The organism is Micromonospora sp. B9E7, assembly GCF_039871815.1.
Classification (GTDB): Bacteria; Actinomycetota; Actinomycetes; order Mycobacteriales; family Micromonosporaceae; genus Micromonospora.
The window spans coordinates 1-115,343 of sequence record NZ_JBDPLX010000009.1 but is presented as its reverse complement, the minus strand read 5'-3'; the positions used below and the strand labels follow the sequence as shown (position 1 = coordinate 115,343).

General features: G+C 69.3%; 97 protein-coding genes and 2 pseudogenes (1 of these 99 running past the window's edge). 63 read left to right on the top strand and 36 right to left on the bottom strand.

The features are described from left to right. The 3 genes in view from ABGB10_RS16990 to ABGB10_RS16980 are tightly spaced (at most 26 nt apart) and all read right to left on the bottom strand, a layout consistent with a single transcriptional unit that may run on beyond the window. Nucleotides 1-559, bottom strand: partial view of a GPP34 family phosphoprotein gene (locus ABGB10_RS16990; protein ID WP_347661818.1) — the 5' portion only. 122 nt of this gene lie to the left of the window's left edge; only the first 559 of its 681 coding nucleotides appear in the window; it begins with the start codon at nt 557-559; the stop codon falls past the left edge of the window. Beyond that, complete coding sequence (locus ABGB10_RS16985) at nt 556-1,275, bottom strand: ABC transporter permease (protein ID WP_347661817.1); 720 nt, start codon at nt 1,273-1,275, stop codon at nt 556-558. The genes ABGB10_RS16990 and ABGB10_RS16985 overlap by 4 nt, the downstream gene beginning before the upstream one ends. A gap of 26 nt (nt 1,276-1,301) precedes the next feature. Beyond that, complete coding sequence (locus ABGB10_RS16980) at nt 1,302-2,183, bottom strand: ABC transporter ATP-binding protein (RefSeq protein WP_347661816.1); 882 nt, start codon at nt 2,181-2,183, stop codon at nt 1,302-1,304. A gap of 107 nt (nt 2,184-2,290) precedes the next feature. Here ABGB10_RS16980 and ABGB10_RS16975 point away from each other — a divergent pair, with 107 nt between their 5' ends. The 4 genes from ABGB10_RS16975 (at nt 2,291) to ABGB10_RS16960 (ending at nt 6,261) form a co-directional block, all read left to right on the top strand. After that, a complete protein-coding gene (locus ABGB10_RS16975) occupies nt 2,291-3,445 on the top strand; it encodes a histidine kinase (protein WP_347661815.1) in 1,155 nt (384 codons plus the stop codon). Beyond that, nucleotides 3,442-4,044, top strand: coding sequence for a response regulator transcription factor (locus ABGB10_RS16970; RefSeq protein WP_347661814.1), 603 nt, complete (start codon nt 3,442-3,444; stop codon nt 4,042-4,044). The genes ABGB10_RS16975 and ABGB10_RS16970 overlap by 4 nt, the downstream gene beginning before the upstream one ends. Nucleotides 4,045-4,263: 219 nt before the next feature. Beyond that, nucleotides 4,264-5,169 carry a class A beta-lactamase gene (bla, locus tag ABGB10_RS16965; RefSeq protein ID WP_347661813.1) on the top strand — a complete coding sequence of 302 codons (906 nt, stop codon included), beginning with the start codon at nt 4,264-4,266 and terminating at the stop codon, nt 5,167-5,169. A gap of 261 nt (nt 5,170-5,430) precedes the next feature. Continuing rightward, on the top strand, nt 5,431-6,261 hold the full coding sequence (locus ABGB10_RS16960; protein ID WP_347661812.1) for a CPBP family intramembrane glutamic endopeptidase: 831 nt from the start codon (nt 5,431-5,433) through the stop codon (nt 6,259-6,261). Nucleotides 6,262-6,328: 67 nt separating this feature from the next. Here the strand turns inward: ABGB10_RS16960 and ABGB10_RS16955 are convergent, their stop codons facing one another. The 3 genes from ABGB10_RS16955 to ABGB10_RS16945 all read right to left on the bottom strand — a co-directional run bounded on the left by ABGB10_RS16955 (nt 6,329) and on the right by ABGB10_RS16945 (nt 10,251). After that, the gene (locus ABGB10_RS16955; protein WP_347661811.1) at nt 6,329-7,249 is read right to left on the bottom strand and encodes a serine hydrolase; all 921 of its coding nucleotides are present in this window, start codon (nt 7,247-7,249) and stop codon (nt 6,329-6,331) included. Further along, nucleotides 7,246-8,181, bottom strand: a complete 936-nt coding sequence (locus ABGB10_RS16950; RefSeq protein ID WP_347661810.1) for a LysR family transcriptional regulator — start codon at nt 8,179-8,181, stop codon at nt 7,246-7,248. The genes ABGB10_RS16955 and ABGB10_RS16950 overlap by 4 nt, the downstream gene beginning before the upstream one ends. A gap of 93 nt (nt 8,182-8,274) precedes the next feature. Further along, nucleotides 8,275-10,251, bottom strand: a complete 1,977-nt coding sequence (locus ABGB10_RS16945; RefSeq protein ID WP_347661809.1) for an acyl-CoA dehydrogenase — start codon at nt 10,249-10,251, stop codon at nt 8,275-8,277. 633 nt (nt 10,252-10,884) lie between these two features. On the opposite strand from ABGB10_RS16945, the gene ABGB10_RS16940 reads away from it, so the two are divergent. From ABGB10_RS16940 to ABGB10_RS16900, 9 genes are all read left to right on the top strand, one after another. Next, on the top strand, nt 10,885-12,132 hold the full coding sequence (locus ABGB10_RS16940; protein ID WP_347661808.1) for a glycine betaine/L-proline ABC transporter ATP-binding protein: 1,248 nt from the start codon (nt 10,885-10,887) through the stop codon (nt 12,130-12,132). Continuing rightward, nucleotides 12,129-13,022: an ABC transporter permease subunit gene (locus ABGB10_RS16935; RefSeq protein WP_347661807.1), complete on the top strand. Its 894-nt coding sequence runs from the start codon at nt 12,129-12,131 to the stop codon at nt 13,020-13,022. Before ABGB10_RS16940 ends, ABGB10_RS16935 begins: the two co-directional genes overlap by 4 nt. 83 nt (nt 13,023-13,105) lie before the next feature. Then, complete coding sequence (locus ABGB10_RS16930) at nt 13,106-13,990, top strand: glycine betaine ABC transporter substrate-binding protein (RefSeq protein ID WP_347661806.1); 885 nt, start codon at nt 13,106-13,108, stop codon at nt 13,988-13,990. A gap of 184 nt (nt 13,991-14,174) precedes the next feature. Next, entirely contained in the window at nt 14,175-14,603 is a 429-nt protein-coding gene (locus ABGB10_RS16925; RefSeq protein WP_347661805.1) for a PRC-barrel domain-containing protein, read from the top strand. Between the two features lie 222 nt (nt 14,604-14,825). After that, nucleotides 14,826-15,497 (top strand): HAD family hydrolase, encoded by a 672-nt coding sequence (locus tag ABGB10_RS16920; RefSeq protein ID WP_347661804.1) that lies wholly within the window; start codon nt 14,826-14,828, stop codon nt 15,495-15,497. Further along, complete coding sequence (locus ABGB10_RS16915) at nt 15,491-15,997, top strand: DUF523 domain-containing protein (protein WP_347661803.1); 507 nt, start codon at nt 15,491-15,493, stop codon at nt 15,995-15,997. The genes ABGB10_RS16920 and ABGB10_RS16915 overlap by 7 nt, the downstream gene beginning before the upstream one ends. A 535-nt stretch (nt 15,998-16,532) precedes the next feature. Further along, nucleotides 16,533-17,504 carry an ABC transporter ATP-binding protein gene (locus tag ABGB10_RS16910; protein WP_347661802.1) on the top strand — a complete coding sequence of 324 codons (972 nt, stop codon included), beginning with the start codon at nt 16,533-16,535 and terminating at the stop codon, nt 17,502-17,504. Then, nucleotides 17,482-18,270, top strand: coding sequence for an ABC transporter permease subunit (locus ABGB10_RS16905; protein WP_347661801.1), 789 nt, complete (start codon nt 17,482-17,484; stop codon nt 18,268-18,270). Before ABGB10_RS16910 ends, ABGB10_RS16905 begins: the two co-directional genes overlap by 23 nt. 60 nt (nt 18,271-18,330) lie before the next feature. Then, nucleotides 18,331-19,380, top strand: a complete 1,050-nt coding sequence (locus ABGB10_RS16900) for a helix-turn-helix domain-containing protein (protein WP_347661800.1) — start codon at nt 18,331-18,333, stop codon at nt 19,378-19,380. Nucleotides 19,381-19,386: 6 nt separating this feature from the next. Here the strand turns inward: ABGB10_RS16900 and ABGB10_RS16895 are convergent, their stop codons facing one another. From ABGB10_RS16895 to ABGB10_RS16875, 5 genes are all read right to left on the bottom strand, one after another. Then, nucleotides 19,387-19,542 carry a hypothetical protein gene (locus ABGB10_RS16895; protein WP_347661799.1) on the bottom strand — a complete coding sequence of 52 codons (156 nt, stop codon included), beginning with the start codon at nt 19,540-19,542 and terminating at the stop codon, nt 19,387-19,389. Further along, nucleotides 19,539-19,838 carry a BON domain-containing protein gene (locus tag ABGB10_RS16890; protein WP_347661798.1) on the bottom strand — a complete coding sequence of 100 codons (300 nt, stop codon included), beginning with the start codon at nt 19,836-19,838 and terminating at the stop codon, nt 19,539-19,541. Before ABGB10_RS16890 ends, ABGB10_RS16895 begins: the two co-directional genes overlap by 4 nt. A gap of 124 nt (nt 19,839-19,962) precedes the next feature. Then, entirely contained in the window at nt 19,963-20,238 is a 276-nt protein-coding gene (locus tag ABGB10_RS16885; protein ID WP_347661797.1) for a GlsB/YeaQ/YmgE family stress response membrane protein, read from the bottom strand. A gap of 64 nt (nt 20,239-20,302) precedes the next feature. Beyond that, nucleotides 20,303-20,917, bottom strand: a complete 615-nt coding sequence (locus tag ABGB10_RS16880) for an STAS domain-containing protein (protein WP_347661796.1) — start codon at nt 20,915-20,917, stop codon at nt 20,303-20,305. Between the two features lie 191 nt (nt 20,918-21,108). Continuing rightward, the gene (locus ABGB10_RS16875; protein ID WP_347661795.1) at nt 21,109-21,483 is read right to left on the bottom strand and encodes an STAS domain-containing protein; all 375 of its coding nucleotides are present in this window, start codon (nt 21,481-21,483) and stop codon (nt 21,109-21,111) included. Between the two features lie 154 nt (nt 21,484-21,637). Here ABGB10_RS16875 and ABGB10_RS16870 point away from each other — a divergent pair, with 154 nt between their 5' ends. From ABGB10_RS16870 to ABGB10_RS16860, 3 genes are read left to right on the top strand one after another with little or no spacing between them, the layout of a single operon-like run. Next, nucleotides 21,638-22,327 carry a response regulator transcription factor gene (locus tag ABGB10_RS16870; protein WP_347661794.1) on the top strand — a complete coding sequence of 230 codons (690 nt, stop codon included), beginning with the start codon at nt 21,638-21,640 and terminating at the stop codon, nt 22,325-22,327. Continuing rightward, nucleotides 22,324-23,679: an ATP-binding protein gene (locus tag ABGB10_RS16865; protein WP_347661793.1), complete on the top strand. Its 1,356-nt coding sequence runs from the start codon at nt 22,324-22,326 to the stop codon at nt 23,677-23,679. Before ABGB10_RS16870 ends, ABGB10_RS16865 begins: the two co-directional genes overlap by 4 nt. After that, nucleotides 23,676-24,239: a GerMN domain-containing protein gene (locus tag ABGB10_RS16860; protein WP_347661792.1), complete on the top strand. Its 564-nt coding sequence runs from the start codon at nt 23,676-23,678 to the stop codon at nt 24,237-24,239. The genes ABGB10_RS16865 and ABGB10_RS16860 overlap by 4 nt, the downstream gene beginning before the upstream one ends. Nucleotides 24,240-24,245: 6 nt before the next feature. Here ABGB10_RS16860 and ABGB10_RS16855 read toward each other — a convergent pair whose 3' ends face one another. From ABGB10_RS16855 to ABGB10_RS16820, 8 genes are all read right to left on the bottom strand, one after another. Then, nucleotides 24,246-25,499: an iron-containing alcohol dehydrogenase gene (locus ABGB10_RS16855; RefSeq protein ID WP_347661791.1), complete on the bottom strand. Its 1,254-nt coding sequence runs from the start codon at nt 25,497-25,499 to the stop codon at nt 24,246-24,248. Further along, nucleotides 25,492-25,683, bottom strand: coding sequence for a hypothetical protein (locus ABGB10_RS16850; protein WP_347661790.1), 192 nt, complete (start codon nt 25,681-25,683; stop codon nt 25,492-25,494). The genes ABGB10_RS16855 and ABGB10_RS16850 overlap by 8 nt, the downstream gene beginning before the upstream one ends. Continuing rightward, nucleotides 25,680-27,140, bottom strand: a complete 1,461-nt coding sequence (locus ABGB10_RS16845) for an NAD-dependent succinate-semialdehyde dehydrogenase (RefSeq protein WP_347661789.1) — start codon at nt 27,138-27,140, stop codon at nt 25,680-25,682. The genes ABGB10_RS16850 and ABGB10_RS16845 overlap by 4 nt, the downstream gene beginning before the upstream one ends. Before the next feature lie 135 nt (nt 27,141-27,275). Beyond that, nucleotides 27,276-28,352 (bottom strand): ABC transporter ATP-binding protein, encoded by a 1,077-nt coding sequence (locus ABGB10_RS16840; protein WP_347661788.1) that lies wholly within the window; start codon nt 28,350-28,352, stop codon nt 27,276-27,278. Continuing rightward, nucleotides 28,352-29,419, bottom strand: a complete 1,068-nt coding sequence (locus tag ABGB10_RS16835) for an ATP-binding cassette domain-containing protein (protein WP_347661787.1) — start codon at nt 29,417-29,419, stop codon at nt 28,352-28,354. The genes ABGB10_RS16840 and ABGB10_RS16835 overlap by 1 nt, the downstream gene beginning before the upstream one ends. After that, the gene (locus ABGB10_RS16830) at nt 29,419-30,330 is read right to left on the bottom strand and encodes a carbohydrate ABC transporter permease (protein ID WP_347661786.1); all 912 of its coding nucleotides are present in this window, start codon (nt 30,328-30,330) and stop codon (nt 29,419-29,421) included. Before ABGB10_RS16830 ends, ABGB10_RS16835 begins: the two co-directional genes overlap by 1 nt. Continuing rightward, a complete protein-coding gene (locus ABGB10_RS16825; RefSeq protein ID WP_347661785.1) occupies nt 30,330-31,196 on the bottom strand; it encodes a sugar ABC transporter permease in 867 nt (288 codons plus the stop codon). Before ABGB10_RS16825 ends, ABGB10_RS16830 begins: the two co-directional genes overlap by 1 nt. Nucleotides 31,197-31,276: 80 nt before the next feature. Next, the gene (locus ABGB10_RS16820; protein WP_347661784.1) at nt 31,277-32,662 is read right to left on the bottom strand and encodes an extracellular solute-binding protein; all 1,386 of its coding nucleotides are present in this window, start codon (nt 32,660-32,662) and stop codon (nt 31,277-31,279) included. 431 nt (nt 32,663-33,093) lie between these two features. Here ABGB10_RS16820 and ABGB10_RS16815 point away from each other — a divergent pair, with 431 nt between their 5' ends. The 4 genes and pseudogenes from ABGB10_RS16815 to ABGB10_RS16800 all read left to right on the top strand — a co-directional run bounded on the left by ABGB10_RS16815 (nt 33,094) and on the right by ABGB10_RS16800 (nt 35,333). Beyond that, nucleotides 33,094-33,837 carry a GntR family transcriptional regulator gene (locus ABGB10_RS16815; RefSeq protein ID WP_347661783.1) on the top strand — a complete coding sequence of 248 codons (744 nt, stop codon included), beginning with the start codon at nt 33,094-33,096 and terminating at the stop codon, nt 33,835-33,837. 138 nt (nt 33,838-33,975) lie between these two features. Continuing rightward, nucleotides 33,976-34,194, top strand: a pseudogene (locus ABGB10_RS16810) (DJ-1/PfpI family protein); the annotation flags it as partial. Beyond that, nucleotides 34,154-34,492: a DJ-1/PfpI family protein gene (locus ABGB10_RS16805; protein WP_347661949.1), complete on the top strand. Its 339-nt coding sequence runs from the start codon at nt 34,154-34,156 to the stop codon at nt 34,490-34,492. The pseudogene ABGB10_RS16810 and the gene ABGB10_RS16805, both read left to right, overlap by 41 nt. 19 nt (nt 34,493-34,511) lie before the next feature. Further along, a complete protein-coding gene (locus ABGB10_RS16800; protein WP_347661782.1) occupies nt 34,512-35,333 on the top strand; it encodes an alpha/beta hydrolase in 822 nt (273 codons plus the stop codon). Nucleotides 35,334-35,431: 98 nt separating this feature from the next. Here the strand turns inward: ABGB10_RS16800 and ABGB10_RS16795 are convergent, their stop codons facing one another. Further along, the gene (locus ABGB10_RS16795) at nt 35,432-43,780 is read right to left on the bottom strand and encodes a hypothetical protein (protein ID WP_347661781.1); all 8,349 of its coding nucleotides are present in this window, start codon (nt 43,778-43,780) and stop codon (nt 35,432-35,434) included. A 338-nt stretch (nt 43,781-44,118) separates the two neighbouring features. Here ABGB10_RS16795 and ABGB10_RS16790 point away from each other — a divergent pair, with 338 nt between their 5' ends. Together ABGB10_RS16790 and ABGB10_RS16785 are read left to right on the top strand one after the other, a co-directional pair. Continuing rightward, on the top strand, nt 44,119-45,348 hold the full coding sequence (locus tag ABGB10_RS16790) for a cytochrome P450 (RefSeq protein ID WP_347661780.1): 1,230 nt from the start codon (nt 44,119-44,121) through the stop codon (nt 45,346-45,348). Continuing rightward, a complete protein-coding gene (locus ABGB10_RS16785) occupies nt 45,345-45,572 on the top strand; it encodes a ferredoxin (RefSeq protein ID WP_347661779.1) in 228 nt (75 codons plus the stop codon). Before ABGB10_RS16790 ends, ABGB10_RS16785 begins: the two co-directional genes overlap by 4 nt. Before the next feature lie 84 nt (nt 45,573-45,656). On the opposite strand, the gene ABGB10_RS16780 is transcribed toward ABGB10_RS16785, so the two are convergent. Beyond that, nucleotides 45,657-48,869, bottom strand: coding sequence for a DNRLRE domain-containing protein (locus ABGB10_RS16780; RefSeq protein WP_347661778.1), 3,213 nt, complete (start codon nt 48,867-48,869; stop codon nt 45,657-45,659). A gap of 225 nt (nt 48,870-49,094) precedes the next feature. On the opposite strand from ABGB10_RS16780, the gene ABGB10_RS16775 reads away from it, so the two are divergent. The 4 genes from ABGB10_RS16775 (at nt 49,095) to ABGB10_RS16760 (ending at nt 51,492) form a co-directional block, all read left to right on the top strand. Next, nucleotides 49,095-49,748, top strand: coding sequence for a DUF4304 domain-containing protein (locus ABGB10_RS16775; protein ID WP_347661777.1), 654 nt, complete (start codon nt 49,095-49,097; stop codon nt 49,746-49,748). 306 nt (nt 49,749-50,054) lie between these two features. Further along, nucleotides 50,055-50,354, top strand: coding sequence for a hypothetical protein (locus ABGB10_RS16770; RefSeq protein WP_347661776.1), 300 nt, complete (start codon nt 50,055-50,057; stop codon nt 50,352-50,354). A gap of 122 nt (nt 50,355-50,476) precedes the next feature. Then, nucleotides 50,477-50,995 carry a SigE family RNA polymerase sigma factor gene (locus ABGB10_RS16765; RefSeq protein ID WP_347661775.1) on the top strand — a complete coding sequence of 173 codons (519 nt, stop codon included), beginning with the start codon at nt 50,477-50,479 and terminating at the stop codon, nt 50,993-50,995. Continuing rightward, nucleotides 50,995-51,492, top strand: coding sequence for a hypothetical protein (locus tag ABGB10_RS16760; protein WP_347661774.1), 498 nt, complete (start codon nt 50,995-50,997; stop codon nt 51,490-51,492). Before ABGB10_RS16765 ends, ABGB10_RS16760 begins: the two co-directional genes overlap by 1 nt. 51 nt (nt 51,493-51,543) lie before the next feature. On the opposite strand, the gene ABGB10_RS16755 is transcribed toward ABGB10_RS16760, so the two are convergent. The 3 genes from ABGB10_RS16755 to ABGB10_RS16745 all read right to left on the bottom strand — a co-directional run bounded on the left by ABGB10_RS16755 (nt 51,544) and on the right by ABGB10_RS16745 (nt 58,547). Continuing rightward, nucleotides 51,544-56,922, bottom strand: a complete 5,379-nt coding sequence (locus ABGB10_RS16755; protein ID WP_347661773.1) for a hypothetical protein — start codon at nt 56,920-56,922, stop codon at nt 51,544-51,546. Nucleotides 56,923-57,210: 288 nt separating this feature from the next. Beyond that, entirely contained in the window at nt 57,211-57,975 is a 765-nt protein-coding gene (locus ABGB10_RS16750; RefSeq protein WP_347661772.1) for a hypothetical protein, read from the bottom strand. Nucleotides 57,976-58,151: 176 nt separating this feature from the next. Then, the gene (locus ABGB10_RS16745) at nt 58,152-58,547 is read right to left on the bottom strand and encodes a VOC family protein (protein ID WP_347661771.1); all 396 of its coding nucleotides are present in this window, start codon (nt 58,545-58,547) and stop codon (nt 58,152-58,154) included. A 109-nt stretch (nt 58,548-58,656) separates the two neighbouring features. On the opposite strand from ABGB10_RS16745, the pseudogene ABGB10_RS16740 reads away from it, so the two are divergent. After that, nucleotides 58,657-59,341 (top strand): annotated as a pseudogene (locus ABGB10_RS16740) (transposase family protein). A gap of 179 nt (nt 59,342-59,520) precedes the next feature. Further along, complete coding sequence (locus tag ABGB10_RS16735) at nt 59,521-59,937, top strand: transcriptional repressor (RefSeq protein WP_347661770.1); 417 nt, start codon at nt 59,521-59,523, stop codon at nt 59,935-59,937. Between the two features lie 292 nt (nt 59,938-60,229). On the opposite strand, the gene ABGB10_RS16730 is transcribed toward ABGB10_RS16735, so the two are convergent. Next, nucleotides 60,230-61,525, bottom strand: a complete 1,296-nt coding sequence (locus ABGB10_RS16730) for a GTP-binding protein (RefSeq protein ID WP_347661769.1) — start codon at nt 61,523-61,525, stop codon at nt 60,230-60,232. A 186-nt stretch (nt 61,526-61,711) separates the two neighbouring features. Between ABGB10_RS16730 and rpmB the strand changes: the two genes are divergently transcribed. From rpmB to ABGB10_RS16665, 13 genes are all read left to right on the top strand, one after another. Beyond that, nucleotides 61,712-61,921, top strand: a complete 210-nt coding sequence (gene rpmB, locus ABGB10_RS16725; protein WP_347661768.1) for a 50S ribosomal protein L28 — start codon at nt 61,712-61,714, stop codon at nt 61,919-61,921. Beyond that, complete coding sequence (gene rpsN / locus ABGB10_RS16720; RefSeq protein WP_347661767.1) at nt 61,921-62,226, top strand: 30S ribosomal protein S14; 306 nt, start codon at nt 61,921-61,923, stop codon at nt 62,224-62,226. Before rpmB ends, rpsN begins: the two co-directional genes overlap by 1 nt. 629 nt (nt 62,227-62,855) lie before the next feature. Then, on the top strand, nt 62,856-64,199 hold the full coding sequence (locus tag ABGB10_RS16715; protein WP_347661766.1) for a Y4yA family PLP-dependent enzyme: 1,344 nt from the start codon (nt 62,856-62,858) through the stop codon (nt 64,197-64,199). Next, entirely contained in the window at nt 64,196-65,515 is a 1,320-nt protein-coding gene (locus tag ABGB10_RS16710; protein WP_347661765.1) for a pyridoxal-phosphate dependent enzyme, read from the top strand. Before ABGB10_RS16715 ends, ABGB10_RS16710 begins: the two co-directional genes overlap by 4 nt. Before the next feature lies 1 nt (nt 65,516). Continuing rightward, on the top strand, nt 65,517-66,707 hold the full coding sequence (locus ABGB10_RS16705; protein ID WP_347661764.1) for an aminotransferase class V-fold PLP-dependent enzyme: 1,191 nt from the start codon (nt 65,517-65,519) through the stop codon (nt 66,705-66,707). 111 nt (nt 66,708-66,818) lie between these two features. Next, nucleotides 66,819-67,580, top strand: a complete 762-nt coding sequence (locus ABGB10_RS16700) for a class I SAM-dependent methyltransferase (RefSeq protein ID WP_347661763.1) — start codon at nt 66,819-66,821, stop codon at nt 67,578-67,580. 120 nt (nt 67,581-67,700) lie between these two features. Continuing rightward, the gene (locus tag ABGB10_RS16695; RefSeq protein WP_347661762.1) at nt 67,701-68,690 is read left to right on the top strand and encodes a metal ABC transporter substrate-binding protein; all 990 of its coding nucleotides are present in this window, start codon (nt 67,701-67,703) and stop codon (nt 68,688-68,690) included. 1 nt (nt 68,691) lies between these two features. After that, nucleotides 68,692-69,462 (top strand): metal ABC transporter ATP-binding protein, encoded by a 771-nt coding sequence (locus ABGB10_RS16690; RefSeq protein ID WP_347661761.1) that lies wholly within the window; start codon nt 68,692-68,694, stop codon nt 69,460-69,462. Beyond that, nucleotides 69,459-70,346: a metal ABC transporter permease gene (locus tag ABGB10_RS16685; protein WP_347661760.1), complete on the top strand. Its 888-nt coding sequence runs from the start codon at nt 69,459-69,461 to the stop codon at nt 70,344-70,346. Before ABGB10_RS16690 ends, ABGB10_RS16685 begins: the two co-directional genes overlap by 4 nt. Continuing rightward, nucleotides 70,330-71,169, top strand: coding sequence for a metal ABC transporter permease (locus ABGB10_RS16680; RefSeq protein ID WP_347661759.1), 840 nt, complete (start codon nt 70,330-70,332; stop codon nt 71,167-71,169). Before ABGB10_RS16685 ends, ABGB10_RS16680 begins: the two co-directional genes overlap by 17 nt. Continuing rightward, on the top strand, nt 71,166-71,474 hold the full coding sequence (locus ABGB10_RS16675; protein ID WP_347661758.1) for a metalloregulator ArsR/SmtB family transcription factor: 309 nt from the start codon (nt 71,166-71,168) through the stop codon (nt 71,472-71,474). Before ABGB10_RS16680 ends, ABGB10_RS16675 begins: the two co-directional genes overlap by 4 nt. A gap of 110 nt (nt 71,475-71,584) precedes the next feature. Next, nucleotides 71,585-71,932 carry a metalloregulator ArsR/SmtB family transcription factor gene (locus ABGB10_RS16670; RefSeq protein ID WP_347661757.1) on the top strand — a complete coding sequence of 116 codons (348 nt, stop codon included), beginning with the start codon at nt 71,585-71,587 and terminating at the stop codon, nt 71,930-71,932. Next, nucleotides 71,932-72,624 (top strand): cation transporter, encoded by a 693-nt coding sequence (locus ABGB10_RS16665; RefSeq protein ID WP_347661756.1) that lies wholly within the window; start codon nt 71,932-71,934, stop codon nt 72,622-72,624. Before ABGB10_RS16670 ends, ABGB10_RS16665 begins: the two co-directional genes overlap by 1 nt. Before the next feature lie 35 nt (nt 72,625-72,659). On the opposite strand, the gene arsB is transcribed toward ABGB10_RS16665, so the two are convergent. The 5 genes from arsB to ABGB10_RS16640 form a co-directional block, all read right to left on the bottom strand. Then, the gene (arsB, locus tag ABGB10_RS16660; protein ID WP_347661755.1) at nt 72,660-73,736 is read right to left on the bottom strand and encodes an ACR3 family arsenite efflux transporter; all 1,077 of its coding nucleotides are present in this window, start codon (nt 73,734-73,736) and stop codon (nt 72,660-72,662) included. Between the two features lie 78 nt (nt 73,737-73,814). Then, nucleotides 73,815-74,744: a thioredoxin-disulfide reductase gene (gene trxB, locus ABGB10_RS16655; RefSeq protein ID WP_347661754.1), complete on the bottom strand. Its 930-nt coding sequence runs from the start codon at nt 74,742-74,744 to the stop codon at nt 73,815-73,817. Between the two features lie 69 nt (nt 74,745-74,813). After that, nucleotides 74,814-75,221, bottom strand: coding sequence for an arsenate reductase ArsC (locus ABGB10_RS16650; protein WP_347661753.1), 408 nt, complete (start codon nt 75,219-75,221; stop codon nt 74,814-74,816). Between the two features lie 231 nt (nt 75,222-75,452). Beyond that, nucleotides 75,453-76,145 carry a helix-turn-helix domain-containing protein gene (locus ABGB10_RS16645; RefSeq protein WP_347661752.1) on the bottom strand — a complete coding sequence of 231 codons (693 nt, stop codon included), beginning with the start codon at nt 76,143-76,145 and terminating at the stop codon, nt 75,453-75,455. A gap of 142 nt (nt 76,146-76,287) precedes the next feature. Next, entirely contained in the window at nt 76,288-76,665 is a 378-nt protein-coding gene (locus ABGB10_RS16640) for a metalloregulator ArsR/SmtB family transcription factor (RefSeq protein WP_347661751.1), read from the bottom strand. A 191-nt stretch (nt 76,666-76,856) separates the two neighbouring features. On the opposite strand from ABGB10_RS16640, the gene ABGB10_RS16635 reads away from it, so the two are divergent. The 6 genes from ABGB10_RS16635 (at nt 76,857) to ABGB10_RS16610 (ending at nt 84,594) form a co-directional block, all read left to right on the top strand. Continuing rightward, a complete protein-coding gene (locus ABGB10_RS16635) occupies nt 76,857-78,272 on the top strand; it encodes an FAD-dependent oxidoreductase (protein WP_347661750.1) in 1,416 nt (471 codons plus the stop codon). 214 nt (nt 78,273-78,486) lie between these two features. After that, a complete protein-coding gene (locus ABGB10_RS16630) occupies nt 78,487-79,386 on the top strand; it encodes an ABC transporter ATP-binding protein (RefSeq protein ID WP_347661749.1) in 900 nt (299 codons plus the stop codon). Then, nucleotides 79,383-81,014 (top strand): hypothetical protein, encoded by a 1,632-nt coding sequence (locus tag ABGB10_RS16625; RefSeq protein WP_347661748.1) that lies wholly within the window; start codon nt 79,383-79,385, stop codon nt 81,012-81,014. Before ABGB10_RS16630 ends, ABGB10_RS16625 begins: the two co-directional genes overlap by 4 nt. 289 nt (nt 81,015-81,303) lie before the next feature. After that, on the top strand, nt 81,304-82,239 hold the full coding sequence (locus ABGB10_RS16620) for a polyphosphate polymerase domain-containing protein (protein ID WP_347661747.1): 936 nt from the start codon (nt 81,304-81,306) through the stop codon (nt 82,237-82,239). 4 nt (nt 82,240-82,243) lie between these two features. Next, nucleotides 82,244-82,921 carry a DUF4956 domain-containing protein gene (locus ABGB10_RS16615; RefSeq protein WP_030487813.1) on the top strand — a complete coding sequence of 226 codons (678 nt, stop codon included), beginning with the start codon at nt 82,244-82,246 and terminating at the stop codon, nt 82,919-82,921. After that, nucleotides 82,921-84,594 carry a CotH kinase family protein gene (locus ABGB10_RS16610; RefSeq protein ID WP_347661746.1) on the top strand — a complete coding sequence of 558 codons (1,674 nt, stop codon included), beginning with the start codon at nt 82,921-82,923 and terminating at the stop codon, nt 84,592-84,594. The genes ABGB10_RS16615 and ABGB10_RS16610 overlap by 1 nt, the downstream gene beginning before the upstream one ends. Before the next feature lie 240 nt (nt 84,595-84,834). Here the strand turns inward: ABGB10_RS16610 and ABGB10_RS16605 are convergent, their stop codons facing one another. Next, nucleotides 84,835-85,428 (bottom strand): hypothetical protein, encoded by a 594-nt coding sequence (locus tag ABGB10_RS16605; protein ID WP_347661745.1) that lies wholly within the window; start codon nt 85,426-85,428, stop codon nt 84,835-84,837. Nucleotides 85,429-85,671: 243 nt separating this feature from the next. On the opposite strand from ABGB10_RS16605, the gene ABGB10_RS16600 reads away from it, so the two are divergent. The 8 genes from ABGB10_RS16600 to ABGB10_RS16565 all read left to right on the top strand — a co-directional run bounded on the left by ABGB10_RS16600 (nt 85,672) and on the right by ABGB10_RS16565 (nt 94,615). Next, nucleotides 85,672-86,934, top strand: a complete 1,263-nt coding sequence (locus ABGB10_RS16600) for an efflux RND transporter periplasmic adaptor subunit (protein WP_347661744.1) — start codon at nt 85,672-85,674, stop codon at nt 86,932-86,934. A 29-nt stretch (nt 86,935-86,963) separates the two neighbouring features. Further along, entirely contained in the window at nt 86,964-87,668 is a 705-nt protein-coding gene (locus ABGB10_RS16595; protein ID WP_347661743.1) for a response regulator transcription factor, read from the top strand. Then, complete coding sequence (locus tag ABGB10_RS16590) at nt 87,665-89,161, top strand: HAMP domain-containing sensor histidine kinase (RefSeq protein ID WP_347661742.1); 1,497 nt, start codon at nt 87,665-87,667, stop codon at nt 89,159-89,161. The genes ABGB10_RS16595 and ABGB10_RS16590 overlap by 4 nt, the downstream gene beginning before the upstream one ends. 41 nt (nt 89,162-89,202) lie before the next feature. Next, entirely contained in the window at nt 89,203-90,453 is a 1,251-nt protein-coding gene (locus ABGB10_RS16585) for a biotin/lipoyl-binding protein (RefSeq protein ID WP_347661741.1), read from the top strand. Further along, nucleotides 90,450-91,145 (top strand): ABC transporter ATP-binding protein, encoded by a 696-nt coding sequence (locus ABGB10_RS16580; protein ID WP_347661740.1) that lies wholly within the window; start codon nt 90,450-90,452, stop codon nt 91,143-91,145. Before ABGB10_RS16585 ends, ABGB10_RS16580 begins: the two co-directional genes overlap by 4 nt. Next, nucleotides 91,142-92,332 (top strand): ABC transporter permease, encoded by a 1,191-nt coding sequence (locus ABGB10_RS16575; RefSeq protein WP_347661739.1) that lies wholly within the window; start codon nt 91,142-91,144, stop codon nt 92,330-92,332. Before ABGB10_RS16580 ends, ABGB10_RS16575 begins: the two co-directional genes overlap by 4 nt. 13 nt (nt 92,333-92,345) lie before the next feature. Next, entirely contained in the window at nt 92,346-92,822 is a 477-nt protein-coding gene (locus ABGB10_RS16570) for a hypothetical protein (RefSeq protein ID WP_347661738.1), read from the top strand. A 140-nt stretch (nt 92,823-92,962) separates the two neighbouring features. Next, on the top strand, nt 92,963-94,615 hold the full coding sequence (locus tag ABGB10_RS16565) for a bacterial Ig-like domain-containing protein (RefSeq protein ID WP_347661737.1): 1,653 nt from the start codon (nt 92,963-92,965) through the stop codon (nt 94,613-94,615). Between the two features lie 75 nt (nt 94,616-94,690). Here ABGB10_RS16565 and ABGB10_RS16560 read toward each other — a convergent pair whose 3' ends face one another. After that, nucleotides 94,691-96,076 carry a PHB depolymerase family esterase gene (locus ABGB10_RS16560; RefSeq protein ID WP_347661736.1) on the bottom strand — a complete coding sequence of 462 codons (1,386 nt, stop codon included), beginning with the start codon at nt 96,074-96,076 and terminating at the stop codon, nt 94,691-94,693. A gap of 506 nt (nt 96,077-96,582) precedes the next feature. Between ABGB10_RS16560 and ABGB10_RS16555 the strand changes: the two genes are divergently transcribed. Continuing rightward, nucleotides 96,583-97,482 carry a PaaX family transcriptional regulator C-terminal domain-containing protein gene (locus ABGB10_RS16555; protein ID WP_347661735.1) on the top strand — a complete coding sequence of 300 codons (900 nt, stop codon included), beginning with the start codon at nt 96,583-96,585 and terminating at the stop codon, nt 97,480-97,482. A 174-nt stretch (nt 97,483-97,656) separates the two neighbouring features. Here ABGB10_RS16555 and ABGB10_RS16550 read toward each other — a convergent pair whose 3' ends face one another. Both ABGB10_RS16550 and ABGB10_RS16545 read right to left on the bottom strand, forming a co-directional pair. After that, nucleotides 97,657-99,003 (bottom strand): ricin-type beta-trefoil lectin domain protein, encoded by a 1,347-nt coding sequence (locus ABGB10_RS16550; protein WP_347661734.1) that lies wholly within the window; start codon nt 99,001-99,003, stop codon nt 97,657-97,659. A gap of 113 nt (nt 99,004-99,116) precedes the next feature. Further along, nucleotides 99,117-101,465 carry a non-reducing end alpha-L-arabinofuranosidase family hydrolase gene (locus tag ABGB10_RS16545; RefSeq protein WP_347661733.1) on the bottom strand — a complete coding sequence of 783 codons (2,349 nt, stop codon included), beginning with the start codon at nt 101,463-101,465 and terminating at the stop codon, nt 99,117-99,119. Nucleotides 101,466-102,481: 1,016 nt separating this feature from the next. Between ABGB10_RS16545 and ABGB10_RS16540 the strand changes: the two genes are divergently transcribed. The 6 genes from ABGB10_RS16540 (at nt 102,482) to ABGB10_RS16515 (ending at nt 111,683) form a co-directional block, all read left to right on the top strand. After that, complete coding sequence (locus ABGB10_RS16540; RefSeq protein ID WP_347661948.1) at nt 102,482-104,464, top strand: cellulase family glycosylhydrolase; 1,983 nt, start codon at nt 102,482-102,484, stop codon at nt 104,462-104,464. 268 nt (nt 104,465-104,732) lie between these two features. Further along, nucleotides 104,733-107,918, top strand: a complete 3,186-nt coding sequence (locus tag ABGB10_RS16535; RefSeq protein WP_347661732.1) for a penicillin acylase family protein — start codon at nt 104,733-104,735, stop codon at nt 107,916-107,918. A 172-nt stretch (nt 107,919-108,090) separates the two neighbouring features. Continuing rightward, on the top strand, nt 108,091-108,927 hold the full coding sequence (locus tag ABGB10_RS16530) for a TIGR02452 family protein (protein WP_347661731.1): 837 nt from the start codon (nt 108,091-108,093) through the stop codon (nt 108,925-108,927). 83 nt (nt 108,928-109,010) lie between these two features. Beyond that, complete coding sequence (locus ABGB10_RS16525; protein WP_347661730.1) at nt 109,011-110,258, top strand: NAD(P)/FAD-dependent oxidoreductase; 1,248 nt, start codon at nt 109,011-109,013, stop codon at nt 110,256-110,258. Nucleotides 110,259-110,266: 8 nt separating this feature from the next. Further along, complete coding sequence (locus tag ABGB10_RS16520; RefSeq protein WP_347661729.1) at nt 110,267-110,755, top strand: MarR family transcriptional regulator; 489 nt, start codon at nt 110,267-110,269, stop codon at nt 110,753-110,755. Nucleotides 110,756-110,939: 184 nt separating this feature from the next. Continuing rightward, nucleotides 110,940-111,683 carry an alanyl-tRNA editing protein gene (locus ABGB10_RS16515; RefSeq protein ID WP_347661728.1) on the top strand — a complete coding sequence of 248 codons (744 nt, stop codon included), beginning with the start codon at nt 110,940-110,942 and terminating at the stop codon, nt 111,681-111,683. Between the two features lie 167 nt (nt 111,684-111,850). Here ABGB10_RS16515 and ABGB10_RS16510 read toward each other — a convergent pair whose 3' ends face one another. Both ABGB10_RS16510 and ABGB10_RS16505 read right to left on the bottom strand, forming a co-directional pair. Then, nucleotides 111,851-112,531 (bottom strand): lytic polysaccharide monooxygenase, encoded by a 681-nt coding sequence (locus tag ABGB10_RS16510; protein WP_347661727.1) that lies wholly within the window; start codon nt 112,529-112,531, stop codon nt 111,851-111,853. A gap of 183 nt (nt 112,532-112,714) precedes the next feature. Then, nucleotides 112,715-113,296, bottom strand: a complete 582-nt coding sequence (locus ABGB10_RS16505) for a hypothetical protein (protein ID WP_347661726.1) — start codon at nt 113,294-113,296, stop codon at nt 112,715-112,717. A 959-nt stretch (nt 113,297-114,255) separates the two neighbouring features. Here ABGB10_RS16505 and ABGB10_RS16500 point away from each other — a divergent pair. After that, a complete protein-coding gene (locus ABGB10_RS16500; protein ID WP_347661725.1) occupies nt 114,256-115,257 on the top strand; it encodes an aldo/keto reductase in 1,002 nt (333 codons plus the stop codon). Nucleotides 115,258-115,343 lie beyond the last annotated feature (86 nt).

The following is a 115,343-nucleotide window of genomic DNA, read 5'->3' as shown; positions in this document are numbered from 1 at the left end:
CCCGGCTGATCACCGGTGACGTCCACGGGATCTCGCGGTGGAACTGTGGGAGCGTTCCGCTCGCCGAGAGCAGCGCCGTGAGCGCGGCGACACGGGGTTGCGGCTCGGCACCGTCCACGAGGACCTGCCGAACGTCGGCGAGCAGGCGGGCCCGTCGTTCGGTTCTGCCCTCCCGCAGGGCCGTCGTCCGGAACAGGCCGAGCACCCTACGCGGCTCCTGGTCGATGTCGCCTCGCGCGATGAGCCGTTCCAACACCGGCTTGCGCAGGGCGGGACCGATCGCGGCCAGGGCCGTCTGCACCCCCCTCGGTTTCTCGGCGAGGTAGTCCCACGCCGGGCGCAGGAGGCCATCCGACGGCGGGTGACCCGGCACGCTCCTGAGCCGCCCCCGGGCCTCCGTGGTCAGGTGATCGCCGAGGGCGAGGTCCGCGAGCACGGCTCCGCCGAGGACGTAGAAGAGGGTGTTCTCGCCCGCGATGGTCCCGGATCTCGGTTGGAACAGAAGCAGTAGGAGATCTTCCACCAGGGTCGGCGCGTCTGACCGGGGTTCGGTGGTCATCGGCGGGGCTCCCAACGGAAAAGTCGGGTGGCGAGGGCGACGGCGATGACGACCCAGCCGAGCGTGGGCGCGAGCAGGAGCAGGGAGTCGGTCACGGCGACGCCGCCGTTCCAGGCGTTCATGGTCAGTTCGGTGGCCGCGCCGCCGGGCAGCAGCCGCTTGAGCCAGGCGAGGTTCTCGGTGCCGGAGATGCCCACCCAACTGGCCACGGCGATCACCCCGAGGGTAACGGGCAGGGTGGTGACCTGCGCGTGTTCGGGGGAGTTCGTCAGCCCGGCCGTGGCCAGCGCCAGGCCGACCATCATGGCCACGCTCGCGAGGACCGCCACCACCAGCAGGGCGACGTTTGCCGGTCCGCCGGCGACCACGGCCAGGGCGGTCAGGATCGCGGTCACCTGCACCCCGGCGAGGACGACCACGGGCAGCAGTAGCCCGCCGAGGATGCCGGCGTCGCCTTCGGCGGTGGAGCGCAGCCGCTTGAGGAACAGATTCTGTCGCCGGGAGGCCAGGGTGGTGACGGCCGTGGCGTAGAGCCCGAACGCGGCGATCGTGAACATGACGATCGCGGCGATGTAGCCGAGGCTGCCGAGGGCGGCGTAGGTCTCGTGCTGGCGGACGAAGAACGCGCTGACCACAACCGGGATGATGAGGCTGGTGATCAGCACCAGCCGGTTGCGGAAGATCTGGATCAACTCACTTGCGGCGATCGACAACACGGTGAGGCTCCTGTCGGGATGGCGGGTCAGTTGCTGATGGCGCGGAAGACGTCGTCGAGGCGGGTCGGCCCGGCCTCCAAGCCCTGCAGCTCGACGGCGTGGTCCTGGGCCCACCGGAGCAGGACGTGCAGGTCCTTCTGTAGTCCGAAGGTCTCGACCACCACCTTTCCCTCGGCGTTGACCGCGGCCTGCAGCGGCAGCGCCGGTGCCTCGGCCGGAAGGGAGAAGCGGATGACGGCCGGCAGGGTGCGGGTCAGTTCGGCCACGGTGCCCTCGCGGTGGAGGGTGCCCTGGTGCATCAGCCCGATCCGGTCGGCGCGCTGTTGTGCCTCCTCCAGGTAGTGCGTGGTGAGCACGATGGTCGCGCCGTTCTCCCGGAGCCGGTCCACCGTCGCCCAGACGGCGTCGCGGGACTGGATGTCGAGGCCGGTGGTCGGTTCGTCCAGGAAGAGCAGCTCCGGGGTGCCGTAGACCGCGGTGGCGAAGTCCAGCCGCCGCTTCTCCCCGCCGGACAGCTGCGACACCTTGCGGCCGGCCCGACCGGTGAGGTCGACCAGGTCGAGCACCCGGTCGACGTCGTCGGCGCGTCGGGTGAGCCGGCCGATCAGGCCGACCGACTCACGGACGGTGAGGTCCGGGGAGAAACCGCTCTCCTGGAGCATCACGCCCATCCGGGGACGTACCGCCCGCCGATCGTCGGGGCTGTGCCCGAAGACGCGGACCGTGCCCGAGGTCGGCCTGCGGTGTCCCTCGACAACTTCCAGGGTCGAGGTCTTCCCGGCTCCGTTGGTGCCCAGCAGGGCGTAGAGCTCGCCGGGCCGTATCTCGAAGGTGAGGTCCTTCACGGCGTGGAAGTCGCCGTAGGTGAGGTTCAGCCGTTCGACTTCGATGACAGGTGTGGTGGACATGCACCCATGACAGCGCGGACACGGCCGACCCGTCAGTGGCACCACGTCATCACCACATGTGACGTGGTGTCACTGGTCGTGGCCCCAGGCTGCCGGATACTGACGTGGTGACCGCGAGATCACCGCGCTTCACCGAGTCGACGCAGGGAAGGCTGCGCCGGCTCAACCTCGCCACGTCCCTGCCGCCGGTGGTGTTCGCCGCCGTGGTCCTGCTCTGGACCGACGCGCGTACCTGGTGGCACGTCGTCGTCCTGGCACCGGGGGCCGTGGCGGCCGTGGTGGCCTTCGAACGGTGGACGGCCAACGACCTCGCCCGGGTCGCGCTGCCCTGCCTGGTCGTAGCGGCAGCGGTCTGGCCGGTCGGGGTCCTGGTGACCGGCAGCCCCAACGCCTACTGGGGTGTCTGCGCCGTAGGCTCGCTCGCGCTGCGCGAGGTTCGACGGCACCGGAAGTCGGTGGTGGCCGGGCTGTTCACCTACGTCGCCGCCGTCGGCACGGCGCGGCTGCTGGTGCAGCGGGACGACGTCGGTCACGTCCTGGTCACCTACGTCCTCATCCCGACCGTCCTCACCATCGTCGTGACGGTCTTCACCGTGGTGGGCGAGCGGTTCTACGACCTCATCCGGGAGCTCGAACAGACCCGGGAACGTGAGGCGGAGCTGGCCGTGGTCCGCGAGCGCGTGCGGTTCGCCAGCGACCTGCACGACATCCAGGGCCACACCCTGCACGTGGTCAAGTTGAAGATCGCCCTGGCCCAGCGACTGCTGCTGCACGACAGCGCTCGGGTGGAGAAGGAGCTGCGGGAGACGTACGCGCTGGTCAGCGACACCATCGCGCAGACCAAGGAACTCGCCTACGCGCAACGACGGCTCAACCTCACCGCGGAGATCGAGAACGCGAAGAACCTGTTCGAGGCCGCCGGCATCCGGGTCCGGGTGACCCGGGAGGCCGAGGTCGATGCCCGCGCCAGCGAACTGCTCGGGCAGGTGCTCCGGGAGACGACCACGAACATCCTGCGCCACGCGCAGGCCACCCAGGTGCAGATCACCCTCGCCGCGTCGGGCATCACCATCGTCAACGACGGCGTGACCGCTACCACGCCCCCCGAGCTCAGGGGACTGGCGGCACTCAGGCAACGGGTGGCGGGCGACGGAGGTGAGCTGACCGTGGAACAGAAGGACGGGCGGTTCCGGACCGCAGCGGTCTTTCCACCTGCTCGGGCCGACGCGGCCCCGACGGTTACGGGGAAGGACGGCCGATGACCACCATCGTGCTCGCCGACGACGAGGCGCTGCTGCGTACGGCTTTGGCCGCGCTGCTGCCCATGGAGGGCGACATCACCGTCCTCGCCGAGGCACAGGACGGCCAGAGCGCCATCGAGGCCACCCTGCGGCACCGGCCCGACGTGCTGGTCATCGACCTGGAGATGCCGGGCGTGGACGGCCTGGGCGCGGTCGCCGAGATCCGCCGCGAGCGGCCGGAGCAGGTGATCCTCATGCTGACCCGGCACGCCCGCCCCGGCGTGTTGCGTAAGGCGTTGAAGCTCGGCGTCCAGGGCTTCGTCAGCAAGTCCGCCGAGCCGGCCCACATCACCTCGGTCATCGCCACCCTGCACACGGGGAAACGCTGGATCGACCCGGACGTGTCCGCGCTCGCCGTCACCGTTGACTCCCCCCTCACCGACCGTGAGGCCGACGTCCTGCGGGTCACCGGCGAGGGCTACTCGGTCGCCGACATCGCCGCTCGGCTCTACCTCGCCCCGGGCACCGTCCGCAACTACCTCTCCAACGCGATGCGCAAGACCCAGACCCGGACCCGCCACGAAGCGGCCCGCTACGCCCGCGAACACGACTGGCTGTAACCGGCGGTCCGGCCGGTCCTCGCCCTGCGCGACCCCCACACCGATCGATGGAGAACTTCGCGGGCGACCAGGCGGACTGGCCCTCGGATGGCGGCGATGCCCGATTGGCATGAACACCGCTACTTCGGTCTTCGACCGCATGCCGGATCGCTGCCAGGGTCGAGTCCTGCCCGGCCGGCGCTCTCCGGCGCCGGCACACGCATCAACGAAGGAGCGATCGTGGTTCTTGCGACACGCCGCGTGGTGACCGCGGTGGCTGCGGTGTCCCTGGCCGCTTGCGGCCCCGCCGGTGCCGTTGAACAGCCGACGCGGGACCGTGTGGTGCCGGCCACCGCGTCGTCCGCCGGCGACCGGGACTACGAGTTCCGGCAGTTGGAGGAGAGGTTCGACGCGCGGCTGGGGGTCTACGCGATCGACACCGGCACCGGCCGGACGGTGGGGTACCGCGCCGACGAGCGGTTCGCGTACTCCTCGACGTTCAAGGCGTTGGCCGCCGCCGAGGTCCTCGACGAGACCACCGACGCCGAGCTGGACCGGGTGGTGCGGTACTCGGCGGACGACCTGGTGACCTACTCGCCGATCACCGAGCAGCACGTCGCCGACGGCATGACACTGCGCGCCATCGCCGATGCGGCCGTGCGATACAGCGACAACACCGCCGGTAACCTGCTGCTGCGCCAGCTCGGCGGGCCGCAGAAGTTCGAGCAGGAGCTGCGGGAAGTCGGTGACAGGGTCACCGATCCGGCGCGTTACGAGACCGTGCTCAACGAGGCGAGGCCGGGGGACCGGCGGGACACCAGCAGTGCACGGGCTCTGGCCCGGGATCTGCGGGCGTACGCCGTCGGCGACGTCCTCGAACCGGCGGACCGTGACGTGCTCACCGGTTGGCTGCGGGGCAACACCACCGGCGGCGAGCTGATCCGCGCCGGTGTGCCCGACGGCTGGGTCGTGGGGGACAAGACCGGCGCCGGCGGCTACGGCACCCGCAACGACATCGCGGTGATCTGGCCTCCGGACCGTGCGCCGATCGTCCTCGCGGTGCTGTCCAGCCGCGACGAGAAGGACGCCAGCTACGACAACGCCCTGATCGCCCGGGCGACCGAGGTCGCGATCGCCACGTTGTGACGGCAGTAGGGGCCCGCGCCTCGGGCTGTCACGGTGAGGTGGTGACGCGGTGGCACTGCCGGCAGGGCGCGGTGGGCGCTGCAATGGGGATGTCCACCACCTTCGAGAGGAACCTCCCCGATGAGCGCCCCAAGATCCGACGGCCCCCGGAAAGGGACGGAACGCCCGAGCCCTGCTGAGCCGGGAAGCTCGCGCCTGCTGACGTCGGAACATTCCCGGTCGGCCGTCGACAACTCCCGGCCCTTCGGCGCCCACCTCCGCATGAGCTGGTGGAAGCCGCTCGTGGTCATCCTCGTGCCGCCGCTGGTGATGGTGGTGCTGCAGGTCCTGCTCTACCAGATCGTGGGCGTCATCGAGGGCAGCGACGACCCGATGTCAGCCACCTTCACGCCGTTGAAGTTCCTGGCTGTCAACCTCAGCATCGGCGCGGCAGGCGCTGTGGCGATCCTGCTCCTGTTGTGGATCGCCAAGGTGCCGTGGCGGAGCCTGATCAGCTCACCCCGAGCCTTCGACACCCGCCGCCTGACGTACTACCTGATCGCAGCGGCGCTGCTGGTGGGTGCTGGGATCGGCGTCGTGGCGCTGGTCGCGCCCGACGCCCCGGGCTGGACCGCGTTCGGTGTCACCGGCACGACGGTCGGCATGCTGGCGATCATCGTGCTGAGCACCCCGGTACAGGCCGTAGGCGAGGAGCTGATGTTCAGAAGTGCCGTGCTGCCCGCCGCCGCGTCCTGGGTACGGGCGGTTCGCCCGGCCCTGGTCGTCGGGCTCGTCGTCTCCGGCCTGGGCTTCGCCGTGGTGCACGGGTCGGCTGATCCCTGGCTGTTCGGTTACTACACCGTGGTCGGGGTCAGCACTGGCCTGATGGCCATCATCAGCCGCGGCATCGAGGCGCCGGTCGCCTTCCACGTCGCCAACAACGTCCTGTTCACGACCGTCAACACGGTGATGGCCGACGGCGACGCCTTCGCGATCGACCGGTCCACCGACTCCGGTGACGCATCCCTGCTGATCCTCGGCGTCGTCAACATCGCCATGGTGGCGCTGGTCTGGCTGCGCGAGCGGCGAGCCCGGGCCACCAGCGCGGGTTAGGGCCTGTGTCGAAGCCCTCGGTCGAGCCGGGCCCGCCGCAGGCCGGCCAGGGGCTTTGACACAGGCGCTACCCCCACCAGGGCAGGGTGCCCGTCCGCAGGTAGTCGTGCAGGCTCCGGGCGACCTGGGCCATCGTCGCCTCGCTGCCGGGCTGCACGACGGCGGGCACCCGGGAGGCGGTGAGCGCGGCGACCGCGTACGACTGCCCGTCGACATGATCCACCACCCCTACCTCGTGACGCAGGTGCAGCAGGGTGCCGGTCTTGGACGACCAGCGGGACGCGTCGGAGGTGAAGTCGGGGGCGAGGCGCTGCCGGTGCAGGTTGTCGGCCATCAGGGCGCGTACTCGGGCGGCGGTGGTCTCGTGGATCGTCGAGGGCCGCCAGAGGGCGTGCAGCAGGTCGACGAAGGCGCGCGCCGAACCGGCATTGGCGCGGGTGACGTCGAGCTGGGCGACAGGGTGGCCCTGCCCTGGGGTCGCCGCGCCGATGGCGAGCGAATGTGCCAAGTGCACATCGTCGGGGCCGAGGCGTTCCGCCGGCGTCTCGGCGAGGTCGCCTACGCGGTGCCGCACGGCGATGCCCTCGATCCGCAGTCGCCGTAGCTCGGCGGCGACCGCGGCCGGCGGGGTGAGGTCGAACAGGGCGTCGCCGGCGACGCCGTCGCTGACGGAGGTGCTCAGGTAGAGCAGGTCGTCCACGGAGATCCGCGCAGGATGGCGGAATCGGCTGAGCCCGGTCGGGCCGGGGGTGGTGATCAGACCGGGCGCCACGTCGACCGGCGTCGCCGGGTCGATTTCCCCGCGCATGACCCGCTCCATGACGGCGACCGCCAGCGGCACCTTGACCAGGGACGCCGTCGGGTACGGGGTGTCGGCGTCGAAGCCGATCTCCTGGCCGGTGTCGAGGTTACGGACGAGGAAGGCACCGCGCAGTCCCGCCTCGTCGAGCACGTCACGTGCGTTGCGTACGACGGCGGTGGCACTCATTCCGGATCTCCCGCCGAGCGGTCGCCGGGTGCGCGACCCCCGGTCGGCTCCGGATGGACGGGGGCGGCCGCGCCCAGGCATCGTGCGACGTCCGCGTACAGGGTTGTGCGGAGGTGGTCGAGGTCCTCGCGTACGCCGGCGGCGACGTCGTAACCCCGGAGGAGCTGCGGGCCGGCCAGGGGGCACCAGTGCAGTGCGAAGTCCTCGGCCTGCTGGCGGGAGCAGAGCAGCAGGTCGGGGGAGCCGAGGGCCGCTGCTGCGGCGTCGACAAGGGACGGTGCGATCGATACCTGAGCCGGTGCCAGGCCCGCCGACTGGCCGGCACGGGTCAGCGGGTCCCGCAGGTGGGCGACGTCGTCCTCGGGCTGGATCAGGATCCGCCGGCGTGCCTGCGTGCGGCCTCGGCCGCTGCGCAGCGTCTCCAGGAACACCGTCGGCGCCGGAAAGGGGGTCCGGGCGGCCAGCCCGAGCGGCACCCGCCAGGCTGCCGTCGCTTCCGGAACCGCCACGAGCCCGGTACCGACCACGAGGGTCTGGCAGAGCCGTTCGCGCTCCTGCGGACCGGCCGGCCGTACCTCCAGGTGGATCCGCTGCCGTCGTGCCGCGACCACCAGGGCGGCGAGGCGGTGCGGCGGGCAGATCTCGGGTACGGCAACCCGCAGCGGCCGCAACCGGGCCCGCTCGGCGTCGTCGGCCATCGCGTCGGCGAGGTCCACCAGGCGTCGCGCCGTCGGCAGCATGTCCTGCCCGAACGGGGTCAACCGGACCGCCCGGGACGACCGGTCGAACAGCCGAGCCCCGAAGTGCTTCTCCAGGGCCGCGATGCGGCGGCTGGCGACCGACTGGGGGATTCCCGCTGCGGAGGCGCCGGAGGTGAAGCTGCCGTGGCCGCTGACGGCGACGAAGGCCCGACAGGCGGCGAGCACATCCATCCACCGAACCTATACCCGAAACGCATGGACGATGCATCAGGAGTCAGGATCGGCATCGCACCCGCGTCGGTCCCAGCGGCGTCGGTCTTCCTCCTACGCCGGGACCACCTGCGGATCGGCGGCGTCGTGGGTGGCCATGGTCTCCTGCCGGTGGGGTTCCTCTCTCAGGATGGCGCAGTGCAGCCAGGCGTCTGGGATGGCGAAACCGTCCACGAGCGTTCGCAGGTGCGGGCGTAGCTCCTTGAGCAGACCGTTGACCACGCCGGTGATGGCCTTGGCGCGAGCCGGTGTGAGCCGGCCGTGCTCCAGGAACCATCCCTTGTTGGCCTCGATGACGGTGAGCGCGTACAGGTCGCAGACGCGGGAGAGCAGCGCCCGGACCGCCGGGTCGGGGGTGTCCTCGATGCCGGCGACGAACGCCTCCAGGGTGACCCGGTCGATGTGCGCGGCGGCGACGGTCAGGACGTGGTCCTGGACGTCGTTGAAGATGTCGAAGGGTCGGTCCTTCTTCGTGGCCGCGCCCTTGCGCAGGCGGCGGACCGCCCCGTCGAGCAGGTGCCTCTCGCGGTCCTCGAAGGCCTTGAGCTGCCAACCGCGGTCGGTGACGGCGACCTCCTCGTCGCGACCCGGCACGGCGCTGACCAGCCGCTCGATGAGCGACCGCGCGGCGGTGCGTTCGAGCACCATCTCGCGGACCTGCTCGGCGACGAAGGAGGCGCGCCCCCAGCCGTCCAGCGAGCCGAACTCGTCCCGGAAGCCGGTGAGCAGCCCTTTGGCCACCAGCTGCAACAGCACCGTGTTGTCGCCCTCGAAGGTGGTGAAGACATCGGTGTCGGCCTTGAGGCTGGGTAGCCGGTTCTCGGCCAGATAGCCTGCGCCGCCACAGGCCTCCCGGCACATCTGGATGGTGCGCGTCGCGTGCCAGGTCTGCGCGGCCTTGAGGCCGGCGGCCCGAGACTCCAACTCCCGCTGCTTGCGCTCGTCGATCGGCCCGTCGCCGCCCTGCACCTCACTGAGCGCGGCGACCAACTCGGCCTGGGCGAAGTGCAGCGCGTACGTGGTGGCCAGGGCCGGCAGCAGCTTGCGCTGGTGGGCCAGGTAGTCGTTGAGCAGCACCTCCCGCTCCGCGCCGGGCGTGCCGAACTGTCGACGGATGTCGCCGTAGCGCACCGCGATGGTCAGCGCCGATTTCGTGGCCGCCGACGCGGCTCCGCCCACGCTCACCCGGCCACGGACCAGGGTGCCGAGCATGGTGAAGAAGCGCCGGGAGTCGTCCTCGATCGGGCTGGAGTACGTCCCGTCCTGCGCGACCTGACCATAGCGGTCCAGCAGCATGTCCCTCGGCACCCGTACGTGGTCGAAGGCGAGCCGCCCGTTGTCCACGCCGAGTAGGCCAGCCTTCGGCCCGGCATCACCGATGCTCACGCCGGGCAGCGGGTTGCCCTGCGCGTCGCGGATCGGGACCAGCCACGCGTGTACGCCGTGCCGCTGACCGTTCGTGATCAGCTGCGCGAAGACCACCGCCATCCGCCCGTCCCGGGCGGCGTTGCCGATGTAGTCCTTACGGGCCGCCTCGTGCGGGGTGTGCAGCTCGAAGGTGTGCGTCCGCGGGTCGTACGTGCAGGTGGTGCGCAGCTGCTGGACATCGGAGCCGTGCCCGGTCTCGGTCATCGCGAAGCAGCCGAAGACAGTGCCGGAGATGATGTCCCGCAGATAGGCGTCGTGGTGCCGTCGGGTACCGAGGGCCGCCACCGCGCCGCCGAACAGGCCCCACTGCACGCCCGCCTTGACCATCAGCGACAGGTCGACCTGCGCCAACATCTCGCTGGCGATGATCGAGCCGCCGACGTCGGAGCTGCCGCCGTACTCGGTCGGGAAGGCCGACCACGTACCCAGCTCGACGGGAAGTTCGGTGAGCAACCGGCTGATCCGCTCCCGTGCCTGGTCACCGGTCTCGCCGTACACCGGGAGGAAGCGCGCGTCGAGGTGCTCCCGGTGCGCGTTGCGGACTGCGGCCCACGGTCCGTCGAGCACTTCGCGCAGGCGAGCGAGGTCGATCTGATCGGCCATGGTCCCCCCTCAACTGGCCGGCAAATGGGTGCGGCCGTGCCCGATCGAGAATACCGACGCCTCAGTGCGCCGCTGAGGGAGACCGTGGTGGGACGGGACACCACCCAAGTAATCCTACGCCTGCCCGATCTCGCCACGATGATTTGGGCGTCGGCCCGAATGAAGGGCGCCTTCCCGTGAGTTTTTGGGGCCGCGATCGAGAGTCGTAGCACTATCCCGCAGGTGAGGCTACGCGATCGGACCGCGATGGAATATGACGGTTGTATGACAGTTCTCTATCAACCCCGTCAAATTCTGGAACTGCTCTCCGATTAGGTGCAGACGCGCTGGTGAGGCGTGTTTCAGCGGGACGATCACCTCAGGTTGCACCGAAGTCGGGCGGCACGACGGGTGCCGGTCGATGCGTCGCGCAACATCTGCGGACGACCAATCCGGTACCGGTGGGTGCGAATTTTTGTGTGCATATCCACAGCCCTGCGGTGCCGACTGGATTTGCCGCGATGACGTCGGTAGGTTTCGCCGCCGGGCCTATGTGACCCGCTGAATGTGATCGATGTTGATATCGACGATGAGACGCGAAGAGGGCGCCCATGGCGCGATACGCCAACCGGTTTCCGTCTCGAAGGGGGGATCGTGTCCGCGCTCACAGTGCAGTCGCTCTACAAGATATTTGGCAGTCGAGCTGACGAAGCGGTAAGACGTCTGGCGGACGGGAGGCCCCGCGCCGAGGCCCTGGCCGGGCTGCCGGCCACGGCTGCCGTGATCGACGCGAACTTCGAGGTACGCCCAGGCGAGATCTTCGTCGTCATGGGCCTCTCCGGCTCGGGAAAGTCGACCCTGATCCGGATGCTCAACGGCCTGCTGCCGCCCACCAGGGGCAGCGTGCGGGTCGATGGGGTCGAACTGACCACGCTCAAGCCGGCGGCGCTGCGCAAGCTGCGCCGGGAGAAGATCAGCATGGTGTTCCAGCACTTCGCGCTCATGCCGCACCGGACGGTGCTGGAGAACGCCGGGTACGCGCTGGAGGTCGCCGGGCTACCCAAGGCCGAGCGGCGTGAGCGGGCCATGGACGCGCTGCGGATGGTGGGCCTGACGGAGTGGGCGGACAACCTGCCGCACGACCTGTCCGGCGGCATGCGGCAGCGGGTCGGGCTGGCCCGCGCGCTCGCGGCCGGCACCGAGATCCTGCTGATGGACGAGGCCTTCTCGGCACTGGACCCGCTGATCCGCCGGGAGATCCAGGACCAACTCCTGGAACTTCAGGCCGAACTGGGCAAGACGATCATCTTCATCACCCACGACCTGAACGAGGCCATGCGGCTCGGCGACCGGATCGCGGTGATGCGGGACGGTCGGATCGTCCAGATCGGCACCGCCGAGGAGATCCTCACCGATCCGGCCAACGACTACGTGGCGCAGTTCGTCGCCGACGTCGACCGGACCCGGATCCTCACCGCCGCGTCGGTCATGGAGAAGCCCCAGCAGGTGCTGGACGTCAACGCCGGTCCCCGGGTCGCCGCAAAGGCGCTGCGGGAAAGCCAGACCTCGGTGGTCTACGTGACCGGACCGATGAAGAAGTTCCTCGGCACGGTCACCGAGGACGAGGTGTTGCGGGCACTCCGCGAGGGCCGCCCCCACCTCGACGGTTACGTGTCGACCGAGCGGGTTCGCACGGTCACCGCGGACACCTCGGTGGCCGACCTCTTCGCCGACTGCGCGGAGAGCCAGCACCCGGTGGCCGTCCTCGACGAGCGCGACCGGCTGATCGGGGTGATCCCACGGATCACCCTGCTGAGCGCGCTGGCCGCCGCGACCCCGGACGAGCCGACGCAGGACCAGGACCAGGTGGAACTGGTCGGAACGAAGGGAGAGCCGGCATGAGTCTGACGCAGTCGCCGCTGGACAGCTGGCTGCCCCGGGTGCCGCTGGGCGCCTGGACCGAGGCCGCAGTCGACTGGGCCACCGCCACCCTCGGCCCGTTCTTCGACGGTGTCGCCAGCGTGGTCGAGGCGCTGGTGCGACCCCTCGACGACCTGCTCACCGGCGTGCCGGCGGTGGTGGTCGTGCTGGTGCTCGCCGGGCTCGGCTGGTGGCTGCGTGGGTGGAAGTTCGCCCTGGGCACCGCAGTCGGCCTCGGCCTGGTGGCCGGAATGCCGTACTGGGAGGAGACCATGAGCACACTCGCGCAGGTGCTCGTGGCCAGCACCCTGGCGTTGCTGATGGCTATCCCGCTCGGCGTGCTCGTCGCCGAGAACAAGCGGGCCTCAGCGGTGGCCCGGCCGGTGCTGGACCTGATGCAGACCATGCCCGCATTCGTGTACCTCATTCCGGCGATCTTCTTCTTCGGCATCGGCACCGTGCCGGGCGTACTGGCCACCCTGGTCTTCAGCATGCCGCCCGGCGTACGCCTGACCGAACTGGGTCTGCGCCAGGTCGACAAGGAGATCGTCCAGGCCGCCGAGTCGTTCGGTGCCCCACCGTGGATGGTGCTGCTGCGGACCAAGCTGCCGCTGGCACTGCCCACGATCATGACCGGCGTCAACCAGGTCATCATGCTGGCTCTGTCCATGGTGGTGATCGCCGGCATGGTGGGCGCCGGCGGCCTCGGCGACGTGATCATGTTCGCGTTGTCCCAGGTCGAGGTGGGCAGCGGTTTCGAAGGTGGGATCGCCGTCGTGATCCTCGCCGTGGTGCTCGACCGTCTCACCGACTCGGCAGGCGACCGCTTCCCGTCCGCCCGGGCACAACGCCTCGCGCGGCAGGCCGCCTGACCGACCGTCGCTCTCCGCCGGCAATCCCTTTCCCGCGTACGCGCGGGGTCCGCTGGCATACCCGAAAGAGGAAGGACAACCCTTTGTTCACGACACTGAAGCGCGCCCTCGCGCTCACGGTGACCGCCGCCCTGGCCCTCGGCGGCGCTGCCGCCTGCGGCGAGCAGGACGACGCGTCCGCCGACGGTAAGAAGATCACCATCGGTTACATGGCCTGGGACGAGGCGATCGCGGCGTCGCACCTGTGGCAGGACATCCTGCAGGACAAGGGCTACGAGGTCGAGCTCAAGAACCTGGAGGCCGGTCTCGTCTACGGCGGTCTCGCCAACGGCGACATCGACCTGTTCCTGGACAGTTGGCTACCCCAGACGCACGCCTCCTACCTGGAGAAGTACGGCGACAAGCTGGAGAAGCTCGGCGTCTGGTACGACGATGCCAGCCTGAGCATCGCGGTGCCGACATACGTCGAGGGCGTCGACTCCCTGGCCGACCTGGCCGACAAGGCCGGCAGCTTCGACGGGCAGCTGATCGGCATCGAGCCGGGCGCAGGCCTGACCAAGGCCACCCAGGAGAAGGTCATCCCGGAGTACGGCCTGGACGGCAAGCTGAAGCTGAAGACCTCCTCCACCCCGGCGATGCTGGCCGCGTTGGACGGCGCGATCGCCGACAAGAAGCCGATCGTGGTCACTCTCTGGCACCCGCACTGGGCCTACGCCAAGTACGAGCTGAAGGACCTCGCCGACCCCAAGGGCACCCTCGGCCAGGCCGAGCAGATCAACACTCTCGCCCGCACCGGCTTCGGCGACGACTTCCCCGACGTCACCGCGATGCTGAAAAAGTTCAAGATGGACGGTGAGCAGCTCGCGTCCCTGGAAGACCTGATGTTCAACACTCACAAGGGCGACGAGAAGAAGGCCGTCGACGAGTGGCTGAAGGCCAACCCCGACTACCTGAACACGCTTTCCTGAGCCACCTGAGACGAGGGGCCCCGCCAGTCCGGCGGGGCCCCTCGTCGTCTCCGCCCGATGGGCCCGCGACGGACGGGCGCTCAGCCGTCACGGAAGCGGGCCGGAAGCGTCATCATCTTGTCGTATTGTCCCGGCCGTCCTCTGGGTAGCGCATAAGGATCAGACGCTACGGAAGGAGCAGCTCATGCCACACGACACGACGGCGATTCTGGTCAAGCTCAGTGACTCCGGGCAGACGATCGCGGATGTCGAGCAGGACGTGCGCGGTCGGCGCGTCCTCGACGCCGATGGTGACGACCTGGGCAAGGTAGACGACCTGCTGATCGATCGCGAGGAGCACAAGGTGCGGTTCCTGCGCGTCGAGCACGGAGGAATTCTCGGCATCGGCGCCACCGCCACCTTCCTCCCGGTCGAGGCGGTCGGGGACGTCAGCGACGACACGGTACGAGTCGACCTGACGCGGGAGAAGATCGAGCAGGCCCCGACGTACGACCCGGAGGTCGTCGAGGAGGCCGGCTACTACGAGGACGTGTACTGGTACTACGGCTACGCGCCGTTCTTCAGCCCGAGCGGGGTCGCTCCGCCGTACCCGGTGCCCCCGCCACGGCGCTGAGTTCCGGCTAGCCCCGACCGGCCGATGTTCCGGTGGCCAGAGACGGCCGCCGGAACACTTCCGTTCACGCAAGGTACGAGTCGCCCGAAGCTGAACGCGTGTTGTCAGCGGCAGAAGCGCGTACGCAACAAGGTGCCGGCTGGGCCGGTCTGTGATGGCGGCTTCGGCACGAGGGGAGCCGGCGACCGACCGGGGTCAGATCCAGTCGGGTAGCGTCTCACTGTGTATCGGGCGATCTTGCTGGACGTGTACGGCACGCTCGTACACGATGATGAAGACTCGGTCTACGACGTCTGTGTGCAGGTATCAGATTTGATTGCCGTCGATCCGTCTGCTATCGCGATGGAGTGGTCCCGACGGCTGGAGGCCAGCGCCGAGATGGCGTATGGGGCCGGTTTTCGTACGCTCGCAGATCTGACGCTCGGCAGCCTCACCGAGGCTGTGGCGAACTTCGGGGCATCCGTGGATCTTGAGCCGATCTGCCGGAAGCAGCTGAACTCCTGGCGTCATCCACCGTTGTACGACGACAGCCGGCCGTTCCTCGATGCTGTGAAGGTGCCGGTGTGCCTGGTCTCCGACGTCGACCAGGACGACCTGACGGCGGTGCTGCGGTGGCACGGCGTCACCGTCGCCGCCGCGGTGACCAGCGAAGAAGCCCGCGCATACAAGCCCCGTCCTGAACCGTTCGAGCTCGCGCTGGCCCGCCTCGGCCTGGGCCCCGGCGACGTGATCCACATCGGCAACTCCGCATCGTCCGATGTTGCCGGAGCCGCCGCTCTGGGTATCGACACGGCATTCCTCGACCGCGCTGGAGGCGGCCTGCCACCGGGAGTCACGGCAACCTACACCGCGGCGACGCTGACGGCGCTGCTGCCCCAGGTGTCGCCATGGTGAAAATCCTGGTCAGTGGCTGCCTGGGCGGCGCACCGATCCGGTTCAACCAGACCGGCGTGCCGGTCGCCTCTCCGATCTGGCAGCGCTGGGCTTCTGAAGGGCGCCTCGTGTCGCTGTGTCCAGAACTGGCCGTCGGATTCCCGGTGCCGCGCCCGCCAGCCGAGATCGTCGGCGGCAGCGCAGCCGACGTCCTCGACGGTCGCGCCCACGTACACGAAGCATCGGGCCGTGACGTCACCGAACTGTTCCAGGCGGCGGCGCAGCGGGCGGTCGACAAGGCACTGCAGGCCGGCGTCGGGCTCGCCATCCTGGTCGAGGGCAGCCCTACCTGCGGTAGCACCTACGTTCACGACGGAACCTTCACCGGCGTCACCGTCGCTGGGCGTGGCGTCGCGGCCGAGGCGTTGCGCCGCCGGGGCATCCCCGTGTTTCCTCACTACGACCTGGACAGGGCAGCGGCTGCTCTGGCAGAGCAGGAACGGCAGCACGGCAACGGCTGACGCCCGCTCGTCGCAGCGTGCGGTATCACCTAACGCACTCACATCGGCTGAATGCGCGCGTCGGCTCATCCGCCGCCGTCGCCATCGCGGTCTACCGAGGTTGACTGAGCGACCATGCGTTGATCGCGCCATCAGCGGTTCGCCGCCGGCGGGTCTGAGGATGCCCGGCTGGCCTGCCAGCTGCTTGAGCGCATGCAGCGGGATCCCCGGTTGCGTCACGAACGCATCCGCCCCGAAGTGCAGAACCGCGTGGTCATCCTGGACGGCGTGGTCACGTGCGCCGACGCGAGCACGGATGCCCACGCCAGCGCGTGGAGCATTTCGGGGAGTGCACGACGTCAACAGCCGATGTCGTGCTGCGGAGACTGAATGCGGCGTCGGCGTCCGCGACGTCGGCGATAGCGCCACCGTATGCCTGCAGGCCGACGTCGGGCAGTTGGGTGCCGGCGTGCAGGTCTGCCGCGCCGCGCAGTAGGAATGCCTCGGACCACTGCCTTCCGACGTTCGGCAACGGCCTCAGCGAGATGTCGGCCGGATGCTGATCTGGATGCCGGGCGGGAAAGCCGGCGACGATGTGGGCATGACAAGCGACATCGCCCTACTCACCGAGGACCTGACCAAGTTCTATGGCCGGCGTCGCGGTATCGAGGGGCTCAGCCTGGAGGTTCGTGCCGGGGAGGTGGTGGGATTCCTGGGACCGAACGGAGCCGGGAAGACAACCACGATCCGGCTGCTGTTGGACTTCCTGCGCCCCACTCGTGGACACGCGACTGTGCTCGGGCTCGACCCGCGCAGGAACAAGGCCGCGCTGCACCGTCAGATCGGCTATCTGCCGGGTGAGCTGGTATTTCCCGGGCGCGGCAGGGCAGAAGACCTGCTGCGCTTCTTCGCCGCGGCGCGTGGCGGCGTGGCCTGGTCGCAGGTGACCGAGCTCGCGGAGCGGCTCGACCTGGATCTCTCGCGCTCGGTACGGACGATGAGTAAGGGCAACAAGCAGAAGGTCGGGCTGGTGCAGGCGTTCATGCACCAGCCGGCGGTGCTGGTCCTGGATGAGCCGACCAGTGGGCTGGACCCACTCATGCAGCAGGAATTCCTGGCCATGGTGCGCGATGCCAGCGTCGCCGGGCAGACCGTCTTCATGTCCTCTCATGTCCTGGCCGAGGTGCAGCAGGCCGCCGACCGGGTTGCCATCGTCCGCGACGGCCAGCTTGCCGCGGTCGAGCGGGTTGAGTCACTGGGAAAGCGGGCAGTCCGCGTCGTCGAGATCCACTTCGACGACCCGGTGGACCCAACAGAGTTCAGCGGCCTGCCCGGAGTAAGAGACGTGGTCGTGTCCGGACCGGTACTGAAATGCACGATCGACGGCCGCATCGACCCGCTGATCAAGCTAGCGGCACGACATGAGGTCGTGGATATGTTGTCGGCCGAGCCCGACCTGGAAGAGACGTTCCTGTCGTTCTACTACCACGGGGAAGGAGCCGGCGATGCTTCCCGCGCTGGTGCGTAAGACCTGGCGTGACGACCGCCTGGCGTTGATCGGTTGGGCCGGTGGCGTCGCCGCCTTCACCGCCATCTACACCTCCTTCTACAGCCAGTTCCAGGGAGCCGCGGAGCTGAAGCAGAACGCTCTGCCCCAGGGCATGCTGGACTTTCTCGGCATCGCCGACATGCTGTCGCCCGCCGGCTATCTGCAGGCGACCATCTTCAGCCTGGTCGGCCCACTGCTGGTCCTGATGTGCGCCATCACGCTGACTGCCCGCACGATCGCTCGGCCGGAGGAGGACGGCGGCATGGAGCTGATGCTGGCCAACCCGGTCTCGCGCGTCGCTTTCGCCTGGCAACGGGTTGCCGCCGTCGGCAGCGCGCTCACCGGGGTCGCCGCCATCCCGTGGATCCTGCTGATGTTCATTGTTCCCTGGATCGGCATGGACATCCCCCTGTCCAACGTCGCTGCCGCGTCCGCCGGCCTGGTCGCCCTGGTGTGGTGCTTCGCCGGCATCGCCTTCCTCGTTGGCGCCGTCAGCGGGAAGCGGACTGCCGTCCTCGCGATCACCGGTGGCCTTGCCGTGGCCACCTACATGGCCAACGCCATCGGCGGCATGGTCGACGGGTGGCACTGGGTGCGCTGGCTCTCACCGTTTCACTACTTCATCGGCACCGACCCGCTGCACACCGGCTGGCACCCGGCCGAGCTTCTCACTCTCATCCTCCTCGGTGCCGCAACCACGGCCGCCGGAGTCATCGTGTTCGACCGCCGCGACATCGGTGTGTAAACCTGAGGCTGGTGGCCGCCGTTCACCGGCGGCCACCAGCACGCCGACAAGGAACAGCCCATGAGCGACGACACCTGGCTGGCTGCTGACTGTCAGAGTCTGCTGTCCGTCCCGACCGGTGCCCGGCTTCCGGCAGCGGTCAACCTGGGTGCCCGCGCCGCCGATGAAGGACTGGAGCTGCGTGAGCTCGTTGGCGGTCTGCTGGATGCCACCACCGCCCGCTGGAGCGCCACCGCGGTCGAGCCGGCCGACACCACCTTCGCCGTGCATTCCCGCGCCGAGGCGCTGTTGGACACCGCCCGTGTCCTGCTCACCGCCGCGGTGGACGGCTACACCCGGCAGAACCGTGTCGAGCTGGATCGCCACGACAACGAGCGTGCCGTGTTCATCAATGACCTGCTCACCGGTAGGGCCGACCCGGGTGGTCTGGCCGAGCGCGCACACCGATACGGCATCCGCCTGTCGGCCACCCATACCGTCCTCATCGCCCGTGCGGTCGGCCTGACCGCCGGCATCACACACCGCATCGACGCCGCGCTGGCCTCCAGGTTCGGCGAAGGCAACACCCTCACCACCCTGCGCGACGGCGACGTGGTCTGCATCAGTGCCGGCGGCCTGCGGGGCATCGCGGCCGAACTCGCCCACCTGCTCCTCAGCGAACTCGGTGCGGGCAACTGGCAGATCGCCGTCGGCCGCACCCATCCCGGTGTCCATGGTCTGGCCACGTCCCTCGACGAGGCCCGCCGCACGCTCGACTACGCCGTCCGGCTCGGCTTCACCACGCCCGTACTCAATGCTGCCGACCTGCTGGTCTTCCCCGTGCTACTGCGTGACCGCGACGCCATCACCGACCTGGTGACCACGGTCCTCGGGCCACTGACCACGGCCCGCGGCGGCGCCGAACCGTACCTGGAGACCCTGACCGTGCTGTTCGACAACCAGGGCAACCACACCGCGACAGCCCGGCAGATGCACCTGTCCGTCCGCGCTGTCACCTACCGCCTCGACCGCATCCGCGACCTGACCGGCTACCACCCCGGCGAACCCACCCAACGGTTCACCCTGCAGACAGCCGTCCTCGGCGCTCGACTGCTCGGCTGGCCACCATAGCCGAAATCAGGACGGCGTCTGCCTGGTCGGCTGGTCCTCGTAGACATCCGGCACCCCGTCGGCGTCGCTGTCGGGCTCGTCCAGCGCGCAGACCCCCTGGTAATGCCGGTCAGGAGCGCGCAGGACGACGGTGGCCAGCAGCGACCCGAGGGACATGGTCACCGGTGGCTACGCCGCTGACCGCTGAGCCGCAGTGTGTTGCAGATGTCGACGACGCCCGGCACGTCGTAGGCGAGTTCTGCCGCGACCTGCCGCGCGTTCGTGTCGCTCACCAGGCCGGCGAGGATGACGACCCGGTTCTGCACGGAGACGGTGATCTGCTGGCGCCGCGTGGTCCAGTCGATGCTCAGTCGCTGCGCGACCAGCGCCTCAAGTCTTAGGTCCTCGTGGTCCGGCTCGGGCTGACGCGAGGTGTCGGCGAGCCAGTTCTCATCGGGTAGTGGCCATGGCAGGTACACGGTCAGCTCCTTGATTGTGACGAGGCCGGGCGGAGTCGGAGTCGGTGGGGCCGACGAGCAGGCGCCGGCCTGACCGTGCTCGTGGTTGGCCTTCTGGCGCTGGCGCTGCGTCGTCGTCCCCGGTTCAGGGGGAGTCGGATGGATCGGGCCGGGCGGTGGCCACGACGAGTACGACGCCGCTGCCGGCGAGGCCGACCTGGATGACCAGGGTCAAGAGATTGAGGGTGCCGGTATCGACGCCCGCGAGACGGGCGACGATGCTGCCCGCCAGCGCGGCGACCACCCCGACGGACATGGTCAGCCAGATCGGGGCTTCCTGACGTCCTGGGACGACGAGCCTGCCGAGCAGGCCGATGGCGACGCCGACGAGGAGCGCGGTGACGAGACCAGCAATGCTCATGGGCTCTGTTGATCTCCTTCGACTGCGAGTGCTACCGGCACCTTCGGTGCGGGACCGAGTTCGATCAGGAACGCCCGGCCGTCGCGGCGGCGGTGGTGGTCTCCGACACCGAACCCATGGACAGTTGGGCGAGGGCGTCCTCGCGGCTGTCGAAGATCGGGAAGGCTCCGTCCAGGCGCATCGTGTGCAGGACGGTGCGGATGAACCGCGACGGCGCGGCCAGGCAGAGGGTGGCCCCACGGTCTCGGGCTTCGCGGTGTGCACGGACGAGGTGACCCAGGCCGGTGGAGTCGATGAGGTGTACCTGGCTCAAATCAACCACGACGTGTCCGCCCATGTCGGCTGCGTGCCGCAGGGCGGTGCGCAGGGTGTCACCGGTGTCGAGATCGACGTCACCGGCGGCGGCGACGACGGTCACGTCGTCGAGGTGGTCGATGCCGAGGATGCCACCAGGGCCGTGGTCGCCGCACGAAGCGTGGCCGCCACCGGGGAGCGGCAGGAGGCTGCAGTGCGGGCAGCGGTGCGGGCCGGTGGCGAACGGGGAGCCGCTCCAGCCCTGTTCGGACACCAGGGTCCAGACGACCTCCGCGTCGGGGAGCACGCACGCGGTGGCCTTGACGGTGTCGCCGCAGGTGTCGCAGATCAAAGTCATGAGGTGGTCGTCCGGGACAACGGTCATTCTTCTGGTCCTTCCTGGGTCCGTGTCTTTCCGTGCGGTGGGACGCGGCATTCGCGCTGGTCGCGTGTCTTACCGTGCGGTGGGACGCGGCATTCGTGCAGTGCCGGAGCGGGTTGGCTCCCGAGCCTGGTGGTTCCGTGCCGGGTGGCGGTCCAGCCCGATGGTGGGAATGGTGGGACCGCTGGCGTTCGTCAGTGCGGGACTGTTACCGCGGCGCGGCCATGAGCGACCAACGCCGGCGGCGCGGAGGCGGGTGTGTCGACGACCGGCAGGACCTGGTCCAGACGGGCGGTGTGCAGGATGCGCCGGATGCGCGGGTTCGGGTTGCGGACGGTGAGGACCCCGTCGGCACGGGCCAGCCGCCGGTGCACATCGAGCAGGAGGCCGATGGCAGCGGCGTCGATGTGCCGGCAGCCAGACAGGTCGATCACCACCTGTGCGGGTTGCAGGGCCAACAGTCGGTCGAACACTGCTCCGGTCGCCGGCAGGCAGGCCAGGTCGAACTCGGTGATGCACACCTCGACCAGCGGCAGCGTGCACGGCGTAGTCGCCAGCGGTCCTGTCACGGGCGTACTCCTCTCCTTCACGGACGCGGTCGTCTAGGACCCTGCCGTGCCGGCTTGGCGGTCACCGCGCGGATCTATGACAGTTCCGTGACAAATCAGCCAACCGGCCGCCACGGTTGGCAGCCAAGCCGGTCGGCTGGGGATGATGCCCGGTATGACGGCCGTACTGGTGATCGAGGACGACGACCGCATCCGTTTGGCGTTGTTGCTCGCACTCGAGGACGAAGGCTACGTCGCTCTCGGCGCGGCCACGGCTGAGGAGGGCCTGCGCGTGCAGCGCCGCGACCCGGCCGACTACGTGCTGGTCGACCTGATGCTGCCCGGCCTCGACGGTTTCGAGTGCATTCGGCAGTTGCGTCGTGACGACGACGTGCCGATCGTGGTGGTCAGTGCCCGCGACGACACGCACGACATCGTCACCGCCCTTGAAGCCGGCGCCGACGACTATGTCGTCAAGCCGGTGGCGATCAAGGAATTGACCGCGCGGCTGCGCGCCCTGCGCCGCCGCGCCCGTACCGGCGTCAACGGGCACGCGCCGGAGCTCGTGCCGGTGCTCGTGGTCGGCGAGCTGGAGATCAGCCCCGACGGGGGAGAGGTGCGCCGAGCCGGCCAACCCGTACCGGTCACCCGTACCGAGTTCCGGCTGCTCTGCGAGCTGGCCGAACACGCCGGTCGGGTGCTGTCCCGACAGCAACTGCTCGAACGGGTCTGGGGGTACGACAGTGGCGACGAACGGCTGGTAGACGTGCACGTGGGCCGGCTGCGGCAGAAGATCGAGCCGGACCCGGCGCATCCCCGGCACCTGGTCACCCTGCGGGGCCTGGGCTACAAGCTGCAACGATGAGACGCCTTGGACTGCGTACCCGGGTCACAGCCGTGTTCGCCGTCGGCGCGCTCCTGCTCTCAGCGTCGATGGCCCTGGTCTCCTACGAGTTGACCCGCCGATCCCTGCTCGACGAGCGGGAACGCACCGCCCTGCGCGCAGCCTACTTCGACGCTACCGTCGTTCGGGCCGGGCTCGACACCGACACCCCCGATGTGGTGGAGGTGCTCAGGTCGCTGGACACGGGCGGGAGCCGGCGGCCGGTGCTGAACCTGGACGGCGAGTGGTATGCCCGTACCGCCGACCCCACCACCACCGCTGCCATCCCCGTTCAGCTTCGTCGCGTCGTCGCGGCCGGCGAGCCCGCGGTGCAGCGGGTACGCGTCGACGGCCAACCTGTCCTGGTGGTCGGGGTGCCCCTGTCCGCGTCGGCGACGTACTTCGAGGTCAACTCGCTGCGGGAGCTGGAACAGACGTTCCAGGTTCTGGCGCTCGCGCTGACCACCGTCGCGATCATGGTCGCCGGGTCCGGCGCGGCACTCGGCTGGTACGCCACCCGGCACGGACTACGCCCGCTCACGGCGGTCGCCGACGCGGCCGAGAAGATCGCCGCCGGTGACTTCACCGCCCGCCTCGACCCCGCCACCGACCCCGACCTGACCCGCCTCTCCTCTTCGTTCAACCAGATGGTCGACCGCCTCGCCCGGCGCATCGAGCGGGACCGGCGGTTCGCCGCCGATGTCAGCCACGAGCTGCGCTCACCGTTGCAGACCCTCGCCGCGGCGGCCAGCGTCCTGGCCCGCCGTCGGGAACACCAGGACGAACGAACCGCCACCGCGGCCGGGCTCGTCGCCGACGAGATCGACCGTTTCCAGCGGCTCGTGAACGACCTGATCGACCTGGCCCGCAGTGATCAGCCCGCCCACCGGGTTCCGGTGGACGTCGCGGCGCTGGCCGGCGATGCCTGCCGCGCCCTCGACCTGCCCACGACGCTCGTCCATCTTGCCCCCGACGTCCCGGCGACGTGGCTGGTCGAGCGGCGCCGTGTCGCCCAGGTCCTGGCGAACCTGCTCGACAACGCGGTGACCTACGGGGGCGGTCCGGCAAGCGTGCGGCTGGGCCGCGACGGTAACGCCGGCGTCATAGAGGTCGAGGACGACGGACCCGGTGTGCCCGTCGAGGACCGCGAGGCGATCTTCGACCGTTTCGTTCGGGGGCGAGCAGCTCACACTCGCGGCACTGGCGACGGCACGGGGCTCGGACTCGCGCTGGTCGCGCAGCACGCCGCAGCACACGCCGGACACGTCACAGTCGGTGACCGGCCCGGCGGGGGCGCCTGCTTCCGTGTCACCCTGCCGGAGAGCCTGCCGTGAACCGCCGTCATCTCGTGGTGCTGGCGCTTGCCGCGCTGCTGACCAGCTGCAGCATCCCCACCGATGATGCCCCCCGTGTAGTGCAGGCGCCGCAGGGACCATTTCAGAGCTCTGCGCCCGCCGACACCAGTGCACCGGTCGGCCCTGCCGCCGAGACGCTCTGCTTTGTCCGCGACAACCGCATCATCTCTTTCGTCCGGCGCGTCGATCGGCTACCAACGGTCGAGGACCAACTGCGGCATCTGCTGGCCGGACCCACCACAGCCGAACGCGCTACCGACTTGGCCAGCGCGTTACCGGGAGCGGTCAATGCCGCCGGTGTCACCGTGATCGGCACCCAGGCCCGTGTTGTGGTCGACGAACCTGGCGACGACGCCGGCCGCAGCGACGAGGTCCTCGCCTTCGGGCAAATCGTTTGCACCCTCACCAGCCGCGACGACGTCACCACCGTCACGTTTTCCCGTGATGGCCGGCCTCTCGGGGTGCCTCGCGCGGATGGTTCACTGTCCGACCAGCCCCTCACGCGCGCCGATTTCGCACCACTGATCACCCCTCGTTGACCTTCGTCATCCGGCAGGTCGGTCACTGTCTCCGCTCGGAGTCAGGACGTGTCGGGTCCGGTCCCCGACCCAGGCCGCTTCGAGGATCGCGGTCAGGCTGCCGGTGTCGGTCGGGCCTGGATGGTTCTGGATCAGGCGGGTGACGCCACTGGCCATCTCCGCGAAACGCGGGAGGTCGGCGCGTGCCACGCCGATGTCCGCCAGGGTGGGAGGGATACCGATGTCGGCAAGAAGCCCGTCGAGCCAGGTGAGGAACGTATCTGCGGCCTCGGCATCCGAGGCGTCGCTCACGTCGAGCCCGCACACCCCGGCGAGGATGGCCAGCCGGTCGCCGATGGCATCCCTGGCCGCGTCCAGCGCGTAGGGCAGTAGCAACCCGACGCCCAGGCCGTGCGGCGTGTGCGTGGCCGCGCCGATGGGGTACTGAAGAGCGTGCGGGGCCGCGTTGCCCGCGTGGGAGAAGGCGAGCCCGGCGAGCATGGACCCGTAGGACATGTCCGCCCGCGCGTCCGTGTCACCTCCGTCCCTGACCGCACGACGCAAGCTACGGGCGATCCGCTCCGCGGCCAGGAGCGCGTAGTGGTCGGTGATCGCGTTGCGGCCGAGGAACACCTGCTCCACCGGGTCGCGCGGTCCGTGGGCCCGGGGTCGCGCGGTGTAGCTCTCCACCGCGTGACAGAACGCGTCGATGCCGGAGTGGGCGGTGACGGTCGCAGGGCAGGTGTAGGTGAGTTCGGGGTCGACGATGGCGAAGTCGGGCACGATGTGGACGCTGGAAACCCCCACCTTCAGCTCGCGGTCCGGGTCGGTCAACACCGAGACGGGTGTGAGCTCGGAGCCGGTGCCCGATGTCGTCGGGACCGCGACGAGAGGAATCGTCGGCCCCGGCACCTTCGACTCGCCGTAGAAGTCGCGCGGCGTTCCACCGTGGCGCCGGATGACGCCGACGATTTTGGCGAGGTCGATCACCGTGCCACCCCCGATGGCGAGGATCACGTCGGCGTTCACCTCGGCGGCGACCGAGACGGCCAGGGCGACATCGGCGAGTGGCACGTCTGGAGTCGCGTCGGAGAACACCTCGACGACCGTGACCTTCTCCCGCACGGCGGCCACGATCTCGGCCACGCCCGGCTGCCCCAGAAGAACCTGGTCGGTCACGACGAGGACTCTCGAGCCACTCTCGGCCACCACTCGTGGGATGTTCTGCGCGACCCCTTCGCCCACTATCAGCTGGCGTGGTCCGCGGACGGTCTCAAGCATGTCGGTACCTCTCCGGAACGTCGGCGGCGATCTGCTGGGCGGACGTCCAGGTCACCTGCGAGACCGGGACGGCGTTGGCGAGGTTGGCCGCCCGGGCCCCGGCAGCCGGGTAGAGGCCGGTCAGGTCGTGTGTGCACAGGGCGCGGTGCTCCTCGGCGGACGTCCGGAGCAGCAGGCCGGTCACGGTAGGTCGATCGCCACGTAGGTGACGTCGAGGTACTCGAGGATGCCCTCGTGCGACCCCTCCTTGCCGATCCCGGACTGCTTCACGCCTCCGAACGGAGCTGACGGGTCCGAAATCAGCCCCCGGTTGATGCCGAGCATCCCCGTGTCCAGCCCTTCGCTGAACCGGAGCGCCCGCTGGAGGTCACGGGTGAAGACGTATCCGGCCAGGCCGTGCTCGGTGTCGTTGGCCTTCGCCAGCACCTCGTCGTCGGACGTGAACGAGATGATCGGCGCGACCGGGCCGAAGATCTCCGTCTCGAGCATCCGCGCATCTTCGGGCACGTCGACGAGGACCGTGGGCGGGTAGAAGTGGCCCGGCCCATCCGGACGCTCGCCGCCGACCAGGACCCGGGCGCCGCGATCGACCGCGTCGGCGACCAGCTCGTCGATCTTGGTGACCGAGGCCTCGTCGATCAACGCCCCGACGTTCACGCCGTCGTCGAGACCATGGCCCATCGAAAGCGTGCCCATCCGCTCGGCGAAGCGCGCCGCGAACTCCTCGCGCACCGGCTCCTCGACGTAGATCCGGTTGGCCGCGATGCAGGACTCCCCGATGTTGCGCATCTTGGCCACCATGGCACCGTCGAGCGCGACGTCCAGGTCAGCGTCGGCACACACGATCAAGGCAGCGTTGCCGCCCAGTTCCATTGAGGTGCGTAGCACGTTGTCCGCAGCCTGACGTAGCAGCACGCGCCCGACCTCGGTCGACCCGGTGAACGAAAGCTTGCGGGTCCGACCGTCGGCCAGCAGTGCGGAGACCACCTCGCCGGAACGCTTGGTGGTCACCACGTTGACGACGCCCGGGGGAACGCCGACCTCCTCCATGATGCGGGCCAGGAAGAGCATGGTGAGTGGCGTCTGGCCTGCTGGCTTGGTGATCGTCGTGCAGCCCGCAGCCAGCGCAGGAGCGATCTTGCGGGCACCCATGGCCAACGGAAAGTTCCAGGGCGTCACGAAGACACACGGTCCGACCGGCTTCGGCACGGTGAGGATGCGATATCCACCTGAGGGAGCGGTGCTGTAGCGACCCTCGACGCGCACCGCCTCCTCGGCGAACCACCGGAAGAACTCGGCGCCGTAGGCCACCTCTCCACGAGCCTCGGCGAGCGGCTTGCCCATCTCGAGTGTTATCAGCCGGGCGATCTCCTCGGATCGCTCGGTCAGTGCCCGGTACGTCGCGGTCAACAACTCTGACCGTCTCCGCGGCGGGGTCGCCGCCCACTGCGCCATTGCCTTGCTCGCCACGTCCAGAGCGGCGAGCCCGTCAGCGACGTCGGCGTCCGCCACCTCGGCGATGGTCTTGCCGGTGGCCGGGTCCTCGACGGCAAAGGTGGCTCCGCTTGCGGCGTCGCGCCAGGCGTCGCCGATCCGGAGCCGCCGGTGCTCGGGGGCCAGGACGTCCATCGGGTCACTCATTGCGTCGCCTCCTGTGATCTTCTTGGTGATGTGCAGGGCGACGCCCCGCGCCACCGAACGCCTTCTGACCGGTGACGGTTCGCCGAGGCCGGATTGCCACGTGCGGGCGCATGGTGTCGTCGCCGCCCGGCGTGGCTACCGCCCGGCCTCGGACAGCGACAGCCCGGTACCCGCGTCGAACAGGTGCGCACGGTCCAGATCGACCGTGACGAGCAGCTGCTCGCCCGGCGTACCGGTGACGGTGGGGCGTGCCTTGACCTTGAGGATCTCCGTCCCCACCCGGACGTCGACCACCGTTCGGTCACCGAGCGGCTCAAGCCCGTAGAGCTCTCCCGACAACGACGCGTTCCCACGCTGCTCGACGGACAGGTCCTCCGCGCGCAGGCCTAGCAGCAGCGCACGACCGTCCTCAGCCGTGGCCCAGCGGGGCCGCGGCAGCGTCCAGCCTTCCGCACCGACCAGACGATCTCCCTCGGCGCGGCAGGCGAGCAGGCTGATCGGCGGGCTCCCGACGAATCCAGCGACCCACTGGTTGGCTGGACGCTCGTACACCTCGGTCGGCGTTCCGACCTGTTGCACCTTCCCCTCCTTGAGGACCGCGACCTGGTCGGCCATGGACAGGGCCTCGACCTGGTCGTTGGTCACGTAGACGAAGGTTGCTCCGAGGCTCCGGTGGATGCGCGTGAGCTCGGTGCGCATCTCGACGCGGAGCTTGAGGTCGAGGTTCGTCAGCGGCTCGTCCATGAGAAACGCGCGCGGGCGACGGACCAGCGCCCGGGCCAGGGCGACACGCTGCATCTCACCGCCCGACAACTGCGCGGGACGACGCTGCAGCAGCCGTTCGATGTGCAGCAGGCCCGACATCTGCTCGACGGCAGCGGCGATCTCGCTCGAGGAACAGTGGCGTGCCCGCAGCGGCGACGCGATGTTCTCGTACACCGTGTGTCGCGGGTAGAGGGCGTAGCTCTGGAAGACCATGGCCAGGTCGCGTGCGGCCGGGGCGTCACCGGTCGCGTCCCTCCCGTCCAGATGCACCGACCCGGCGTCAAGCTTGTCCAGGCCGGCGATCGCTCGCAGGGTCGTCGTCTTGCCTGCCCCGGAGGGCCCGAGCACGACGAAGAACGAGCCGTCCGGCACGTCAAGCGTCACCCCGTCCAGGGCCCGGACCTTGCCGAACGACTTGTGCAGTCCTTGTACTGCCACGGTTCCCATCAGGCCACCAGCTCTTCCGTGCTCACGTCGTAGACCGCCGGGGTCCCGCCGGTGTGCCGTAGCCCGACCTTCGCGTCAGCGGCGAAGCGGACGGTCGGTGGCATCCGAACCCGGACGTCGCGCTGGCCGTTGTGGTCGACCACGTAGATGATTTCGTCGCCCAGCCACTCCGCCGAGACCACGCGGGCCGGCACCGAACGTTCCGCCCCTGGTGCGGTGACTTCCAGCGCCTCCGGCCGGACGCCGGCGACCAGGCGACGGTCGCGCGGCAGGCCTGGCGGTGGCGTGAGGACCAGTCCGCCCTGACTGTGCAGCTTCCCGTCGGCCACCTCCACCTCGAGCAGGTTCATCGGCGGGGAGCCGATGAATGCGGCGCAGAAAAGACTCGCCGGACGGTCGTAGACCTCCAGTGGCGTGCCGATCTGCTCGACGCGGCCCTTGTTGAGGATCGCGATTCGGTGACCGAGCGACATCGCCTCGACCTGGTCGTGGGTGACGTAGACCATCGTCGCCCCCAGCTCTCCCTGCAGGTGCTTGATCTCCGTGCGCATGTCCGCCCGCAGCTCCGCGTCCAGATTGGTGAGAGGTTCGTCCATGAGGAATGCGCGCGGTCGCCGCACCAGGGCGCGAGCAAGCGCGACACGCTGCTGCTCCCCGCCGGACAGCTGGCGCGGTCGCCGGTCCAGGAGCGGACCGAGCCGCATCAGCCGGGCGGCCTCGTCGACCCGCGCGTGCACCTCCTGCTTGGGCAGTCCCTCGGCCCGCAGTGGGAACGCCAGGTTGTCGCGGGTTCGCAGGTGTGGGTACAGAGCGTAGAACTGGAACACCATGGCGATGTCGCGCTCGGCGGGCGGCAGGTCGTTGACCAGCGTGTCGCCGATGCGGATGTCGCCCGTCGTCTGCCTCTCCAGACCGGCGATGGCCCGCAGCGTGGTCGTCTTGCCGCAACCCGAAGGGCCGAGCATCACGAACAGCTCGCCGTGGCCGATGGACAGGTCCACGTGATCAACTGCGACCGTCCCGTCCGGGTAGCGCTTGTGCAGGGCGGTCACCTCGATGCCCGCCATCAGCGTCGCACCGCCCCGAGCGTCACACCGGCGATGAGGTGCTTGCGCACCAGGTACGCGAAGACGAGCACCGGTAGGGCGAACACCACGGAGGCGGCGGCCACGAGACCCCAGTCCGTAGTGGTGCCGCCGATCAGGCCGGCGATGGCGGGTGGGGCCGTCCGGACGTCGTCGCTGGAGGTGAGGAAGGTGGCGAACACGAACTCGTTCCACGAGAAGATGAGGGCGAAGACCGCCGTCGCGGCGATGCCGGGCACGAGCAGGGGAAGGGTGAATCGCCGGAACGCCTGCAAACGGGTGTAGCCGTCGAGCATGGCGGCGTCCTCGTACTCCGCGGGCACCTCGTCGACGAACCCCTTCATCATCCAGATCGTGAACGGGACGTTGAACGCGGTGTAGATGAGAATCAGGCCGATCTTGGTGTCGGTGAAATCGACTTCTCGGTACATGAGGAAGATCGGAATCACGACCACGACGGGCGGCATGAAGCGGGTGGACAGGATGAAGAACAGTTGGTCCTTCTTGGCCTTCACGGCGAAGCGTGAGTAGGCCCAGGCCGCCGGGACCCCCAGCACCGTGGCCAGCACCGTGGAAGCTCCGGCGACCACGACGGAGTTGAGGAACGAGACGGACAAGGCCGAGCGACCGCCGTCGGGGCCGACGAACACGTCCTTGTAATGGGCCAGAGTGATCTTGAAGTCGAAGAACTTGGCCGGGATGGCGTAGACGTCCCGGTTCTCCTTGATGGACGTCTCGATCATCCACAGCACCGGAAAGAGCATCACGACGGCCAGCACGGTCAGCAGCGTGACCTCCAGCGCGGAGCGGCCTCGGCTGCCAAGGCGGCGCGCGGGGGGTGCGTGATCCCGGGCAGGACCTGTGGCCACGGCCTCGTCGACGGAGACGGCCATCAGCCCTCCTTGAGCTTGTTCAGGTAGCGCAGGTAGAACTGCGTGAGGACGATGACGACGAGGACCATGAGGATCCCGTACGCCGAGGCGGTTCCGGTGTTGAAGCCAAGGAACGCGACCTTGTAGATGTGGAACGACAACGTCTCGGTGGAGACGCCCGGACCTCCGTTGGTAAGGATGTAGACGAGGTCGAACAGCCGGAACGCCTCGATGGCCCTGAACATCACGGCGATGAGAAGCAGTGGCCACACCAGCGGAAGAGTGATGGTGCGGAACCGGAACCACTCGGACGCCCGGTCGATCGAGGCGGCCTCGTAGAGGTACTTGGGAACCGCGGTGAGGCCCGCGAGTGCGATGAGCATGATGAACGGCGTCCACTGCCAGGTGTCGACCACGATCAGGGAGATCAATGCCGTTCGCTGCCGGGTGAGCCACTCCACCTGCCCCAGGCCGACCGAGCCGAGCATGCTGTTGACCACGCCGAACTGCGCGTCGAGCATGAATCGCCAGAACAGCCCGACCACGACCGGCGACAGCATCATCGGAACCAGGAACAGCGTGGTCAGCACTCCTCGCCCGTGCGTGCGCCGTGAGATCAGGTAGGCGATGCCGAACCCGAGCACGGTCTGCAGACCGACCGCGCCGACCACGTAGATCAACGTCGTCAAGGCCCTCGTGTGGACCTGCGCCGACGTCAGGATGGCGGTGTAGTTCCCGAACCCGATGAAATTGGCGGGCCCCCCGCGGGTGGCCGAGTAGTCGGTGAAAGACAGGTACAACGCCCACAGCAACGGGAACACCGACATGGCGAGCAACAGCAGCATCGCGGGCGCGATGAAGGTCACGGCGAGCCAGCGGTCGCTCAACCGGCGGGACCGACCCGGTGCAGGTGGCGTCGCGGACGCCACCTGCCCGGGGTGATCGGTCGTCAGGGGGACGGCGTCACTCACAATCCGCCGCCGCCCTTGCGGCTGCTCGAGTCGAGCACGCTCTGCTGCTCCTTGGCGATGTCGTCGAGCGCATCCTTCGGGCTCTTCGCGCCGTTGAGAGCCGCGTTCACGTTGGTGTTCTCAATGTCGACGAGGCGCGCGTACTCGGGCACGTTCCACATGTCCCGCATCCGCGGAACCGAGTCGGTGTAGACCTGGTTGAACGGCCCGGCATTGAGGAACTCGGGCGACTCGAGGGCGTCCGTACGCGATGGCACGCCACCGGCCGCGGCCCACTTCTTCTGGATGTCAGCCCGCTCGAACCACTTCATGAAGTTCAGGGCCTCGGTCTGGTTTGCCGCGGCGGAGTAGGCCGACACGTGCATCCCCATACCGCCGAGCGGGACCAGGTTCGTCTTCTGGCTCGGCAGGGTGGCAAAGCCCAGCTTGTCGAGGATCTGCTCCCGGGTGGTGCCGAGCGTCGACTGCTTCGGATCGAGCAGGCCGCCGCTCGCGGCGATCCAGTTGAACGCGATGCAGGCCTTGCCCTGGGCGACCGCCGCGTTCACCTCGTCGATGAACCAGTTGCCGGAGCCCTTGGCGGTCAGCGGCTTCATCTTGTTGACCAGGACGTCCATCGCCTCCTGGCCCGCAGCGTCGTTGAGGATGCCCTCGATCTTGCGGTTCTTGGGGTCCCAGAGGTTGCCGCCGTAGACGCCGTTGACCGTGTTGTAGGTGACGGCCGCGGCGTCGGAGCCGTTGGCCTGGTGGAACGCCAGCCCACTGACGCCAGGGTTGTCCGCCTGGCACTTCTCGGCGGCTGCGATCATCTGGTCCCAGGTCTGCGGTGGCTTGTCGCCGATCAGATCCTTGCGGTAGATCATCGTCCAGGTGTCGCCGAGCAGCGGCAGTCCGTACAGGCTGGCGTTCTCGTCGCGCTTGCCGGTCTCCGCCTGGGGGAACTGGCCGTACGCCGCCAGGAGGTACGGGTTGTAGGCCGTGACGTCGATGTTGTTCTTGACGAAGTCGGTGAGGTCGAGGATGTTGCCGTTCGTCACGGCCTCGCCGATGTGTTGTGAGTCCAAGATCGCGATGTCGAAGTCGGTCTTACGCGCGGCGAACTGGGTGAACATGGCGTCGTGCCAGTTCGCGTTCGGCACGGTGTTGACCTTGATGGTCGCGTTCGGCCGCTCTTTCTTGTACTCCGCGTTCGCGAAGGCTTCCAGTGCTTGGGCTGGGGGCCAGTCGAACCAGATGAAGCTGAGGGTCAGCGGGTCCTTGGTGAGCTCCGGGATGGTCGCGGGCGCCTTGGGGGCGCTGGCCTTCCCGCCGTCGTCCTTGCCCTCGCCGCAAGCCGTTACGGTCGTGGCCACCAGCAGCATGGCCGCCGTCGCCAGCCGCACCTTCCGGCCGGGACCGGACATTCTTCCTATTCGCTTCGGATGGCGCATCTTTAAGCCTGCTTTCTGGGTGGTGGGGACTTCTAGAACCTCGCTATGTGCTTCGCCGAGCAGTTGCTGGGTCGTTCAGGCGTGTCGTCGGGCTGACGCGCGGACCGGCGTCACGAGCACGCCACGATGCACCGGGTCTTCGTGCCGTCGAGAGGTCCTTCGGTCCAGCTGCGGGCCGGGGACGAACCGAGCGGGACGTCGAGCACGCTCATGGGAGCTCCAGGTGATCGAAGTAGAGCGATCGCGGGCGGTTCCGCGATGGTGCAGGATGCCAGGCATCCGTCACTTTTCCTATACGATCCAGTTGGGGGCGTCAGCATGTCGCAGCCTTGTGACTGATGTCAACAGGTTCCCGAAGGTGCAAGAAAGGACCTCACGTCACGATGGACGACGAAGCGATGAGCGCGCGGGGCCGCAGGGCCGTGACGGGCGGATCGCCGCCGGGAAGATCTGGCGGCCGGCTTGCCGACGAGGTGTACGACACGCTGCTCGGACAGCTGATGTCGCTCCGGATCGAGCCTGGCTCCCGCGTCACGATCGACGTCCTGGCGCGAGAGCTGGGGGTCTCGCAGACGCCGATCCGAGACGCTCTGAACCGCATGGAGGCCGAGGGTCTGGTCGTGCGCGTGCCCCATGCCGGCTACCGCATTCCGCCCCAGATAACCCGTCACCGATTCGAGGACATGCTCGAGGTCCGCCTGCTCCTCGAGCCGGCGGCGGCGCGCAGATCCGCCGAACGCGCATCCTCGGAGCAGGTGGCCGGTCTGCGACGAATGCTGGAGGAGATGGCGGAACTGGAGGGGGGCGACGGGCCCACGGCCTATGGCGCCTTCGGGCTACGCGACGCCGCCTTTCACGATCTTGTCGCCCTGAGCGCGGAGAACCAGGTCATCCGTGAAACGCTCGCTCGCCTGCACAGTCACGTGCACCTCTTCCGGCTTCACCACGACACCCAGGTCACCCACCTGGCCATGGCCGAGCACGAGGAAGTGGTGGCCGCGATCGCCGCGCGTGACCCCGACGCCGCCGCCTACGCGATGCGTCGGCACATCCTGCGGTCCGGCGGGCGTTTCCGGCGATTGTTCGACGAGGTCAAGGAGGCGGACGGAATAGCGGTAGAGGCTTGACGGGCGGGCGGGGCCGAGGAATGCTAACGCGACCGGATCGGATCGGATTGGATCTACCCCACCGCCACCAGATGCGAGGAGAAGCAGGTGCCCAGAGCGCTGCTCCTGACCGGCGACGCCGCCGAGGAACTCGACACCATGTATCCCTACTATCGCGTGCAGGAGGGCGGCTGGGACGTCGACGTCTCGTCACGGACGTTGCGTGACGTGCAACTCGTCATCCACGAGTTCGACCCCAACTCCGACGCCTACGTCGAGAAGAACGGCCGGAAGCTGCCGGTCGACGTGCCCTGGGCCGAGGTCGACGTCGAGCGCTATGACGCCCTCATCATCCCCGGGGGACGTGCCCCCGAGTGGATCCGGGTCGACGCCGACGTCAGGCGCATCACCGAACACTTCTTCGCGCGCAACCTCCCCCGCGCTGGTGTGCCACGGCGCGCAGGTACCAGCGGTGTACGGGCTGCTGAAGGGTCGGAAGACGGCGTGCTTCCCGCCCATCACCGGCGACATGGAGAACGCGGGCGCGACGGTCATCGACGCTCCCGACGTCGTGGACGGCAACCTCGTCTCCTGCCGGGGATGGCCCGACATGCCGCAGTTCGGCAGGGCGATGATGGAGCTCTTCTCGAAGTCCGTCAACTCCGCATCGGCATGAGTGCGTCTGGCCCGCCCCGGTGACAGCACTTCGGACCGTCACAGTCGACGGCTCCGCCGTCCACGTCCTGGAGGGCGGCACCGGGCCCGCGGTGCTGATGCTGCACGGCTCCGGACCCGGCACGACCGGGTCCGGCGCCTGGGCAACGACGGCGCAGGCGCTGGGCCCGTCCTGGCGCCTGGTGGCTCCTGACCAGGCGGGTTTCGGCCGTACACCCATCCCAGCGGGCGCCAGAGGTGGGCTCCGGCTGTGGACGGAGCAGGCCGCCGGCCTGATGGATGCCCTCGGTATCGAGCACTACGCCGTGGTGGGTCACTCCATGGGCGGTGCCGTGGCGCTGGCGTTGGCGGCCGCACGCCCCCAACAGGTCACCCGTGTCGTGGCGGTCTCGACGATGGGCGCCCCCGGGGCGCCGCTGTCCGCCGAGCTCGACGCGATCTGGGCCGCCCCCGCCGGCCCGCTCGGAGCACGAGACATGCTGAGTCGCCTCGTCCTCGACCAATCGCTCGTGACCGATTCGGCCGTCGATGCCCGTGCGGCTGCGATGCGAGCGGGGGCGGCCGCATTCGCGTCGTTGTTCCCTCCGCCCCGGGCGCAGTGGGTCGACGACCTCACCCTCTCGGCGCGGACGCTGGCAGCGGTCCGCGCGCCCGTGCTGCTCGTGCACGGCGCCGAGGACCGAGTCACCCCGCTCGGGACGGCAGTCCAGCCCCTGCTCGAACACCTGGCCGATGTCCGTCTGCACGTGTTCGGCCGATGTGGGCACGTGCCGGCGATCGAGCACCCGCACGAGTTCCGGCAACTGCTGTCGTGCTTCCTCGGCCGGGACCGAGGTCGCTGATTGCGGTGGTAGTCCCGCGGCCCGTGCCTGAGCGGATCAGCACCGGCAGGCGTGAACTCGGCCGCGCACGCATGGCAGGTCAGCGGAGCTCAGGCAGCCTACACATTGGATTCCTTCGGAGGACAGTTGTAGACGGCCTCGGACAGGAGCTTCAGTTTCGGCAGGTGGGCGGGCATGACGAGCTGTAGGTCAGCGATGGCATTGACCAATTGAGCCTTCTGTGCGGTGCTGATTTTGCCGCTGTTGGTCTCGATGAACTTGTGCGCGTCCTGGAACTGCTCGGATTTGATGTCATTGATCAATTCGAGCAGATGGACGGTCACCGACACCGCGTCCGGTTCTCCGCCGACCGCGGTGACCATCGCGGTCAGCCGGGCGGTGGTCAGGCCACCATCGACGGTCGTCGCGAACTGCCCGGCAGCTTCCAGTCGCCCTACCGAGGTGAGCAGCGTGGCTGGGCGATCCGCCTCGGTGGCGGCGGCGTAGTCGAAGGCGATGTCGGCGTGGCCGGCGACGCCGAGATCCAGGACCGGAGCGAACACGCTCAGCTCCGGTCGATCAGGCACCCGTTGGATCATCCGTTCGACGAGGGCGAGGTTGGCGGCCATCTGGTCCGCCGACCAGCGCTCCTGCAGCCGGCGGAAGATGTCGCGGCTGGCCCGTAGGTCGGCCGCCCAGATCAGCTCGCCGAGGTCGTCGTCGACCCGGGCGACGGCGCCGGTGGGGCGGGCCAGTGTGCCTGCGGCGTCCAGGACAGCGGCGGAGATGCCCGGCCAGATCTCGTCCGACGTGACGGTTTGGCCGTCAGGCCGTACGGTCGTGGCCTTCCAGCGGTAGCCGAGATGAACGTCGGCGATCCCGGTCTTCTCCAGCGTCGGGTGCAGCACCGCGGCGCCGTACTTCTCCACCACGTCGAGCACCGAGTCGATCGAGGCGAGGGTGACCACGAGCGGTAGTACGCCACGCTGGGCGAGTTGTTCCAGGAGAATGTTCAGGATGGCCAAACGGGAGGCGTGCGCGGGCCGGCCGATATTCGGACTGTCCAGCAGGATCACCGGGCGTGCTCCGGTGGCGGCGCGCTCCAATTTCGTGAGCAGCGATGCCCACGCCGTCTCACCCTGGGCGGAGATGACGTAGAAATCGCCACGCCGGGCGACGGAGTCAGGTAGCCGCAGCGACCACCGGGGTGCAGCGGGCGCGGCGACGCCCGCGTCGACGTCCTGGGGCCGGCCGGAATCCACCTTCGATGCCTTCCCGGTCGCCGTCCCCTGCGGTGTGGCCTCCACCGGGACCGACGCCGTCGCCGCGTCGACGGCGACTGTCGGCACCATGCCGGGAATCAATTCGGCCAGCTCGGACACGGTGGTGTCCAACTTCCGCTTCCGCGCGTGCCATTCCTGCTGGGCCCGTACGTACCGGGTCGCGGCGGCGGTGTTGTCCGCGTCCGCGACCTCCTCCTCGGAGGGCCACTCAGGGACCGTTCCGGGTCCGGTCTGCCCGGTGTCACGCCTCCGCTCCAACTCCGGGCCGAGCCGTTCCAACTCCAGCTCACGGCTCGCCTGCTGCCATTGCTGGAACTGCTCACCCAGGGCAAGCGCATCCGAGTTCACCTGGGCCAGCCGGGCCATCACCGTGGCGTTGTCACTGAGGCCGAGGTGGCGGGCGGCATCCAGCAGATCCATCTGAACCTGCGTCGACTCGGGGACAGTGAGCTTCACCGCCGCGTAGCTGTCGCCCCACGCGTGCGGCACCTCCGCCACGAGGACGATCTCCTCGGTCCACTCCACCAGCGCGCCCGGTGGAGACCCGTACGACATGACGGTCTCGCTGGAGCCGCCGTGCGCCGCGCCCTTGGCGGACCCCGCCGGCCCGCCACTCCACCACGCACCCTCACCGCCGATCCGGTACGACGCCGGATCCCGCACGTCACCGGCCCCGAACGCGTCCGCCACCCGCTCACGGTCGGTCGGCGTCTGTCTCGGCGCCTGGCCCTGGGAATTCGTGCCAACCTCGGCGACGTCGTCCTTCGCGTCGCCGAGGTGGTGTGCGCCTCCGCCAGCGACCGCGGCGGAATCCACCCGGCTCATCGCGGCCTTGACCCCTTCCATGGTGACCTGGAAGCGTCGTACGTCGCGGTAGTAGGACGGAACGATTTGGGCGAGCCGCGCGCGAATCACCCGGCTGTAGACGTTGACAGTCAGCCGGCTCCCGGCCATGTGCGGATCCTCGACCGGGATCTCGCCCGGTTCGGCGATCCGCCGACGGGTCATTCCCCACAGCGCGGTCTGTCCGAGCGCGGTGATCAACTGATGGGCGGCTGCCCCGCCGAGCCTGGTCACCCGGGCGGGGGCACCAGCGAGGTGCAGCGCCTGCGCTGCCGCGGCCTGAGCCAGAGCCGCCCCCCGGAAGTCGGTCACCTGGTACTGCTCCGGAAGCGCCAACGGGGTGTGTTCCCCGGGGAGCAGCTCTGCCGTGCCCGCCTGCCAGCTCAGCAGTTGCTCCTTCGAGGGCACGTACGGCAGGGCCAGGATGGTGGGATCCGGCAGCGGCCGCTGCGGTGCGCCCACCGTTGACAGGTGGTAGGCGAACTTCTCGACCTTCAGGTCATGCCCGATCCGCAGTGTGCCCAACTGTTTGCCGGCGTGATAGGCGCGCAGCTCAATGGTGACCTTTTGCCGCACCTCGGCCCAGGGACCGACCAGTTCGATAATGGTCAGATGCTGGTCGGTGCTGGACTTGAACTGATTGACGCTGGTCGAGGTGCCACTCAGTGCGCTGACGTCCGCCGTGCCAATCCGCTCCCCGTCCCGCCCGCCCTGCCCCCCAGGCTGAAATCCGTACAGGTCGGTCCGGGTGTGAGCGACGGTGGACATCTTGCTGTTGGTGGACGCGCCGGCCACGTCCATCTCGTGGTTTTTCTGATTCGCCACGACCCGGTGGACCGACGGTTCGGTCGCCTTCCCGTCGACATCCGCCGCCAGCACCTGCATCAGCACCTGCACGTGGTCGCGGCCGACCGCGCCCGGGTAGGTGAGCAGGATGGAGATGGACCCGTCGGTGGCCGCCCCCCAGTGGCCGGCGATGAATTCGACGCTTGTCTGGTCCAACACCGCCGGGATGTTCGCCAGGCCGGCCTCGTCGTCCTGGATGACCCGGAGCCCGTCGCCCCATTCGACGAACTGCGGGAGATGGAGGCCGCGCAGCCATCTGATGATCGTGGCGCCCAGCGGCGGGAGGTCCACGTGTCGACCCGCACCGAGGTTGCGGGGCGGGGTCGGAAGTGGACCCGCGGGCAAGGTGAATGGTGGTTGGAACACCCTGTTCGCCAACAGTGGCGCCTGCATCGCCGGTTCGCTGGCGGTCGCCGTTCGCGGCCGGTCGAGAACGCCGCTGTGTCGGGCGTTTTCCTCCATGACGATGCCGCGCGCGGCACTGTCGGTGATCAGGCGGCTGGCCGTGTACCGCTTCGACGGGCCGATCTTCTGCGGGTTGATCAGCACGGCCTGCACGACGAACCGGACCCGCGCTACCAGCGGCACCGCCAACCCGGCGCCAGGGTCCCACGTGTCGACGCGTTCGATGCCGGCGCTGAACGCCACCGTCTCGGTGTGGGTGCGCCGCGCGCTTCGTCGCTGGACCGCCTGACCTCCGAGGGCGCTGGTGCCCGCCTCCCCGCTGCCGCCCAGGCCGGCGGAGGCGGCGACCTCGAACCCTTTCGTACGGGACGCGCTGACACTGGTTAGGCCGCTGAGACTGTGCTCACCACCGTGGTTAACCACACCCAGCGGGCCCGGGCGGGCCTGGTCGACGACCGCCTGGAGGAAGACCTCGCCGTGGGCCTCCGGGATACCGATGATCTTGCCGAGGTTGTGCAGGCGGATCGCCCGGCGGGCGATGCTGGGCAGGATGGCCGCCAACCGGTCCGGGCTGAGTTGCCGGTACAGCTCCAGATGGGACTCACTGCCCGGCGTGATGACGCTTACCCGGGTGCCCCGCTCGAACGCGCCGTCCTCGACCATCAGCCGGCGAGCTTCCACAATTGCCTGCTGGACCGCCAGTATCAGCTCTTCGGAACCGTGTACGTAGGAGACGCTGTCCAAGTCCCGGACACGATGACCATCCACGGGCAGGTCGGTCAGGTCGGTGCCCTGGTCGGGCAAGTCCCGCGCTGCCAGCGTGAGGTCGCTGATCACCGGAGTCGGTAGCGGAGCCTCCGCGGCCAGGTGGAGTTGGTCGACGCGAAGCGTCATGTCCTTGGAGACGGTAAACGCCAGCCACTGCTGGAAGGTCCCCAGATCATCACCGGGCAACGACCGTGCGCCGGGCGTGCTGTCCCACGCTCGGCGCCACAGGTTTCGGAGCACGCCGGTCGCCTCGTCGAGCGCATGCAGTTCGATGGTGAACCGGAGCTCGTCGGCGAAGAGGGCCTGCGCGGTGTCGCCCAGATCCAGCCACACCTCCTCGCTGCCGCTGCCCACCTGAACCCGACGGCTTTTCACGTACCGAAAGCGGATGCCCGAGTGGACGGCCCGGGCAGCCCGGACGTCGATGTCCGGGCCGAAACTCATGGACTTCGCCGTGGCGACACGGGTCCCGGACTCCATGGCGTAGCGCTGACGCAGCAGACTCCTGGGGAGCTTGCGCGCCCGGTGCAGCACGCTCCGCCACACCGGGGCTGGCCTGGTCGTCTCGGCTTCGACATCCCCTTCCGGCTGCTCCACGATCGTGTCGAGGTGCTGCTCGAGAGGATCCTGGGCGGTACGGTTTTCATCCCGCACGCCGAGGTATTCCGGCTCTTCGTCCGGCCGGACCCGCTCTGCGCGGAGCATCAGGGTCAAACCGAGCCGCCGGCCGCCGTCCGGCAGCTCCAGTCGAATCACGACCTGGCCGGCGGTGAGGGTGAGGAATTCGGCGGCAAGACGACTCGGTCCACCCTCGGTGGCGAGCGCCTCCTCGTTGACCAGGGCGTTCATCACCTGCTCGATGACCGCCTTCTTGGTTCGCGGCGCGTCCCAGTTGGGCAGCACGGAGCGTACGTCGGCGTTCTCGGGCAGCGCCAGGATCCGCCGTACCTCTGCCGCGACGCGGTCCGCGAGCTTTTCGGCGCCGAAGATGGTGGCTTGGCCGGTCCGTAGGCGGCCGCCCTCCCACATGTATCTCGCCAGGTGTCGGATCTCGCTGCGTTCCATCATGGTCCGCAGCCGGGCGATCATCTGCTCGTCCGGTCGCTGCGCCCCGGCGAGGGCGCTCGGACCGGCCGTGGGGTTGGGATCGGTTGTCGCCACACCGTCGGTGACAGATGTGGGCGTTGCGGCGGTAACCGCCCGGTATACGCCGGCGGGTGCCTCTTCGAGGGCTCTGACGGTCACCGTCTGGCTCGCGGGCGTGTTCCCACGTTTGACCCAGAAGCGGCGCCGAGATCGGTACGTGGCGCGGAGGATCGTCATGTTGTAACTGGTCTCGACCAGCACCGTCGGAACCGTGAGTTCCTGGCCCACCCGGCTGTTGGTTGTGAGCGACGAGGCGGTACTGGCGGTGCTGGTATGGGTGAACGTCGTGGGTGCCACGTTCACCCGCGCGAAGGGGAGCCGGGCTCCGGCCGCCGGCCGCAGGTACAGACCGGAGGTCGTCTCGGTGGTTGCGTTGGAGTCGGCGACGAATGTGGGCTGTTGTCGCAGCCGGGCGTCGCCGTCCGGGGTGCCGAGCAGCCGCATCGAGGTCAGGCGGGGTTTCGCGGCCAGGCCACCGGCGGCGGCAGGCATGCCGATCCACTCTCGGCTCGCCACCGTCTGCGGTGCCCGGGTGCCTATAAGCATCCGGATCAGTTCGGACGGGGACCACTTGTCGCGGACCGCTTGCCGCGTTCTGCTGCCCGGCTCGACCACCGGTACGTCGTGCAACAGATCGACCGCGTGCTGGGCGGCGTTGCCGTCGCCGATCACCTGCAACGGGAACCGGTTCGACGACAACAGCGCCCGGGCCCCGTCATCCAGCGTGTGTGTCGAGGCGTCCTGATCCGCGATTTCCATCAGCGCGAATCTCTTGGTGATCCGGAACCAGTGGAGCCCGAGATGCTCGTCGACCGGCGTTGCGGTCGGTTGATCCAGCCGTATCCGGAGAGTCACTCCGGCGGCCGTCAGGTAGGCCTCGGAGTCTCCGTACACCACCTGGTAGTCGACGACGGTGCCCGACGTGCCGCCGCTCTGGACGGGCCGGGCATCGAAGACGCCGGCCGACACCGACACGGGAACCCCCGCAGCCTCGAACGGTACCGTCGCGTACCACAGCCCACGCCGTCGAGACTGGCGGTTCCGGTCATTGGTCACCCGGTCCCGGCGGGACTGGGTCATCCGGTTGCCCTGCTCTCGACGCACCTCGTCAGTGGCCACCGGCGTGGGCACCAACTCGACCCAGACCGTGCGGTACTTCTTCCGTTGCCACGACGATCTCCCCGCGACCGGGAGGTCGAACGCGCGGTGGGAGTGCAGGAAGGTGGCCGGCTGCTCACCCAACGCCCGCAGCAGCGGGTCGTCCTTCGTCACGCGCAGACCAAGCCTCGTCAACATGTCGGTGGCCGTACTCTTTAATTCCGTGGACCAGCCCTCGGGGTCGGCAGGCGTGGCCGGGGTGTTGAGCAACTGCGGGATGCGCGCGACGACCTTCCGGACCCTGTCCGCCGTCTCCGCGTCGACCTTCTCGACCAACGACCAGACCGGGTCGGGCCCGGGCGGTGGGCTGACGGTGGCCGTGCCCATCTCCGCGCCGACCAGGTCGGTCGGGGTGGCTGCCGCGGCCGGCGTTCGGGTCGGCGGCGTCGGTGTGAGGTGGGGGCGACCCAGCGCCGGCAGGTTGTCGGCGAACGCCCGAGCCGGCAGACCAGGACGCGACGTGGTCGCCGTTCCGGCCGGCCGTCGGTTCGTGCGGACCGGATCGAGTTGGGCCCGCGCGGGCTGAGCGCCCCGGTCAGGGAGCCGATCCGGTTCGAGCGCGCCGCGCCCGGTCGGTGCGACAGTCAGCAGCGCCTCGTGGGTGGTCGGCCGGCCGGCCGGATCCAGCAGCAGCACCTGGGCGCCCGGGGTGGCCAGTGCCTGGGTCCAAGCGTCCGTAGCCGCGCCCGGGGCGGCGGCAGGCCGGCGCATCGATCCGGCCATGCAGGGGTCGACGTACCGGGGCACGACCACCCCGTCGCGGTCGTCCGCGACCAGCCAGAACGCCCGGTCCGGCTCGCCCGGCACCCGAAACAGGGCGCTCGATCCTGGCACCCGGTGGACCGCCTGATAGATCAGCCCGGCGTCGCCCACCGAGGTGAACGTGCCACCCAACGCGGTCGCCAGCCCGGCCGGATCGGGCCGAACGAGAAAGTCGGCGGGGATGGGCCCGTTCGCGACCCGGCCGTGCAGGACGGCGAAGACGGCGAGGGCGCCGACCAGGCTGTCCGGGGTGGTCATCGGCGCAGCCGCTCCGGAGGGCTCCACCGTGGCCATCCACCGTGCCAACCGGGACACCGACAGCCCCGGGGACGACGTCCGCGCGACAAGTGCCTCCACTCCCGCCGATCGCAGCATCTCCCATCCGCGCTCGGAGAGACGTGCCGGGCCTTCCGGGGCTTGCGTCTGGCGCAACGGCGGCACTGAGCCGGCGGGAAGCTCAATCACCCGCGCTGCGGCGTCCGGTCCGGCCAAGCCGACACCCTGCAACGTCTCCAGGTGCGCGTTGAGCAGGAGCATCAGCTCCGCCCGAGCTATCCGAACGGCCGTGCGCTCCCGGTACCGCCGCCGCGCTGGCGGACGCCGGCCGACGGCCGACGGCTGTAGTGAGGTCCAGGCCGCCGGAACGCCGTTACCCATCGCGGTCGGTCGGATCGCCTCCCAGGCGAGGGCCGCGGCCATATCGGCCAGCCCGTCGGGCCGCTCGGGCGACGTTGGCGCCGCGTCCTCGTCGCGGGTGGTCGTGCCGGTGCTGACCGCCACGCCGGGGTACGGCGCGGCAACGTCCGACGGCAGTGCCGCCGGATGCGCGGTGACGAGATGACGAGCCGGTGTCACCAGCACGTATTCCGCAGCGCCCGAAGCGGCGCCGTGCCCCTGACCGTCGATCCGGACGACCCGATCGCTGTCACTACCGGTGACAGTCCCGGCGGGCAGGCGTACGGGCAGACCGAGCGCGTCCGCACGGGCGATCGCCCCGGCCAGATCCAGACCGGCCAGGGTCGCCGTCGACGGGGCTTCCACCATCTGCGCGATGACTGCCGGCGGCTGCGTCATCAGCGCGGCCAGCGCTGCCGGGGACGCGAGCGCGTCCGCGGCCAGGTGAACCAGATGCACACCCGGCAATCGCTCGGCGAAGAGCACCTCTTCCGGCACGTGGTTGGAGTCGAGGCTGAGGTATTGGCCGGATCGTAGCCAGGTGGTGCTGAATTCGGGACACGCCACGTCTGCCGCCCTCATGACCACCTCCTGGCCGGGAGGTTAACGCCTCATGTTTTCGATTCGGTGACGAAGACCTCGTCGTGCGCTCTGATCGGCATGCTGGCCGCCAGCCGGCCCGAGGGGCGCTCAGGGGTCGATCGAAGTCGGCATCCGCGTCCGGTCGTTGGGGCAGCGCGGGCCCGGACAGGCCAGCCGACATGGCGATCATCGACGATGTTGACTACGATCCGATACCGACACATTACCAAGCGTCGATGTGTGTGCCGGTAGTGAGAGCTCTGGATGCTGGCAATCCGCCGCCGCTACGAACGTGGTGCCGGCCCGAGGATCACGCCGTCTCGACGAAGGGAATCCGGATGACGGAGAGCGCGCAGACCACCGGGAGCCGAACCCTTCCGCCCGCCCGGCCGTACCCGTTCAGTGTGCCCGACCGCCTCGTCGTCGATCCGACCTATGGCGAGCTGCGCGAGAACGAGCCGATGACCCGGGTAAAGCTCCCCTACGGCGAGGAGGCATGGCTCGCCACCCGGTACGAGGACGTCCGTACGGTCCTCGGTGACGTGCGGTTCGGCCGCGCCCCGGCCGTCCAGCGCGACGAGCCCAGGCTCACCGCGCGCCAGCAGTACAGCGGCATGCTGACCATGGACCCGCCCGATCACACCCGGCTGCGCCGGCTGGTGGCGAAGGCGTTCACGGCACGTCGAGTGGAGGCGCTGCGACCCCGAACCCAGGAGATCGCCGACGAACTGGTCGACAACATGGTTCGGCTCGGTCCTCCGGCCGACCTGGTGGAGCACGTCGCCACGCCGCTGCCGATCCAGGTGATCTGCGAGCTGCTCGGGGTCCCGTACGCCGACCGCGACCGTTTCCACACATGGTCCGAGGCGATCGTCTCGACCACCTCCCTGCCCCTGGAAACGATCCAGGAGTACCTGAACAATCTCTGGGGCTACATGGGTGATCTGGTCGCCGAGCGCCGCCGCGAGCCGGGGATCGACGATCTGCTCGGCGCGTTGGTGCGGGCCCGCGACGAGAACCAGGATCGGCTCAGCGAGACCGAGCTGGTGGAGCTGGCCGGAGGGCTGCTCGCGGCCGGCCACGAGACCACGGTGACCCAGATCCCCAACTTCGTCTACGTCCTGCTGCACAATCCGGACCAGCTCGCTCGGCTGCGGGCCGACCCGTCGCTGGTGCCGGCCGCGGTCGAGGAACTGTTGCGGTACGTGCCGCTCGGCGTCGGCTCCTCCTTCGCCCGGTACGCCAAGGAGGACGTCGAGGTCGGCGGGGTGCTGGTCCGGGCCGGTGAGCCGGTTCTCGGTTCACTGTCGTCGGCGAATCGGGACGGTACCGTCTTCGCCGACCCGGACCGGCTGGATCTCGACCGCGAGCAGAACCCGCACCTGGGCTTCGGGCACGGCGTGCACCACTGCGTCGGCGCGCAGCTGGCCCGCATGGAGTTGCAGGTCGCCGTCGCCACCCTCGTGACTCGCCTGCCCGGATTGCGGCTCGCCGTACCGGAAGCCGAGCTGGAGTGGAAGCGGGGCATGTTGGTGCGGGGCCTGCTCGGCATGCCGGTGGCCTGGTGAGCACCGCCTGGCGGATCGGGGTGGACACGCGCCGCTGCATCGGCACGAGCATCTGCGCCGGTACCGCGCCCGAGCACTTCCGCCTGGTCGGCGGCCTGTCCGCGCCGATGGCCGACGTCGTCGCCCCGGCCGAGGTCATCCTCGACGCCGCCGACTCGTGCCCGGTGGAGGCGATCACGGTCCGCGACGCCACCGATGACCGGCTGATCGCCCCGCAGGAGTGACCCGAAATCGCGCCCGGCCGCCTGCGCCGATGAGCTGGAAAGCTGCGATAGTTCGGCAGATCAGCGACGAGGCGGTCGCCTCGGTCAGGAGACCGTCAACTCGAGGAATGGCCGCTGGAAGCCGGCCTCCCTGCTGTTGAAGCCGACCCACGGGCCGTGACCCGCCGCCAGTTGTGCGACGCCGATGCTGATGGGCTTGCCGGCGGCCAGTTGGTCCTTGACATAGCTGGTGAGGTCGAGGCGACGCCACATCTTCTGCTCGTCCGAGCCGATCACGCCGAGAATCGCGCCCAACGCCGGGCGGTCGGCGCAGGTGACGTCCTTCTCCTTCCACGGCGAGTCCACTCTGAGGACGGCCGACGTGGTGAAGTCCGCGTCGGGGTCGGCACCCATCCCACCGTAGAGCCACAGGGTGGCGCTGCGAACCGTGCCGGGGACGGAGGTCGGCTCGAACCGGAGATAGCTCAACCGCCGGTAGTCGGCTACGACCGTCGGGTCGTTCGGATGGTTGCGGATCTCCAGTTGGCTTCCGCAGCCGAAGTTGGTGCCGGCGTAGCTGCCACAGCGGACGAAGGCGTCGGCGGTCGGCGTCATCCGGCGGGCCGGCATGTCCGCGTACGCGTCGGTGGTGTTGGCGTAGATCCGGACCTCGGCGACCACCGTGGAGCTGGTGGACGAGTTGCCCTGCCCGACGAGGCGCACGTAGCGGGCGGTGGTCGGCGTGATCGGGTACACCTCGGCGTTGTCCGTGGCGGCGGAGGAGACGGCTCTGGTCGCGGCGGCCTGCCAGTTGGTGCCGTCGGTCGAGGTCAGCAGGTCGAATGCGAAGCTTCGCTGCGAGCCGAAGGCGAAGGCGACGTTCACCGCGCCGACGGTGCGCTGCGCACCGAGGTCGACGTCGAGGGTCGAGCCGGCCCAGGTGGTGCCCAGGTCGCCGTCGATGGTGTCCGCGGCCCGGTGGGCGTACTCGCCTGCGGTCACCGAGGCGATGGGCAGCGAGTCGCGGGTCTTCCCCGGCACCCGGAAGTGGATCCTGTAGGTCGGGCCGGCGGCCCCGTCCTGGCGGTAGGTGGCCACGGTGGCCGTGCCGGGCAGTTCGATTGCCTGGCTCACCTGGGCGTACCCGCCGCTCTGGCTCACCGGTGTGACCTGCGGTGGGCTGGTGGCGCCGGGGGCGAGCACCACGTCGTACCGGAAGCGGTCCGGCGTGAAACCGGCCACCGGCGCGCCGTCGACGTTCAGCCCGGCCAACTGGGTCGTCGGTGGTGCCGGCAGGGACCAGTTGGCCAGCGGCGTCAGGGAGGGCGCCGCCGGCGGCTGCTCGCCGCCGAACAACGGGGTCAGGCGCAGCGCCAGGGTGGCGTTGGTGACACCGGGCAGGTGTACGACGAGCTTCCGGAGGCCCGACTGGGAGTTCTGCCCCGGCGGGTTGGGGCTGCCCGGCATCGGGGCGGGAAGTCCGACGGACATCGTCGCACCGGCTGGGCCGACGAGTTGCACCGCGAGGCGCTCGTCCCCCCGGTGCAGGGTCGCGGAGCGCCCGTCCGGGGCCAACACGACATCGGCGCGGGTGTGCAGGAAGGACCGGTAGTCGATCGCCGTGGTGGACCGTACCTCGTCCTGGACGAGCACCTGCCGACGGTCGTCGAAGAGTTGGATGCCGCGACGGGCCTGCTGCACGCGGCCGCCGTACATGGCGGTCAGGTCGGTGATGGCATGCCACTGCTGGGGCGAGGAGCCGGTCGACACGATCCGGGCGCCCTGGGCCAGCGCGGTGGACGGCGTCGGGCCCGCACCCAGCAGCATGGTGTTCTGCCCCTGAGGGTGGTTCACGTAATGGTCCCACCGGCCGCCGGTGTTGCTCTGCCAGGTGAAGTAGTTGGCCAGGTCGTAGTCGTCCGCGCCAAGCTCCTCGAACCAGCGTGTCCCACCCGCGTCCAGGACGAACGAACCGGCGTCCAGGTTCTGGTGGCCGGCAACCGGGTCCGACCCGGCTCGCAGTCCCTTCGTCGCGACATGGACGCCGTTCGGATCGTCCCAGTCGCTGCGCGCCGTGGCCACCTCCACGTGCCGGAAGTACGCATCGGTCGCGGCTGGATGGGTGGCTCCGGCGGCGGTCGCCGGGTCGTACCAGAGGACGTCCAGTGGCGTGGCCCCCTCGTCGGCCCGGGCAGCTGCCCAGGCGGCCCACTCGGGCCGCTGGTGACGCTGGGCCAGCCACATCAGATAGGGCACCTGCCGGCCCCCGGCGGTAAGCGAGTTGTAGAAGCTCGTACCCCCGTCGCCGTAGTTGAAGAGCGCTCCCTTGGGTCCACTGATCTGGATGGCGAAGTCACCGGTCTTCGCCAGGCCGGGCAGGCCGGAGAGGCCGAAGTCGGTGCCCGTCGCGGTGGTGAAGGCGGCCAGCCAGGTGACGAGGTATTCAGTGGCGAAGAGCCAGTAGGCCGGACCTTCGGCGTAGGCGCCGTCGGGGCCGTACTCCGCGATGCCGTACTGGATGGAGCGGACGCTGCCGACGAGCAGATCGTTGACCTTGGTACGGACCGCGTCGCCGGCGTCGGTGCCGATCGCCAGCGCTCCCAGCGCGACACCGTTGCAGACGATGTTCCAGTTGTGCGGCGCGGTGAAGTTCCCCCCGCCCAGCAAGGGCAGCGTCGCATCGATGCCGTGCCTGATGATCGCGTCACGGATCGTCGTCCTGTCGCTCGCGGACAGGAACTGGTAGAACCAGTCGTAGCCGATCGCGAGGGCGTGTGTCATCTGCGCGACGTCGAGGAACCTGCTCTGCGGGTTCCAGGTTTGCAGGCCGGCGGCGGCGAGCAGCTCCGCCCTCGCGCGTTGGGCGTACTCCTGCGGGTCGGTCCCTCCGCTGGGGGAGATGTTCCACACCAGACCCAGCGCGTAGATCCGGCGCTTCACGTCGTCGGCGGTGACCTCCCCGCTCGTCAACCGCTCGTTGGTCGGCAGCTTCTCCGCGTTGGTGTCGAGGACCCGATCGGCGCGATCCCGTACCGCGGTGAACCACCGCTGTGCCCGGCTGTCGGTCGCGAGCCGGTTGCGCGCGCTGGCGAAGGTCTCCGCGGTGGCGAGCAGCCGGGGATGCGGCCGGCCGGCGATCCGGGACACGATGTCGGCTGGTGGTTCGATGGCGGCCAGCTGACCGGCTGCCGATCGGCTGACAGCTGGTTCGGCCCCCGCGGCCGGGCCGGGTGCGGAGACGGCGACGAGGCAGGACGCGCCGAGCACCAGGACGGTCAGCCGAGCGCGCCAGCGGGCAGGCGTGATGACAGTCGACACAGACAACCCCCGTTGAAGCGTGACGAGCGCGATGACCGTATCGAGGGCGGTGTGTCGTCACAAGAGGCTGTCCCGCTCTTCCACGAACGGTGCGAGGTAGTCGGATCCAAGGCCGGGCAGTCGCTCGCCGCACCCACCCCGTTGCGCGGGATGGCTCACTTGGCTGTGATGGTTCAGGAGTAGTTCTGTCGGTCCGGTGCTGATGAGCTTCCGGCGAAGGAGTTGGTGGTGAAATCTCGGTCACCGATCGACGTCGTTGTCAGGAAAATAGGTCGCACCCTTGCCGATTACGGGTTCTCTGCCGCTGGCCGGGAGTTTCGGCTCCGGTCGCCGCTTGGTGACTGGGTCGTGGTCGACGTGCAGACGTCGGACGCATCGAACCGGTCGAGGCGCCTCTTCTACGTCAATGCCGGATTCCTGATGAGTGCCAGATGGGATTGGAGCCGGAGCGCCATGGCGAGGGAACGTGAGGTGCCTTCAGTGGTGGATTGCCTCTGGCGGACCCGGTTCGATCCTCGGCTCGGCGACACGTCCAAGCGTTGGGTGATCGACTCCGAGGCGACGCTCACCGCGGTCGTCGATGAGTTGGAGCACGTCCTCCGTCAGGAGATTCCTGGCCTTGTTCGACTGCTCGACCGTGGTCATCTGCAGGACATCGCCGATCAGGAAGGCGGACTGGGCTACGCGACATGGCAGGTCAAGGCATGGTTGCTCGCCGAGGCCGGCAGGCTGGGGGAGTTGGAGCTGCTTCTCGAGTCGCTGGCAGGCGATGACCCGGATCTCGAGGAGGAGGATGAAGAGGAGGATCCCCTCTTCCGGGCCATGCGTCGCCTTGCGACATCGCGCGGGAGCGCGGCGGTGGTGAGAGGTGATGTCTGAGACCACCGTCCGCCGGTCCCGGGAGCTCGCCACTGGCCCTGCCGCCGCTCCGTTTTGTCGGTCTGCTCGGCCCGGCGTGCGTCGCCGAAGATCTGGAGAAATATTCTGGTCGGCGGCAACCTGCAGGCGATGGATCGCATGTACCCGGATGTAAGCAGTGATCGCACGATCCATAGGGGTCCGGAAATGTCTGCACGTCGCCTTCTGCTGATGCCCGTTGCCGCCGTCCTGATCGGAGTGTCTGCCTGCGGCGCCGAGCCGACTCCCGGCCCGAGCCCAACCGCAGTTGCGCCGACGTCGACTGCTGTGGCCACTGGCGCTCCCAGTGCGTCGCCCGCTGTAGCTACCGGTGCGGCCGGGGTTGCCGACTGTCCCTCGGCGGCGACGCTCGAGACCCTGGTCGAGCTTCCGAAGGGCTGGACGTTCGGCAGTGTCCAGTGCGTCAAGGACTGGGCGGGAGCTGATCCGCAGGGCCCGACCGCCGGTGACGGCGTCTACCTGTTCCACTTCGTGGCCGGCACGGGCTGGAAGTACTACGACCAGGGCAGCGGATACGACTGCAAGGACCTCGGCCTCAGCGAGCCGGCGCCGTTCTGCATCTCCTGAGCGGGTTGACCGTGGTCGCTTGCTGTGACGCACACCAGCTATGGTGTGCGCCACAGCCAACCGGCCGCATCGACGCCGCCGCTGCCTGAAGGAATTTGGGGTACGTGGGGGACGAGCGGGGCATGGCGGACTCCATAGACGATCTTTTCTGTGAGTTCGTTCGGACCCGCTCGCCGGCGTTGCTGCGGACGGCGTTCCTGCTCACCGGCGACCGGCACCTCGCCGAGGACCTGGTGCAGGATGCTCTGGCCCGCACGCATCGGGGCCGGCGCCGGCTGGATGATCCCGGGCACTTCGAGGCGTACACCCGCAGAGCCATGTACCACCAGCATGTGAGCTGGTGGCGGCGCCGCAAGGTAGCCGAGTCCCTGCCCGGGGAACTGGCCGACGTGGCTCAACCCGGCAGTGACCATGCTCGCCGTACCGATCTCAAGCTTGCCCTGCACCAGGCTCTCGCCCAACTCACCCAGCGGCAACGGGCCGTGCTGGTGGTGCGGTTCTTCGAGGACCGCAGCGAGGCCGAGGCCGCGGATCTGCTGCAGTGCTCGGTCGGCACGATCAAGAGTCAGACCAGCAAGGCGCTGGCCCGCATGCGGGAGATAGCGCCCGAGCTGCTCTCGGCCGTGATGGAGGAGGCCTGATGACCGACGACCTCGGGCCGCTGCGTCAGGCGATGTCCGATCTGAGCGAGCACGGCGGCACCGCCGACATGTACGAGCGCGCCCTGCTCAAATCGCGGCAGGTACAACGACGAAGGGCGGTCACCACCGGCGCCGTGGCCGCAGCGGTGGTGTTCGCCATCGGGGGTACGGTCGCCTTCGCCGCCCGCCACCGGCCAGACCCTCCGACGCCACCCGCATCCACCCACACCAGTGACGGACGCCAGAATTCCAGCTGTCCGTCGACGCAGACCCTCGGGATCCTGGTCGAGTTGCCGGCGGGTTGGTCATTCGCTTCCCGGGCAGTGGAGTGCGTCGAGACGTGGGCGGCGGCCGACGTGCGGCGTCCGGACGCCAGCGGCGTGATCTACCTGTTCCACTACACGGCCGGCACGGGCTGGCGATTCCACGACCAGGGCACCGGATGGGACTGCCAGGAACTCGGCCTGACCGGGCCGGCGTCGTTCTGCACTTCCTGACCCCATCGGTGGTTCAGCGACCGAGGGCGGCGAGCGCGGCTGGCCGGTGGGTCACCCCTGACGGCCGATGCTGTCGATCCTGATGCGCAGCGCGCCGATGACCGCCGCGTGGACCGGGTGCATCGCCTCCTGCTCGTCCACCGACAGCAGGTTCCCGGCCGCCGCCCGGCGTAGTGCCGCAGCGAGTGGCGCCCTGTCCGGCTTCGTCGCCAGTTCGGCCAGCAGCGGTTCGCAGGCCGTTCGCTGCCGCAGCGTGCCGGTGTGAGCGGCCGCCACCGCGGCGATCACCGTCTCGTGGTCCGCGACCACCTGGTCCAGGCCGAACAACTCGGCTACCGGGATTCGGTACGCCGCTTGCACCGCGTCGGCGACCGCCGCCTCCGCCCGGGGCGGGGTGCCGATTACCTCGGTGACAAGTTCCCTGAACCGTACGCCGGGCACCTCCTCCACGACGGCGACGATGCTGTCCAGGGTGGGAATGGAACGGGTGCCGTCGGGCTGGTACAGGTGTGGTGCCAGGTACCGGATCGTCAGGTCGGCCGAGGCGTCCTGACCGTCCAGGGTGCAGACGACCGCCGAAGCGAGCAGATGCGACGCCTTGGCGGTCGGCGTTCTGGCCGGTCCGTCACCGCTCGCGAAGTAGTAGTGCTCCAGCGCGATCAGTGGAAGGCTGACGTCCTGGCTGTCCATCCCGTCGTACGCGTCGGCCAGCGCCTGCCGACGCCACGGCGCCTCTGGTGCCAGCGATCTCGCGGCCCGATCCAACGCCACGTCGAACTCCGCTCGAGTCTCCCGGTCCAGGTTGTCCGAGAGCACCGCTCGTACCTCGTCGTACATTTCTCCGATCTCGGCGATGCGTCGAAGAGGACTCAGCAGCGTGGCCCGGTCCAGCTTGTGCAGGGCGAGCTCGACGCGACTCGCGCCGCGCAACCGCATGTTCGCCGCGAGATCGTCGTGGAATTCGAGGGCCAGCTCCCAGTGGCGCAGCGCAACTGCGGCCAGCAAGCCGAGGGTCAGCAGTTGGTCTCGTACCGTCGACGGGTTCACCGGGTCGGTGCGGCTGGGTAGGTCCGGTTCACCGCGCAACTCGTTGCGCAGCGGTGCCAGCTCCGCGAGGACCTCCTCCCAGCGGCGCAGGTCGTTGAGGAGTTGTAGTCGCCGTCCGAGATCGAATCGCTGGCTCCAGAGCCCGAATCCAGCTCGTCGACGATGCGCGATGGCCTGATCGGCGTACGGCAGCGCCTCGGTGAATTGCTTGCGGACGCGCAGCAGGCCGCTGAGCTCCGCTGCCCGCAGCCCCGCCCGCACGTGATCGTCAGCGTCCACCGCAGCGCGGTAGTCGGCTTCGGTAAGGGCCAACCGATCGTCCTCCGGGCGGCCCCGCACTTTCTCCCGCCACCGAATCGTCTCCAGCACTCGGCGGATGAGGGCGGCGTCGGCTGGATGAAGCTCGGCGACCAGGGCGGCAGCGTCGCGCTCGCCGCCAACCACCCGACGGATCGCCGCGGCTGTCCCGCCGGCGTCGGTTCCCGGCCTCATCGGCTGCAGGATCGCGGTGAGCTGCCGATTCGCCTGCACGTCACCCGCCGCCGCCATGGCGATCATCGACATCAGACCCTCCCAGCGCAGCAGATTCCCGGTCAGGTCGAAGCCCTGCTCTTCGGCGGCACGCCGGACGTCACCGAGAAGTCCATGGAACTGTTCCTCGGCCCGGCTGCGACACTGCTCCGACGCCTCGGCCCCCCGAGAGATGCGGTCCTGTTCCGCCGGATCGGCGGCGAGCAGCGCGTGGACCACCTCGAGAAAGCGCACGCCGTCGACGCGCTCTACCCGGGCCGCCAGCGCCGCGAGGTCCGCCGGCAGCCAGCTCTGCCCGTAGGTGTGCAGATCGGTGGCGACCGGGTGCAGGAACGCGGTCAGCAGGGCCGAACCGGTGACCCGGGTCAGCAGCGCGGCGGCCAGGTGGTGGCCGAGCTGGCCGGCCGGATCGCTGCCGAGCTTCCCGAGATGGTTGCCGAGCATCTGGTGGCCGGCGGCCAGGTCGGCGGCGAGCGGATGCCGGTAGCCCAGCCGCAGCGCGGTCTGTTCCAGGGCCACCGCCTCGGTCAGGTTGCCCTGCTTCGCGGCGAGCAGGGCCCGGGCGCCGATCGCCCGGGACAGGTTCAGCTCGGCGCCGTGCTCGTCGAAGACCCGCTGGCAGTACGTCAGCACCTTCCGCGCCTCGTCGAAGCGACCAAGCTGAATCAGTGCGTTGGCGTCGTTGAACCAGAAGAACGCAACCTCTGCCTCGGCCGCCCCCCGCCGTTGGACGCTGTCCAGCAGAAGCTGGTTGTGGTCGAGCGCGACCTGCCACAGTTCCAGGCTCAGAGCGGCACTCACCGCTAGGCTGAGGGCCGTTTGCCGAACGAGCCACGCCACTTCGCCCTCCGGCGGCCCGTCGGCGGCGGTCGGCTCCGTCGACAAGGTACGCAGCTCGTCGAGGAGTTTCGTCACCTCGGTCAGTGCACGCCCGGCCTGGCCGCTCTCGTGCATCACCTGCAGCCGCGTCACCCGGGCTCCGGCCCGTCTCCATGGACCCGCGCGCTGAACCAACTGCTCATGTCGCTCGGCAAGCTCCAACGCTTCGGCGAGCCGTCCCTGCTGGTGCAACTGGTTGGCCAAGGCGCCGGCGGCGACCGCTGCGACCTCCTCATCAGGTGTGGACAACGCCTGTCGCAGCAGCCGTTCCGCCTCGACCGGGTCCAGGGGTTGCAGCGCCATGGCGACGACCAGGTCCCGTCCGGGTGTGGCAGGGTCCAGAGCGGCGGCGTAGGACAGGGCGGTCCGCGCGGTCCGCGGGCTGGTGTCGCGGACCAGCGCCGCGCCGAGGCATCCGGCCGCGCGGGCGAAGCTCGACTGCCGGAGCAGGTACGGCACCGCCGCGAGAAACGCGCCGACCACCACCGAGGTGCTTTCCCGGTCACCGCGGGCTTCCTGCGCCCGGGCGACCTGCTGCCAGGCGTCGGCAAGAACGAGGTCCACCGCGCTGGCGACGTGCGCCGGCGTGTCGACCCGTACCGTCGCAGCGACGGTCGGGTGCAACTCGTACCGGATCACGTCGGTGGCCCCTACCACGCCGGCACCTGCCGGCGCCGACGTGCCCGTGAGGGTCCGCCGCTGCGTCAACGCGGCAGCGACGAGCACCGACAACAGCCCATCGCTTGGTGGGGCCGCGCCCGGCCGACCCACCGCCCCCCAGAGGTCGGCCCAGGCCACGCGGAGGGTGCCGGGGAAACGGTGTGCCGGCTCGACCGCCGCGAGCATCTGCACCACCAGCAGTGCGGCCGGATCGAGCCGCCGTACCGTTTCCCGGGTCCAGCTCGTCAGCGTCTCGCCGAGCCACTGCTCGTCGGCGGCCGGCCGGCCGGTCACCTGGAGCAGGCGGGCCAGCTCCGCCGGCTCGACCGCCGCGGCGTCGGCCAGCTCCAGCAGCTTCGGATGACCGTGCGCGGCGGCCAGCACCGCAGTCACCAGCTCCCGGTCCAGCCGGTACGTCGATTCGTCCGCCGACATCGAGCCGGCTGGACCGGGTGAGCTGGCAGGGTCATCGATGTGTAGCAGCCGCCGAAGGTTGGGCAGTTGCCGGACCAGGGCCCCCGCCTCGCTGTCGGACAACGGTTCGACGCCTATCTGGCGTACCCCGGCACCGGTGGGTGCGGCCGGCGGGATCCGGCTGGTAACCAGCAGCCGGGTCGGTCCGGAGCGGGTGGCGAGCACAGTGAGTAGGTCCGACCACCGTCGATCGCGCCACCGCCCGTCCGCCGTCAGGAGTGACTCGGCATTGTCCAGCACGAGCAGGGTCCGGTGCCGGTCGCACCGGTCGAGCAGTTCGGCGGCCACCTTCGGCCACCCCTGCCGATCGTCGGCCGCGGCGAGTGGGGAGGCCACGGCGTCACTGACACCACGGTCGACGGTGTCGAGGAAGGCAGTCACCGTGTCCTGCTGGTCGACGTCCCGCTCGGGAGCTGACCAGAACACCACCCGGTCGAATTCGGCCCGATGCCGGTGCGTGAGTTCCACCGCGCAGGCCGTCTTGCCCAGCGCTGCCATCCCGGTCAGCACGATGACCGGGGTGCCGCTGTCCGGCCCCAGCGCGGCCCCTGCCATCGTCATCACCTGCTCCCGGCCGACGAACCGGTCCGGCGCTGCAGGCGTGGACCCAGCCGACGGTGGCCTCGGCGGTGAGGTGGACCCCGTCAGCGGGTCGGCGGAGACCAGCTGTGCACTCGCCGGCGCGGTCAGCAGGTCCGCTCCGACCAGGCTGACGTCATCCCGACCGATCAGCACCGGCGCTGCCAGCGACAGTGCCGGCCGGGCCGCCGACACACCCGCCGCGGCGACCTTCCGGACCGCCTGCGCCGCCGCCGTGCCAACATCCAATCCGTGGTCGATCAGACCGGTGTAGAAGGCGATGGCCAGGTCGCCGGCGACATCGTCGGTTACCGGGTAGCGCATGGCCAGTACCGTGCAATCCAGTTCACGTGCCAGCCGCACCCCCAGACTGGCCGGCGCGCCGGCGAGATCCGTCACCTGAGCTCCGGGCTTGTCGAGATCCACCCAACGCGGTGGCGTAGCCGCCGACTCGCACGCCGAGACGAATACCAGCCGCAGTCGGCCATGACCCGGACGGAGTAGGTCCACCAGGGACGACGCGTCGACCTCGTCCGGCGCACCGCCCGGGCCCTCCAACAGCAGCCTGCTCTGCCGCCCGTGGCCAGACAGGTGCAGCACGTCGGGGCCACCGTCGCGTGCCATCCGGTCGGTCAGCACCTCGCGGGTCACGCCCCACTGGACGATCTCCACCTCGACCGGGCGGTCCAGCTGGTGGATCAGCTGAGTCAGCTGCTGCCGCTCCGAGCGCAACCGCAACGCGGTCGTCCCGGTCGGCAGGCTGAATACCGCCAGTAGCCGTACACCGGTAGCCGATGGCATCTTCGCGTGGACGCTGTCGGCGGTGACCGTGAACGACACCTGCACCCTCTCGGTCCGGGCCAATGGGACGCCGTCCAGGTGGGCCAGTTCCAGGGGCAGCGCGGTCAGGAACGTCGCCTCAGCCACCCTGATCCGCAGGCGCACCGGAGTGTGTCCGCCGAGCTCCGCCATGACCGCCGGGCCAAGAACCTCCAGTGCGATGAACTCGCCGAGCCGAGCCACCACCTCGGCCGCGCTCGCCACCCGCCGGTCCGGCTCCGCGCGCCAGCTCAGGTAGGCGTGCAGGTCGGTCAAGGCGGCAACCTCCCAGCGCCGTCGGTCGAGCGTGACGACGTGTTCGGCGAGCTGCCGACCGGTGCCCGGATCGACCAGCACCCATCGCCAGTGCAGCGGATCGAGCACGTCGACAGCGCACAGGTCCAACCGTCGTACCGACGTCTGCTGGGCGGTGTCGACCACGGCACTCTCCCCATCGCTCAAAGGGCGGTTGTCGAGTGAACGGTGCGCCTCCACACTGGCACGGTGACCGAAGAGGAACCCAGCCGCGACTGGCCACCGCAACAGCCCGATCGGTGTCCCATCTGTCAGGTCCCGCCCGAGGCCAGACACCTCGACACCTGCCGGTTCACCGGCATCTGGCAGGAAAGAGACGACCGGCGTCGGTAGCGCGGCGGCACCCGGACGACCTGCCCGTACCGCCGCCAGGGCGAACATCGAGGGCGATCACCGGAGATCGCCCGGTTGGAGTCAGGCAGCCGGCTGTGGTGTCGGATTTCCGTCAGCGGCCCGGCCGCCGCCGGGCGGATCCGCCGGCCCGGGACGCGGATGCTCGGCAAGGTCCGGATCCTGCGGAGGCACCGGGGGATCCGGCGGGGCGACCCAGCGGATCAACCGGTTGAGCCACCGCACCGGGCGGCGGCGATCCGCGTCCGCAGCCCACCACCGTGCCCACCAACCAGGGCGACGCCAGGCGATCAGGATCGCCATGGTCTCCGCCACGCATCCCCACCCGAGTACGGTGATCGCGGCCCACCGCGTACCGGTCAGGTTCCGCGGATCGGCCGGCACCAGGAGAACTGCCGCACCGATCAGCAGGAACAGGACCCCCAGGTTGTAGTGGCGGCGGGCACGGCCGATCCAGAACCGCCACGCGGCCTGGTGACGTCGCAACTCCCACTGGACGACACGACGCCGCTGCAGGTCCGCGGCGTCCGGATACCAGGCGAGAGCTTCGCTCGGTGTCACCGAATAGCCACGAGCGCGGCCGTGCGACTGAACCGCCCGCAACAGCAGGATGATCGCCGCCCCGAACAGCAGCAGAGACAGGCTCGGCCACCTCAGGGCGTTCTCGATCTGCAGCACCAGGCCGAGCAGCGTGACCGCTGCCGCCGCCAGCAGAGGTGCCGCTATCCCGCCCAACCCGTCAGCAGCCTGGTAGGCACCGTAGGGATTCGGGGGAGCCGCACCATAGCTGGCGATATCCGTAGGTGGTCCATAGGGCTCTGTCGCCATCGGGCCATCGTGCCAGCCAAACGCCACAGGAGGATAAGAGTGCCGGGGATGATCGCGCCGCCGTAATCGCGCACCCAGGCGCTCAGCGCATCTCACAACGGGCCGACCTGCACTGAGGTCTTCTCGGCAACGAGACGGTTGCGGTGTGTGACGGGGGGTAGGTGCCGCTCGTGGCCTCAGGCCTGCGGTGCCAGGGTGCGTACGACGCAGAACTCGTTGCCCTCGGGGTCTGCCATGACCACCCAGTTTCGGTCTGAGCCTTGGCCCACATCCGTCTTGGTGGCACCGAGGCCGAGTAATCTGGTCACCTCGTCCTCGGTGCTGCCGTCGATCGGACTGACGTCGAGGTGGAGTCGATTCTTCACGGTCTTGCCCTCGGGCACCTGGATGAACAGCAGTGTGGGCGGCATCTGGCGGGCCCGAACATCCTCAACGGTCGGCACCCAGGAGCCGATCTCGACCTTGCCCTCGCTCCGGTCGATCACCTTGAAGTCCAGCACCTCGCACCAGAAGGCCGCGAGTCTCTCCGGATCGTGGCAGTCAACGGTTAACTCGGTGAACCTACTTGTCATGACTCTCCCAGATAGTGCGGGCGGGGCTCAGAGTATTGGCCAGGCCGCCCGTCCGACAGGTCTGCGAAGATCACGTTCCGTAACCCAGAGGCTTCACGCGTTGACCAATATCACCTACACCGCAACACTCGACGTCGGCAGGGAGACCGCCGAGACTCTTGCCCAACTCTTGCGCGAGCACCGCGAACGGCTCGGCACCCGCAGGGGGACCCGCGCTCTGGGCGTCTTCAAGCAGGGTGTCCTGGTGCTGCGGTGGTTCGTCGACGGGACCCGGCTGGCCCAACTCGCCTGGGACAACGGGGTTACGGTGCCCACCGCGTACCGCTACTTGCACGAACGGCTGACCGTGCTCGCCGACCACGCCCCGGATCTGTCTACCGCGCTGGAACGGGCGGCTGCCGCCGCCTACACCCATCTCAACCTGGACGGCACCGTCATCCGCCCCGGCCGCGAGCATGACACCACCTGCGCCCGCACCCACGGCCTGGTCGACGCCCTCAACCGGCTCGCCTCCACCCTGGACATCCCCACCCTGACCGACCTCGGCTACGAGAACGCCGGCGACGGCTTCCGTCACCCGGTCAAGAAGCCCAAGGGCAGCGAACTCGACGACGAGGAGCGGGCGTTCAACTCCATCATCCGAGGCGTCCATGCGGTCGCCGAGCGGGCCAACGCCCTGCTCAAGGTCACATTCAAGGCCCTGCGCCGGGTCAGCCTCGACCCCCAGCGGCATCACCCGGATCGCCCGAGCCGCCCTCGTCCTGCTCCAGCTGGAACACGGCCGCACCGCCTGACCGAAGATCACGAACCGTCACGAGTCGTTACCGAGAAGGGTTCACTGTCTTACCACGGGGAATCGGCAGGTCAGGAAAGGGCGCGGCGGCGGTAATGCCCGACGACGCATAATGGTCCGACCGGCAGCGAGGCGATGTGTCGGAAGCGGCAGGCCGGCGGCGGCCGAAATCACGGGAGGATGGCGGCCACGGTGAAGCAGGCGATGCCGAGTGTGACCCGGAACACCCGACAGCGGGCAGAGGTGCTGGCGCTGTTGCGCGAGGTCGAGGGTTTCCACTCGGCGCAGCAACTGCACCAGATGCTGCTGGCGCGCAAGGCCGGGGTCGGCCTCACCACCGTCTACCGGACGTTGCAGCTGCTGGTCGATGCCGGTGAGATCGACTCGACTCGGCTGCCGGGCGGCGAACAGCTCTTTCGCCGTTGCAGCCAGAGCAAACACCACCACCACCTGGTCTGCCGGGACTGCGGGCGGACGGTCGAGGTGGCCGGGCCGGCCGTGGAACGGTGGGCCGACCAGGTTGCCGTGCAGCACGGGTTCGTCGACGTCGGTCACACCTTGGAGATCTTCGGCACCTGTGCCGAGTGCGTGCGCTGAGCGATCAACGGGTCGTTTCTTGAGGCCAGGGCGGGGAGAAATCCGCAGAATCCGGCCTGGCCGCTCCAAGTCGGCCGAGCGCCCTCCGGCGATCTGCTGACTTCGCGCTGTCGACGGCGATCCGGTCGCTGGGGCAACCAGATGGCGGTCGACCGTCAGGTGCCGGACCCGACCGTGGTGGGTGGCGTGAACCAGCTGCGGGGCCGGTCCAGTCGACCGGCACCCCGATGGTCACCTGCCCTGCGCCCCGCGGCGGGCGTAACGGGTCGGTAGTCGGGGTGGATTCCGGGCTTCATGCGGGTTGCGCTCCGTCGGTGTCGGTGTCGGCCGGTTCCTCCGTCCCAAGGGCGAAGCAGCCGGCGAACGGGTCGTGGTAGGTGCGCCAGGTTTCTTCGCCGTCGGCGAGTTCGTCGTCGGTGAGCAGGCAGCGGGCGAGGGTCCGGTGCAGGTCGACGGGGTCGACGTCGAGGCCGATGAAGACCAGGTGCTGGTGACGGTCGCCGTAGTAGGGGTCCCAGTCCAGGGCGGCGGCGAGACGGCGTTGGTCTTCGACGTGCTCCCAGCGGTCCTCGGGCAGGCTCACCAGCCAGTGTCCGAGCGAGCCCATGGACAGACCGCCGCCAGCGAACTCCCAGGCCACCACGGTGTCGGGTTGGCTGGCCAACCAGAGGTGGCCTCGGGAGCGGATCATCTCGACGTTTACCTGTTCCAGGACGTCGTGCAGGCGTTGCGGGTGGAACGGACGGCGGGCGCGGAAGACGGCGGATACCACACCGCAGTCGGATTCCGGATCGTGGGTGCCCAGCGTGTAACCCTGCAGGCCGCGGACGAGCAGCCCGGGGGTCTCCGGTCGGTGCCGATCGGTGTGACGCAGTTGGCGGGTCAGGGCGCTGGCGTCGACGAGGTCACCGTCGACGCGGATGTGCACCGCCCAGGGCGCCATCCGCTGCAGCAGGACCGACAGCCGGCTGGTGTCGAACTCGCCCTCCCGAGACTGGCCCCAGAGCAGCAGGGTGTCGGCGTACTCGATCTGGCGGACCACGACGTCGGCGAGCGCGCGGTCGTCGTCGTCCGCGGCCTGGATGCCGAGTGCGGTGAGGCCGTCGGTGCTGGCGAGGCCGTCGAGTAGGTGTTCGGCGTCGAGGACGGTGACGTAGGAGTCGACGCGGATGAGCTCGGTGATCGGTGCGCCGTCGACGAGGCAGTGGGCGCAGGCGGCGGCGACCGCCTCCGGCTCGACCACTTCGGGCAGCATCAGCACCAGGTCCTGGCCGGGATGGTCGCGGGCGAGTCGGACGAGGGTGGGCAGCACGTCTTCGCGCAGGGTGCAGGAGATACAGCCGCGCCTCAGGTCGACCTGCTCGTCCTCGATGATGCCTGCGCTGGAGCGGACCACCCGACGTACGACGCCGTCGCGGATCCCGGTGAGGTCGTGCCGCACCAGCAGCAGTGACTCGTCGGCGGCGAGCAGCGCACGAGCGACGGCGAACGTCGGCGCTGGCCAGAACCCGGACAGCACCGTCAACGACGGCCGCGTGTCAGCCTCCGTTGTCACGACGTGGGTCGGGGCCTGTGGTGACGACGACATCGCACTCCTCTCAAACATACTTGAAAACGATTGTCATTCTAAGCACACGAAAGCCGGCGAGGCGAATGGCGGCCCGAGAGGCGTGGCCGGGCCTGCTGCCGGCGACCCGGGGCAGCTCTGCCCGAACGGATGATGTAGAACTGAAAACCATTGTCGTTATCGTTCAGTCAGCAAGGAGCGTTCACTGTGTCTCGACGTTGTGACGTCACCGGCGCGAAGCCGAGCTTCGGCAACGCCGTGTCCCACTCCCACCGGCGTACTCGCCGCCGGTGGAACCCGAACCTGCAGAACCACCGCTACTGGCTGCCGTCGGAACGGCGATGGGTCAGCCTCACCCTGACGACGAAGGCGCTGAAGACCGTGCGCCGGCACGTCGAGTTCCGCGAGGCCCGCTGATGGCCAAGAAGAGCCTGGTCAATCGGCAGGCGCGCCGCGAGGAGCAGGTAGCCCGGCACGCCGAGGGGCGGGCGGAGCTGAAGCGGCTGGTCAGCCATCCGGACACCGACCCGGAGGTACGCGCCGAGGCGGTGCGCCGGCTGAGCCGGCTGCCGCGGGACTCCAGTCCGGTCCGGCTGCGCTCGCGCGACCAGATCGACGGCCGCCCGCGCGGGGTGCTCACCCGGTTCGGGTTGTCCCGGGTGCGGTTCCGCGAGCTGGCTCTACGTGGCGAGCTGCCCGGCGTGCGCAAGGCGTCCTGGTGATGTCAGCACATGTACCACCGCGCGCCGGTACACGCGGTGCTGAAAGGTGCCGGCGCACACGCGCGCGCCTGCTTCTGGTAGGCGTCGCGCGCCGACCAGGGCCGCCGGCTTCGACCCTCGTCGTGCGGGCGTTGGCGGATCGACATCGCCGGTGACAGGTACGGCGAGACCTGCCCCCTGGGCCACACGGAGGGAGCGTCGGGCATCGGTGCGGCCTGCGCCGAAGGCTGAGTCGTCGATCCGGCATCGGCTGCCGCGATTGTTCAGCGTGCCCGGTGCGGCAGGAGAAGGCAATGACTTCGCGTGGTGTTCGTCGGTTCCGCTGGATTGTCGACGCATGCATTGACGAGCGTCGCCACATATGCGCATTCGTTAATGTGGCGGCAAGGTGTCCAGTCGCTCGTCTGCCGCCTCTTGGCGGGCGTCGGAACATCGGTTACGTTGAAGCAGGCCGTCGTCACGAAGGGTTTTTCGGCGAGAGGGGTGGCGGCGGCGTGGCGCCACGACTCAGCTGAGGAGTCGCATTGCCCTTTCATCTGGCTCCGCAAATCGATCCGACACTGCGGTCGGCAGTCGACGAAACCGTCCTGTTGACACAATTGGCCGACGCGATGGGATCTCCACTCGGCGTGATTCTGCCGCAGCAATTGTCGGAGAACGTCGCCGCATTCCGGTCGGTCTTCTCCGACCACCACCTCTCCGGTCAGATCTATTACGCGCACAAGGCCAACCGATCCAGCGCCCTGGTTCGAGAACTCGCCGCCACCGACGCGGGCATCGACGTGGCGTCGCTCGCCGAGTTGCAGCACGCGCTCGGTGCCGGCTTCGTGCCGCAGCGGATCATGGCAACCGGGCCGAAGAACAAGGAGTTCCTCTGGCTGTGTGCGCGCACCGGAGTCACCGTCAGCGCCGATTCGGTCGGCGAGTTGGCGGCGCTCGCCGCACTGGTCGCGGACTGGTCGTTGCCGCGCGTACGGGTGATGGCACGCCTGTCCAATTTCACCTCGACAGGCGTGCAACTCGGCAGTCGCCGCAGCCGCTTCGGGGTGTCGGCCGCCGCGACGAGCGAGGTTCTCGACGTGATCGAGAAACACGCCGACGCCCTGGATCTGGTCGGAGTGGCGTTTCACCTCGACACGATCGGGCTGCCAGAGAAGGCTGTCGCGTTGGAGGGCTGCCTCGGCGCGCTCGACGAGTGCCGCCGACGCGGTCTGCGGCCATGGTCGGTGGACATCGGCGGTGGGTTCGGCGTCAACTACCTCGCTGACGGTGCGCAATGGGAGCAGTACACCTCCGCGTTGACCGAGGCGGTGCTCGGCCGGCGGGCGCCACTGACCTGGAACGGGCACGGCTACGGGTTGCGCGCCGAGGGTGGCCACGTTCGGGGCTCGCTGAACCTGTACCCCGCTCACCGGCCCGTCTCCGGCCCCGCGTACCTCGATCGGCTGCTGCGAACCAGCGCGCCCGAGCAGCGCCGCCCACTCGGCACACTGCTGTTGGACAACATGTACGACCTGCACGTCGAGCCGGGTCGGGCCCTGCTCGACCAGTGCGGCCTTGTCCTGGCCAGTGTCTTGGAGGTGCGTGACGAGGCCGACGGCGACACGATCGTGCGCCTGGACTGCAACGCACGCGATGTCAGCTTGGAGGAGCACGGCGTCCTGATGGACCCGGTCGTCGTGCACCGGACGACTCCGGCCGGCCCAGGACCGGTGGGGGTGTACCTGTTCGGCAACCTCTGTCTCGAAGCGGATCTCATCACCCGACGCAAGGTCTTCCTGCCGTCCAGGCCCCGCCCCGGCGACCTGCTGGCCTTCGTCAACACCGCCGGCTACCTCATGGACTTCAGCGCCACCCACGCGCTGCGCCAGCCGATCGGCCGCAAGGTCGCCCTCTACCGCGACGACGGCGCGTGGCGGTGGTGCCTCGACGAGCAGTACTGGCCCGTTCACCATCGTGCGGAGGCGCCATGAGGTTCGAGACCATGACCGATGCCATCGGCAACACCCCGCTGGTGCGTATCGACCCCGCGGTGCACGGTCTGCGCAACATCGACCTGTACGCCAAGATGGAGCTGCTCAATCCGTTCGGCTCGCTGAAGGACCGCGCCGCGTGGAACATGGCCCGCCCCCTGCTCGCCCAGGCCGTCGAGCGCGGTGACACCGTCGTCGAGTTGTCGAGCGGCAACACGGCCAAGGCCCTCGCCGTCATCGCCGGGATGCACGGGCTCAGCTTCAAGAGCGTCACCAACCGCATGAAGGTCGCCGAGATCAAGGACCTGCTGCTGTTGCTCGGCGCGGAGATCGACGAGCTGCCCGGGCAGGCCGAGTGCCTCGACCCCACCGACACCGACGACCCGCTGACCAGGATGTACCACCGGCTCGCCGGATCGGGCCGCGGCTACCTGCACACCGACCAGTACTTCAACGAGCTCAACGTCGACGCGCACCTCAACGGCACCGGCCCGGAGATCGTGAAGGACCTCGACGGCCGAGCCCCGGACTACTTCATCGCCTGCGTCGGCACGGCAGGCTCCTCCACCGGCGTGGCGACCGCGCTGCGCCAGCACAACCCCGACGTGCGCGTCGTGGGGTTGGTGGCGCACAAGTCCGACTTCATTCCGGGGATTCGCACCATCGACGAGGTGCACGAGGTCGGCCTGTTCGACCCCGGCGTCTACGACACGGTGGAGACGATCACCGCTGACGACGCCATCGATGGCCTGCTGACTCTCGTACGTCGGTGCGGCACGCTCGCCGGGCCGACCGGTGGCGGCGCCTACCAGGGCGCGGTACGCCATCTGCGGGCCGTCGACGCGCAGCTCACCGAACGCCGTACGGCGGTCTTCATCGTCTGTGACCGCGTCGAGAGCTACATGAGCTATCTGCGGGAGCGACGCCCCGAGCTGTTCGGTCGGCCGCCACGGCGTAACTCCGTCCGTACGGTGACCGACGCGGAGGTGCGGCAGGCGGCGACCGTCGATGTCGCGGAAGCCGAGCGGTGGATCACCGAGCGCCGAGGGCTGGTGGTGGACCTTCGCAGCCCGTTCGCGTACCAGGCGTTGCACATCGACGGCTCGATCAACATCGTCGACGAACTCTTCGCCGAAATGCTGCACGGCGGGCTGCCGTTCGGTCGCCGCCAGCCGGTGCTGCTGGTCTGCCCGGTGGGGGAGAAGTCCGCCCGCTACGCCGCTCTGCTGACCCGGATGGGTCATCCGGACGTGCGCTCGCTCGACGGCGGGATCATCGCCTGGCGCGACGCCGGCGCCGAGCTCGTGCGCGACTGAGATGGACGTTCTCGACGAGCTGCGCCCGTGGCAGGAGACGTTGCGCGCCCAGTTCCCGCTGATCACCGCCAACCCCGACGTGGCGTACCTGGACAGCGCCGCCACCTCGCAGAAGCCGCAGGCCGTCCTCGACGCCGTCCTGGCGTATCTGACGACGGGAAACGCCAACGCCGCCCGGGGCACGTACCCGTGGGCGAACCGGACCACCACCCGCATCGAGCAGGCCCGCGACCGGATACGCCGGTTCCTCGACGATCCGGCGCCGCAGCGATCGGGTGTGCACTTCGTCAGTGGCACCACCGAGGGTCTGCGCGCCATCGCCCGCGACTGGCTCGCCCCGCAGCTGCGCGACGGCGACGAGATCATCGTGCCGTTCGCCGATCACGCCGCCAACAACGAGCCCTGGCTGGAGACCGCGGAGCTGCTGCGTCGCCAGGGCGCGTCCATCGGCGTTCGGGCCATGCCCTACGACGCCGCCCACGACTACGACACCGACCGGCTCGCGGCGATGATCAACGATCGGACGCGCCTGATCGCCGCGACCCACGTGCACCACGTCTACGGCAACGACATGAACGTGCACAGGCTGCGGGCGGTAGCCGGACCGAACGTCCCGATCTGTCTCGACGCCGCGCAGGGCGTGGGGCACCTGCCGCTGTCCACCGCGACCACCGATGTCGACTTCGTGGTGTTCTCCGGGCACAAGGCGATGGCGCTGCCGGGTAGCGGCGCGATCTGGGCGCGCAACCAGCGCGGTCCGGCGTACGCGCCGGCCGGCTGGCGCGGCTCACCCAACACCAGTGGCATCATCAGCCTGGTCGCCGCGTTGGACTGGCTCGACGTCGCCGGACTGGACCGGGTCGCCCGATGGAACACCGCGCTCGGCGCGCGGCTCACCGAGGGGTTGCGCAAGCTGCCCGACGTCGAGGTGCTGGGCTGTCAGAGCAGCCTGGCGGCCGACGCCCCGGTGCAGCAGCGCCAGGGCATCGTGGCCTTTCGCCACCGTCTGATCGGGTCGAACGACCTCGGGTTCATCCTGGCCGCGCACGGGCTTCTGGTCCGCGCGGACGGTCACTGTCAGGGCGACCAGGGCGAGAAGACGGCATCCGTACGGGTGAGCCTGCACGTCTACAACACGGCCGAGGAGATCGACCGGCTCCTGTCGGTCCTGGTCGAGTTCGACCGCGATTGACGGACACGCACCGCGATGCGCGGTTTTGCCGGCTCGGATCGCCTATCCTGTCGGAAATGGCTTCCGTTATCGTGTAGCCCTCCTGTCCGCGCGTCGTCCCGGAGTGCACCCATGGCAGCGACCACCGGCGCGCCCGGCGCCGTGCTCGACCCAACGCAGATCGTCCGGTGGCGCGAGGCGTGGTCCCAGGTCATGGCAGGATTCGTGCCGCACCTCGCCAGTCTTGAGGAGACGCTGTGTCGTGTCGCCGAGGCTGTTGGCGGGCGGGCGCCCGGCCGGGTGCTGGACCTCGGTGGCGGCCCCGGGCTCCTGGCCGAGCGAATGGCGCGGCGGTGGTCCGACGCAGAGATCACCCTCATGGACATCGATCCGGTTCTGCTCGCGCTGGCACGCGGTGCCTTGACGGGCGAGGTGCGGGCGCTGGAGGGTGACCTGTCGACGTCGGGCTGGGTGGACCGTGCGGGTGGCGGCTATGACCTGGTCACGGTGGTCATGACCCTGCACTACCTGCCACTGGCCCAGGTGCGTGCGTTCTACGACGACGCCCGTCGCTGCCTGACCCCAGGCGGACTGCTCATCGTCGCGGACCTCATGCCCGACGAGGGGCTCCCGTCCCTGATGGGCGCGTTGAACCCGGCCCCGAACGAAGCCGCTGCGGAGTTGGCCTGGGCGCAGTGGTGGAGCGACATCAGGGAGATGGACGTGTTGCGCCCGCTACTCGCACAGCGGGAGGCGATCTTCGGGACCCGCCTGCCGGCCGAGTTCACCGCTCCGGCGTCATGGCATGCGACCACCGCCCGTGAGGCCGGATTCGACCAGGCCGGGATTCTCTGGCGATGTGGCAGGCACGCGGCGCTGGCGGCCGTGGCCTGAACGCCGACCGCCCGGTCCCGAGCGCCGCGGGGACGACACATGCACGTGTGGTCATCTCGCTATTAGACGATACTTAGCGAAAACGATTACCGTTCCGCATCTCAGGAATGGAGTGTTTTCGTGAAGCATGGACAACGCATGATCATCGCCGCGGCGACCGCCGCCGCGCTCGTTCTTCTCGGCGGTTGTGGCTCGGGTGACGGTGCCGCCGAGGGCGGCAGCAACGCCTCGTCCGGCACCCGGCTCGCCGTGGTCGCCACGACCCCCGAGGTGGCCGACTTCGTCCGCACCATCGGCGGCAGCGACGTCACCGTCACACAGATCATCAAGCCGAACGTGGACCCGCACGACTACGAGCCCACCCCGGCCGACATCCAGGCGATCGGTAAGGCCGCCATCGTCGTCAAGAACGGTGTCGGCCTTGAGGAGTGGCTCGACCAGACGATCGAGTCGGCCGGCTTCAAGGGCACCGTCGTCGACTCCAGCCAGGGCGTCACCCTGCGCGAGGGCGGCCACGAGGAGGGCGAGGAAGGCCACGAGGAGGGCGAGGGCGCGCACGAGGGCGAGGAGCACGACCCGCACATCTGGCACAACCCGCTGAACGCCAAGACGATGGTCGCCAACATCGAGAAGGGCCTCGCCGCGGCCGATCCCGCGCACGCGGCGGCCTTTGCCGGCAATCTGAAGAACTACACGGCGGAACTCGACAAGCTCGACGCGGACAACGAGGCCGCCTTCGCGCGGATCCCTGCCGATCAGCGCAAGCTCGTGACCAACCACGACGCCTTCGGCTACTACGTCGACCGGTACAAGCTGCAGTTCGTCGGCTCGGTCATCCCCAGCCTCGACACCTCGGCCGAGCTGAGCGCGAAGCAACTCAACGAACTCGTCGCGAAGATCAAGGCGACGGGTACGAAGGCCATCTTCGCGGAGACGTCGCTGCCGCCCAAGAGCGCCGAGGCGATCGCGAACCAGGCGGGCGTCAAGGTCATCGGCGGCGAGGACGCCCTCTACGGCGACAGCATCGGCGCCGAAGGCACGCCCCAGGGCACCTACCTCGGCGCGGAGCGGCACAACACCCAGGTCATCGTCACGGCTCTGGGCGGCTGACATGGACGATGTCGCGGTGGCCGACGCCGCCCTTCGCTACATCGAGGTGAGCGTCGGCTACCACGGCACGCCCGTGCTCACCGATGTAGACCTCGACCTGGTCCCCGGGCAGCGCCTGGCCCTGATCGGGCCCAACGGCGCCGGCAAGTCCACGCTGATCAAGTCGATCCTCGGCCTGGTGCCGGTCCTCGCCGGCACGTCCACAGTGCTTGGTCGTACGCCGGCCCAGGCCCGGGCCCGCACCGGATACGTGCCCCAGACCGACACCCTCGACGCCGACTTTCCCGTGACCGCCGGCCAGGTCGTCATGATGGGTCGCTACCGGCGTATCGGCTGGTGGCGTCCCACCCGCCGCGCCGACCGACGAGCCGTCCACGAGGCACTCGACCGCCTCGGCCTCGCCGATCACGCGCGGACCCACTTCGGCGTGCTCTCCGGCGGCCAACGTCAGCGGGTGCTGCTCGCCCGCGCCATCGCCGCCGAGCCACGGCTGCTGCTCCTCGACGAGCCGTTCAACGGAGTCGACGCGGTGAGCCAGGACGCCATCCTGTCCGTTCTTCGCGAACTCAGCGCGGCCGGGACCACCCTGGTGCTGAGCACCCACGACCTGACGGTCGCACATGAGCTCGCCGACACGGTCTGCGTGCTCAACGGCCGGCAGTGGGCGGTCGGCCCGCCCGATGAGACGTTGACGGCCGATACGCTGCGCCGCGCGTACGGCGGACACGCCATCGAGGTGGCTGACGGCCGGACAGTGCTGGTGGAGCCGTGATCGAGCCGTTCACCGCACCGTTCATGGGGCGTGCCCTGGCCGAGCTCGCGCTGCTCGCCCTCATCTGCGGACCGGTCAGTGTCTTCGTCTTCGCCCGCCGCCTGTCGTTCGTCTCCGACGCGCTGACGCACACCGTGTTTCCCGGCGTCGTCATCGGGTTCCTGGCCGGGGGCATCGAGGGCATCGTCGTCGGGGCGCTGGTCGCCGGCGTCGTGACCGCGGTGGTGCTGACCCTGCTCAGCCATGGCGGGGCGTTGTCCGACGATGCCTCCACCGCCGTGGTGCTCACCGCCATGTTCTCGATCGGCGTGGTGCTCGTGTCACGGCGCTCCTCGTACACCTCGGATCTGACGTCGTTCCTCTTCGGGCGCATCCTGACGGTGACGCCGCGTCAGATCGCGGAGACCGCCGTGCTGGCGGTCGTCATCCTCGGGCTGCTGCTGATCAGCGCCCGCGCCCTGATCTTCCGGACCTTCGACCCGGCCGGAGCCGCCGCCGCCGGCTTCCGGATCGCCTGGCTCGATCTGTTACTCAACATCATCGTCGCGCTCGTCGTCGTCGCCGCGGTACGCGCCGTCGGCACCATCCTCGTGGTCGCGCTGCTGATCGTGCCGGCCGCGGCCGCGCGCATGCTCACCACACACCTGTCGCTGATGGCGGTGATCGGCACCGGTCTCATTCTCGTCGCCGCATACGGCGGCCTGCTGGCCAGCTGGACCGCGTCGGTCGACTACGGCATCTCCCTGACCTCGGCCTCCGCGGTCGTCCTGCTGCTCGTGCTCGCCTACCTGCTGCTGCTCCCGCTGGGCGTGCTGCGGTCGAGGCGCAACCGCGGGCGGATCCTCTCCGACGCAAGGAGGTCTCCGCATGAACTGGTGGGATGACGCGCTGCACCGTGCCACGGCCGAGGTGCTGCTCTCCGGCGCGCTCGCCGGACTCGTCGGTGTCCACGTCGTGCTCCGCCGACTGTCCTTCTTCACCATGGCACTGACCCACGCCACGTTTCCCGGCGTGGTGGCGGCCTCCATCATCGGCGTCAACATCCTCGTCGGCGGTGTGCTCGCGGGCGCGGTCGTCGCGCTGGGCGTCGCCGCACTCAGCCGCCACAGGAGCCAGAACACGGCCGCGGCGACCGGCGTCGTGCTCTCCGGCGGCTTCGCGCTCGGCGCCGGGCTCGTCGCCACCCAGAACGGCTTCAGTCGAGACCTGACATCGTTCCTCGTCGGATCGGTCCTCACCGTCAGCCCGCAGGACCTCGTGACCACCGCGGTGGCGCTCGTCGTCGTCGCGGCCGTCCTGCTGGTCTGCGCCCGTCCACTGCGCTACACCGGCTTCGACCGGGCCGGCGCGCGGGCGGCCGGTTTCGCCACCGGTGTCTGGGACGTCGTGCCCCTGCTCGCCATCCAGGTGGCGGTCGTGACGATCGTCCCGGCCATCGGCACGATCCTCGCCCTCGCCCTCATCGTCGCGCCGGCAGCGGCGGCGCGCCAGTGGTCGCACCGGCTGAGCATCATCACCGCCCTGGCCGTCACACTGGGCGCTCTCAGCGGGCTCGGCGGCCTGTACGCGTCGAGCCGCTGGGACGTCGCCGCCGGCGCGAGCATCACCCTGACCGCCACCGCGATCCTGGCGCTGTCGACCGTGCTGTCCCGGCTGGTCAGATCCAGGCCAACGGCGACCGCCCGCCTGCGGGCCGTTCCCGCATGAACACCGCGCACCTCGACGAGACGAGGACCGCCCTGGACCGCGCGGTGGTCGTGCTGCGCGCCATGGCGTACGAGCACCGGATACGCATTCTCGTGCTGCTGCAGGACGGCGAACAGACGCCGGCCTCCCTGGCGGAGGAGATGTCCGCGGACTCGACGATCATCGCCCGCCACCTGCGGTACCTCAAGGAGGCCCGGTTGATCCGGCGTAAGCGTCGCGGCCGAGAAGTCACCTACACGCTGCAGGGGGAGGCCACCAGGCGGCTCATCACGGAAGTGCTCCACCACGCCCGGCACTCGGCCTGAACATGGCACCGGAGGTCGTGTCAGCCTTGCCGCCGGGCGCCGCCCAACCTGGACTGCACCGGTTGGCACGCGACGTCCACAGGTAGTACAGCGTCCGGTTAATTCAGCCGATGCTGTACCGTCAGGTGGTGGAGACGCTCACGCACGGGCAGGTCCTGGCCCGCTTCGGTCACGCCCTGTCCGACCCGGTCCGGGCCCGGCTCCTGCTCGCGCTGCGCGAAGGCCCCGGCTATCCGGCAGACCTCGCCGACCTGCTGGGCACGAGCAGGCAGAACCTCTCCAATCATCTGGCGTGTCTGCGCGGCTGCGGCCTGGTCGTCGCCGTGCCCGAAGGCCGCCGGTCGCGCTACGAACTCGCCGACGGGCGCCTCGCACATGCCCTGGGGGATCTCCTCGGTCTCGTCCTCGCGGTCGACCCGGCCGCCTGCCCGAGCACCGAGGCCGAGGGCTGCTGCTGATGAGCCCGCCGCGCATCTCGCTGACCGTCGCACCGCCGCCGGTGCGACGGGCGGTGCTGATCCGCCGGGTGCGGCTGTTCGTGGCCGCGACCATCACCTACAACCTCATCGAAGCGGCAGTGGCGATCGGCGCCGGGACGATCGCGTCGTCGACCGCGCTGATCGGCTTCGGCCTCGACTCGGTCATCGAGGTGGCCTCGGCCGCCGCGGTGGCGTGGCAGTTCTCCAGCCCGAACCACGAACGCCGTGAACGCACCGCCCTGCGCGTCATCGCGATCTCGTTCTTCGCCCTCGCCGGCTACGTCAGCGTGGAGTCCGTGCGCGCTCTGCTCGGCACCGACCGCCCCGAGCACTCCACGATCGGCCTGCTACTCGCGGCCGTGTCGCTGGCGGTCATGCCGATCCTGTCCGCCGCACAACGCCGCACCGGCCGGGAACTCGGCTCCGCCTCCGCCGTCGCCGACTCGAAACAGACCCTGCTGTGCACCTACCTGTCCGCCGTCGTGCTCGTCGGCTTGGCCCTCAACTCGCTGTTCGGTTGGTGGTGGGCCGACCCGGCCGCCGCTCTGACCATCGCCGCCGTCGCGGTCAAGGAAGGCCGCGAAGCCTGGCGCGGTGACACCTGCTGCACCCCCACCACGGTGGTACGCGATTCCACTGCACCAGGCTGCGTCGACGGCTGCTGCACCTGACGCTGGTAGGTGAGCCGGCAACTGTCTGCTTTCGGCTAGGACCTGGTCACCTGGGTGGGGAAGAACCGGCGGCGGGCGGCGAGGCTGACGTAGACGAGGGCGACCAGGACCGGCACCTCGATCAGCGGTCCGACGACTCCGGCGAGGGCCTGGCCGCTGGTGACGCCGAACACGCCGATCGCCACGGCGATGGCGAGCTCGAAGTTGTTGCCGGCCGCGGTGAAGGCGAGCGTGGTGGTGCGTTCGTAGTTCAGGCCGATCGCCCGACCGATGGCGAACGAGCCGAACCACATGATCGCGAAGTACGCGAGCAGGGGCAGCGCGATGCGGGCGACGTCCCAGGGCTGGGCGGTGATCGCGTCGCCCTGCAGGGCGAAGAGCAGCACGATGGTGAACAGCAGCCCGTACAGGGCGACCGGACCGATCCGGGGCAGGAACGTCGCCTCGTACCAGTCGCGGCCCTTGGCGCGTTCGCCGAGTTTGCGGGTGAGGTAGCCCGCGGCCAGGGGGATACCGAGGAAGACCAGGACACTGCCGGCGATGTCCCAGCCGGAGACGGACAGTCCGGCCTGCTCCAGGCCGAGCCAGCCGGGCAGGACGGTGAGGTAGAACCAGCCGAGCAGGCCGAAGGCGAGGACCTGGAAGACGGAGTTGAGGGCGACCAGCACGGCGGCGGCTTCGCGGTCGCCGCAGGCCAGGTCGTTCCAGATGATGACCATGGCGATGCAGCGGGCCAGACCGACGATGATCAGGCCGGTGCGGTACGCGGGCTGGTCGGGTAGGAGCAGCCAGGCCAGGGCGAACATGACAGCGGGGCCGATGAGCCAGTTGATGACCAGCGAGGAGATCAGCAGGCGTCGGTCGGAGGTGACGGTGTCGAGGCGGTCGTAGCGGACCTTGGCCAGGACCGGGTACATCATGATCAGCAGACCGAGGGCGATGGGTACGGAGATCCCGCCGACCTTGACGTGGTCGAGGGCGTCGTCGAGGCCGGGGATCAGTCGGCCCAGGAGCAGCCCGGCGACCATGGCGGCGCCGATCCATACCGGCAGGAGCCGGTCCAGCGTCGAGAGCCGCGGTGTGGTGCTCGACGGTGTGGCGAGTGTCGTCATGTGCTCGGTTCCTTTGTTGGTTCCTGAGTGGATGCGGCCGCCCTCGAATGGCCGCTGACCGGAGCGCACCGGGGCGGCTCAGGACTGGGCGGCGAGGTACCGCTCGGCATCGAGGGCGGCGGCGCAGCCGGTGCCGGCGGCGGTGATCGCCTGGCGGTAGGTGTGGTCGACAAGGTCGCCGGCGGCGAAGACGCCGGGCAGGTTGGTGCGGGTGCCGGGGGAGTCGACGGTGACGTATCCGTCGTCGTCGAGGCTCACCTGCTCGCGGAAGAGTTCGCTGCGGGGGTCGTGGCCGATGGCGACGAACACGCCCGTGACATCCAGGACGCGGGTCTCGCCGGTGTGGACGTCGCGCAGTCGGGCCCCGACGACGGCTCCGTTCTGGCCGAGGATCTCCTCGACGACGCTGTTCCACGCCACCCGGATCTTGGTGTTGCTCAACGCGCGGTCGGCCATGATCTGGCTTGCGCGGAAGGTGTCGCGGCGGTGCACGATGGTGACGCTGCGGGCGAAGCGGGTGAGGAAGGTGGCTTCTTCCATGGCGGTGTCGCCGCCGCCGATGACGGCGATGTCCTGGTCGCGGAAGAAGAATCCGTCGCAGGTGGCGCAGGCGGACACGCCGTGGCCGAGGAGTTCCTGCTCGCCGGGGACGCCGAGGGGCCGCCAGGCGGAACCGGTGGCCAGGATGACGGCCTCGGCCTGGTAGACCTTCTCGCCGATCCACAGGGTCTTGGTGGGGCCGGTGAGGTCGACGCGGGTGACGTCGTCGGTGACGAATTGGGCGCCGAAGCGGTCGGCCTGCTTGCGGATGGTGTCCATCAGGTCGGGGCCGGTGATCCCGTCGGGGAAGCCGGGGAAGTTCTCCACCTCGGTGGTGGTCATCAGCGCGCCGCCGGACTGGCTGCCCTCGATGACGAGCGGCGTGAGGTTGGCGCGGGCGGCGTAGAGGGCGGCGGTGTATCCGGCGGGTCCGGAGCCGATGATGATCAGACGGTGCGAGTCGGACACGAAGAGCTCCTGATCAGGGGGCAGCCGCCCGCCGGCGGCGGGGCCGGCGGGCTGGGGATGGTGACAGGGTCAGGCGGCGGTGCGCAGCTCGCCGAGGAGCTTCTCCACCCGGGTACGGATCTCGTCGCGGATGGGGCGTACGGATTCGACGCCCTTGCCGGCGGGGTCTTCGAGCTTCCAGTCCTCGTAGCGCTTGCCGGGGAAGACCGGGCAGGCGTCACCGCAGCCCATGGTCACGATGACGTCCGAGGACTCCGCGGTGGTGTACTCGAGCAGCTTTGGCGTCTGGTCGGTGATGTCGATGCCGACCTCGCGCATGGCCTCGACGGCAGCAGGGTTGACGGTGTCGGCGGGGGCGGAGCCGGCGGAGCGCACTTCGACGGTGTCGCCGGCGAGGTGGCGCAGCCAACCGGCGGCCATCTGGGAACGGCCGGCGTTGTGCACGCAGACGAACAGGACGCTGGGCTTGTCGGACATCAGGAGCCTTCCTTGCAGTACGGGTTGCCGGGCCTATTGACCGGCGCCGGCACAGGAATCGCCAGCAGGGTGCGGGCGGGGGCGCTGTTGCGGTCGAGCAGGCGGTAACGGCGGCGGGACGCGACGGATCCAGCACGCTCCGATGCGTCTGGTCCGCCCCAATCGGCGGCGTGAAGCTCACGCGCTGTGGTTGGGCGCCGGATTGTGGTCATCTCGCAGGTGCGGCTGGTGTCAGTCATGACGGCCTGGCGAACTGGTGACGATGGGGGCGACGCGGTCGATGCGGCTGGCGAGGTCGGCGAACGCGGCCTCGAACGCGGCGTCGGTGTCGACGCGGACCGGGTCGGGCACCGACCAGTGCAGCCGGGGCCGGACCGGGCCGGTGAGTTCCTCGTGGGCGTTGTCGCAGACGGCGATGAGCAGGTCGTCGTCACGCACGATGTCGGCGAGGTGCGCGGTGCCGGTCGCGTCCAGATGCAGCCCGTGGCGGTGAGCCACGGCGACGGCGCGCGGGTGCACCCGATCTGCCGGCTGCGTGCCGGCCGACGCCGCGCAGGTGTGGGTGCGCTCCGACCAGAGGGCGGCGGCGAGCTGCGAGCGGGCGGAGTTGCGGGTGCAGACGAACACCACCCGACCGACTCCGGCCATCGGCGCGGGCATCAGCGCGGCAAGCGCCTCGGGTCGCAGCTGCAGGTAGGTGCGACGGCGGTCTCCCTCGGATCGGCTGCGGACGACGAGGCCGGCGTCGCTGAGGACCTTGACGTGGTGGGCGACCAGATTCGTTGGCATCTGGAGGTCGTGGGCGATCTCGCCGGGGGAGGCGTCGCCCAGGGTGAGCGCGTCGACGATTGCCAGGCGCGCCGGGTCGCCGAGCGCGGCGTGGACCCGGGCGCGCGCCTGCAGAGAGGCAAGCTCAGTAGTCATTGACTCAACTATTGCTGAGCGACCTGGTTGCTGTCAACTGTGCCGAGTCGATGCCGGTGGGGGAGTGGGCGCGTCCGACCGGTCGGAGGTTCGGCCGAGGCTGATGGCGACGAGTCCGGCGGATCGTGGCGTCGCCGGCAGGCTATGAAGCGGTCACCGGTTCGACGGTGAGCAGCGCCGCGAGTTGGCGCAGGACCGCCGGTCGGGCCCGGTAGTACACCCAGGTGCCGCGCCGCTCCGCGTCGACGAGGCCGGCCTCGCGCAGGGTCTTGAGGTGATGCGAGATGGTCGGGCCGGTGAGGTTGAAGGCGGGGGTGAGGTCGCACACGCACGCCTCGCCGTTGTCGGCGGAGGCGATCATCGACATCAGCTGCAGGCGGACCGGGTCGCCGAGGGCCTTGAACGCCGGCGCGAGCACCGCAGCGGTCTCGGCCGGCACGCGGTGCTGCGCCAAGGGCTGGCAGCAGAACCCATCGGCGGTCACGTCGACGAGGGTGAGGGGCGCAGCTTGCTTCGACATTCCTCTAGGTTGACATCCCTCTAATCAACGTGCAACTGTCTGTTTCGACAGACGTCAAGACAGTGGAGAAGTGGAGGAGATCATGGTCAGACTCGGGTGCAGCTCGTCGAGCTGAGCAATCCCGGCCCCGCGCCAGTGGGTTCCGTGTACCCATGTGATTCGACAGTTATCTAAACAGAGGAGTTTGATCGATGAGAACCCTGAACGAGCTACCCGTCGTGGTCATCGGCGCCGGCCCGGTCGGCCTGGCCGCCGCCGCGCACCTGCACGAGCGGGGCATCGCCTTCACCGTCCTGGAAGCCGGCGACACCCCCGGCGCCGCCGTGCGGCAGTGGGGCCACGTGCGGGTGTTCTCCCCGTGGCGGTACAACATCGACCCGGCCGCGCTCCGCCTCCTCGACGAGGCCGGCTGGGTCGCCCCCGACCCGGAGGGACTGCCGACCGGAGGGGAGCTGGCGGGCGACTACCTCCAGCCCCTCGCGCAGCTGCCACAGGTCAAGCCGCACCTGCGCTACGGCGCTCGGGTCGAGGCGATCAGCCGACTGGGCCTGGACCGGCTGCGTACCGCCGGTCGTGAGTCCACTCCGTTCCTGATCCGCCTCGCCGACGGCGAGGAACTGCTCGCCCGTGCGGTGATCGACGCGTCCGGCACCTGGGGCACCCCGAACGTCCTGGGCGCGTCCGGCTTGCCCGCCCGCGGCGAGACCACTGTCGCGGCGTTCCTGGAGCACGCGTTGCCCGATGTTCTCGGCGCGGCCCGGGACCGCTTCGCCGGCAGGCACACCCTCGTCGTCGGGGCCGGCCACTCCGCCGCGAACACGCTGCTGTCCCTGGCCGAACTGGCCGGGTCCACGCCGGGCACCGAGGTGACCTGGGCGATCCGGACCACCTCACCTTCGCGCACCTACGGCGGCGGAGACGCCGACGCGCTGCCCGCCCGGGGTGCCCTGGGCTCACGGCTGCGCGCGCACGTCGACGCCGGCCGGATCCGGCTGCTCACCGGCTTCTCCGTGCACGCCCTCACCCCGACAGACGGCCGGGTGAGTGTGGTGGTGCGCCACGCCGACGGCAGCGAGGAGTCCGTCACCGTGGACCGGATCGTCGCCGCCACCGGCTTCCGCCCCGACCACTCGATCGCCGCCGAGCTGCGCCTGGACCTCGACCCGATCATGGGCGCCACCCGCGCCCTCGCGCCGTTGATCGACCCGAACGAGCACTCCTGCGGCACCGTGCCGCCGCACGGCGTGAACGAACTCGCCCACCCGGAAACCGGCTACTACGCCGTCGGTATGAAGGCCTACGGCCGGGCGCCGACGTTCCTCATGGCCACCGGCTACGAGCAGGTCCGCTCCGTCGTCGCAGCCCTCGCCGGCGACTGGGCCGCCGCCCACGACGTCCAACTCGACCTGCCCGAAACCGGCGTCTGCAACAGCAACCCCGCGGACACCGCAGGCGGCGACAGTTGCTGCGGGCCGGCGCCCACCGCCGAACCCGCAGCGCGCGGACTCGCCACCGGCATCTCCGGCGGGTTGCTGTCCACACCGTTGAACCTGGTCACCCTCGACGCCGCCCCCGCTGGCGCTCAGGCCGGCGGCTGCTGCAGCTGATGCCCGCCACCGCGACGGTGCCCGCCGACCCCACAGTCGGCGGACACTGCTCGTGGCCTGGTCCCAGGTCTTGACGCGAGTCCCGGCTCCTGCGCGGTCGAGAGTGTCCGCACGACGGCTTCCTGACGGGTGAATGCGGGAGTACGGTGTGCTCTGGTGTGCCGGGAAGTCTGGTCGGCGGTCATATCCGCGTCGGCTGCTGAGGACTTCCGTCATGAACGATCTCGCGTTGCGTGCCATCAATCTGACCAAACGGTACGGCCGTTTCACGGCGCTCGACGACCTGTGCCTCGAAGTCCCGGCTGGTGAGGTCTTCGGGTTTCTCGGCCCCAACGGCGCAGGCAAGTCCACTACCATCCGCCTGCTGCTGGGGCAGACTCGTCCCACGTCGGGGCGTGCCTGGGTGTTCGACAGCGACGCGGCGGACGTCGCCCGAGCGCACCGGTCGCTGGCGTACGTGCCGGCCGACGTGGCGTTGTGGCCGCAGCTGACCGGCGCGGAGATCCTGCACCTGCAGGCGTGTACCGGGCCGGGCGTCGATCTGGCGTACCGCAATGAACTGGTGCAACGGTTCGGGCTGGATATCAGCAAGCCGGCCCGTACCTACTCGACGGGGAATCGGCAGAAGGTGGCGCTCGTCGCGGCGTTCGCGACCCGAGCGCCGCTGTTGGTGCTGGACGAGCCGACCAGCGGCCTCGATCCGTTGGTGGAACGCGAGTTCCGCCTCGCTGTCGCCGAGGCCCGTGACCGTGGACAGACCGTGTTTCTCAGCTCGCACCAGCTGGCCGAGGTCGAGGCGGTCTGTGACCGTGTCGCGATCCTGCGGGCCGGCCGGCTCGTCGAGATCGCCACCATCGAACAGCTGCGGGGTCTGCACCGCGCCGAGGTGACCGTGTCGTACATCGGCGTACCGCCGCCAGGTCTTGATCTGGTCCCTGGCGTCGACGCGGTCGAACAGGTCAGTCCCGGGCGACTACGGTTCTCGCTCATCGGGCCGCCGGCACCGGCGTTGCGGGCGCTCGCCGGCACCGAGGTCTCCGCGTTGGCAATCCGCGAACCGAACCTCGAGGAGATCTTCCTCGACTACTACGGTGCCGCGGAGAGCCCTCGATGAACACCAGGACGGTCCCGTCCGCCATCGGACGCAGCGTGCCGGCCGCCCCCGGGAGGGCCGTCACCAGGCTGGCAGTGCGCCAGGTACGCCGCAGCGGCCTGATCGTGCTGGTGCTCGTCGCTGCCATGCCGGCGCTCGTGGCGAGCACATACGCCAGCGTCATGGCGGATCCCGCCGCGGCGGGCAGCATTGCCACGCTCGCCGCCAACCCTGCCATCCGGACCCTGTTCGGCGAGCCGATCGCCCTTGAGCAGGCTGGCGGATTCACGGTGTGGCGGGTCGGCACCTTTCTCGCTGTCCTGCTCGCCGCCTGGGCGATCCTGGCATGCACCCGCATCACCCGGGGTGAGGAGGACGCCGGCCGGTGGGACGTGCTGCTGGCGGGGCGGGTGCCGCTGCGAGACGTCGTGGCCCGTCACCTGGTCGCCGTGATGGTCGTCCCGGTCGCCGCGGGCGTCGCCGTGGCCGTGGTGCTGCTGCTGGCCGGTACCGACTCGGCCGGGGCTGCCGTGCACGGTGCCGGTATCGGTGTGCTCGGGTTGTTCTTCGTCGCCGTCGCCGGACTGGCCGCGCAGGTGTTCCCGACCCGGGCGGCCGCGACCGGAACCGCCGTGGCAGTGCTCGGTACGGGCCTGTTGATGCGCATGGTCGGCGACGGCCTCGCCGGACTTGGGTGGTTGCGCTGGTTGTCACCGTTCGGGCTGCTCGCTCTCAGCGAGCCGTACGCGCGGAACCGGATCCTGCCGCTGCTGATTCTGCTGGCTGCGGCGGTGCTGCTGGCCGGCGTCGCGGTTGCCGCTGCTGGCCGCCGTGATGTGCGTGGCGGTCTGATCGCGGTCGCCGGCGGCCGCCGCCCGCGACTGATGCTGCTGTCCGGCGTGGGTGCGTTTGCGGTGCGGCGCATGCTGCGGCCCTTGACCGGCTGGATCTTGGGCATCGGCGCCTACTACCTGCTCATCGGTTTCACCACGGTGTCGGTCACCGAGTTCCTGACCGACAATCCGGCGCTCGCCGAGGAGGCGGCGCGAGCCGGGTTCAGTGCGCTCGGTGCGGTCGAGGGGTTCGTCGCGACCTTGTTCTCGCTGCTGGCGTTGCCTGTCGGGGGGTTCGCGGCGGTCCGTGTGTCCGCTCTCGTCGCGGCTGAGAACAGCCGCAATCTCACGCTGCTGACTGCTCAGCCGGTCACCCGGATCCGTCTGCTCGCCGCTGAGATCGGTGCGACGGCCGCAGGTTCGATGGCCCTGGTAGGTGTTGCCGGTTTCGCTGTCTGGGTGGGCATCACCGCGACCGGAGGTGGTCTCAGCTTGCTTGCCGCATTGGGTGGGGCCGGGAACACGCTGCCGGTCGTGCTGCTCAGTCTCGGGGCGGCCACTCTCGCCGCCGGCTGGGCGCCGCGGGTGGCGGCCTTCGCTGGATCGTTGCCCGCGATCGGCGGGTTCTTGCTCCTGGTGATCGCCGACAGCGTCGGCGCACCCGGCTGGGTTCGCGAACTCTCGCCGTTCGCCCACCTGGCGCCGGTCCCGCTGACTGCGGTCGACTGGACCAGCACGCTGATCATGACCACGCTGGGCGTCGCCCTGGGCGTGGCCGGTGTCATGGGCTATCGGCGGCGCGATCTTCAGGGCTGAAAACGGCCGCAGCAGGCGGTCGGGTGCGCGAGAGGGCCCTCGACAACCGGGCATTCATCGGGGCCTGTCGGGGCTCCGGACGAGGCTGCCCCGGGCGGCGTCGCGACGGCACCGCTGCTGGAGCCCCTTGGCCTCAGCCCCGCCGCCGACGCGCGTCTCGACCGACCGTCGCCGGCCACCCTTCGGACACTCTGCGTTCACCCTCAGTTCTTACGTAGTTCAAAGGCCGCTTTGAGGTTCACCTGGTTACGTCCACTTCGTCCCGACCGTAATCAGATGGGCCACGAGGATGCGACTGCCGTTCCGACGACGTACCGTGCCGCCGGACCGCCCCGGTGGCGGTGAACCACCAGACTCCGACCGTTCGACCCCGTCGGGCAACCAGGCCGCCGGCCGTAGCGACGATCACGTCGGTCATGCGCTGCGGGCACCGAGCAGGCTGCACGCCTTCAACCGCTACGAGATCAAGTATCTGATGCCGAGCACGGCCGTGCCCGTGCTGCGCAGGGCACTCGCCAGCCGGCTCGACGCCGACAGTCACGGCGTCGGTGGTGGCTACGGCGTCTGGAGCGTCTACTACGACACCCGTGACCTTCGGTTCTACTGGGAGAAGATCGAGGGCTTGCGGTTTCGGCGCAAGTTGCGGGTGCGGCACTACGGCGACCGGTTGACCGTCAACGACGACAGCACGGTGTTCGTGGAGATCAAGCAGCGGGTCAACCGGGTCACTCAGAAGCGCCGGGTCGCGTTGCCGTACCACCTCGCCCGCGACCTGTGCGACCGCCGGGAGATGGTCGCACACGAGCCGGGCCAACGAGCGTTCCTCGAGGAGGTCCTGGACCTGCTCTGTCGGCTGGACCTGCGCCCGGTGGCAATGACCGGTTATCAGCGTGAGGCGTTCGTCGGTCGCGGTGCGGAGGCTGGTCTCCGGGTCACCGTCGACCAGCGGGTACGTGGCCGCGACCGCGACTTCCACCTCGGCGCCGACGCCGAGAACCGGCTCATCGTCCCGCCTCGGCTCGCGGTCGTGGAGCTGAAGGCGAACGAGCGGGTCCCGTACTGGCTCACCGACCTCGCGGCCGAGCTGAGCATGTCGGTGGTGCGGATTTCGAAGTACTGCCAGAGCGTCGAGGCGTTCGGCCGCGTACCCCGATCGGTTTTCCATGTTTCCGATGACGACCCCGCCGGCACCCCCGTGCCGGCTGCTGCCCGAAGTGAGGCCTGACCCCATGCCATTCGACGTCCAGGATCTGTCTGGCACGTTCAGCGTCGGCGACATCGCGATCGCGCTGTCGCTGTCGTTCGTGCTCAGCGCCATGATCGGCTGGGTCTACCGATTCACCCACCGCAATGTCTCCTACAGCCAGTCCTACGTGCAGACCCTCGTCATCCTCGGCATGCTCATCGCGCTGATCATGCTGGTGGTCGGGTCGAACATCGCCCGCGCGTTCGCCCTCGTCGGGGCGCTGTCGGTGGTGCGGTTCCGCAACGCCATCAAGGAGACCCGGGATGTCGGCTTCATCTTCCTCGTGATGGGTGTCGGCATGGCCGCCGGCACCAGGTTCTACACCCTGGCGATCGTCGCCGCGGTGGCGATCAGCCTCATCATCCTGGTGATGTACCGGTTCAACTGGTTCGCCTCCAGCATCCAGCGGCAGGTGGTGAAGGTTCAGGTTCCGCCGGACGGCGACTACACCGCGAACATCCAGGACATTCTCATCGCGCACACCAGTGAGTTCGAGCTGGTCAGCATGGAGTCGATCCGCGGTGGTGCGCTGACCGAGATGATGTACACCGTCCGGCTCAAGAAGGGCCACGGACCCGGCGACCTGATCGCGGCCCTCGGCGAGCGGACCGGCGGGCAGCGGGTCACCGTGCTGACCGGCTACGACCAGACGGACCTGTGATGGCACCACCATCGCCACCGTCGGCGGCGCCCCCGCCCGCTGCCGTGCGGCGACGGCTGGCGCACCGGATTCCGGTGCGGGTGCGCCACTACTGGAAGCTGCTTGCCGCCTGCGCGGTGTTCATCGTCGTCTGCGCGGTGGTGTTCAGCACCGTACGGGTCACGCCGCTGGTGACCAGTAGCGCCACCACCGCCGACCAGGTCACCCAGAACATCGGCGGGACGGCGGACCTGTTCGACGCGACGGTGGCGCATCGGATCACGGTGACGTTCCGCGACGAGGACTACCAGCGGCTGCTCGACGACTTCTGGAAGGACAACGAGAAGAGTTTCCTGGAGGCCGACCTGACGGTCGACGGCACGCGCATTCCCAGCGTGGGAATCCGACTGAAGGGCAACTCCACTCTCGCCGGACTGACTCGGGACGGCGAAGCTCGGCAGCGGGGGTTCGGCCCTGGTGGGCCCCCAGGTGGTGGACAGGGCCCTCGACCGGGTGGCAACGGTCCACCCGAGGGCTTCCCCGGCGGCGTACCAGCGGGTGCGCCGGAAGGCGCGGCGCCAGGCGGTGCGGGTCCGGGCGGGTTCGCCCGCGCATCGCTCGAGGCCGAGGAACCGGAGACCCTGCCGTGGCTGATCCGCTTCGACGAGTTCGTCGAGGGCCGCCGCTACCAGGGCCACCGCGAGGTCGCCGTGCGGGTCGCGGGCATGGGTGGCGGCACCACGGTCCTCAACGAGGCGGTGTCGCTGCACGTGTTGGCCGCCGCCTCCGAGGTCGCCCAGCGGTACGCGTACTCGAGTTTCACCGTCAACGACCGGCCCACCACGGCCCGGCTCATCGTCGAGCACCCGGACGAAGGCTTCGCCGACACGCTGGGCGGTGATGGTGTGCTGTACAAGAGCCTGGCCACCGGGCAGTTCACCGACCAGGGCGACGACCCGACCAGCTATACCGACGACTTCAAACAGATCACGATGAAGGGCAGCCAGGATCTCCAGCCCGTCATCAACCTGATCAGGTGGGTGAACACCAGCAGCGACGCGGACTTCGCCGCCCACCTGGACGACCATGTCGACGTACCGGCCCTCGCCCGCTACCTGGCCGTGCAGAACCTTCTGCTCAACTTCGACGACATGGCGGGGCCCGGCCGCAACTACTACCTGTGGTACGACCTGGACACGAAGAAGTTCACCGTCGTCGGTTGGGACTACAACCTCACCCTTACCGGCGACGCCACCCAGGGCCCGCACGATCCCAGTCGGATGGGCGGCCGTTTCCCGCCGGGTGGAGGCGCCGTACCCGGCGGCATGCAACTACCCGAGGGCATGCAGCTTCCTGAGGGCATGCAGCCGCCGCCGCAGGGCATGCCGCGTCCGGGCGGGGACGCCGCCGATGCGCAGGGCCGGCCGAACGGCTTCGGCGGCAACAAGCTCAAGGAACGCTTCCTCGCCAGCGCCGCCTTCAAGCTGGTGTACGAGAACGCGTACCGCGAGCTCTACCGCAAGATCTACGCGGAGGGCACCGCGTCGAACGCCGTCGAGACCATCACCAGGGTCCTGTCCACGGTCACAGGGTATGACCAGCAGAAGACCGCGGCGGACGTCGAACAACTGACGACACTCGTCCGGCAGCGCACCGAGCACCTCGCCACCGACAGCGTCATCACCAGCGGGTGACGCGGTAGCCGGCGACGAGGCGTAGGACTCGGCGGGCGGCGGTGTGCGATGCAGGCACACCGCCGTCCGTGGGTGTCCGTCGATCGGCAGGTCGGTGTCCGTCGCGACCACGCGGATCGCTGGCTTGAGCAGCGGCAATGCCGCCCGCAACCGCTTGTGTCGTAGCCGCCCTCCACGGAGGTGACCGCCGGTCACCGCCGGCCGCGTCCACAGCCCGAGCCAGGGTGAGGACCTACTCGTCTAGGGCGTGGCGGTGGCGCTGGGGCGGAGCACGTTGCACGCCTGCATGGCCTCCGCGACCTTGGGATCGGTCGTAGCCGGGTTGGCCCGAAGGTCGACACCGCGGTCGGCAAGGCAGTTGCGGTAGGCGGCGTCTGCCTCGCGGTTGCCGCCCCCGGGGCCGTTGCCCCCCGGACCACCGGTGGGCCGCTGTGACGCGCACGCCTCCTGTGCCTTCTGCCAGCTCGCGTCGTCGACCCCTGGCGGGCGGAAGCCATCCATCCGCCCACCACCCGGCCCACCGGACGGGAACGCGGTGGGACGCCCGGACGGGAACGCGGTGGGACGCCCGGACGGGAACGCGGTGGGACGCCCGGAGGGAAATGAGGTCGGCCGGCCCGAGGGCAAGGTGTTCGAGATGTCGATGCCCTGGCCGCGTAGGCAGTCGAGGTATGCCGACATCCCCTCCGGCGCGCCTGCGGAGGTCTGGCCGGGATCGCTGGACCCACCCTCACCATCCGAGCCGCAACCGGCCACCATGAGCAGCGCTGCCGACCCGGCGGCGAACGCCAGGGTCCATCGCAGGCGGGGAGACTGTCGCGTGCGCAGAGACACAGGTCCTCCATCCTCGTCGTGCCGCCGGATTCGGGGAACGTGCCGCGGCACACCGGCCCATGCAACCGCCACTACCTCCGTGTCAGGTCAGGTGAAGCTCAAAGAACCCTTCGAATCGACTCTGAGGGAACTCCGAGGTACGGCTCAGCGATCTGCGAGGTGAGCCCCCGATACTCGCCGCTTATGGGCTTTCTCCGAGGAAGATGGCGTGGCTACGCCAGGCTCGCTGTGTGCGGTCTCGCCGTGCTGGTCGTGCTCGGCGTCGCGGCGGTGGTGTGGACGTCGCACCGGGGAGGGTCGGCTCGCTCGGGCAACACCAGCACTGCGCGCGTCGACCGGGGCGAGGTCGTCACGGCGGTCGCGACGACCGGATCGCTTGAGCCCGCGCAGACCCGCACGCTCGGCTTCGCCACCGACGGTGCGGTGACGGCGGTCAACGTACGCCCCGGTGACCAGGTGAAGACCGGTCAGGTGCTCGCCGAGATCGACGCCACCGACGCCAAGGAGCGGGTGGCCGACAGGCGGCAGGCGCTGGAGGACGCGGAGGAGGCGCTCGACGAGGCCGAGAAGACGAGCGACGCGGGGCCGGCCGCCTGCCCCATCGCTGCCGCCCGCGTCGGGCAGATCGTCCCGATTGCTCTGCTCGCGAGTGGCGGCGCGACGCCGTCGCCTCCCACGACCCCGTCGCCTTCGGTGACACCGTCGGTGGCACCGAGCGGCCAACCGTCGCCCTCGCCGACCCGATCGGTCCAGCCGACCGCGAGCCAGTCACCGGGCTCCGGTAGCGGCCAGAAACCGGGCGGTGGTCAGGCGCCCGGTGGTCAGGCACCCGGCGGTGCGGTGCCGGGCGTCGGTCGGGACGCCGGGTGTTCCGGTCAGCGGGCCGCAGATCCTGTGCTCGCCGCGCAGCAGCGGGTGACCAGTGCCGAGGTCGCGTTGGCCGACGCCGAGGATCAACTTGCCGGCACCAGGATCAAGGCGCCGATCGGCGGGAAGGTGCTCACGGTGGCCGGTGCGGTGGGTGCCGACGTGCGAACCGGCGGCGCGTTCGTCACCCTGGCCGACGTGGCGGGCATGCAGGTGGCGGCTGATGCACCGGAGGCCTACGCGGGTCGCCTGGAGATGGGTCAGAACGCGACGGTTACGCTCGCCAATCGGCCGAACGAGGAGTTCGCCGCCCGCGTCGTGCGGATCGACCCGGTCGGTGCCGCCGATGGAGACCTGGTGCGGTACGGCATCGTGCTCGCTTTCGAGGAGGTCCCGGCCGAGCTCCTTGTGGGCCAGAGCGCGAACGTCCGGGTGCGGACCGGTGAGGTCGCCGGCGTGTTGCGGGCACCGTCGGCGGCGGTGCACGCCGATGGGACCGTCGTGGTCAGGACGGCCACTGGTTATCAGGCCCGCGCCGTCGGCGTCGGGCTACGCGGCGACCAGTACACGGAGATCACCAGCGGACTCATCGAAGGCGACGAGATCGTCACAGCCGGCGCAAAGGCTGGTCCTAGCTGACTCCGAGGTAGCTCCGATAGAAGAATGACGTGGCTGGACGGTTGACCCGAGTGCTCGTCGTCGACGACGAACCCAATATCTGTGCCCTGCTGTCGGCGACGCTGCGGCTCATCGAGTTCGACGTGCGTGTCGCCGGCGGCGGGCACGAGGCGTTGGCAGCCGCGGTCGAGTTCGAGCCCGATCTGGTGGTGCTCGACGTGATGATGCCCGACCTCGACGGCTTCCAGGTCGCACAGCGCCTGCGGTCCGGGCCGGGCCCGCACGTGCCGGTGCTGTTCCTGACCGCACGCGACGCGGTCGAAGATCGCATCTCCGGCCTGACCGTCGGCGCCGACGACTACGTGACCAAGCCGTTCAGTCTGGAGGAGGTCGTCCTGCGCATCCGCGCGATCCTGCGGCGCAGCCGCATCGATCCAGACGACGACACCACCGTCCTGCGCTACGCCGATGTCGAACTCGACGAGGAGGCGCATGAGGTACGCCGCGGTGGACGACTGGTCGACCTGTCGCCAACCGAGTTCAACCTGCTGCGCTATCTGCTGGTCAACGCGGGCCGAGTGGTGAGCAAGGCGCAGATCCTGGACCGGGTCTGGAACTACGACTTCGGCGGCGACGGTCGGATCGTCGAGTCGTACGTCTACTACCTCCGGAAGAAGATCGACTGCTGGGAGCCGCCGTTGATCCACACGGTCCGTGGCGTGGGTTACGCGCTACGTCGACCCCCGGACGAATGAGGGTCCCCAGGTGGCGGCACTGGACGCTGCGGTCCCGCCTCGTCGTCGCCGTGGCCACGCTGAGCGCGGTCGCTCTGGTCGTGTCCAACGCGGCCGGCATCGTGCTGCTGCGTCAGTACCTCACCGACCAGATCGACAACCAACTCGCCGGGATGCGCCACATCGCGGCCCGCCCGTTGCCGCCCGACCAGGCCGGCGACAATCCGTTCCCCCGTGGCCGCTTCGACCTGTACCGCACCATCCTGTTCTTCGACCCCGACGGCCGCCAGTTGCCGTCCCCGTCACCTGATGAGATCTCACCACCCCGGGTGGGGGCGATCGCCGCACTGCGCGACAAGGCGGACGACGGGCCGTACACCGTGGAATCGGTCGATGGTGGGGACCGCTGGCGGGTCACGGTGGTCACCCAGCCCGACGGCGGTCTGGCCGTCGCCGCCATCTCGCTTCGCCAGGTCGAGGCCACGGCCGACCTGCTGCTCGCCATCGACGTGGTCGTGATGATCGTCGTGCTGTTCCTGCTCGCGCTGGTCGCCGCCGCTGTGGTCCGGATTGGCCTGCGCCCGCTGATCAGGATGGAGAGCACCTCCACCGCGATCACCGCCGGCGACCTGACCCACCGGGTGGACGACGCCGACCCGCACACCGAGTCGGGCCGACTGGGCATCGCGCTGAACTCGATGCTCGACCGGATCGAATCGGAGGTCGCCGCCAGGACCGCATCCGAGCAGCGGCTCCGGCAGTTCGTCGCGGACGCGTCGCACGAACTGCGCACTCCGCTCACATCGATCCGCGGCTTCGCCGAGCTGTATCGGCGCGGCGGTGCCCCGCCTGGGCGGCTGCTGGACGAGACGATGTCCCGCATCGAGGCGGAGGCCGCCCGGATGGGGCTGTTGGTCGAAGACATGTTGTTGCTGGCCCGGCTGGACCAACAGCGGGAGCCGCAGCGACGCCCGGTCGACCTGCTGGCGATCGCCGCCGACACGATCCGCGACGCGCACGCCCGCCGCCCCGACCGCCCGGTCCAGTTGGCCAACTTCGGCGGCGACCAGTGCGCCTTCGACCCGGTGACGGTGCTCGGGGATGAGCACGGGCTCCGCCAGGTCGCGACGAACCTGGTCGCCAACGCGCTGCAGCACACGCCGCCGAACGCCCAGATCACCGTCCGGGTCGGTCGGCTGGCGACGTACCGGCCCCGTCGGCACCTTGCCGCCGTGGTCGGCGACGAGCCTCCACGTCGTACGCCGATCGCGGTTTTCGAGGTCGCCGACGACGGCCCGGGCCTACCCGCGCAGCACGCCGGGCGCGTCTTCGAGCGGCTCTACCGGGCCGATCCGAGCCGAGCGCGGAGCCATGGCGGCTCCGGGCTCGGCCTGTCGATCGTCGCGGCGATCGTGAGCGGCCACGGTGGCCGAGTCGAACTGGAGACGAGCCCGGACCAGGGAGCTGCTTTCCGGGTGCTGCTGCCGACCGGTTCCCAGTCAGCTTTGAGCTAGCGCGGGGCTTGCTCCGAGCCGCCTCCGGCAAGCTGTCGCGCATGCGCCACACCCTCCCGCGACCGGGTAGGCCGTCGTTTTCGCGACTGCGGACGTCGCCAGCCCTGCTCGTCAACCTCGTACTCGCCCTGGCGGTGGCCGGCGCGGCCACCTGGGCGTACACGTCATTCAGCACCGCGGAGGCCGCCGAGTCGGGCTCCGGTGGCAGCCGCACCATCGCCGTAGCCCAGGGCACGGTCACCGCGACGGTCTCCTCTTCGGGCACCGTGCGTAGCTCCTCGACGGCGAGCGCCACGTTCGGCACCTCCGGCACCGTCACCGCGATCCGGGTGCAGGTCGGCGACAAGGTGACCAAGGGGCAGGTCCTGGCGATGGTCGACGACAAGGCCGCGCGGCGGCAGCTCACCGCCGCCCGGAGCAACCTCGACGCCGCCGAGGCCGCACTCGACCGGGCGGAGGACGCCGACGGTGACACCTCCGAGGCGGAGGCCCAGGTGGACGAGGCGAAACTGAACGTCGACGAGGCCGAGGACGCCGTGGCCGGCACGACCCTCAAGGCGCCGATGGCTGGAACGGTGACCGCCGTCAACGGCACGGTCGGCGGGTCGGCCTCCGGGTCCGCCAGCAGCGGTGGCAACGCTTCGAGCGGCGGCGGCAACGCGCCGGGTGCCGCCTCCAGCGGCGGCGACACCGGGACCGGATCGTCGTCCGCGAGCTTCATCGAGATTGCCGACCTGAGCCGGCTGGAGGTCTCCGCCTCGGTCGCCGAGGCGGACGCCACGAAGCTCAAGGCCGGCCAGACCGGCACCGTCAGCTGGAACGCACTGGCCGGCGCGCGGTCGGCGGCCAAGCTCGCCGCCATCGACCCCAACGCGACGACGGAGAACAACGTCGTGACCTACGGGGTCACGTTCACCCTCGACGACCTACCCGAGGGAGTACGCGCCGGCCAGAGCGTCACCGTGTCGGTCACTGTCGGCAAGGTGGACGAGGTCGTCTACGTCAACTCGGCGGCCGTCACCAGCGTGGGCAACCGCCACACAGTCACCGTGCTGGACAACAGCCAACGGGTCGTCCGCGCGGTGGAGGTGGGCCTCAAGGGCGACAGCACGACCGAGATCAAGTCCGGGCTCGCGGTCGGAGAGCAGGTGCTGATCACCATGCCGAGCGACTCCAACCAGGGGACGCGGCCCGGTGGCGGTTTCCCCGGCGGAGGGGCAGGCCCCGGCGGCGGAGGGTTCCCCGGCGGCGGCGGTTTCCCCGGCGGCGGCCGTGCCGGAGGTGGCCGGTGACCGTCCTCGACGTACGCACCGTCACCAAGGTGTACGGCCAGGGCGCCGCCACCGTCCATGCGCTGCGCGGAGTGTCGTTGACCGTCGCGCGGGGCGAGTACCTGGCGATCATGGGTTCGTCCGGCTCCGGCAAGTCCACCCTGATGAACATCCTGGGCTGCCTCGACATCCCGAGCACAGGTCGGTACCTGCTCGACGGCGTAGACGTCAGCCGGCTCAACGACCGCCAACTCGCTCTGGTGCGCAACCGCCGGATCGGCTTCGTCTTCCAGTCGTTCAACCTGATCCCCCGTACGTCCGCGGTGGCCAATGTCGAACTTCCGCTGGCGTACGCCGGCATCAAGGCGGCCGAACGTCGTCGACGGGCACGGTACGCGCTGGACATGGTCGGCCTCGCTCAGCGCGGCGGCCACGAGCCCAACCAGCTCTCCGGCGGCCAGCAGCAGCGCGTCGCGGTGGCCCGGGCGCTGGTCACCGAGCCTGCGCTGGTGCTGGCCGACGAACCGACCGGGAACCTCGACAGCCGGTCGACCGAAGACATCCTCGGCATCTTCGACGACCTGCACGCCGCTGGCCGCACCATCCTGCTGATCACCCACGAGGAGGACGTCGCCGCCCGCGCGAGCCGCCTGATCCGGCTTGTCGACGGCCAGATCGTCACCGACGTACGGCAGCAGCGGGTGCTGGCATGAGCGCCTTCGAGGTGTTGCGTTTCGCCGTACGCGGGATCGGTGCCAACAAGCTCCGCTCCAGCCTCACCATGCTCGGCATCCTGATCGGCGTCGCGGCCGTGATCCTGCTGGTCGCCGTGGGCAACGGCTCGGCCCGCCAGGTCGCTGACCGGATCGAGGCACTGGGCACCAAGACCCTGACCGTGCAGGGGGTCGGCGGCAGCGGCGCCCTCACCTCGGCGCTGGCCGAGGCGCTGAACGACCCGGTTCTGGCCCCCGACGTCGCGTCGGTGTCGCCCGTCGCCAGCACCCAGGCGACCCTGACCTACCAGGGCACCGACCACTCGGTGCAGCAACTCGTCGGCAGTTCCCCGAGCTACTTCACCGCCTCGAACTCGCCGGTCGGCACCGGAACGGCGTTCACCGCCGACGACGTCGCACAGGGCCGTCCGGTCGTGGTGATCGGGCGGACCGTCGCCGACGAGCTGTTCCCCGGCGTCGAGGCCGTCGGGAAGGAGATCACCGTCAACGGCGCGCTGTTCACCGTCATCGGTGTGCTGGGCGAGAAGAGCAGCGCCTCCGGCTTCATGGACGCCAACGACGTCGCGATCGCACCACTCACCGCGGTCCAGCAGGCGCTCACCGGATATGGGCCGCTCACCTCGATCGTGGTCGAGGCCCGGAGCCCGGAGACGGTGACCGATGCGCAGTCCCAGGTCTCCCTGATCCTGTCCCAGCGAATCCAGGCGCCTACCGGCTCGAACTCCCAGCCCTACCGCATCCAGAACGCCTCGCAGCTTCTGCAGACGCAGACCGAGACCGCCGACACGTTTACCACGCTCCTCGGCGCGGTCGCCGGCATCAGCCTGCTGGTGGGTGGTATCGGCATCACCAACATCATGCTCGTCACGGTCACCGAACGTACTCGGGAGATCGGTATCCGTAAGGCTCTCGGCGCACCGCGTCGGGTGATCCTCACCCAGTTCCTGGCAGAGGCCACGATGTTGAGCCTGCTGGGCGGCGGGCTGGGCGTCGCGACCGCGCTCATCGGCAGCAACTTCACCATCGTCGGCGTACGGCCGGTCATCGTGCCCAGCTCGATCGCCCTCGCCCTGTGCGTGTCGGTCGCGATCGGGCTCTTCTTCGGCAGCGTGCCCGCCCACCGGGCAGCCGGCCTGCGCCCCATCGACGCCCTCCGCTACGAGTAACCGGGAGATCGTTTTGACCGCATCCACACTGGACGCCGAACTGACCGCGGCGGCTGACCGCCGTTGGTGGAACAGGACGACGATCCTTCTCGCTGTGGCGTTCCTCCTCGCCGGCGGCTTCGTGGCAGGAATCGAGGTGCAGAAGCAGTTCGGCGCGCAGCCCGCCGCCGCAGGACTGGGCGGATTCCGGGGCCAGGGCGGCCTCACCCCACCGACGGCCCCTCCCGGCGGTGGCTCGATCGGCGGCGGCACCCAGGGCAGGCCACAGCGCGCCAACACCACCACCGGCACTGTGAAGCTCGTCGACGGCACCACGGTCTACCTGCAGACAGAGTCCGGGGAGGTGATCACGATCCGCACCAACGGCGACACGTCCGTACAGGTCCCCGGCCAGTTGAAGAGCTTCAAGCCTGGCGACAAGGTCAGCGTGGCCGGCGACACCGACGCGAACGGCTCGGTAACCGCGTCGTCGGTCACGAAGAGCGACTGAGGCGACGGCGTCAGGTCATTCGAAGCCACCGTTCGTTGACGCCGCGATGCGGAGGCTGTTCCAATGCAAGTCGTCTGAATGTGACGGTGTCGTTGGTCGTCGCAGCAGGTGGCGGGGCCGCGATCGCAGGGGAGAGCGCTATGACCGGGCTCGCGGAGCAATCCCTGGCCGAGATCACCATCCCCGATTCCTCGGACGTGCGGGGCAACGTGACGCTCCCGGCCACGGTGCCGGCGGTGCCGGGCGCGTCGGTGACCTGGAGATCGTCCGAACCGGGGGTCGTCTCCGACACGGCCGACGGTGCGATCGCACCGGGGGTGGTACGGCGGCCACCGGCGGGGTCCGAGCCGGTGACGGTGACGCTGACCGGGTGCGCCACCGCCGACGGAGACAGCGCATGTCGGGACTTCGCCCTGACGGTGCGACCCGCGGTGGACCTGGCGCCGTTCTCCCGGTACGGGATGGCGAACTTTGCCAGGTCCAACAGCCAGGCGGGGCAGCAGATCTACATGGCCACCAGCGTCGGCAACGACGCGACCCGCTGGACGGCGGCCAAGGGTGGGCAGGTGTTCCTCCAGTCCACCAAGGGCATGCACGCGGTGCGGGACCCGTCCGTCGTCCGCTCGCCGGAGGGGGACCGGTTCTACCTCGTCGCCACGGACCTGAATGTCGACGGCCGGGCGTACGGGTGGCAGAACTGGGACTGGGCACAGAGTGGCGCGAGCCGCTACATCGAGGTGTGGGAGTCCACCGACCTGCGAAACTGGTCCGAGCAACGGCACGTCCTGGTGGCCCCGGAAGAGGCGGGCATGACGTTCGCACCGGAGGCCATCTGGGACACCTCGATCGGGGCGTACGTCGTGTACTGGACGTCGTCGGTCTATCCGAGCGGGACGTACTACACGCCCGATTGCACCGACCCGAACGGTCGCTACCCGCTGACCAGGAACCAGACCCTCTACACCACCACCCGGGACTTCGTGACCTTCACGCCACCGCAGGTGATGATCAACCGGCCTGGCCACGGGACGCTGGACGCCGTCGTCATCCGGGATGACGAGGACGGCTCCTACCACCGCTTCGTCAGCGACCGCACCTCCACGGGCGTCGGGACCACCCCGTACGTCCCCTCGTGCGGCTCCGAGGACATCTACCAGGAGCGGGCGACGTCGGTGCTCGCGCCGCCCGAGCAATGGGAGCTGGTCAAGGGCTGCATCACCCACGACACGATGGCTACCACGTACGCCGAGGCTCCGATGGTGGTGAAGGCCAACCCCGGTGACGTACGCGGGGAGGGCTACTACCTGTATGCCGACCAGAAATGGCTCGGTTCCCCGTCGGGAGGCCGCCTGGAGGAGCAGCTGCACCCGTACTGGGGCGACGACCTCGCCTCCGGCCAGTGGACCCCCATCGACTGGGCGCAGAAGCCGGACTACGACCTGGCCCAGGGTGTCATCCGCCACGGGAACATCTTCGCGCTGACCCAGGCTGAGCACGCGGCCCTGCGCGGCGCGGACCTGTCGTCGATCTCGGTGCGGACGCCTCCGACGCGGACCCGCTACGCCCTCGGTCAGGCCCTCGACCTGACCGGCCTCGTGGTCACGGCCGACTACACCGACGGCGTCCAGGATGAGGTGCTGCTCGCCGGACACGGCGGATACACCGTTTCGGGGTACGACCCGAACACCCCGGGGAGGCAGACCGTCACCGTCTCCTACACGGTCGCGGGTCAGACTCGGACCAGCTCGTTCCCCGTCGACGTCGTGGGGCTGTCGCCGGCGTGCTCACCGTGACGGGTTGAGTCGAGCGGGCGGGCCGGGCGTGGTGCGGGGCCCGCCCGTTTCTGTCCGGCCTTTCTCAGGTGTTGATCACCTGGTGAGGGCGGCGAGTCGGAATTGTTGGTTGGTTTGTGCGTGGCAGTCGTAGAGCTGGATCTGGGCGCCGTTGTTGGTGCTCCAGACGTCCAGGCATCGTCCGGATTGGACGTTGGTGATGGTGCCGTTGGTGTTGAGGTTCCACTGTTGGTTTGTTTGGTTGTGGCAGGTGTAGATCTGGACTGCGGCGCCGTTGCCGGTGCCTGCCGCGTCGAGGCACATGGTGCCGTACACCTGGAGTTGTTTGGTTGTGGTGTAGGTCCAGGCTTGGTTGGTTTGTTTGTTGCAGTCGTAGAGCTGTACGCGGGTGCCGTTGTTGCGTGAGGCGTTGGGTACGTCGATGCATCGGTTGGACTGGGTGCCGATGATTTCGCTGGCGGAGCCGGGTGGGGCGGTGGGCGTCGGGGTGGGCGTCGGCGGATCGGTGGGGGTCGGCGTCGGCGTGGGCGGCGTCGTGCGGTCCAGGCCGAAGAACTGGATGGCGACGCGCGCCATGCCGCTGGAGGGCAGGCTGTGCCCGGCGCCCTGGATGGCGTACGCCTCGACCTGGGTGCCGAAGCGGCGGCGGTTCCAGTTGGGCTGCGGGGTGTCGGTGGACGTCGGACTCTGGCTCAGCCCGTGCACGTTGGTCCACTGCTCGACCGACTCCTGCAGGAGCGAGTAGGGCACGAGGGTGTCGTTGGTGCCGTGCCAGAGCTGGATCGGCGGGCGCGGGCCGGTGTAGCCGGGGTACGCCGCTCGGACCAGGTCGCCCCATTGCTGTGGGGTCCGGTTCATGCTGCCGTTGGTGCACGACCCGCCGGGTGGGTAGGCGGCCGCGTTCGCGAAGCAGTTGAAGGGCACGCCCATGAACGACGCGCCCGCTTTGAACAGGTCGGGGTAGACCGCGAGCATGTGCTGGGTCATCATCCCGCCAGACGAACTGCCGGTGGCGTAGACCCGATTGATGTCACCGGCGTACTGCTGCCGGGCGTAGTTCACCATCGACTCGATGGAGACCGGGTCGCTGCCACCACCACGGCGCTTGGACGCGTCCGACCAGGTGTCGAAGCACTTGCCGAACCCGGCCTCCTGCATGGCGCTCGGGTAGATGACGATGAAGCCGTACTGGTTCGCCAGCGAGGCGAACTCGCTGCCCGAGTAGAAGCCCGGGCCGGAGCCGCCGCAGCCGTGCATGGCGACCACGATCGCCGGGTTGGCCGGACGGACGTCGGGCACGTAGATGTGCATCCGCATCCCGCCCGGGTTGCTGCCGAAGTTGGTCACCTCGGTCAACGAGGCCGCAGAGGCCGGTCTCGTCAGGCCGGGTATCGCCAGTGCCAGGCCAGCCGCCGCGAGGAACACGGCGAAGCCGACCAGCAGCCGTCGATAGAGTTTCACGCGCTTCACTCCCTTGACGCTTGATTGGACGCGGTGAGTCGCACCAGCCGGGTCACCGGAAGCGGTACATCACCGTGTTTGGACGCGACGCGCCGGGCCGGCCTCACCGTCAACCTGTCCTTGGTGAAGTCGGCCGAGGCAGGTTCATGCCCGTCGGGTCGCCAGGTGACCTCCGCCCGGGGAGGTCGATCAGCTGCCCGCTGGCTCTGCTAGCTCCCGCAACGCCAGACGCATTACAAAAATTGTCTCCCTGGTCGGCAAAACTGTCAATCGACGTTTCGCTATGGATGTAGCGAGGTGAGCGGAAATCAGCTCCGTATGACGGGGGGCGGACGCACCTGGCCGGGCGCCTGCCACAATCGGATCTACCAAGCGGTCTTCCCCGATCTGCGCCGGAGCGTCGTGTGGTCAGCCCCTTCAACATCCACGAGATCTTCCCGGACAGCGCAGACGGCTCCACCCAGCTGCCCCGTAGACAGTCAGGCAGCTCGCCCCAAGGCTTGGCCGTGACGCTGCTGGCCGACTACACAATTCAGGGCCGCACCTGGCTACCCTCCGCCGCTCTCGTGGCGCTGCTCGCCGAATCGGGCGTCAACACGGCCGGGGCGCGGACGGCCATCAGCCGCCTGGCTCGCCGCGGAGTGCTTGAGACCAGCCGACAGGGACGTCACAGCTTCTACCGCTTGACCCAGCCCGCCGCCGACAACCTCGCACGGGGTGCACGTCGGATCGCGGCCTTCGTCGGACAGGCCGAGTCGTGGGACGGCTGGTGGACGCTTGTCGCCTTCTCCCTACCGAAGGAGGCAAGCGCCGAGCGACGCGCACTCCGCGGACAGCTTCGATGGCTCGGGTACGCGCCCCTGTACGACGGACTGTGGGTATCACCGCACAATCTCGGCCGCACGCCCAGAACGAAGCTCTCCGCGATCGCGCTCGGCGCCACGACGGTGTTCCGCGCACGGCATGTGGAAATCGAGGCGGTCACCAATCGGGTACCGATCGACGCCTGGGACACCGCCGCGGTCGTTCGCCAGTACGACTCCTTCGTCCGACGCTGGGATGCCCTGTTGCCGGGTGTCCAGTCGGGAGACGTCACGGCGGCGGCGGCGGTACGGGCGCGCACCGAGGTGATGGATGCCTATCGGCGCTTCCCCATTGTGGATCCGCTGCTGCCGATCGAGCTGATGCCTGCGGGATGGCCCAGGAGGGACGCGCGAGCGGTGTTCGTCGCGGTGTACGACGGGCTCGCCGAGCCCGCGGAGCAGCACGTGCGTGCCGTCGCTCACCGGTACGCCACCGGGCCGCAACCCGACATCCGGGCACACCGCGTCGACCAGCTTGGCGACCTCTGGGCCGATTGCGGCAACCCTCACCTTGTTGCGGCGCTGGAGGAGATGAACCAATAGGGTCACCGGGTCGCTCTGGAGCGTCCCGGCGTCGAGGCCAGTGCGGAAACGGCCGCTCCGACGGGGGCAGGAACTGCGCAATGCCGACCCGTGGGGTGAGGTGTCTGGGTGACGAGGGCGGGCCCGGCGTGGTGCCGGGCCCGCCCGTTTGCATCCGGCCTGCTCAGGTCGTGATCATCCGGTGAGGGCGGCGAGTCGGAATTGTTGGTTGGTTTGTGCGTGGCAGTCGTAGAGCTGGATCTGGGCGCCGTTGTTGGTGCTCCAGACGTCCAGGCATCGTCCGGATTGGACGTTGGTGATGGTGCCGTTGGTGTTGAGGTTCCACTGTTGGTTTGTTTGGTTGTGGCAGGTGTAGATCTGGACTGCGGCGCCGTTGCCGGTGCCTGCCGCGTCGAGGCACATGGTGCCGTACACCTGGAGTTGTTTGGTTGTGGTGTAGGTCCAGGCTTGGTTGGTTTGTTTGTTGCAGTCGTAGAGCTGTACGCGGGTGCCGTTGTTGCGTGAGGCGTTGGGTACGTCGATGCATCGGTTGGACTGGGTGCCGATGATTTCGCTGGCGGAGCCGGGTGGGGCGGTGGGCGTCGGGGTGGGGGTCGGCGGATCGGTGGGGGTCGGCGTCGAGGTGGGCGGCGTCGAGGGCAGCAACGGGCAGGTGCTGCGGTAGGTGACCACGCCGCTGGAGTCCAGCAGTGGGCAGAGGAACTGGCTGTACCGGGCGTCGTTGTCGATGAACATCTTGACGAACGGCAGCATGGTCCGGACCATCACCGGGTTCGACCGCCCGACCATGAATCCATGATCGGCACCGGCGACCTCCAGGTAGACGCTCTCCGTCGTGGTGGGGAGGCTGTTGTACAGGCCGGTGGCGTAGGACGGGGTGACCACCGTGTCCGCCTGCCCAGAGAAGATCATCGTCGGTACCCGGTCGTTGGCCAGGTTCGACGACGGCGAGTACGGCGCGATGCCGACCACTGCCTTCAACGACGAGCGCCGGGTTGCTGCGCTCAGCGCACCGCCGCCGCCCATGGAGTGACCGGCGACCGCCAGTCGGTTGGGGTCGACCCGGTCGCGTACCGGGCTCTGCTGGGTGAGGTAGTCCAGCGCGGCGAGCAACTGGGTGCCTCGGGCCGTGTCGAAGTCGTTGCGGCTGTTGGTCTCGATGCCGATCACGACGAAGCCGTGGGAGGCCAGCCACGGTCCCATCCAGGCCAGTTCGGCGGAGAACAACGCGGTGTAACCCGGCGAGATCGCGATGGCCCCGAATGTGCCCTGGCTGGTGTCGGTCGGGTAGTAGATCCTGCCGCCGTTGAAGCCGTACCCGGTCGGGACGCTGACCGAGGTGTTGGCGAAGGGGCCGTTCACGGCGGTGACGCTGGTCCGGGTGGGGTCGGGGCCGCGCTGGTACGGGTTGTCGGCGGCCGACGCCGACCCGGTCGCCAAGGTGATGGTGAGCAGTCCGACCGCGGCTGCGATCCCGGCCGCGGCGATCTTGAACAGTCGTCCCCGAGAGCCGGGCGACACGGGCGGGGGGTGGTCTGCGGTTCCTCGCACTGTCGGTACCTCCTGGTGGTGGGGTGCAGGACGGGCGGGCTCGGTGTTGTGCCGAGCCCGCCCGCCCCGGCGTTGGCCGATCGTCAGCGTTGCAGCGTCAGCAGACCCGGCCGGTACGGCAGGAGGCCGTAGTCACCGCCCGAGCTGGGAGAACGCCCCTGGTAGAGCAGTTGCAGGTTGCAGGCGTCGACTGTCATGGTCTGATCGGCGTTGCTGCGGATCAGTTCGCCGTGACTGATGTCGTTGGTCCAGGTGGCACCGCTGTTGGCCTTGCCAGCGAAGGGGTTGCTCTCCGACGTGGCCTGCGGCGTCCACGTGCCACCCAGGCTGGTGGCCGTGAACGATCGGAAGTAGCGCCCGTTCGCGCCGATCGCCTCGACGAGCATGAGGTAACGGTTCTGCCCCTGGAGCTTGTAGACCTGCACCCCTTCGAACAGGTTGTTCGTCGAGTCGGTCATGATCGTCGTGTAGTTCGACCCGAAGCTGCCCGGGAAGTTCCCGATGGGCATGCTGGCCCGGTAGATCCTGCCGTTGTCCCCGGCGAAGAACAGGTACATGTTCTGGTCGTCACCGATGAGCGCCTGGTCGATCGGGCCGGTGCTGGAGTTGGAGATGCTTCCGGTGAACAGCGTCTGCGCCGCGGACCAACTGTTCACGTTGGTCGGGTCGGTCGAGGTGCGGTAGGAGAACGCCGGCCCACCCCACTGATAGGCCAGCACCCAGACGTTGCGCGGCGCGAAGTAGAACAACGACGGCGCGACCGCGGCGAACGGCATCTGATTCTGCGACGCCGACCCCATCTGGTTCCAGTTCGAGAAGAGGCCGAAGTTCATCGAGCCCCACGTCGTTCCCGTGTCGTGGGTCGTCGCGTAGACCAACTGCTGGCCGTTGTACGGCGCGTGCGTGAAGTCCTTCAGCGACACCCACCCCGACCTCGGCTGCGCCAACGCGCCCGTCGACGACCAGCGGTACGACGAAGGAAGGTCACACGTACCGCCGGGTGGTGGCGTCGTCGGCGTCGGCGTGGGCGTCTGGGTGGGGCCGCCGAGGGAGGCGAGCCGGAACTGCTGGTTGCTCTGGCCGTGGCAGTCGTAGAGCTGGACCTGGGCGCCGTTGGTGGTGCTCCACACGTCCAGGCAGCGTCCGGACTGGACGCTGCTGATGGTGCCGTTGGAGTTGACGTTCCACTGTTGGTTGGTCTGGCTGTGGCAGCTGTAGATCTGGACGGCGGCGCCGTTGCCGGTGCCTGCCGCGTCGAGACACATGTTGCCGTACACCTGGAGTTGTTTGCCTGAGGTGTAGGTCCAGGCCTGGTTGGTTTGCTTGTTGCAGTCGTAGAGCTGCACCCGGGTGCCGTTGGTGGTAGCCGCGTTGGGTACGTCGATGCACCGCCCCGACTGCGTGCCGACGATCTCGCTGGCGGAGCCCGGTGGGACGGTGGGGGTGGGGCCCGGCGTGGTGGGCGTGGGAGTGGGGCCGGGGCCGGCGCTGTTCAGCGCCTCCAGGGTGGCCGTGTACGCGGCCTTCTTGTTGCCGTTGCACTCGAAGAGCAGTGGAGTGCCGCCGGAGCGCCACGAGTCGCAGTCGCGCACACCCCACACGGTGACCCCGTTGCAGCGAGCCACGGCCAGGCAGTCGTTGACCACGTTGCGGTAGGTGTTGGCCTGCGTCGTGCCGGATCCCTCGATGTCCAACTCGGTGATCTGCACGTCCACCCCGAGGGCGGCGAAGCTGGACAGCGTCGTGCGGTAGTTGCTGTTGTACGGCGAGTTGGCGTTGAAGTGCGACTGGAACCCGACGCAGTCGATCGGCACGCCACGAGACTTGAAGTCGCGCACCATGTTGTACACGGCCTGGGTCTTGGCCCAGGTCCAGTTGTCGGTGTTGTAGTCGTTGTAGCAGAGCTTCGCGTTCGGGTCCGCCGCGTCGGCGGCACGGAACGCGGCCTCGATCCAGTCATTGCCGGTGCGCTGCAGGTTCGAGTTGCGACGGGCGCCGCTGTTGCCGTCCTCGAACGCCTCGTTCACCACGTCCCACGAGTCGATCTTGCCGCGGTAGTAGCTGGCCACTCGGGTGACGTGGTTCAGCATCGCGTTCCGCAGCGTGGTGCCCTCCATGCTCTGCATCCAGCCCGGCTGCTGCGAGTACCAGGCCAAGGTGTGGCCCCGGACCTTCCAACCCCGGGAGATGGCGTGGTTCACGATCCGGTCCGCGTTGCCGAAGGTGAAGTTGTTCTGCTGCGGCTCGGTCGCGTCGATCTTCATTTCGTTCTCGGGAGTGACGCTGTTGAACTCGCGGTTCAGGATCGTCGTGTAGGCGCTGTCGCCGAGCTTGTTCGCGGCGACGGCGGCACCGAAGTACCGGCCGGACTGGGCTGCGGCGGCTCCGAGGGTCGTCTCGGCGGCCTGGGCGAGATTGGGCACCAGCGACACGACCAGGCCCAGAATTATCGCGGCCGTTCCGGAAAATGTGAGTGTTCGTAGTCGGGTGCGCCCGATGGGACGGGTCCGGGAAACCATGCTGATCCTCCAGTGGTGGGATAGGAAATTCCTGTCGCTGTTCCAGTGGGAGGCCCCGCTCGAGCGGCGGCGGCCACGATGCTGAGTCCGCCCGAGCGGGCCGGGACTCACGTCAGGCGTACGCCCGGATGCGAGTCGACTCGGGCTACCTGGCCAGCGGGTGAAGATTGCGACGAGTGGGTCCGGTCGCCCGTCGGGGGAGTGGTTGCGGGTGCTGGGCTCTTTCGGTGGTGGACGTGGTCACCTGGCAGGTGGTTGGGCCTGACGGTCGCGTGCGGCGCCTCCAGTGCTGAAGGGATCTTGTTAACGTTCACAGCGATCGATGGCTCCCAGGTTGACAGAAAGTTCCAGGATTCTCAACCGGTAGTTTCGGGCCTGTTACGGATCAGAACAGTTCGGCTTGAGCCTTCGACCGAACAAGATCAACCGACCGTGCGGTAGCGCCCGCGAAAGCTCGCAGCGCACCAGCCGAGTCACGAGGGTCTATGGCTTGCGAAGTGTTAGCGGTAACAGCTACCGTCGGCCGCAGAAGCGAAGGGCACGCTTCCACGCTTCACTCGACTCGCGCCGACCGCCGAGGCGGTTCACGGGCAGCGCGGCTGGTCACTCCGGGCATCCTGGTTGGCATTCGCACCGCCGGGTCAGGCTGACCGCCGACTCATCGGCAGCCACGGCCGCCACCGTCCACCTCCGCGTGGAGACCCGACCTGTTCCGTACCCGGTTCGGGCTTTCGTCCGGCCGGCCGGTGGGCTGCGGCCCGCAGATATCTGGATCAAGGGCGACGGCACAGCCGCCTGCACGTGCGGACCCCACCCAGGCGTCACCACGGCGAGGAGTTCTCCTGATGAATTCGAAGTACCTTCGAGCGACATACCGACGGGTCAGTCTCGTCGTCGGCGCGGTGATCACACTGCTGGCGGCGGGCCTGATGGTCGCCGGCAACGCCCAGGCGGCGGCCGGCTGCCAGGTGGCGTACACCGTGCCGTCGCAGTGGCAGGGCGGTTTCACCGCCGACGTGAAGGTCACCAACCTCGGCGACGCGGTCAACGGCTGGAGCCTGACCTGGACGTTCCCGTCCGGTCAGCGGGTCACCCAGGCCTGGAACGCGACGGTCACCTCGTCGGGTGACCAGGTCACCGCGAAGAACCTGAGCTACAACGCGGCCATCGGCACGAACGCGACGGTCTCGTTCGGCTTCAACGGGTCGTGGACGGGCGGCAACACCGCACCGACGTCGTTCGCCCTCAACGGGGTCACCTGCACGGGACGAGTGGGCGAGACCCCCACCCCCACCCCCACCGACCCGCCACCAGCGGGCGGCGACGCGATGGCGACGGTGGCGGCGATGCAGCCCGGGTGGAACCTGGGCAACACCATGGACGCGATCCCCGACGAGACCGCGTGGGGTAACCCGCTGGTCACCCAGGCTCTGCTACGGCAGATCAAGTCGCAGGGCTACAACAGCATCCGGATACCGGTGACCTGGAGCAACCACCACGGGCCCGCCCCGACGTACACCATCGACACGGTGTGGTTGAGCCGCGTTCGCCAGGTGGTCGACTGGGCGCTGGCGGAGAACCTCTACGTGCTGGTCAACCTGCACCACGACTCCTGGCAGTGGATCAACGGCTATCCGGGTGACCGGACGAACGTCATGAACCGTTACACCGCGCTGTGGACCCAGATCGCCACCACGTTCCGCGGCCACTCGTCGAAGCTGGTCTTCGAGAGCATCAACGAACCGCAGTTCGCCGGCACGTCCGGTGACGCCCAGAGCGACGAGGTGCTGCGCGAGCTGAACGTCGCGTTCGTCCGGCTCGTGCGTCAGTCCGGTGGGAACAACGCCACCCGCCTGCTCGTGCTGCCCACCCTGAACACCAACTCCAACCAGGCCCAGCTCGACGCGTTGGCGACCACGATCAGCCAGCTGGGCGACAGGAACATCGCGGCGACCGTCCACTTCTACGGGTGGTGGCCGTTCAGCGTCAACATCGCCGGCGGTACCCGATACGACGCCAACGTCGAGCAGGACATGGTCGACGGCTTCGACCGGGTGCACAACACCTTCGTCGCCAGGGGCATCCCGGTGATCGTCGGCGAGTGGGCCCTGCTCAGCTACGACTACACCCGGCCTGGCATCATCGAGCGTGGTGAGCTGCTCAAGTTCTTCGAGGCCGTCGGCTACCAGGCACGGACCCGAAAACTCACCACCATGCTCTGGGATGCCGGGTCGTTCCTCAACCGTAACGACCTCCAGTGGCGCGACCCCGGCCTGTACGCCCTGATGAAGGCGAGCTGGACCACCCGGTCCGCGACCGCGTCGTCCGACCAGATCTACGTACGCCGGACCGGCACCATCACCAGCAGGTCCCTCACCCTGAACCTCAACGGGGCCTCGTTCCGGAGCCTGCGACAGGGCAGCACCGTTCTGACCAGCGGCACCGACTACACCGTCTCCGGCACCACGCTGACCCTGACCAGCGCGGCGCTGACCCGGCTGGTCGGCAACCGATCCCCGGGCGTCAACGCCAACCTCGAGGCGCACTTCTCACAGGGTGTGCCCTGGCCGATCAGCATCATCTCCTACGACCCGCCGACGCAGACCGCGGCCACCGGCACGACCAACTCGTTCACCATCCCCACCCAGTTCCGTGGTGACCTGCTGGCCACCATGGAGGCCAAGTACGCCGACGGCAGCCCTGCCGGGCCGGCCAACTGGACCTCGTACAAGGAGTTCTGGAGCAACTTCCAACCGGACTACGCGGCGAACACCATCCTGCTGAAGCCGGAGTTCTTCGCCGAGGTCAACGACGGCTCGACCGTCACTCTCACGTTCCACTTCTGGAGCGGCACACAGATCACGTACCGCGTGACGAAGTCGGGGACGTCGGTCACCGGCAGCGTCTCCTGACCGGAGCGAACACCGACGTTCGGTGGCCAGGGCGTCGACGATGCCCTGGCCACCACCTGTCTCTGGTGGCGAAAGGCGGCGAAAGGTCGGCATTGGCGCGTGGTGAACGACGGGTATCCCGGACGGCGTTACTACGCCGATCATTGCCCGGAGATCGATATGAGTCATTCTCACCTCCGCGTGGAACGCCCGGGCGCGGAGGGCGAGACGTGGCACCGGAAGCCGGGCGTAACCGAACGGCCCGACTCCGCGTCCCCGGAGGATCGCCATGCCCCGTACCGCTCTCCGCAACCGGCTCGCGGCGTTCACCGCCGCCGTCCTGACCGCGAGCGTCCTGACGGTGACCCCGCCGTCACCGGCGCTGGCCGCCAGCACGTTCGCCGCCAACGACTACTGCCTCGGCCAGTGCGCCGACATCCTGCCTCCCGGGCAGAACGGCAACGCCACGCTGGTCGCCATCCTGGCGCACCAGGCGCTCGGCACCCGCCCGGCGCACTCCAGCGACCAGCTCGACGAGTACGCGAACCTGGTCTACAACTACGCCGGGCTGACCGACGAGCAGATCGCCCACTTCTACAACGACGCCTCGTTCGGCGTTCCGGCCGCGCAGGTGGAGAGCACCATCTCCCCGCGTGCCGATGTCACCATCGTGCGGGACAAGGCCACCGGCGTTCCGCACATCACCGGCACCACCCGCGCCGGCACCATGTTCGGCGCCGGCTACGCCGGAGCTCAGGACCGGCTCTGGGTGATGGACCTGCTGCGGCATGTCGGCCGCGGCAACGTCACCTCCTTCGCCGGCGGCGCGCCGGGCAACCGAGAGCTGGAACAGAGCGTCTGGGCCAACTCGCCCTACACCGAGGCGGACCTCCAGGCCCAGGTGGACGCCCTGCGCACCAAGGGCGCCCGGGGCCAGCAGCTCTACACCGACGTGGTCGACTACATCGCCGGCATCAACGCCTACATCGACAAGTCGATCGCCGAAGACAACTACCCGGGCGAGTACGTGCTCGCCGGCGCCGGCAAGCCGAAGCACTTCACCATGACCGACCTCATCGCCACCGCCGGTGTCGTCGGCGGTCTCTTCGGCGGGGGCGGAGGCAGCGAGATCCAGTCCGCGCTGGTCCGGGTGGCCGCCCGAGCCAAGTACGGCACCACCGAGGGCGACCGGGTCTGGCAGGCGTTCCGGTCGCAGAACGACCCGGAGACCGTGCTCACCCTGCACGACGGGCAGAGCTTCCCGTACGGGGCGACGCCGCCGGGCGCGACCAGCGCGGTGCTCCCCGACGCCGGCTCGGTGGTCGCCGAGCCCCTCGCGTACGACGCCAGCGGCGGGGCCGCCGCCCGCACCGGCACCAGCACCGCCACCCAGGGGCTGCTGGGTGGCCTGTCCAACCTGCGCGCACACGGCATGTCCAACGCGGTGGTCGTCTCCGGACGGCACACCACCACCGGCAACCCGGTCGCCGTGTTCGGGCCGCAGACCGGCTACTTCGCGCCGCAACTGCTGATGCTCCAGGAGCTGCAGGGGCCGGGGATCAGCGCGCGCGGCGCCGCGTTCGCCGGGCTCAACCTCTACGTGCTGCTCGGCCGGGGCCAGGACTACGCCTGGAGTGCCACCTCCGCCTCGCAGGACCTCACCGACACGTACGCGGTGCCGTTGTGCACCACCGACGGCAGCGCCCCGACGCTGCGGTCCAACCGCTACCTCTACCACGGGCAGTGCCTCGCCATGGAGGCGCTGGAGCAGCGCAACTCCTGGTCCCCGACGCTTGCCGACTCCACGCCGGCCGGCTCGTACACGCTGCGCGCGCTGCGCACCAAGTATGGGCTGGTGGCCTACCGAGGGCTGGTGAACGGGCAGCCGACCGTGTTCACCAAGCTGCGCTCGACCTACCGGCACGAGGCTGACTCGGCGATCGGGTTCCAGGCCTACAACGATCCGTCGGCGATGGGCAGCGCGGCGGCCTTCCAGGCGTCCGCGGCCGACGTCGGGTACGCGTTCAACTGGTTCTACGTCAACTCGACCGAGGCCGCGTACTTCAACTCCGGCGCGAACCCGGTCCGTCCGGCCACCGCCGACCCGAACCTGCCCACGAGGGCCGAGCCGGCGTACGAGTGGGCCGGCTGGAACCCGGACACCAACGACGCCACCTACACCCCGGCGTCGGCGCATCCGCAGTCGGTCAACCAGGACTACTACGTCAGCTGGAACAACAAGCAGGCACGGGACTTCGGGGCCGCGGACGGCAACTTCAGCTTCGGCTCCGTACACCGGGGTCAGCTCCTCGACGGCCCGGTGCGCGCCGCGATCGCCCAGCGGAAGCTCGGCCGCGCCGACGTCGTCAAGATCATGGCGGATGCGGCGGTGACCGACCTGCGCGGCCAGCAGGTTCTCGGCGACCTGCTGCGGGTGCTGGACAGCACGTCGGTCACCGACCCGGCGCTGGCCGACGCGGTGGGCAAGCTGCGGGCCTGGCAGCAGGCCGGTGCCCGCCGGGTGGAGACGTCCCCCGGCTCCAAGGTCTACCAGCACGCCGACGCCATCCGGATCTTCGACGCCTGGTGGCCGCTGCTGGCCTCGGCGCAGTTCCGCCACGGCCTCGGACCGGACCTCTACGCCGCGCTGGTCGACGCCATCGAGGTGAACGAGGCGCCGTCGGGTGGCCAGAACGGGGGGCGCGACGGCACCGCGAGTTGGGCCCCGCAGGGTCAGGCACACAAGGGCTCGTCGTTCCAGTACGGCTGGTGGGGCTACGTCGACAAGGACCTGCGCACCGTGCTCGGCGACCCCGTCGCCGGTGGGCTGGGCCGCGCGTACTGCGGCAACGGCGACCTCGGCGCGTGCCGGCAGGCCATGCTGGACACTCTCGGCCAGGCCGCAGCGGTGCCGGCCACCACGGTCTACCCGGGCGACAAGTCCTGCGGGGCCGGCGACCAGTGGTGCGCCGACTCGATCGCCCAGTCCGGGCTCGGCGGCATCACCCACCCGCTGATCGCCTGGCAGAACCGCCCCACCTACCAGCAGGTCGTCTCGTTCCCGGCGCGCCGGGGCGACGACGTCGCCAACCTGGCCCAGGGTCGCCCGACCACAGCGTCGAGCACCCAGTTCCTGACCAGCCACACCCCGGGCAAGGCGGTCGACGGCAGTCTCAGCAGCCGCTGGGCCAGCAGCTACAACGACAACCAGTGGATCCGGGTCGACCTCGGCGCGGCTCGCACCGTCAGCCGGGCGGTGCTGCGCTGGGAGTCCGCCTACGCCACCTCGTACCGGATCGAGGTCTCCGGCGACGGCAGCTCCTGGACCCCGGTGTTCACCACCACCACCGGCAACGGTGGCGTCGACAACGCCACCTTCGTCCCGGTCAACGCCCGCTACGTGCGGGTGTACGGGGTCAAGCGAGCCACCTCGTACGGGTTCTCGCTCCACGAATTCGAGCTGTACGGACGCTGACCTCGCCCGGAGGGGGCGGCGGGAACCACTCGCCGGCCCCTCCGGGGGCGTGGGCGGTAGGCGGTTTCACGGCCTTGAGCAGGATCGGGGAAATCGCTTGTCGGTAGTAGCCCTGCCTGCCTAGCCTGCTGGCTGTGCGCACTCTTCACCTTCCGATTCACCAGGTGCACCGGTGAGTGGTCGTCTTCGTGAGATCGCCCGGCAGACGGTGGCGATCGCCGAGTCGGGACGCTACCGCAGTGGCACCGGTGCCGAGGTCGTCATCGGCGGAGCGGTACGCGCCGCGGTCGCCGGCACTCGTCATCACCTACCGGACGAGACGCTCGCGGTGAGCGACGCGGAGTGCGGCGCCGGCAAGGTGGAGGTGACACACGAGTCGACGTTGCAGGCGGCCCAGCGGCTTGGGCCCGGTGCCGCGTGTCTGGTGTTCGCGTCGGCGAAGAACCCGGGTGGCGGGTTCCTGGGCGGGGCGAAGGCGCAGGAGGAGAGCATCGCTCGCGCATCGGCGCTCTACCCGTGTCTGCTCGCCGTGCCGGAGTTCTACGAGTTCCATCGCGCTCAGCGGGATCTGCGTTACAGCGACAGGGTCATCTACTCCCCGCTCGTGCCGGTGTTCCGGGACGACAAGGGCAACCTGCTCGAGCAGCCGTACACCACGTCGTTTCTGACGGCTGCGGCGCCGAACCTCGGCGCGATCGTGCGTAACCAGCCCGCGGATGCCGCAGACGTGCCGGCTGTACTGAACCAGCGTGCACGGCGGGTGCTGGAGGTCGCGGCTGCGCACGGGTGCCGAACGATCGTGTTGGGTGGGTGGGGGTGCGGGGTGTTCCGCAACGATCCCGCCACGGTGGCCGACGCGTTCGCCGAAGCGCTGCACGTGGTCGACCGATTCGACCGCGTGGTGTTCGCCATCCGTGACGGCCTACCGGGTACACCGGTGTATCGCACGTTCGTGGAGCGCTTTCCAGGAGCCGCCGTGGAGTCGCCGGGCGGCAACGATCGAGGGTAAGCATCGCAGGGCACGTCGCGGCTGGGCGGACTGCGGGATGCTGGCGACCTTGCCCAAATCATCTTAGTCATTAAGATAACTGCATGGGCATATCGACGGACTTCTCGGTGGCAATCGCCGGCGCGGGCCTCTCCGGCCTCTGCCTCGCCCAGTACCTGACGCGCGCCGGCATCGACGTGCACGTCTACGAGCGGGATCCGGGCCCCTTCGTCCGGCGGCAGGGCTACCGGATCATCCTCGACCGGTACGGGCTGGAGGCGCTGCGCGAGAGCCTGCCCCGCCAGCTGTACAACCTGGCGCTGGCCACCGGCGACGAGCCCGGCGGGCACCTACGCTTCACCGACAGCCGGCTGCGGGACGCATTCACCATCACCTTCAAGGACGAGCCGCACGCGACCCGCCAGGTCGACCGGCTGACCCTGCGGTCGATCCTGCAGTCCGGGCTGGACGGGCGCATCCACTACGGCAAGGAAGCCGTCGCGGTGGACAGCGGCGGCCCGGCCGGGCTGCGGCTGCGGTTCTCCGACGGCGGGGCCGCCGCGGCAACCGTCGTCGTGGGCGCGGACGGCGTCGGCTCGGCGCTGCGCGCGCAGCTCATGCCGGACGCGGACCCGGCGAGCACCCCGATGGCGGGCATCTACGGACGGTCGCCCCTGCGGCGCAACGGCGAGAGCGTCATCCCGGACGCGCTGCGTACCAGCGGGGTTTTGGCCATCGCCGACCGGCCGGGCCGCGCCTTCTTCTTCACCTCCATGCGGTTCGGCGAGAGCCCGCAGGAGGCGTTCGCGCGCCTGGCCCCGGGGACGTACGCGCCCACCGGCTACGACTACGTCATGTGGGGTCTGCTGCTCCGGCAGGAGGAGGTGCCCAGCGGCGTCCGTGGGGACCTGCTGGCGCTGTGGCGACTGGCCTCCCGGATGAGTGCGGACTTCCACCCGGTCGTCCGGCGGCTGGTCGGCACGGCCGAGCTGGACGCCACGGTGCTCAACCTCTTCGCCACCGGCCGACGCCCGCGCCGGTGGGCGGTGCCCCGGGCGACGATGATGGGCGACGCCGTGCACGTCATGCCGCCGTTCGGCGCTCACGGCGGCAACACGGCGCTGCGCGACGCCGCGCTGCTCGGCCGCCGGCTGGCCGAGGCCCGGACGAGCGGCACGCCGGTGGAGGAGGCGATCGCCGGCTACCAGGACGAGATGGTGCCCTACGCCTTCCGCGCCGTCGACACCGCCGCCGGGCTGATGCGCCGCCTCACCGGCGGCGCGGTCGCACCCCACTGGGTGCTGACCCGCGTGTTACCTCGGCTGCACCGGGTCACCGTGCCGGAGGCATGATTGCGGGCATGTCCCACGAGCCGGCCCGTGCGTCCGCGATGGCCGACCTCATGCGAGCCGGGCGGGAGATGTCGCGGCTGTCCATGGTGTTCCGGTACGCCATCGCGGAGCGGCTGGGCCTCACCGTGAGCGACCTGGAGTGCCTGGACTACCTGGCGGACGTCGAGTCCGCCACTGCCGGGCAGATCGCCGAGCGGACCAACCTCACCACCGGGGCGGTGACAAGCATGCTGCGCCGGCTCCAGCAGGCGGGCTACGTGACGGCCGAGCGCGATCCGGCGGACCGGCGGCGGGTGATCGTCACCCTGCGGCCGGAGCGGATCGCCGAGTTGACGCGACCGTACGAGCGGTTCGCCGAGGGGGCGGAGCGGCTCATCGAGGGCTACAGCGTCGAGGAGGTCATGCTGCTGGTCCGACACTACGACCGCATGCAGGCGATGTACCTCGCTGAGTTGGACCACCTCCGCGGCGGCGACACCGCCCAGCGGTCCGCCTGAGGCAGCGTTGGGCCCGGACCGGGGGAGTGGCAGGCGGGCTTTCCGGGTGGGGGCGTCGCTTCACTGAGCGCCACCGGGTGTTTGTCCTCGGTGTACGACGCACGAATAATCGTGGTGCAGAAGACCACGCGAGCGCTGAAGGGGGACGGAGTGGCGCCGCCGACGGCCGCCCTCCCATCAACCTATGGGTATTGATCATCACGGCCGGACCCAACGGCTGGACTGGGAAGATGTGACACTCCGGAAGTGGGACTGCACCGTCCTGTGGTCGGATCCCACGGATCCGGAGCAGGGCATCGTGCTGGACCGATCCGCGTTCTACCCCGGCGGCGGCGGCCAGCCGCCGGACCACGGCGTGCTGATCTGGCAGGGTGTGCAGACGCGGATCGTCGGCACCCGCAAGGGCGACGACCTCTACCTGTTGCCTGCGCCCGGGGACCCGGTGCCCGCGGTCGGCACCACGGTGACCGGGGCGATCGACGACGATCGGCGTACCTCGCTCATGCGCACCCACTCGGGCCTGCACGTGCTCTGTGGCACCGTCTTCCGCGACTTCAACGTTCTGGTGACCGGTGGCAACATGGAGCCCGGCGAGGCCCGGATGGACTTCAACCTGCCGGAGGTCCCGCCGGGCTTCAAGCAGACCCTGGAGGACGCGGTGAACGCCGAGATCGCCGCCGACCGCAAGATCGTCGTTCGGATGCTCACCCGGGACGAGGCGAACGCCACGCCCGATCTGGTGCGGACGCAGTTCACGGCACCGCCGGATCTGCCTCAGGTGCGGGTGGTGGACATCGTCGGGCTCGATGTGCAGGCGGATGGGGGCACCCACGTGGCCTCGACCGGCCAGATCGGCCGGGTGACCGTCACCAAGGTCGAGAGCAAGGGCCGGCAGAATCGGCGGGTCCGGATCAAACTCGGTTCCTGAACGGGTGCCGGTGGTGAGGTGCAACGCCGGCTCTTCAGGTGGCGCAGCCGGTCGTCCGGCTTGAGCCGTGCGCGGTGTTGTTCGGCACCCGCTGTCGGGTCAGCACCGGAGGAAGGATCCGGCCCAGGACGCCAACGCCCTGGGCCGGAGTGGTGCCGCGTCGCTGATCAGGCGATTCTGATGTCGCTGCACCACATGTAGGTCTGGTCCATGTGCGATGCCTTCCAGATCACGAACAGGACGTGGCTTCCGCTGCGTCCGGACGCCGAGACGTTGAACGAGATGTTCTGCGCTGGCGCGTACCGGCCGGTGGTCGCGATCAGGTCGAGGTTGCCCCACCCGACCTGCTGGGTGGCCGGGTTGAAGCCCTGCTTGGTGACGTACACCCGGAAGTAGTCAGCTCCGTGGCTGGCCTGGTCGTACAGCTGCACCGTGAAGTTGCTGCTGACGGTGGTCGCCTTCCATGCCCCGACCTGGTTCAGGGAGTTGTTCCGGGAGAGGCCGTTGCTGCAGAGCTGCCCGTCCGGGGTGCGGGCCTGGAACTGACCGCCGAGGCCGTCGCGCAGCTGGCTCATCCAGTTCCACATGGTGTCGGGGTTGGCCTGGAACGCCTGCCAACACATGGGGTCCTGCTGCTGCATGGCCGGGTTCATGTGCTGGTTGCCCCAGGTCTTCCAGCACTGATAGGCCCGACTCGCCGGGTTGATGATCGTGCCGTGTGCCTGGGCGGCGCCGGTGAAGGGCAGCGTGCCGACCACCATGGCGAACAGCAGGACGAGCGCCTGGAGGGGCCGACGGATGGCTGACCGGGACTGTCCACCGGATTGATCGGGCTTGTGTGAACGCACTGTTCATCCTCCCTGGTACTGGAGATTGGATTGGGAACGCTCCCAAGTCACTGTTACATCTATTGATGTAAATATCAATGCTGATCTATCTATAGGTGGATGTGGATCGAGCTGTCCGAGATCGCCGGATCCGGTGGACGGACGGGGTGCGGGTGCGACGCCCCGTCCGGCCTCCGGGACTGGTCAGAGCCCGGCTGCGGCGTCGTACCGGCGGCGCTGGTCGGCCATCTCCGAGGCGGTCAGCGCCTCCTTGAGCGCCAGCTCCTCGTACTTGTCCGGGAACATCTCCCGCAGCCGGTCGACGAACCTGACGTCGGCTGTCGCCTCGACCACCTGGATGCCCGGAGGTTGGGTGGACATATCCATGATCACCGGGCCGGCCAGCTTCACCGCCACGTCCCAGGGACGCTTCTGCTCGGCGACCCCGCAGAGGTGGAAGCCGTAGACCGTGCGCACGTCGGCGAGCACGGTGACCTCGGCCGGCTCGTAGCCGTAGACGTGGACCCCGCAGATCACTGGCGGCTTCTCCGTCCCGGTGGCCGCCTGCTGGGCACCGTGGCCTGCGTGGTTGTGCTGCTCCGGGTCCGCCTGTTCGAGCGTGGTACGCATCCGGGCCACGATCTGCGTCTGCAGGTCCGCCGGCTTAGCCGCCGGGTCGGAGCGGTTGGTCAGTACGACCGCGCCGGCTGACGTCGCCAGCAGGATCACCGCCACCCCCACCAGGCGGTGTCGGTACCACCCCACGAAACTCGCTCGGGAAATCATGACTGCTTCTCACCTCGTCGCCGGATCTGATGCGCTGGCAGGCCGAATCGGGCGCGTCTGGCGGGTCGCACATCGAGTGCGTCGGCCGCCGGAGACACGTGCCCGGGGGATGCGTACGGCGGGCGAGGTTGCCTGGCCGGCAGGATGCCCGTCGTCATGGAGATGGCCCGGCGCGGCGGCAGGCGAGCGCCTGCCCAAGCGGCGCGCTGCCGGCACTGCGATGCTCCCGTGCTTGCCGTTCCCGGCACGGTTGCCCCCGTGCCGCGGCGATATGAGTCATTCCAACACGTCTGAAGCCCTTCTGGCAACATTGACGAGTGTCAGTGCTGAACCGGCCGAACCGCTCCCGCTGGTGGGCCTGTGGGCATCGATCCTCAGGGCCCGGTTGCCATCAGCTCGTGGATGACCCGAGCCCGGCTGCCCGGGGGTGGTGTGCCGGCGGGGCGTCCCGAAGCCCGGCTCGCCGCGGACCATCCGCCCGTCGCCGCCGTCTCGCACCGACTCCAGGAATCGCCCGATCTGTGGCCAACCGCATCAACGCGAAGATCACCGACGTCTCGGCCAGTCACGCCCTCTACGCGACACAGCCCGGCGTCGTCTCCGACGTGATCATCACCGCCGCGTGGCGGCCTTCAGGGCGCCCTGTTCGCGGCAGGGGAGCCGCATCGCCGCATCGACGTGCTCGGCGCCTCCACCAGGGGCTGGTTGCTTCTTGGTGAAGGCCCGCGGCAACTGCTAGGAACGGCGCATCGCAACCCACCCGTCGTACGACGACGATCAAAGTATTCCAGCGGCCCTGGATGTCAGGAGTTGCCCCAACTGGCCGGCGAGCCTCGGGCGGATCGTCGCCCTGTCAGGCCGGGGATCGGCAGAACGCCGATAACGGCCAGGATCTGCCGCAGGCTGGTGATGAGCGCTCGGACGATGCTTCGTGACATCCAGGAAAGAGAGAGATCAAGGTGATCTTGCAGAAACACGCGGTCGGTGGTGAAGGGCTGGTGACCTCGGTCGAGGGACTCGGCACCATGGGCATGACCGCCATGTACGGCACCCCGGACGACGCCGAGTCCACCGCCACCGTGCACCGCGCACTCGAACTAGGCGTGACCTTGTTCGACACCGCCGACATGTACGGCCCGCTCACCGGCGAGGAACTGCTCGGCCGGGCACTGAGAGGGCGTCGCGATCAGGCCGCCATCGCGACCAAGTTCGGCGGTGTGACGTTCGATGATGCCGGCCGCATCATCGGCGGCGCTAACGGGCAGCCTGACTACGTGCGCAAGTCGCTGGAGGGATCGCTGCGCCGGCTCGGCACGGACTACATCGACCTGTACTTCCAGCACCGGGTCGATCCGAACGTACCGGTCGAGGAGACCTTCGGCGTGCTCGGCGAACTCGTCGCCGAAGGTAAGATCCGCTACCTCGGGATAAGTGAGGCGTCCCCGGAGAGCATTCGCGCCGCGCACGCCGCCGCGCCGCTGTCCGCGGTGCAGACCGAGTACTCGCTGTTCACTCGCAATGTCGAGATCAACGGTGTGCTCGACACGGTGCGTGAACTGGGTCTTGGGTTCGTGGCGTACGCACCGCTGGGCCGTGGATTCCTCACCGGCTCAGTTCGGACCCTCGAAGACCTGCCCGAGAACGACTGGCGTCGTACCTGGCCCCGATTCGCCGAGGAGAACCTGCGGCAGAACCTACTCCTGGTGGATCGGATCCGTGCCATCGCGGAACAGGCGGGGGTCACTCCGGGCCAGCTCGCATTGGCCTGGGTGTTGGCGCAGGGTGACCACATCACCGCAATTCCCGGCACCAAGCGCCGTACGTATCTGGAGGAGAACGTCGCTGCGGCGCAGCTCAAGGTTGATGTCGGCGTGTTCGATGAACTCGGTGCCGTCGCTCCGGTTGGCGCCGCCGCCGGCGCCCGTTACACCGGACCGGCAATGGCCGCAATTCAGGAGTAACGTCCGAGATCGACGGGATCTTCGCGGTGGGCCCCCCCCCCCCCGGGGGGGGCGGCGGCCACCGTGTCGTCTGCGGTCAGCCCGCG

What these genes read in the sequence shown, in the direction of transcription:
- ABGB10_RS16980 (WP_347661816.1), bottom strand. Translation starts at nt 2,183, where the DNA reads ATGTCCACCACACCTGTCATCGAAGTCGAACGGCTGAACCTCACCTAC.
- ABGB10_RS16970 (WP_347661814.1), top strand. Translation starts at nt 3,442, where the DNA reads ATGACCACCATCGTGCTCGCCGACGACGAGGCGCTGCTGCGTACGGCT.
- ABGB10_RS16960 (WP_347661812.1), top strand. Translation starts at nt 5,431, where the DNA reads ATGAGCTGGTGGAAGCCGCTCGTGGTCATCCTCGTGCCGCCGCTGGTG.
- ABGB10_RS16955 (WP_347661811.1), bottom strand. Translation starts at nt 7,249, where the DNA reads ATGAGTGCCACCGCCGTCGTACGCAACGCACGTGACGTGCTCGACGAG.
- ABGB10_RS16950 (WP_347661810.1), bottom strand. Translation starts at nt 8,181, where the DNA reads ATGGATGTGCTCGCCGCCTGTCGGGCCTTCGTCGCCGTCAGCGGCCAC.
- ABGB10_RS16945 (WP_347661809.1), bottom strand. Translation starts at nt 10,251, where the DNA reads ATGGCCGATCAGATCGACCTCGCTCGCCTGCGCGAAGTGCTCGACGGA.
- ABGB10_RS16935 (WP_347661807.1), top strand. Translation starts at nt 12,129, where the DNA reads ATGAGTCTGACGCAGTCGCCGCTGGACAGCTGGCTGCCCCGGGTGCCG.
- ABGB10_RS16925 (WP_347661805.1), top strand. Translation starts at nt 14,175, where the DNA reads ATGCCACACGACACGACGGCGATTCTGGTCAAGCTCAGTGACTCCGGG.
- ABGB10_RS16915 (WP_347661803.1), top strand. Translation starts at nt 15,491, where the DNA reads ATGGTGAAAATCCTGGTCAGTGGCTGCCTGGGCGGCGCACCGATCCGG.
- ABGB10_RS16910 (WP_347661802.1), top strand. Translation starts at nt 16,533, where the DNA reads ATGCTGATCTGGATGCCGGGCGGGAAAGCCGGCGACGATGTGGGCATG.
- ABGB10_RS16905 (WP_347661801.1), top strand. Translation starts at nt 17,482, where the DNA reads ATGCTTCCCGCGCTGGTGCGTAAGACCTGGCGTGACGACCGCCTGGCG.
- ABGB10_RS16900 (WP_347661800.1), top strand. Translation starts at nt 18,331, where the DNA reads ATGAGCGACGACACCTGGCTGGCTGCTGACTGTCAGAGTCTGCTGTCC.
- ABGB10_RS16885 (WP_347661797.1), bottom strand. Translation starts at nt 20,238, where the DNA reads ATGAGCATTGCTGGTCTCGTCACCGCGCTCCTCGTCGGCGTCGCCATC.
- ABGB10_RS16880 (WP_347661796.1), bottom strand. Translation starts at nt 20,917, where the DNA reads ATGACCGTTGTCCCGGACGACCACCTCATGACTTTGATCTGCGACACC.
- ABGB10_RS16870 (WP_347661794.1), top strand. Translation starts at nt 21,638, where the DNA reads ATGACGGCCGTACTGGTGATCGAGGACGACGACCGCATCCGTTTGGCG.
- ABGB10_RS16865 (WP_347661793.1), top strand. Translation starts at nt 22,324, where the DNA reads ATGAGACGCCTTGGACTGCGTACCCGGGTCACAGCCGTGTTCGCCGTC.
- ABGB10_RS16855 (WP_347661791.1), bottom strand. Translation starts at nt 25,499, where the DNA reads ATGCTTGAGACCGTCCGCGGACCACGCCAGCTGATAGTGGGCGAAGGG.
- ABGB10_RS16845 (WP_347661789.1), bottom strand. Translation starts at nt 27,140, where the DNA reads ATGAGTGACCCGATGGACGTCCTGGCCCCCGAGCACCGGCGGCTCCGG.
- ABGB10_RS16840 (WP_347661788.1), bottom strand. Translation starts at nt 28,352, where the DNA reads ATGGGAACCGTGGCAGTACAAGGACTGCACAAGTCGTTCGGCAAGGTC.
- ABGB10_RS16835 (WP_347661787.1), bottom strand. Translation starts at nt 29,419, where the DNA reads ATGGCGGGCATCGAGGTGACCGCCCTGCACAAGCGCTACCCGGACGGG.
- ABGB10_RS16830 (WP_347661786.1), bottom strand. Translation starts at nt 30,330, where the DNA reads ATGGCCGTCTCCGTCGACGAGGCCGTGGCCACAGGTCCTGCCCGGGAT.
- ABGB10_RS16815 (WP_347661783.1), top strand. Translation starts at nt 33,094, where the DNA reads ATGGACGACGAAGCGATGAGCGCGCGGGGCCGCAGGGCCGTGACGGGC.
- ABGB10_RS16805 (WP_347661949.1), top strand. Translation starts at nt 34,154, where the DNA reads ATGACGCCCTCATCATCCCCGGGGGACGTGCCCCCGAGTGGATCCGGG.
- ABGB10_RS16795 (WP_347661781.1), bottom strand. Translation starts at nt 43,780, where the DNA reads ATGAGGGCGGCAGACGTGGCGTGTCCCGAATTCAGCACCACCTGGCTA.
- ABGB10_RS16790 (WP_347661780.1), top strand. Translation starts at nt 44,119, where the DNA reads ATGACGGAGAGCGCGCAGACCACCGGGAGCCGAACCCTTCCGCCCGCC.
- ABGB10_RS16765 (WP_347661775.1), top strand. Translation starts at nt 50,477, where the DNA reads ATGGCGGACTCCATAGACGATCTTTTCTGTGAGTTCGTTCGGACCCGC.
- ABGB10_RS16760 (WP_347661774.1), top strand. Translation starts at nt 50,995, where the DNA reads ATGACCGACGACCTCGGGCCGCTGCGTCAGGCGATGTCCGATCTGAGC.
- ABGB10_RS16750 (WP_347661772.1), bottom strand. Translation starts at nt 57,975, where the DNA reads ATGGCGACAGAGCCCTATGGACCACCTACGGATATCGCCAGCTATGGT.
- ABGB10_RS16745 (WP_347661771.1), bottom strand. Translation starts at nt 58,547, where the DNA reads ATGACAAGTAGGTTCACCGAGTTAACCGTTGACTGCCACGATCCGGAG.
- ABGB10_RS16735 (WP_347661770.1), top strand. Translation starts at nt 59,521, where the DNA reads ATGGCGGCCACGGTGAAGCAGGCGATGCCGAGTGTGACCCGGAACACC.
- ABGB10_RS16730 (WP_347661769.1), bottom strand. Translation starts at nt 61,525, where the DNA reads ATGTCGTCGTCACCACAGGCCCCGACCCACGTCGTGACAACGGAGGCT.
- rpsN (WP_347661767.1), top strand. Translation starts at nt 61,921, where the DNA reads ATGGCCAAGAAGAGCCTGGTCAATCGGCAGGCGCGCCGCGAGGAGCAG.
- ABGB10_RS16710 (WP_347661765.1), top strand. Translation starts at nt 64,196, where the DNA reads ATGAGGTTCGAGACCATGACCGATGCCATCGGCAACACCCCGCTGGTG.
- ABGB10_RS16705 (WP_347661764.1), top strand. Translation starts at nt 65,517, where the DNA reads ATGGACGTTCTCGACGAGCTGCGCCCGTGGCAGGAGACGTTGCGCGCC.
- ABGB10_RS16700 (WP_347661763.1), top strand. Translation starts at nt 66,819, where the DNA reads ATGGCAGCGACCACCGGCGCGCCCGGCGCCGTGCTCGACCCAACGCAG.
- ABGB10_RS16690 (WP_347661761.1), top strand. Translation starts at nt 68,692, where the DNA reads ATGGACGATGTCGCGGTGGCCGACGCCGCCCTTCGCTACATCGAGGTG.
- ABGB10_RS16680 (WP_347661759.1), top strand. Translation starts at nt 70,330, where the DNA reads ATGAACTGGTGGGATGACGCGCTGCACCGTGCCACGGCCGAGGTGCTG.
- ABGB10_RS16675 (WP_347661758.1), top strand. Translation starts at nt 71,166, where the DNA reads ATGAACACCGCGCACCTCGACGAGACGAGGACCGCCCTGGACCGCGCG.
- ABGB10_RS16670 (WP_347661757.1), top strand. Translation starts at nt 71,585, where the DNA reads ATGCTGTACCGTCAGGTGGTGGAGACGCTCACGCACGGGCAGGTCCTG.
- ABGB10_RS16665 (WP_347661756.1), top strand. Translation starts at nt 71,932, where the DNA reads ATGAGCCCGCCGCGCATCTCGCTGACCGTCGCACCGCCGCCGGTGCGA.
- arsB (WP_347661755.1), bottom strand. Translation starts at nt 73,736, where the DNA reads ATGACGACACTCGCCACACCGTCGAGCACCACACCGCGGCTCTCGACG.
- ABGB10_RS16650 (WP_347661753.1), bottom strand. Translation starts at nt 75,221, where the DNA reads ATGTCCGACAAGCCCAGCGTCCTGTTCGTCTGCGTGCACAACGCCGGC.
- ABGB10_RS16645 (WP_347661752.1), bottom strand. Translation starts at nt 76,145, where the DNA reads ATGACTACTGAGCTTGCCTCTCTGCAGGCGCGCGCCCGGGTCCACGCC.
- ABGB10_RS16640 (WP_347661751.1), bottom strand. Translation starts at nt 76,665, where the DNA reads ATGTCGAAGCAAGCTGCGCCCCTCACCCTCGTCGACGTGACCGCCGAT.
- ABGB10_RS16635 (WP_347661750.1), top strand. Translation starts at nt 76,857, where the DNA reads ATGAGAACCCTGAACGAGCTACCCGTCGTGGTCATCGGCGCCGGCCCG.
- ABGB10_RS16630 (WP_347661749.1), top strand. Translation starts at nt 78,487, where the DNA reads ATGAACGATCTCGCGTTGCGTGCCATCAATCTGACCAAACGGTACGGC.
- ABGB10_RS16625 (WP_347661748.1), top strand. Translation starts at nt 79,383, where the DNA reads ATGAACACCAGGACGGTCCCGTCCGCCATCGGACGCAGCGTGCCGGCC.
- ABGB10_RS16620 (WP_347661747.1), top strand. Translation starts at nt 81,304, where the DNA reads ATGCGACTGCCGTTCCGACGACGTACCGTGCCGCCGGACCGCCCCGGT.
- ABGB10_RS16615 (WP_030487813.1), top strand. Translation starts at nt 82,244, where the DNA reads ATGCCATTCGACGTCCAGGATCTGTCTGGCACGTTCAGCGTCGGCGAC.
- ABGB10_RS16610 (WP_347661746.1), top strand. Translation starts at nt 82,921, where the DNA reads ATGGCACCACCATCGCCACCGTCGGCGGCGCCCCCGCCCGCTGCCGTG.
- ABGB10_RS16590 (WP_347661742.1), top strand. Translation starts at nt 87,665, where the DNA reads ATGAGGGTCCCCAGGTGGCGGCACTGGACGCTGCGGTCCCGCCTCGTC.
- ABGB10_RS16585 (WP_347661741.1), top strand. Translation starts at nt 89,203, where the DNA reads ATGCGCCACACCCTCCCGCGACCGGGTAGGCCGTCGTTTTCGCGACTG.
- ABGB10_RS16575 (WP_347661739.1), top strand. Translation starts at nt 91,142, where the DNA reads ATGAGCGCCTTCGAGGTGTTGCGTTTCGCCGTACGCGGGATCGGTGCC.
- ABGB10_RS16565 (WP_347661737.1), top strand. Translation starts at nt 92,963, where the DNA reads ATGACCGGGCTCGCGGAGCAATCCCTGGCCGAGATCACCATCCCCGAT.
- ABGB10_RS16540 (WP_347661948.1), top strand. Translation starts at nt 102,482, where the DNA reads ATGGTCGCCGGCAACGCCCAGGCGGCGGCCGGCTGCCAGGTGGCGTAC.
- ABGB10_RS16535 (WP_347661732.1), top strand. Translation starts at nt 104,733, where the DNA reads ATGCCCCGTACCGCTCTCCGCAACCGGCTCGCGGCGTTCACCGCCGCC.
- ABGB10_RS16525 (WP_347661730.1), top strand. Translation starts at nt 109,011, where the DNA reads ATGGGCATATCGACGGACTTCTCGGTGGCAATCGCCGGCGCGGGCCTC.
- ABGB10_RS16520 (WP_347661729.1), top strand. Translation starts at nt 110,267, where the DNA reads ATGTCCCACGAGCCGGCCCGTGCGTCCGCGATGGCCGACCTCATGCGA.
- ABGB10_RS16515 (WP_347661728.1), top strand. Translation starts at nt 110,940, where the DNA reads ATGGGTATTGATCATCACGGCCGGACCCAACGGCTGGACTGGGAAGAT.
- ABGB10_RS16505 (WP_347661726.1), bottom strand. Translation starts at nt 113,296, where the DNA reads ATGATTTCCCGAGCGAGTTTCGTGGGGTGGTACCGACACCGCCTGGTG.